Genomic DNA, 103,300 nt, shown 5'->3' with positions numbered 1-103,300 from the left:
GCAGGCGGCACCGCGTCCGGCGGGGCCACCTCCACGACCTCCCCGCCGGTCAGCCCGTACGGGAACGCGACCGGCACGGGATAGCCCCCCGGGCGGCCCCCCGCCCCCCCCCCCCCCCCCCCCCCCCCCCCCCCCCGGGGGGGGGGGGGGGGGCGCCACGTCAGGGGAGGGGCGGAGCCCATATGTGGAAATTTCTGCGGCCCAGCAGCGGCTTCAACGTGCAGTTCGACCTCGCGAACGTGCACACCATCGAGCTCACCCGGCGCCATCAGGTCGTCTCGCTCACCAAGCAGGGCGCGGCCGTCGGCAATCTGCGGATCAACCTGTCCTGGCAGATGCGCACCTCCGACACCGGGGGCTGGAACCAGCGCGGCGGCTCCTGGCTGAGCCGCCAGATGCACCTGTTCAAGCCCGAGCCGGTGCAGGCGGCCGGCCCCGCCATGGTCAACGTCGACCTCGATCTGGCCTGCATGTACGAACTCGCCGACGGCACCAAGGGCGTCGTCCAGCCGCTCGGCAACTTCCTCGGCGACCTGGACGCCCCGCCGTACATCCAGATGAGCGGGGACGACCGCTTCGGCGGCTCCTCGGGCGAGACGCTCTACATCAACCTCGACAAGCGCGACGAACTCAAGCGCCTGCTCGTCTTCGTCTACATCTACGACGGCACGCCGGCCTTCGACCGCACCCACGCCAAGGTGGAGATCTTCCCCAGCTCCGGGCCGCGCATCGAGATCCCGCTCAACGAGCGCGAGCCGCAGGCCCGGTCCTGCGCGGTCGTGCTCATCGAGAACAAGAAGGGCGACCTGACCGTGCGCCGCGAGGTCAAGTACGTCTACGGCTTCCAGGCCGAACTCGACCGGCTGTACGGCTGGGGGCTGCAGTGGGGCCGCGGCTTCAAGAGCAAGGTCTGACGCCGCAGGCCCCGCCCGCGGCCGCGCTCAGCGGCGCTCCTGGAACTGCGGCCCCTGCGGGGGCAGCGTGACGGGCTGCTGCGGATGGGGATATCCGTAGGCGGGGCCGGGCGCGGCCGCGGTGGCGGCCGGCTGCTGCGGCGGGTAGCCGTACGCCGGGACCGGCGCCGTCGGCTCCTGCGGGTAGCCGTAGGCGGGGGCCGGCACGGTCGGGGGCTGCTGCGGGTAGCCGTACGCGGGCTCGGCGGCCTGGGTGGCCTGCACGGCCTGCGTCGAAGGGGCCGGGGCCTGCAGGGTGTATGCCTCGGGCTCGGCCGTCATGCGGACCGTGGGCGGCACCGGCTGCGGCGGCAGCGCGTTGGCCTCGGCGTCGGGGCTCGCCTGCTGCGCCGGGACCTCGACGAGGTCGCCCTCGTCCACGGAGATCCCGAACTCGGTCGCCAGGCCCTCCAGGCCGGACACGTACCCCTGCCCGAGCGCGCGGAACTTCCAGCTGCCGGAGCGCCGGTACAGCTCCCCGCAGATCAGCGCCGACTCGTCGCCGGTGTCCGGGACGACCTCGAAGAACGCCAGCGGCTCGGCCTCGGAACCGGCTGCCGCGGCGGCGTCGTACAGCAGCACCCGCAGGTCGGAGACGAGCGCGAAGGGACCGCCGTCGGAGGAGGCCGCGATCACCACGCGGTCCACGCTCGGGTCCAGGGCGGACAGGTCCACCTCGACCGCGTCGGTCAGCCCGGCCGGTTCGCTGCGCTTGGGCAGGTGCCGCGCGACGCCCGCCGGGTGCCGGGGCTGGTTGTAGAAGACGAAGTCCTCGTCCGAGCGCACCCGCCCGTCCGCCCCGACCAGCAGCGCCGACGCGTCGACGTCCGGTACCCCCGCGCCCGGGCTCCAGCGCAGTACCGCCCGTACGCCCGAAGCCGGTACGGGGATGTTCGAGCCCTTCACCATCGCCTGCGTCATGCCCGTCATCCTGCCCTCCCGGGGGCCGCGCCCACAACGCGGGGCGGGGGAGCGCCACCATCGGCGGACCGGCCGACATCCCGCAGACCCGAGGGGGTTACCTGATTTTCATACGCGACGGGAACGACCCCGGTGACCTCACACGTACGATAATCGGCCACGGCGTCGGGGGACGCTTCCCGCCTCACCATCCATCACCTGCCACGGGGGAACGCATGCGCCACTTCGCGCACCTCGCGCCGGACGTGCGGAACGAACTGTTCCACCGCGAGCCAGGCGAGTTCACGGCCGATTCGCCGGCCGCCACGCTCGCCGTCGCCCTGGGAGCCACCCTCTACAGCCCTGCCACCCGCACCAGCCTGGCCGAGGACGTCCTCAAACAGGCTGCCCGCGGCGTCGTCTCCATGGTCCTGTGCCTGGAGGACTCGATAGACGACCGCGAGGTCGCCGCCGGTGAGGAGAACCTGGTCCTCCAGTTCGGGGCGCTGGCCGCCCGCATCGGGGACGCCGACCCGCCGCTGCTGTTCATCCGCGTCCGCACCCCGGAGCAGATCACCGACCTGGTGCGCCGCCTCGGCGACACCGCGGGCCTGCTGTCCGGGTTCGTGCTCCCCAAGTTCACCGAGGAGTCCGGCGTCCCCTTCCTGGAGGCGCTCGCCGTCGCCGAGGGCATGTGCGGCCGCCGCCTGTTCGCGATGCCGGTGCTGGAGTCGCCGCAGCTGCTGCACCTGGAGACGCGTACCGAGACGCTGACCGGGATAGCGCGGACCGTCGACAAGTACCGCGAGCGGGTCCTCGCGCTCCGCCTGGGCGTCACCGACTTCTGCTCCGCCTACGGGCTGCGCCGCTCGCCCGACATGACCGCCTACGACGTCCGCATCGTGGCCTCCGTCATCGCCGACGTCGTCAACGTCTTCGGCCGTGCCGACGGGACCGGCTTCACGATCACCGGCCCGGTGTGGGAGTACTTCCGGCACTCCGAGCGCATGTTCAAGCCGCTGCTGCGGCAGAGCCCCTTCGTGCCCGAGGCCGTCGACCTGCGCGACGCCCTCATCCAGCGCGACATGGACGGCCTGCTCCGCGAGATCGAGCTCGACCGCACCAACGGGCTCCAGGGCAAGACCTGCATCCACCCCTCGCACGTGCAGCCCGTGCACGCGCTGAACGTCGTCTCCCACGAGGAGTGGACCGACGCCGTGGACATCCTCCACGAGGACCGCAGCGGCGGTGGCGTCCTGCGGTCGGCCTACACCAACAAGATGAACGAGGTGAAGCCGCACCGCGCCTGGGCCGAGCGCACCGTGCGGCGTGCCGAGGTCTTCGGCGTGGCGCGGGCGGAGACCAACTTCGTGGAACTCCTCGCCGCGTGCGTGCCGTCATGACCGGCACCCACCGGGAAAGGTCCCTCCCCATGGCAGCAGAACCCGTCTGGTCCGGGCAGTGGGTCGCCGACCGCCTCGGCATCGCCCTGCGCGGCGAGGGCCTGAGCGGTCTGCTGGGCCTCGCCCTGCGCCGCAACCCCAAGCGCGCGCACCTGCTCGTCTCCAACGTGCTGGGCAAGCACGTCCCGCAGCGGCCCGAGGCCGTCTACGCGGCCGGGCACGGGCTCGGCGTGCGCGTGCGCGACCTGCTCGGGGCGGACGGCGCGGCGCGCGCGGTCGTCCTCGGCTACGCGGAGACCGCGACCGGCCTCGGCCACGCCGTCGCCGACGGCCTCGGCACCGCCCCCTACCTGCACTCCACCCGGCGCCCGGTGCCCGGCACGACCCCGGTCGGGGGCTTCGAGGAGGAGCACAGCCACGCCACCTCCCACCTCCTGCTGCCCGAGGACCCCGCGCTGCTGGCGGGGGACGGGCCGCTGGTCCTCGTCGACGACGAGTTCTCCACCGGGCGCACCGTGCTCAACACCGTCCGCGCGCTGCACACCCGCTACCCGCGGGACCGGTACGTGGTGGTGGCGCTGGTCGACATGCGCTCGCCCGCCGACCGCGAACGGCTCACCGCCGTCGCCGCGGAACTGGGCGCCGCCGTCGACCTGATCGCCCTCGCCACCGGCGGCGTCGACCTCCCCGAGGACGTGCTGGAGCGGGGCCGGGCCCTGGTCGCCGAGCAGGACAGTCACGTCGCCGCCGCCGAGGCCGCCCCCGCCCACCCGGCACCCGACCGCGCCCGCCCGCGGCCGGAGCGCGTGCCCCTGGACTGGCCTGCCGGCGTGCCCGACGGCGGCCGGCACGGCTTCACCCCCGCCCACCGCGCCCGCCTGGAGGCCGCCCTCCCGGCGATGGCGGCCTCACTGGCCGGAGATACGGCAGGCAGCCGGCGCGTCCTGGTGCTGGGCAACGAGGAGCTGATGTACGCCCCGCTGCGCCTCGCCCTGGCCCTCCAGGAGGCGCTGCCGCACGCGGAGGTCCGCTTCTCCACCACCACCCGCTCGCCCGTGCTCGCCGTCGACGACCCCGGGTACGCGATCCGCACCCGGATCGTCTTCCCCGACCACGACGCGCCCGCCGACGGCCCCGGCGAGCGCTACGCGTACAACGTCGCCGGCGCCGGCTTCGACACGATCGTCGCGGTCGTGGACAGCGCGGCGGACACCCCCGCGCTGCACGCCCCGGACGGGCTGCTCGCCCGGCTCGCGGAACACACAGAAAGGCTGCTGCTCGCCGTGGTCCCCAGTTACGAACCCCGCACCTCCCCGGGGCTCCCGGAGCCGCTGCGCGGCCCCGCGTTCTCCTCGTACGCCCCCGAGGAGGTCGGCTGGCTGCTCAAGGACCTGTCGGACGTGGAGCTGGAGGCCCCGACCGAGGAGCGCGAGGAGGCCATCCAGAGCGGCGGCGCGCACTACGCGGAGTCGCTGCCCGAGGAGTACCAGCCGAGCGCGGAGTACCAGGAGCTGTTCCGGGACGCCCTGGAGCAGTCCGCGGGCCGGATCGCCCGCGCCGTCGGCGCCGTCACCGACCTGGTGCTCGCCGAGCGCGGCCCGGACGCGGTACTGGTGTCGCTGGCCCGCGCGGGCACGCCCGTCGGCGTGCTGATGCGCCGCTGGGCCCGGCACGCCCACGGCCTGGACCTGCCGCACTACGCGGTCTCCATCGTGCGCGGCCGCGGGATCGACACCACCGCGCTGCGCTGGCTGGCCGAGCACCACGACCCGGCACGGGTGGTCTTCGTGGACGGCTGGACCGGCAAGGGCGCGATCACCCGCGAACTGGCCGAGGCCGTCGCCCCCTTCGGGGACTTCGACCCGGAGATCGCGGTGCTCGCCGACCCCGGCTCCTGCGTGCGCACCTACGGCACCCGGGACGACTTCCTCATCCCGTCCGCATGCCTCAACTCCACCGTCTCCGGCCTGATCTCCCGCACCGTGCTGCGCTCCGACCTGATCGGCCCGGACGACTTCCACGGCGCGAAGTTCTACCGCGAACTGGCCGGGTCGGACGTCTCCACCCTCTTCCTCGACACGGTCGCCGCCCGCTTCGGCGACGTGGCCGAGGACGTCGCCCGCGACCTCAAGGAACTTCAGGCCGCCGACCGCGCCCCCACCTGGGAGGGCTGGAAGGCCGTCGAGCGGATCAGCGAGGAGTACGGCATCGGGGACGTCAACCTGGTCAAGCCCGGCGTCGGCGAGACCACCCGGGTCCTGCTGCGCCGCGTGCCCTGGCGGGTGCTCGCCCGCCGCGGGGCAGGCGCAGACCTGGCCCACATCCGGCTGCTCGCCGAGCAGCGGGGCGTCCCGGTGGAGGAGGTGGACGACCTGCCGTACTCGTGCGTCGGGCTGATCCACCCGCGCTTCACCCGGGGCGCGACCGGTACCAACGGAAAGGCCGTGACGGCCCAGTGAAGCAGCGTCCGGACCAGCGCACGCTCGTCGCGAGCGACCTCGACCGCACCCTCGTCTACTCCCCGTCGGCGCTCGCGCTGACCGTGCCCGACGAGGACGCGCCCCGCCTGCTGTGCGTGGAGGTCCACGAGGGACGGCCGCTGTCCTTCATGACCGAGACCGCCGCCGCCCTGCTCCAGAAGCTGGCCGCGGTCGCCGAGTTCGTCCCCGCGACCACGCGCACCCGCAAGCAGTACCGGCGGATCAACCTGCCCGGCCCCGTGCCGCGTTACGCGATCTGTGCCAACGGCGGGCACATCCTCGTCAAGGGCCGCACCGACCACGACTGGAACGCCGAGATGCGCCGCCGCCTCGCCGAGGGCTGCGCGCCCCTGGACGAGGTGCGGGCGCACCTGGCGCGCACCGGCGACGAGTCCTGGCTGCGCAAGGAGCGGGTGGCCGAGGACCTGTTCGTCTACCTCGTCGTCGAGCGCTCCCTGCTGCCCGAGAACTGGGTGAAGGAATTCGCCGAGTGGGCCGAGGAGCGGGGCTGGACGGTGTCGCTCCAGGGCCGCAAGATCTACGCCGTGCCCCGCCCGCTCACCAAGTCCGCCGCCCTGGCCGAGGTCGTCCGCCGCACCGGCGCCGAGCACGTCCTGGCCGCCGGCGACTCCCTCCTCGACGCCGACCTGCTGCTCGCCGCGCACACCGGCTGGCGCCCGGGCCACGGCGAACTCGCCGACTCCGGCTGGACCGCCCCGCACATCGACGCGCTCACCCTCGCCGGCGCGGCGGCGGGCGAGGAGATGCTGCGCCGGATGCTCAGCGTGTCCCGTCGCTGAGCCTCAGCACGTGCGGCCGTTCGCCGGCCTGGATGAAGGGCGCGTGCCTCGTCCTCGGTGCGCCCCCCCGTCACATGCCGGACGCCGGCTCCGGCCGGACGGCCCCGCACGTCGATTGCTCAGCGTGTCCCGTCGCTGAGCCTCAGCACGCGGGTGGCCGCGCTGCGCGTCGCCTCGACGCGCAGCGCGTTCGGGCGTTCGCTGGCCTCGATGAAGGCGCGTGCCTCGTCCTCGGTGCGACCTCCCGTCACATGCCGTACGAGCAGCCGCTCCTCGCGCACCGCCCGTTCGGTCTCCAGGAACCACAACTCGTCCAGCAGATCCCGCACCTCGTGCCAGCCGGGGCCGTCGTCGGCGAGGTAGTTCCCCTCGGTCACCACCAGCCGGGCATCGGCCGGCACCGCGATCCCCGCCGCCACCGGCTCGTCCAGCGCCCGGTCGAAGTCCGGCGCGTAGACCGTGCGGCCCTGCGTCGCGCGCAGCCGACGCAGCAGATGGACGTAGCCGTCCACGTCGAAGGTCTCCGGCGCGCCCTTGCGGTCGCGCAGCCCCAGCCGGTCCAGCTGGACGTTGGAGAGGTGGAAGCCGTCCATCGGGACGTGCACGGCCGTGTCCGCCCCGAGCCGCGCGTTCACCCCGTCCACCAGCGACCTGGCCAGGGTCGACTTGCCCGCGGCGGGGGCTCCGGCAACGCCCAGCAGCACACGCCTTCCTGGCATGCTGGGCACCAAGGCGACGGCGTCATCCACGTACATGCCCGCCACCTTAAGGAGCAGTCGTGAACGAGACCAAGAATCCCCCGCTCACCCCCGAGCTCTACGCCTACGTACTGGACCACAACCCGCCCCTGGACGCCGTCCAGCGCGAGCTGGTCGAGATCACCCACCAGCGCTTCGGCGGCGCGGCCGGCATGCAGTCCGCCCAGGAGCAGGGCCCCCTGCTGGCCTTCCTGGTCCGCCTGCTCGGCGCCCGCAACGTCGTGGAGGTCGGCACCTTCACCGGCTTCTCCGCCCTCTCCATGGCGCAGGCCCTGCCCGCCGGAGGACGCCTGCTCGCCTGCGACATCTCTGAGGAGTGGACCGCCGTCGCCCGCGAGGCATGGGCCAAGGCGGAGGTGGAGGACCGCATCGACCTGCGCATCGCACCCGCCCTCGACACGCTCCGGGCACTGCCCCAGGAACCCGCCATCGACCTCGTCTACCTGGACGCCGACAAGGAGAACTACGTCGCCTACTGGGAGGAACTCGTCCCCCGCATGCGGCCGGGCGGCGTCCTCGCGGCCGACAACACCCTCTACCACGGCCGCGTGGCCGACCCCGCGGCGGGCGGCGCCGCCGCGGCCATCCGCGAGTTCAACGACCACGTCGCGGCCGACCTGCGCGTCGAGGCGCTGCTTCTGACGGTCGCCGACGGGCTGACGCTGGCGCGCAAGCGCTGACGCTGGGCGCTGGGCCCTGTCCTCTGGCTAACCTGTGCTCATGCCCCGATACGAATACCGCTGCCGGTCCTGCGGCACCACCTTCGAGCTGAACCGGCCGATGGCCGAGTCCTCCTCACCGGCGGAGTGCCCTGACGGGCACGACGACACGGTCAAGCTGCTTTCGGCTGTCGCCGTCGGGGGGACGGCGTCGGCTGCGGCCGCGCCGTCCGCGGGAGGCGGTTGCTGCGGCGGCGGTTGCTGCGCCTGACCGCCGTCCGGGTCCAGGTTTTTTCCCCGCCCTCCCTCCCGTGTGCCCGGCGCGGTAAGTGCGGGCCCCGCGCTGCGTGCGTTGTGGGGGTCGGCGCCGCTCCGGAGTCCGTCCTCGGCGCTCGCGGTCTACGCCAACATGCTGCGCACCGCGGTCTCCGCTCGTCCCCTGCGGGCGGACCCCGGCGCACCCCCTCCCGGGGTCGTTGGGGCGACTGACGGCCGGTGGGGTGTCTGTTGGCGGTGACGGCTGCGCACTTGCCGGCGCTGCGCCTACGGGTGCCCGAGCACGGTGCCGCTTCAGACCACCACCGGGGATCAGGCGCTTGCAACTACGGAGGGGGCGGGGTCGTAGGGGTGGCGTTCTGGACACTGGAGCATATTTGGGTGCACAACCCGGGGCGCGCAGCCGAGAGTTCCTGAGGCACCTAAATGTGCTGTCCAGAATGGCAGCCCCGGAGGCCCCGAACCCGGCCCCCCAACAACTGGCGTCGGGGCGCCCTGACTTCACAGGGCACACGGGCGGGAGGGAGGGGAAAGAACCTGGGGCACGAGGCCGGAGGCCTCAGGGACGGCCCGCCGCGCGGTCCTCGCGGATCGCCGCGACGACCCGCGCCGCCGCATCCCGCACCGCGGCCATCTCCTGGAGGAAGTGCCACCAGTCGGGGTGCCGCCCCTCCAGCCCGGCGACCGCCCGATCCACGCGGGCCACCGCGTCGTCGAGGGGGCGGGCGTGCCGCGGTTCCGGCGTCGTGCGCCCCTGCATGGCGAGGCGCTGGGCGTCGCGGAGGGCGAACCGGGTGCGTTCGATCTCGCCCTGCGGGTCCTTGCTGACCTCGTTGAGCCGCCGCAGGCGGTCCCCGGCGGCGGAGACGGCCGCGTCGGCGTCGTCGAGCTGCGCCCGGACGGTTGCCAGCAGGGCCGTCGCGTCCGGCCAGCGCTGCTCCTCGCGGGCCTTGGTGGCCTCGGAGAGTTTCTGTTCGGCGTGGCCGACCGCCTCGGCGGCCCGCTGCGGGACCTGCTGGAGGTCCTCCCAGCAGGCCATGGAGAACCGCCGCCGCAGCTCGCTGAGGACCGGTGTGACGCCCTCGGTGCGGGTGGCCAGCGCCTGCGTACGGGTGCGCAGCGACACCAGGCGCTTGTCGATCTCGCGGGCCCGCTCGGGGAGCCGTTCGGCCTCGGCGCGGATGCCCTCCGCCGTGCGGAGGACCTCGTCGGCGCGGCGGATGGTCTCCTGGACGCCGTGCCGGCCCGCGCCCTGGTTGAGCTTGGTCAGTTCCGGGCCGAGCGCGGCCAGCCGGGCGGCCAGGTCGTCCGCGCGCAGCCCGGAGGCGCGTACCGCGTCCAGCGCGTTGGAGGCGCCCAGCAGGGCCTGCCGGGCGCGCTCGACCGCCGGGGCGAGGCGGGCGAGCTGGGTCTCGGCCTTCTCCAGCAGCGGCGTGAGGTTCCGGGCGAAGGTGTCGAGGTCCGTTCTGGCCCGGGTCAGCTCGTCCTTGGCCCGGGTCAGCTCGGTGCGGGCGCGGGCCGCCGTCGAGGCGTCCAGTTCGTCGTGGTCCAGGTCGTAGGCGTCGACGGCGGCGATGTAGCCGGCGCTGACCTCGTCGATGCGCTCGCCCAGTGCCCGGAAGTCCGCCACGGCCCGGCGGGCGGCCGGGGTGTCGTCCACGGCGGTGACCGTCTCTATGGAGATCACGAGGTCGCGCTGGGCCGTGTCGAGCTCGTAGAAGGCCTGGGCGGCGGCGTCCTTCGCGGCCTGGGCGTCGGCGCGCAGATTGTCCCCGCGCCGCCACCACGAGCGTGCCGTCGTCACAGTCGCCCTCTCCCGCAAGTCCGCCGCCGGTGGTTGTCCGCTCCAGTCTCCCACCCGGCAGGGACGAATACACGGGCCGGTCGGTTGCGTCAGCCGGCGGGCGCCTCGACGACGTTCACCGATCCGTCGGAGGTGCGGACGGTGACCGTGCGGGGGCTGCTGTCGTCGCGCGGTACGGCGACGCGGACGTGTCCGTCGCCGGAGCGCGCGCTGACCCGGTAGGCCTGCTTGGGCAGGGACACCCGCACCGCGCCGTCGCCGCTGGTGGCCTCGACGCTGTCGGGGGCCTGCTCGAACGCCAGGGTCAGCGAGCCGTCCGAGGTGTGCGCGGTGACCCGGCGGGAGGCCAGGCCGGTCGCCTCGATGCGGCCGTCACCGGTGGACAGCTCCAGGGGACCGGTCACGTCCCGGACCCGGACCGAGCCGTCCTTGGTGGTGAGGGTGAGCGGGGTGCTGAAGCCGCTGGCCTCGACGCGGCCGTCGCCGTTGGTCACGGTCACGGTCACGCCGCGCGGCACCAGCACTTCGTGCCGGGCGGAGCAGTTGTCCATGAAGCCGTGGCAGTCGACCCGGAACTTCAGGGTGTGGCCGTCCAGCGACCAGGTGGCCTTCGGGGTGTCGCCGAGCACGGACCAGCCGTCGAACCAGCGGGTGACCTTGATGGTCTTGACGTCCGCGGGCCTGACCACGACCGCGCTGTCCGCGGCGTCGATGGTCAGCCGGCTGCCGGAGAGCGCGAAGTCGTGCTGTTCCGGGCGGGTGTCGTCGGAGGCGTCCGCACAGGCGGAGGCCGTCATGGCGAGTGCCACCGCACCGGCGGCGGCGGTCAGGGTCCTGAGGGTGCCGTTGCGTTTCGTCATGTCAAGGACGGTACGGAGAGCGCGGCGGAGCCGGAATCAGGCCGCCCACCGGTTGCGGGGTGGGGCAAACCCCCCGCGGGAGCGGGGGTCAACGGCCGCGCTCGCGGCGGACGGTGGGCCGCGTGGGGCCGCCGTCCGCCGCGAGCACGCGCACCGCCGCCTACTCCCCGCGGCGGGCGATCTCGACGTTCTCCAGGACGCCGAGGGCGTCGGGCACGAGGACGGCCGCCGAGTAGTAGGCGCTGACGAGGTAGGAGATGATCGCCTTCTCGTCGATGCCCATGAAGCGGACGGACAGACCCGGCTCGTACTCGTCCGGGAGTCCCGTCTGGTGCAGGCCGATCACGCCCTGGTTGTCCTCGCCGGTGCGCAGCACCAGGATCGAGGTGGTGTTCTCCTTCGTGACGGGGATCTTGTTGCAGGGCAGGATCGGCAGACCGCGCCAGGAGGGCACGTGGTTGCCGTGCAGGTCGACGGTGTGCGGCACGAGGCCGCGGCTGTTGAACTCCCGGCCGATGGCGGCGATGGCCCTCGGGTGCGCCAGCAGGTACTGGGCCCCGCGGCGGCGGCTGATCAGCTCGTCCAGGTCGTCGGGGGTGGGCGGTCCGGAGTGGGTCGTGATGCGCTGCCGGTAGTCGGCGTTGTTCAGGAGCCCGAACTCCTGGTTGTTGATGAGTTCGTGCTCCTGGCGCTCGCGCAGCGCCTCGATGGTGAGCTTCAGCTGCTGCTCGACCTGGTTGTAGGGCTGGTTGTACAGGTCGGCGACGCGGCTGTGCACCCGCAGCACGGTCTGGGCGACGCTCAACTCGTACTCGCGCGGGGAGAGTTCGTAGTCCACGAACGTGCCGGGCAGTTCGTGCTCGCCGATGTGGCCGGAGGCGAGGGCGATGGCCTTCTCGCCGTACTTGTTCTGTGCCTGCTGGGTGCCGCTGACGAAGCCGGCGACGTGCTCGCGCAGTCCGTCGGACTGCTGCATCAGGGCCTGGAAGGCCTGGCGCGGCAGGGCGAGGGCGGTCACGGTGGTGGCGGCCTTGGCGGTCCAGTCCCAGGTGGCGTCGGCCGCGGCCAGCCCCTCGGAGCCGAAGTGGTCGCCGTCGGCGATGGTGCCGACCACGCCCTGGCCGTCCCACTTGGTGGGCGCCAGCTTGTTGATCTTTCCGTGTGCGACCAGGAAGACGTGGTCGGCCGGCTGCCCGGCGGAGACGATCACCTCTCCGGGCGCGAACTCCCGTTGCTCGAACTGGCCGGCGAGCGCCGCGAGGACGGCGCTGTCGTCGAATCCGCGCAGCAGGGGCAGTTCGCCGAGCTCCGCCGGGATCACCCGCACCTCGGAGCCGGTCTGGACGAAGTCGACACGCCCGTCACCGACCGAGTAGCTCAGCCGGCGGTTGACCCGGTACGCGCCGCCCGCCGCCTGGACCCACGGCAGTACCTTCAGCAGCCAGCGCGAGGTGATTCCCTGCATCTGCGGCGTGGATTTGGTGGTCGTCGCCAAATTCCGCGCCGCGGCGGTGCTCAGACTCTGCTGGGACTGTCCGTTCCCTGTCGCCGACTCCGACGCGACACCCGGCTCAACCGTCATGAATGGTCCTTCCCTTGCGCCCTCGTGGCCCACGCAGTCACATGCGTGGCTTATGCAAACAATTCACCGCGAAACGACGTGTGTGGTGGGAGCCCCCCTGCCCTCGGCCGCTGTCCTCACCGAAGCTACCCAGGGGACGGAGCCGCCTGCACTCACTCGAATGGATGAGAATCCGGAATGGGTGACTTGGGTAGATCTGTGGACTTCCGCCACTGCGCGGCTCCTTGGGTGCCGGATCGCCGCCGCGGGCGGGGCGGTGCCGGGCGATGCCGCATCGGCTGAGGTCACGGCCGCGCGGCGGGCGCGCGGAACGGGCCGATCGCAGGGCGACCTCGGTGACTCCCCAGTAATTCGCGTGCTATTCCCACAGCCCGCCATCGATGATGAGGAAAACGTCACGCGCCCCCGAGGGGATCCTCGACGCCTCTCTGGCGTACGCTGTACGGCTGAGGGCGGGTCGCAGAAGAACCGCTTCTGCGCGAGACCGCCACACACCCCGGAGGGCGCCGCGCACCAGAGGGAGAGAGGAGAACGCGGTGCTGACCGGAGCGGGCTCGCTGTTCGACTCACCGTGGATCTACGCGCTGGTCGCCGCGTCCATCGTGCTCGACGTCTTCGTGCCTGTGATGCCCAGCGGCGTGCTGCTCATCTCGGCCGCCACCGCCGGCACCGCTGTCGGAGGCGCCAACGGCATCCTCGACATCGTCGTCCTGCTGCTGTGCGCCGCCACCGCCTCCACCCTCGGCGACCTGGCCGCCTACCGGCTGGCCTGGCGCGGCGGCGACTGGCTCGACCACCGGGTCGCCAACTCCCGCCGGCTGTCCAGCGCCCAGGAGGTCCTCGGCGCCGTCCTGGCCCGCGGCGGCGGCGCGCTCGTCGTCCTGGCCCGCTTCGCACCGGCCGGCCGCTCCGTGGTCAGCCTCACCGCCGGAGCCTCGCACCGCAGGGTCCGGGAGTTCCTTCCCTGGTCCGCGCTGGCGAGCCTGGTCTGGGCCGCGTACAGCGTCGGCCTCGGCTACGCGGGCGGCCAGTGGCTCGGCGCCGGCTGGCTCGGCACCGCCACCTCCGCCGTCGCCCTCATCGGCTCCGGCTCCATCGCCGCGTACGTCTTCCAGCGCGAGCGCCGCACCCACACCGTCGTGCCCGTCACCCTGCCCGCGCAGGCCACGGCCGGCCCCGACCGGGCGGCGGTCGCGGAGGCCCGCTGAGGCCCCGTCCGCCGATGGCGGCCCCCTGGCACCCGTGCAAACATCATTACGGGCATCGCCGGTGCCGGGGGCGGCAGCAGCACGGACGCACGGACGGAGGCCCCCGATGCGCTTCGGGCCCCTCAACGGCCTCGTGGCCGTGATCCTCGGCGCCATCGCCTTCGCCCTCCAGGGGGACACGCCCCGCGTCGGCAGCTCCGGCTTCACGGTCCGCCTCTTCTACACCCGGCACGACACCGCCCAGGGCGTCGGCCTGTACCTGCTCCTGGTCGCCGGGATCTTCCTCGTGTTCTTCGCCGGGAGCCTGCGCCGCGCCCTCGCCACGACCGACCGGTCCGGCTGGCTGCCCGACATCGCCCTCGCCGGCGGCGCGCTCGGCGCCCTCGGCTTCTGGATCAGCGCCGGGCTCACCCTCTGCCTCATCGAGGCCGCCGGCGAGCAGATGGTCGGCGGCGGCGCGCTCCAGGCCCTCAACGTGCTCAGCGGCGACCTGTTCATGCCGTTCCTCGGCGGGGTGGGCGTGATGCTGCTCGCGGCCGGACTCAGCACGGCCCGCTCCTCCGGCCCGCTGCCGCACTGGCTGGGGTGGATCGCTTTCGTCCTGGGCGTGCTGATGTTCATCCCGTTCGCCGGCTTCATCGGCCTGTGCCTGGCCGGCCTGTGGATCATCGCCGTGAGCGTCTGGCTCGCCGGCCCGCCCCTGCGGCGCGGGGCGCGGGCCGAGCCTTAGCGGATCCTGCGGTAGACCGTGCCGTCCGCGGAGCGTTCCAGCCAGCCGTCGTCGACCAGGTACCGGCGTAGGGCCGCGCAGTCGTCGTGCACCGTGCGCAGGGCCTCGTTGACCTCGGTCTCGGCATAGCCGCGGCCGGGCCGGAAGAGCGTCTCGGCCAGGTGCCGCAGCACCTGCTCGCGGCGGGCCGTGCGGCGGGGGATCACGGTCAGCCGGCCGCCGCGGAACAGGGCGGACACGGCGTGCGCACCGGTCTCGGACACGGCAGCCTCCTTCGTACGGACGATTCGCCGACCACTGCGCAGCCTGACACGCCCGCCCCGGATCCGGCACCTGAATTCCGGCTGGCACGATGAGGGCATGAGCATCGTGAAGATCAACGCCCTCACCGTTCCGGCGGAGCAGCGCGAGGTCCTGGAGAAGCGCTTCGCCGCGCGCGCCGGCGCCGTGGAGAACTCCGACGGCTTCGAGTGGTTCGAGCTCCTGCGCCCCCTGGAGGGCACCGACCAGTACCTGGTCTACACGCGCTGGCGCAGTGAGGAGGACTTCGCGAACTGGATGTCCGGCTCCATGCGCGAGGCCCACCAGGGCGGCGGAGAGGGCCGCCCGCAGCCCGCGGCGACCGGCTCGACGCTGTGGTCCTTCGAGGTCGTCCAGCAGGCCGCCCCCAAGCAGTCCTGAGGGGCCGGTACCGTCGCCGTGCCCATGACCGCCCGGGCCCGGCGGCGGATCACGGAGCCGGGTCGGTGCCGTACGGGTGGGTCAGAAGGGGGAGCCAGGCATGAGGGTGTTGCAGAAGGCGGAAGAGCGGTCGCGGGGATTCCTGGAAGCGGGGGAGTCCGTCCGGCAGGTCTTCGTGGCCCAGGGCGGGATCAATCCGTGGGCGCCGATGTGGATGTTCGCCGGCGCGGTCGTGCTGGGGATCGTGGCGCGCCGCCTGGCCGGCGAGGCGCCGTGGCTCGGGCTGCCGTGGCTGCTGATCGCGCTGGTGGTGGCGCTCCTGGCGACGACGCGGCGCGTCGTGCTGGTGACCGACCGGGCGGTGGTGACGCTCGCCATGGGTCGGTGGGGGACGGTGCGGCCGAACCGCGTGGTGGCTCGCCTGCCCCTCGGGACCCGCATCGGCCCGCTCAGCGGCACGTACGCGAAGGTGGAGCTCGGCGGCGAACGCCTGTGGATCCACAAGAAGTTCCACGGCAGCGCGGCGGCCTCCGCAGCCGCGCCGCCCAGCCGGTGAGGGCGCCCTCGCCCAGGCCCCTGCTCTACCTGGACGTGGACGGGCCGCTCAACCCGTACGCGGCCGAGGGAGGCCGCCCGGACGGGTACACCACGCTGCGGGTGCCGCCGGTGGGCCTGGCGACGGGACCGCTGCGCGTGTGGCTCGACCCGGCCCACGGACCGGCGCTGCTCGCGCTCGGCTACGAGCTGTGGTGGGCGACCACCTGGATGGCCGAGGCGAACACCTGGATCGGCCCGGTCCTCGGGCTGCCGCCGCTGCCGTACGTCGACTTCACCGACGTGCTGTTCGGTCACGGTCCGGACCTCGTCCACTGGAAGACCCGGACGCTGGTGGCGCACGCCGCCGGACGCCCGTTCGCCTGGGTGGACGACGAGCAGAGCGCCGCGGACACCGACTACGTCGCCGCCCACCACGCAGGTGCCGCGCTGCTGCACCACGTCGACCCGCGGGCCGGCCTGCGCGAGCGGGACTTCGCCGCCCTCGCCGCCTTCGCCGAGGGCCGCTGACGGCGCCCCGTCACGCGGCCCGGCGGGGATCGTGCCCCGGGCGGTCCTGGTCCTGGCCGCACAGCTCGCCCGTCAGCCGGGTGAGCAGGGCCGCCAGGTCGTCGTGGCGTTCGGGGTTCCAGTCGCCGAGCAGGTCGGCGAGGAGCTTGCGGCGCGCCTCGGTCAGCAGCGCGGCGACCTCCTGGCCGCGTTCGGTGAGCGCCAGCGCGCTCCCCTCGCGTACGGCCAGTCCCTGCTCCTCGACCTCGTGGGCCGCGCGGTCGAGGGCCTCCGCCGGGACGGTCGTCCGGCCGGCCAGGTCCGCGGGGTCGGCGCTGCGGGCCCGGGCCAGGTAGAGCAGCAGCCAGCTGGAGGCCGGGTGCAGGTCGAGCCCGGCCAGCCGGGTGATGCGGATGTACAGGTCGCGGGCGGCCTGGCGGCCGCCCAGGACGCTCAGGCAGCGGGCGATCTCGTCGAGCGAGGAGCGGCTGACGGGATTGGTGCCGATGGTCTCGCTGGCGTCGGGCACGGTGACCGACCGCCGCAGCGGCTCCTCCTTGAGGAACCAGGCCAGCACGAAGGCGACCGCGCACACCGGCACCGCCCACAGGAAGATCCCGGTGATGGAGGTGGAGTACGCGTGCAGCACCGGCCCGCGCAGGTCCGCCGGGAGCGCGCCGACCCCGCGCGGATCGGCCTGCACGACCGCGGGATCGAAGCCGGGCGGCAGTGTGCGGCCGGAGAGCGCGGCGGTGATCTCGCGGGCCAGGCTGGTGGTGAAGATCGTGCCGAAGATGGAGACGCCGAACGAGGCGCCGATGGAGCGGAAGAAGGTCGCCCCCGAGGTGGCGGTGCCCAGGTCCTGGTAGCCGACGGCGTTCTGCACGGCGAGGATCAGCACCTGCATGACCAGGCCCAGCCCGAGGCCGAACACCAGCAGGAAGGTGCTGAGCACCCAGACCTCGGTGTGCTCGTCCAGCCGGTGCAGCAGGAACAGGCCCACGATGGTGACGGCGGTCCCGGTGATCGGGAAGACCTTGTAGTGCCCGGTGCGCGAGACGATCTGGCCGGAGCCCGTGGACGCCACCAGCATGCCGACCACCATCGGGATCATGTGCACGCCGGACCAGGTCGGCGAGTAGCCGTGGACGACCTGGAGGAACGTCGGCAGGAAGGTCAGCGCGCCGAACATCGCGAAGCCGACGACGAAGGAGATCACCGAGCAGAGCCAGAAGGTGCGGATCCGGAACAGCCGCGGCGGCAGCACCGCTTCCTCCGCCCGCCGCTCGATCAGCACGAACACCGCGACGAGCAGCACGCCCAGCACCGCGAGCCCGATGATCCGCCACGAGTCCCAGGCCCAGGTGCTGCCGCCGAGCGAGGTCACGAGCACCAGGCAGGTCGCCGCGGCCGCCACCACCGCCATGCCCCAGTAGTCGATGCGGTGCGAGGTGCGGTGGACCGGGATGTGCAGCACGGTGGCGATCACGGCGAGCGCGACCAGCCCGATCGGCAGATTGACGTAGAACACCCAGCGCCAGCTCAGGGTGTCCACGAACAGCCCGCCGAGCAGTGGGCCCAGCACGCTGCTGGCGCCGAACACCGCACCGAAGACGCCCTGGTAGCGCCCCCGTTCACGGGGCGGGACGATGTCGCCGACGATCGCCATCGACAACGCGATCAGGCCGCCGCCGCCCAGGCCCTGCAAGGCGCGGAAGGTGATCAGCTCGCCCATGCTGCGGGACAGTCCGCACAGCGCGGAGCCGATCAGGAAGATCACGATGACGGCCTGGAAGAGCTTCTTCCGGCCGTACATGTCGCCCAGCTTGCCCCACAGCGGGGTCGCCGCGGTCGACGCCAGCAGGTAGGCGGTCACCACCCAGGACAGATGGTCCAGGCCGCCGAGGTCGCTGACGATGGTCGGCAGCGCGGTGGACACGATCGTCTGGTCCAGGGCGGCCAGCAGCAGGCCGAGGGCGAGCGCGCCGATGGCCAGGCGCACGGCCCGCCGGTCGCCGATCTCGACGGGACCGGCCGCGGCCGGTCCATCGGGGGCCGCGGCGCCCTCGGCGTCGCCGGTGTCGTCCATGCCGTCGATGTCGTCCTGCGCCATGTCGCTCCGCTCGGGCACCTGATGCGTGCCGGTTACCGCGTAGCCGTCACTTCTTCACAAAGATTCACACCCATTGCACATCATTCGCGCACTTTGTACGACCGGCGGAGCCCGAGGCGGCTGCGCGACCGGGTCGCCGTGTCTGCATAATCACTGCGACTGTCAGGACGTCGGGAGGGGGCGCCGGTGGCGTCGCAGGGGCCGGGTTCTCCGGAGGACGAGTACGAGTACGAATCGCTGCGCGTGCGGCCGTACGTTCCGGGGCCGGACCCCGGCGAGAACGGCGGCGACCCTGGCCCGCTGCCCGAAGCGCTGCGCGAAGCCGCCGAGGAGGAAACCGACTTCATCGACCTCGGCACGGTCTCGTCCTCCGACCGGCTGCCCGTGCCGCTGTCGACGGCCTCGCGCGAACTCGAGCCGTACCTGCCCGCCGCGGCCGGCCGGGCCGGACACCGCCGCGCCGCCAGGTCGCGCCGGGCGGCGGTGATCGCGTGCGCCGCGGCCGGCGCGGTCGTCCTCGCCGTCGGCGCCGTCGTCCTCACCGCACAACTGAACCAGGGCCCGGAGCGCACCGAGGCCGTGCCGGACCGGGGCGCCTCCGAGCCCGCGCTCGAACTGCCGCCCAGCGCCCGGCCGACCCCCGCGGCGAGCGCGTCGGCGTCCGCCACCCCGAGCGAGACCCCGTCCGCCCTGGCCGTCACCAAGGGGCTCAGCCCGGCCAAGACGGACCAGCCCAGCGCCACGGCGACCCCCTCCCGCCCGTCGGCCCCGGCCTCCGCCACCGCCTCCGTGTCCGCCCCGGCCACCGGCACGCAGTCCGCGCCGCCCACCAGCACGCCCCCCTCCGCGCCCGCCACGCTCCGCCCCGGCGACACCGGCCCCGCGGTCGTCGACCTCCAGAACCGCCTGCGCCAGGCCGGCCTCTACTACCGCGACGCCGACGGCGAGTACGACCAGGGCGTGAGCCACGCGGTCTCCCGCTTCCAGTTCTTCCACCACGTCCAGGGCGACCCGGAGGGCGTCTACGGCCCCAACACCCGCAAGGCCCTGGAGGAGGCGACCCGCTAGCCCGGCATGCGCCCCGGCGCGTACCCCGCCGCGCGGGACTGGCAGGATCTCTCCCGTGGCGATCGACGACTTCGGACCGCTGGGCTTCCAGCTCGTACTGCTGCGCCGGATGGCCGACCACCGGCCCGAACTGGTCGAGGAGGCACTGCGCACGCTCGGCGTGAGCCGCACCGACATGCGGGAGGCCAACCGCCGCTGGCAGGCCTGGGGCCACGCCAGCGGGTTCCCGCGCGGGGAGCGGCGCTACCGCGCCGTACTCGGCCCGCCCGAGTCGGTCGCCCAGCGCCGCGTCGGCGACCTGCTCTGCCCCGCGTCCCTGTGGCCCGTGCCGCTGTGGCCGACCCTGCGCTTCGAGGTGCTGTGCGCGCCCGGCGGCAGCGCGGTGTGGAACGAATGGCTGGTGCGCGCCCCCGGCGAGACGGGCCCCCGGCCCGCCACGGCGGCCGAGATCGAACCGTGGTCCTGCACGGTCGACGAACTGGCCCACGCGTTCGCGCCGGCGACGCCTCTCGAGGGCGACGCGCCGACGAGGTGGCGGCTGGCCTTTACCGACCCCGGGGAGGGGGGTGCGTGCGTGGCGCACTTCACGTACGGCCTGGTGCAGTACGTGGACCGGGTCTAGGTTTTTCCCCCGCCCTCCCGCCCGATTGCCCGGCGCGGTAAGTGCGGGCCCTGCGCTGCGTGCGTTGTGGGGTCGGCGCCGCTCCGGCGTCCGTCCTCGGGGCTCGCGGGTCACCCCTGCAATTCGTGTACCGCGGTCGCCGCTCGTCGCCTGCGGGGGCACCCCGCCACACCCCCTCCCGGGTCGGCTGGGGCGACTGACGGCCGGTGGGGTGTCTGTGGGCGGTGACGGCGGAGCAGGTCGTTGGCGTGGCGCCTACGGGTGCCCGAGCACGGTGCCGCTCACACCACCCACCGGGGATCAGGCGCGGGACGAAACGGAGGGGGCGGGGTCGTAGGGGTGGCGTTCTGGACACTGGAGCATATTTGGGTGCACAACCCGGAGCGATCAAGGCGGTTACCTGAGGCACCTAAATGTGCTGTCCAGAATGGCAGCCCCGGAGGCCCCGAACCCGGCCCCCCAACAACTGGCGTCGGGGCGCCCTGACTTCACAGGGCACACGGGAGGGCGGGCGGGGAAAAGCCCAGGGGGAAATCCCCCGCAGCCCGGAGGGGGCCTGGCAGGACCCCGTTGCCCGGCCCCACGGGCCGCCCGCGGTGGTTGCCTGGAGAGCGCGGCCGGGACGCGAAGGACGCCCCCCGCGCATCCTGGAAAGGCACCCCCCATGACAGAGACACCCCGCATCACCACGCCCTTCGACGGCCGTTCGACCGCCGCCGAGGTCCTCGCCGGCACCGGCCTGACCGGCCGCAGGGCGGTCGTCACGGGCGCGGCCTCCGGCATCGGCGTCGAGACCGCCCGGGCGCTGGCCGGGGCCGGCGCGGAGGTGACGCTGGCGGTCCGCGACACCGCGGCGGGCGAGCGGGCGGCGGAGGACATCCGCGCGTCGGCCGCCGGCGCCCGCGTGCGTGTCGTACGGCTGGACCTGGCCGACCTCGTGTCGGTGGCGGAGTTCACCTCCGCCTGGCAGGGGCCGCTGCATCTGCTGGTCAACAACGCGGGCGTGATGATGACGCCGGAGACCCGGACGCCCTCCGGCTGGGAGTTGCAGTTCGCGACCAACCACTACGGCCACTTCGCGCTGACGACCGGCCTCCACCCGGCGCTCGCGGCGGCCGGCGGCGCCCGCGTGGTGGCGTTGAGTTCGGTGGGGCACCTGCGTTCCGGTGTGGACTTCGAGGACCCGCACTTCCTGCGGCAGGCGTACGACCCGTCCGTGGCGTACGCCCGCTCCAAGACGGCCAATGTGCTCTTCGCGGTCGAGGCGCAGCGCCGCTGGGCGGACGACGGAATCACCGTCAACGCCGTGCACCCCGGCGCGATCCTGGAGACGGGGCTGAGCCGCCACATGAGCAAGGAGGCCCTGGACAACGCGGTCGCCAATGGGGGTTATACCTTCAAGAGCCGCGAACAGGGCGCGGCCACGTCTGTGCTCGTCGCTACCTGGCCGGCGCTGGACGGAGTGGGCGGCCGCTACTTCGAGGACGCCAACGAGGCGCTGCCGTACCGGCCCGGTGTGTCGGGTGGGGTCGCGGCGCACGCGCTGGACCCGGAGGCGGCCGTGCGGCTGTGGGAGATGTCGGTGGACGCGGTTTCGCCGGCCCGTACCTGAGGCCCCCTGGCGCGATGCCCTCACGGTTTTGTATCGTGTAGGAACAAAGTGGTTCCGCCCGTTTCCCCTGACCGGCGGGCGGGCCACTTGTCCTGTTCTTCCGAGGGAGCCTTTCATGTCGCCGTCCACCGCTGTCCCCGCCCGCGCGCTGCTGCTGGACATGGACGGGACCCTGGTGAACTCCGACGCGGTCGTCGAGCGCACGTGGCGCCGCTGGGCGGCGGAGCACGGGCTGGAGGGCGACGCCGTGATGCGCGTGGTCCACGGCCGCCAGGGCTACGCGACGATGGCCGTGCTGCTCCCGGAGCGCCCCATGGCCGAGAACCTCGCCGACAACAAGCGTCTGCTGGCCGAGGAGACCGCCGACGTCGAGGGCGTCGTGCCGATCGCCGGCGCCCCGGGCTTCATGGCCGCGCTGCGGGACCTCCCGCACGCCCTGGTCACCTCGGCGGACGACGCCCTGGCCCGCGCCCGCATGGGGGCCGCCGGGCTGCGGCTGCCCGACGTCATGATCACCGCCGAGCGCGTCAGCGCCAGCAAGCCGGACCCCGAGGGCTTCCTCAAGGGCGCCGCGGAACTCGGGTTCGGCCCGGAGGACTGCGTGGTCTTCGAGGACTCCGAGGTCGGTATCGCCGCTGCCAAGGCCGCGGGCATGCGCGTGGTCGGCGTCGGCCCGCGTGCCGCCGTGCACGCGCCCACCGTGCACGTGGACTCCCTGGAGCAGGTCCGCGTCGAGACCGCCCCGGAGGGCGGCCTCGTCCTGCGCATCGGCTGACGTCCCGGGAGACGCGGCCGGAAAACCTGCGTGTGATCCGTGCGGCACGGTGACATGCTGGCGGGGTGAGCGGGCCGGAGATCGGGATCAGTTTCGCCTCCGGGCTGCGGCTCTTCGCCGCGGCCCCGCGGCGTGAGGGACGGACGAGTGTGGTCACCGACGGGGTGTCCTCGCTCGGGCATGTGGTGGAGTCGCTGGGGGTGCCGCTCACCGAGGTGGGCAGCCTGGTCGTCGACGGCCGCGAGGCGCCGTTCTCGCACGTGCCGCGCGCCGGGGAGCACGTGGAGGTCCGCCCCGTCACCCGGCCGCAGGCGGTGCCGGGCGCGCCCCTGCGCTTCCTGCTCGACGTGCACCTGGGCACGCTGGCGCGGCGGCTGCGGCTGCTCGGCGTCGATGCCGCGTACGAGAGCGAGGACATCGGGGACCCGGCGCTGGCACGGCGGTCGGCCGCCGAGCGGCGCGTGCTGCTCTCCCGGGACCGCGGGCTGCTGCGGCGGCGCGAGCTGTGGGCGGGCGCGTACGTCTACAGCGACCGGCCGGAGGAGCAACTGCGCGACGTGCTCAGCCGGTTCGCCCCGGAGCTGACCCCGTGGACGCGCTGCACCGCGTGCAACGGGCAACTGGAGGACGCGGACAAGCACGCCGTCCTGGAGCACCTGGAACAGGGCACCCGCCGCACCTACGACGTCTTCGCGCGCTGCACCGCCTGCCGCCGGCTGTACTGGCGCGGTGCCCACCACGCCCGCCTGGAGGCGATCGTCGAGGACGCGCTGAGCGAGTTCGGGCGCCCGGCCGCCTGACGGCGTGCCGCCTTCCGCGAACGGCCGGAGCCGCACGGCGTACCGGCCCCGCCTGACCGCCTGCGGCGCGTGGTGCCGGAGTGGCCGGGGCGGGGCTTGCGGCGTGGGGCCGTGACGTCCTCATGCGCTGCGCGGCGCGTGCCGCCCTCCGCCGACGGTCGGAGCCGCGTGGTGTACCGCCCCCGCCTGACCGCCTGCTGCGCGTGGTGCCGGAGTGTCCGGGGCAGGGCCGCGGCGTGGGGCCACGACGTCTTGGCGCGTTGCGCCGCGCCCGCCGGCCTCAGCGCGCCGCGCGCGCCAGCAGGCCGGACAGCACCACCTGGAGCATGTCCCGCAGGGTGGTGGGGAACTCCAGGCGCAGCGCGGCCAGCGACGGATCGGCCTCGTAGGCGGCGAGCATCCCCGGTGAGGGGTGCGCGTGCGTCCAGACGGCGCCGGTGACCATGACCGTCGCGGCGGCGAAGCGCAGCGCGTCCTGCTCGCCGAGTTCCGGCAGGTGCGCGCGGACCCGCCCGGCGAACGCGTCCACATTGGCGATCGCGGCGCGCTTGTAGTCGGCGGCGACCTGTGCGGAGACGTTGCGTTCGAGGACCGCGGCCTGCGCGCTGACCAGGTCGCACAGTACGGGCCGGGCCGCCAGGGAGTCGGCGAGCGCGGCGGCGAGCAGGTCGGCGCGCTCGGCGGTGCCGGCGCCCGGGTCGACCGCCTCGTCCAGCGCGGTGCCGAGGTGCTCCAGCCAGTCGCGGGTGGCGGTGTCGAGCAGTTCCAGCAGGACGGCCTCGCGGGACTCGAAGTAGCGCAGCACATTGGACTTCGCCAGTCCCACGCGGCGGCTGAGCTCGTTGAGGCTCACTTCCGCGACCGGCATCTCGGTCAGCATCGCCGCCGTGGTGTCGAGGATCGCCTTCCTGCGCACCGCGCGCTGCTCCTCATTGCGCGCGCGCTGAAACGTCGTTGCCATGGCCACATCGTACAGACCCCTGGTCTGTTGTTATCAGACCGGAGGTCTGCTAACTTCGCATTCAACAGACCACCGGTCTGTTGATGCTCCGCCCGTCCATGCCCAGGGAGTTCCCATGTACGTCGTCCCCGACCGCTCCGGCACCTTCGCCGTCGTCACCGGAGCCAACAGCGGCACCGGCAAGGAAGCCGCCCGCCGGCTCGCCGCGGCGGGCGCCCGCGTGGTCCTGGCCGTGCGCACGCCCGCCAAGGGCGAACAGGCCCGCGCCGAGATCCTCGCCCGGCATCCGCAGGCCCGGCTGGAGGTGCGCCGCGTCGACCTGGCCGACCTCGCCTCCGTCGAGGCCTTCGCCGAGGCGATCGCGGCCGACGGCACCCCGCTCGACCTGCTGGTCAACAACGCCGGAGTGATGTCCCCGCCCACCCGGATGACCACGGCGGACGGCTTCGAGCTGCAGATGGGCAGCAACTTCCTCGGCCCCTTCGCGCTCACCCTGCGCCTGCTGCCCGCACTGCTCGCCGCGCCCGCGCCCCGCGTGGCCACGATGAGCAGCGGTACCGCCAACTTCGGCCGCATCGCCTTCGACGACCTCCAGTGGGAGCGCCGCCGCTACCACCCCTTCCGCTCCTACGGCCAGTCCAAGCTCGCCGACCTGATCATGAGCGTCCAGCTGGCCCGCGTCGCGGCCGAGCGCGGCTGGCACCTGCTGAGCACCGCGGCCCACCCCGGCTACACGCGCACCAATCTGCAGACCGCCGGGGCGAGCCTGGGGCGCGAGACGCCGTACCGGCCGAACCCGGTGCTCCGGGCCTTCAATTCGCTGCTGCCCTCGCAGGACGTCGAGCCGGGGACCGAACCGCTGCTGTACGCGGCGACCAGCCCCGACGCGGTCGCGGGCGGCTACTACGGACCGGGCGCGCGCCTGGGCCTGGTCGGCCCCACCGCCCCCGCCCGCATCACGCGCCGGGCCCAGGACCCCGCGGTCAACGCCCGGCTGTGGGCCGAGGCCGAGCGGCTGACCGGGGTCGCCCTGCCCGCCCCGGCCGCCGGGGCCGCCGTGGCCCGGGACCGCTCCGGAAAATGAGGCCGGGGCGGCGCGGGACTCAGCCGGCGAACGCCTCGTACAGGCTGAAGCCCGCCAGCGCCACCATCACGGCCGCCGCGACCTTGGTGATCAGCCGCAGGGGAACGTGCTTCATGAGGGTGCGGCCGCCCAGGATGCCGATCGCGCCGACGGCCCACAGGCCCAGCACGGCGCCGAGTCCGACGGCGACCGGGTCGTCGTAGCGGGCGGCGAGGTTGGCCGTCATGATCTGCGTGAGATCACCGAACTCGGCGACCAGGATCAGCATGAAGCCGGCGCCCGAGACCTTCCAGAAGCTCTGGTCGGCCGGGGCCTTGACCTCCTCCTCGTCGTCGTCCTTCTTGAACAGCAGCACGGCCGCGCCCGCGAGGAAGAGCAGGCCCACCACCCCCTGCACCCAGCGGTGGGGGAGCAGCGTCAGCACGCTGCCGGCGGCGATGGCCAGCGCCACGTGGACCAGGAAGGCGGCGGCCACGCCGCAGAAGACGTACGAGGCCCGGTAGCGCGTGCCGAGCATCAGGCCGGCGAGAGCGGTCTTGTCGGGCAACTCGGCCAGGAAGATGACGCCGAAGGTGATGGCGGCGACGGTGAGGCTGAACAACGGACGGTTCCTCTGGGTTCGGGCCGCACCAGGAACTCCGGTCAAGGGGTCGCTTCGGCACGGCAGCGTCTGACACTGCGGCCGAAGGTCTCGCTGGCCCGGTCCGCCGTCCCGCCCCGTGGGCGACGACGACGCGTGTACCGGGCTCCGGGCGCCGGCCTGGCCGTCATCCGTTGTGCGCGAGCACATTCCACCGGGTGGTGGACGGGCGACGGACGGGCAGTATGTCGACGGTCCGGCGAGGAGCTACTCCCCTTCTGCTGCTCCCAGTCTACCGGCCGCCGGGCTGTGCGCTCCGGCGCGGTCCGGCAGGGGCCGCGGCGCCAAGGGGCCCACTTGGCAGGGGAGTTGGCTGGGCGGAGCGGCGGTCCCGGTGCGCGGGCGCTGTGACCGACGCCACATCCGGGTGAGGGGGAATCCCGGCGCGCCACAACCCTCGACATGACGTGTCCATGTCGGCAGGCTGTTACCTGTCGCACGCCCCCACGCAACGTCGCGACACAAGGATGGCCGACGGCTCCAAGGGCCGAACACCCCCACGTCCAAGGGAGTTCCCCCATGTCCCGGATACGCCTCGCCCTTTCGCGCCGCGGTGTCTACGCGCGTCGATCCCTGGGTCTGCTCGCCGCTCTCACCAGCCTGTTCGCCACCCTCGGCACCCTCAACGGCCCCGCCGCCCAGGCCGCGCTCCCCACGCCCGTCAGCGCCGCCACCGCCCGCAGCTACCTGGCCTCGCTCAAGGTCGCCACCGAGAACCGCACCGGCTACAACCGCGACCTCTTCCCGCACTGGATCACCATCAGCGGCGCCTGCGACACCCGCGAGACCGTCCTCAAGCGCGACGGCAGCGGCGTGGTCACCAACTCCTCCTGCTCGGCCACCAGCGGCAGCTGGTACTCCGTCTACGACGGCGCCACCTGGACCGCCGCCTCCGACCTGGACATCGACCACCTCGTGCCGCTCGCCGAGGCCTGGGACTCCGGCGCCTCCGCCTGGACCACCGCCCGGCGCCAGTCCTTCGCCAACGACCTCACCCGCCCGCAGCTCATCGCCGTCACCGACAACGTGAACCAGTCCAAGGGCGACCAGGACCCGGCCACGTGGATGCCGTCGCGCACCGCCTACGCCTGCACCTACGTCCGCGCCTGGGTCCAGGTGAAGTACTACTACGGCCTGTCCGTCGACACCGCCGAGAAGAACAAGCTCACCAGCGTCCTCAACGGCTGCTGACCCACCCGCCCCCGGCCGTCGTCCCCCCACCTTCCGGCCGCCGGGACCGCGACCGGGAACCCGCGCCTTCCCTCCGACGTCCGTACCCAGTGACGACGGAGGGAAGGCCGACCGCATGGCAGAGCTGCGCCTGGGCCCACTGCTCAGATACGTGGACGAGGACACCGCGACCGTCTGGCTGGAGGCCGACCGCCCCGCCACCGCCGAGATCCGCTGCGACGACGGCTCCGCCGGCAGCGAACGCACCTGGCAGATCGCCGGGCACCACTACGCCATCGTCACCGTCACCGGGCTGCGCCCCGGCACCAGCACCCCCTACCGGGTGCTGCTCGACGGCCACGAGGTCTGGCCGCTGCCCGCGTCCTCCTACCCGTACCCGCCCAGCACCATCGACACCCCCGCCGGCGAGGGCGGCGAACTCCGCGTCGCCTTCGGCTCCTGCCGCTGGGCCGCGCCGCCGCCCGACGAGCCCGACCCGATCGGACCCGACGCGCTCGACACCCTCGCCCACCACATAGCCGAGGGCACCGCGCCCCGCCCCGGCCTCCTCGTCCTGCTCGGCGACCAGATCTACGCCGACGAGACCTCCGCCGCCACCCGCGCCTGGCTCGCCGGGCGCCGCGACCTCGGCGAACCGCCCTGGGACCAGGTCGCCGACTACGAGGAGTACACCCGCCTCTACTACGAGTCCTGGCTCGACCCCGACATCCGCTGGCTGCTGTCCACCGTGCCCAGTTGCATGATCTTCGACGACCACGACGTCATCGACGACTGGAACACCTCCCACACCTGGCGCGAGGGGATGCGCGGCACCGCGTGGTGGCAGGAGCGCATCGTCGGCGGCCTCGCCTCGTACTGGGTCCACCAGCACCTGGGCAACCTCAGCCCCGCCGAACTCGCGGGCGACAAACTCCTCGCCGCGATACGGGCCGACGACGACGGCACCGAGGTGCTCCGCGCCTTCGCCGCCCGTGCCGACGCCGACCCCGCGCACAACCGCTGGAGCTACCGCCGCGACCTCGGCCGCACGCGGCTGCTCATGGTCGACTCCCGTGCCGCCCGGGTCCTCGCCGAGGAACGCCGCGCCATGCTCGACCCGGGCGAACTCGACTGGCTGCGCGAGCAGACGCACCCGGACGGCGCGTTCGACCACCTTCTCATCGGCACCTCGTTGCCCTGGCTGCTCCCGCACGCCGTGCACGACGTCGAGGTCTGGAGCTCCGCCCTCGTCCGCGGCAACCGCGGCCACCGCTGGCGCCACCGCGGCGAACGCCTGCGCCGCGCGGGCGATCTGGAGCACTGGCCCGCGTTCCCCGACTCCTTCGACGACCTTGCCGGCATGCTCACCGCCGCCGCGGACCACCCCGACGCCCCCGCCACCATCTGCGTGCTGTCCGGCGACGTCCACCACGCCTACACCGCCGAGGCCCACCGGCCCGGCGCCCCGCTGCCCGCGCGCATCCTCCAGCTGACCTGCTCACCCGTGCACAACACGATCCCCGGCTTCATGCGCCTGGCCTTCCGCCTCGCCTGGACCCGCCCCGCCCGCCTCGTCGGCCGCCTCCTGACCCGCCACGGGCGCGCCGGCGCGACCTCGCTGACCTGGCGCAAACTCGGCGGCCCCTGGTTCGGCAACCAGTTGATGACACTGACCCTGCGCGGACGCACCGCGCACCTGCGGCTGGACCAGACGCGGGACAAGGAGCCCAAGGCACGGCTGGAGACGGTGCTGGACACCCGACTCGCCAACTGAACGGACTGAACGGCCGGACGGCAAGGAGGGATTGCCCACCCCGGGACGAGCGCGGTGGAATGGGGGCGTGGACCACGCCCCCGCGATCGCCGACACCCTTGCCGCGGTCGGCCCCCGGCTCAAGCGCCTGCGCACCCGGCGGGGCGTCACCCTGGCCGCGCTGTCCGAGGCCACCGGCATCTCCCGGAGCACGCTGTCCCGGCTGGAGACCGGCGGGCGCCGCCCGAACCTCGAACTGCTGCTGCCCATCGCCCGGGCACACCGTGTGCCGCTCGACGAACTGATCGGCGCCCCCGCGTCCGGCGACCAACAGGGGCCCCTGATCCCGCGCCGGGTCAACGGCAGGACCGTCGTCCCCCTGACCGGCCGGCAGGGCGCCCTCCAGGCCTGGAAGGTGATCATCCCCGCCGCCCAGCGCGAGCCCGACCCGCGCGTCCACGAGGGGCACGAGTGGCTCTACGTCCTGGCGGGGCGGCTGCGCCTGGTCCTGGACGGCCGCGACGCCGTGCTCGGCGCCGGCGAGGCGGCCGAGTTCGACACCCGCACGCCGCACTGGTTCGGCAGCGCCGGCGACCACCCCGTGGAGATCCTCAGCCTGTTCGGCCGCCGGGGCGAGCGCATGCAGGTGCGCGCCGCCCCGCGCGCGGGCGCCTCGTCCGGCGTCACCACGCGCGCCACCGGTCGCTGATCTCGTACCGTCCGACGCCGCTGTGCGCGGCGAGGGCGGGGACGTCGATCCCGTGCTCCGCGAAGGCCAGGTCGAGGTACGCGCACTCCGGGTCGATCGTCCCGGCCGCGAGCTCGCGCGCCTCCTGGGCAACGCCGTCACACCACTGGCCGGAAGGTCTGGTCGCCATGCCGGTGACGGTATGCGCGGCCTGTGACATCCCGCCCGGAATGGTGTGACACGTGGGCGGCTCCCGTCCACACCGTGGCATCCGGACCGGGGGCGGTGCCGAAGCGTTCGGGGACCGGTCACCCAAGCCACCGCTGCGGTTCGTCAACAGGCCGTCAACAGGTGCTCGCCGGCCATCCGCGTGTGCGCTCTCCCACACCGTGTCAGCAGGCGTCGAATGCTAGGGTCCGTACGGCGCTCCCCGAGGCGCCGTACTCCAAGGCACAAGGCGCAGCACGGGCTGGCGCCGCTCGCCGTATCTGCGTTCCCCAGGCAGAAGAAGGGGTCCTCGAATGCCGTCCGGCCGCCCGCGGCCGGCCAGTTCGCCGGCGCGGGGGGCCCAGGACGGACGAGGCGGCGGATCCCCTTTTCGTGCGGCCGGGCTTCTTCCCGCCACTTCTGATCCTGGAAGGACGCAATGACGGCTTCTCCCAACGACGGGACGGCGGCAGCCGACGAGACCCGGGCGACCCCGTCCGCCGGTTCCGCGCCGCTGCCCCGCCGGACGCAGAGGACGACCGCTATCGCCCAGGCAGCCGCCAGTACGAGTGCGACGCCCGCGGACTGGAGCGAGGGCCGGACCGTGACGGAGCGGTCCCGGCGGGCCGCGGAGATCCCCGAGGAGGCCGCGGACCCCTCGGGGGAGTCCGGGTCCACGTTCGCCGACGGGTTCGCGGCGGGGCTCGCGTTCGCGCCGCGCCTGGCGGCAGGGGAGGCCGCGGACGCGGCATCGGCCCAGGTGGCAGGCCCCGCCGACGAGGTGGCGCAGGACGCCCGCCGCCGCCGGTCCCGCCGTACCGTCCTCGTCGTCGCGGTCCTGGCCGCGGCCGTTCTCGCGTGCGTCCCGTTCGCCGTGCGCGCCGTCCAGGGGGACAGCCGGGGCGCGGCGTCCGTCGCCGGCTCGGGCGGGCAGGCACCCGCGGAGGCCGCCGCCCCCGTGAGTCCGTCCGCCTCGCAGTCGCCCTCCGCCACGACCAGGCCGCGGCAGGAACCGGGGAGCAGCGCGAGCGCCCGCGACAGCGGCGGCGTCACCCCGTCCCCGGAGCGGAGCGGCGGAAAGCCGGACGGCACCGCGCACCAGCCGGCGTCGACCGCCTCGCCGACCGCCTCGGCGACCGGTGCCCCGGTCCACGACACCGTTCCGGACGGGGCGATCCTCAACCCCGCCTCCGGCCGCTGCATCGACAACAGCACCCCGAACAACACGCCGGTCCAGCTGTGGGACTGCACGGGGAGCCCCCAGCAGACCTGGCGGCTCAAGCCGGACACGAGCATCCGGTCCGTGGGCCGGTGCCTGGACGTCGTCGGCGGCTCGCGGGACGACGGCGCGGGGATCCAGCTCGCCGACTGCAACGGCACCGGAGCCCAGCAGTTCCGGTTCGACTCCGCGCACCGGCTGGTCAACATCCAGGCCGGCAAGTGCGTCGCCCTCGCGGTCACCCCGGGTGTCAACGGCACCAGGCTGCAGCTGCGGACCTGCAACAGCTCCGCCGGCCAGCGCTTCACCGCCCACTGAGCCGTACGCGCACCGGCCCCCGAGGGCCCCGCCACGACGCTGTGGTGAGGTCTTCGGGAAGCGTCCGATCGACTAGCGCAGCGACCGAAGGCCCGTGCGGACCTCGTCCACGAAGAGCTCCGGCTGCTCCCATGCGGCGAAGTGACCGCCCTTGGGCAGCCGGTTGTAGTGGACGAGGTTGGGGTAGGCCTGCTCGGCCCAGCTCCTGGGCGCCTGGTAGAGCTCGTCGGGGAAGACGCTGACGGCGACCGGCAGCTTGACGCCCTTGGCGCCGAAGAACGGGGTGGTGTTCTCCGCGTAGAGACGGGCCGCCGAGATCGCGGTGTTCGTCAGCCAGAAGAGCGTGATGTTGTCCAGGACGTCGTCCCGGGACAGGCCCTCGGTCACTCCGTCGAAGGCCCGGGAGATCAGGGCCAGGCTGGCCGCGTCGTGATCGAGCAGGAAGGCGGCCAGGCCGACCGGCGAATCCGCGAGCGCGGTCAGCGACTGCGGGCGCGAGCCCATCATGTAGGCGTAGTAGACGTGCCGGTACACGAAGTCCAGCTGCTCGACGGCGGCCTTCTCCTCGTCGTCGGCCAGGACGACGTCGGACGGCAGCGGGTTGCCGGCCAGGATCGCCGCCTCGATGGCGGGCGGGATCACCTTGGGCATGTTGGTGTGGATACCGACCAGGCCCTCGGGCTCCTGCACACCCATGAGGTCGGTGACCACCGCGCCCCAGTCGCCGCCCTGCGCGGCGTACTTGGTGTAGCCCAGGCGCTTCATCAGTTCGCCCCAGGCGCTCGCGATGCGCTCGGGACCCCAGCCCTTCGCGGTCGGCTTGCCCGAGAAGCCGTAGCCGGGCATCGACGGGATCACCACGTGGAAGGCGTCGGAGGCGTCGCCGCCGTGCGCGGTGGGGTCGGTGAGCGGCTCGATGATCTTCAGCTGCTCGACGACCGAGCCGGGCCACCCGTGCGTGACGATCAGCGGCAGGGCGTTCTCGTGCCGGGAGCGGACGTGGATGAAGTGGATGTCCAGCCCGTCGATCTCGGTCACGAAATGCGGCACGGCCTTGAGCTTCGCCTCGACCTTGCGCCAGTCGTACTCGGTGGCCCAGTAGCGTGCGAGTTCCTGCATCGTCGCGAGCTGCGTGCCCTGCGACTGGTCCGCGACGGTCTCCCTCTCGGGCCAGCGCGTCGCCACGATCCGCGCCCGCAGGTCCTCGAGCACCGAGTCGGGGAACTCGAACGTGAACGGGCGGATCGTTGTCTCTTCGGGGGTCACCGGCATGTGCTTCTCCTCGCTGTCGTCGGCGGCTCGGTGCCGCCGGCCCGTCCACGATGGACCGGGCGGATCGGGGTCGCCCCAGGGGAACCCCCGGGGTTCGTCCCCGGGGCCGCACACCCCGGGGATCCCCGGGGTCCCGACGGTCGATGACATGCCCAAAGGGATAAAATGCATGAAATGGGCGGCCCTCGGGCGGGCAGCCCGGCCGGCGGGGCGCGGCGCAGTGCCGACCGCGCCGGATCCGGTCCCCCCGCCCCACCGGCTGTCCAACGCACCAGGAGCGGATCAGGAAGTCGATCCATGGGCGCACCCGCTGTCGACACGCAGGTCGCACTTCACGGCCGGGATCCGGAGCTGGCCGCACTGGAGCGAGTGCTGACCACCGCCGCCGCGGGCAGCAGCGCCGTACTGGTGCTCCGTGGCGCGGCGGGGATCGGCAAGACCGCCCTGCTGGACCATGCCGCCCGGCGGGCCGCCGGGTTCCTCACCGTCTCTGTGGCGGGCGTCGAGTCGGAGATGGAGCTTCCGTTCGCGAGCCTCCACCAGCTCTGCGCACCCTTGCTGGACCGGCTTCACGAGCTGCCCGGACCGCAGCGGAACGCCCTGTCCGTTGTGTTCGGTCTGCGGGAGCAGGAGAGCCAGGAGGGTGGGGAGGGGGAAGCGGCGCCGCCGCAGCGGTTCCTGGTGGGCCTGGCCGTGCTGGGCCTGCTCGCGCGTGCCGCCGAGGACCGGCCGCTGGCCTGTCTCGTCGACGACGCGCAGTGGCTGGACGACGCGTCCGGGCAGGCCCTGGCGTTCGCCGCGAGGCGGCTGATGGCCGAACCGGTCGCCCTGGTCCTCGCGGTGCGGGAACCCGAGGGCGACCGTGCCCTGGCCGGCCTGCCGGAACTGCGCCTCGGCGGTCTCAGTGAGCGCGACGCACGGGCCCTGCTCACCTCGGTCGTGAACGTGCCCCTGGACCCACTGGTCCGGGACCGGATCGTCGCCGAGGCGCACGGCAACCCGATGGCGCTGCTGCAGCTTCCCGCCGCACTGAGTCCTGCCGAGCTGGCGGGCGGATTCTGGCTTCCCGAGGGGCGCCCCGTGGCCGGCAGCATCGAAGGCTGCTTCCACCAGCGGTTCCGCTCCCTGCCGCCGGACAGCCGGCGGCTGCTGCTGACCGCCGCGGCCGAGCCGACCGGGGACGCGGGTCTGCTGTGGCGCGCGGCGGGGCTGCAGGGGATACCGGCGGACGCCGGGGCCGCCGCCGAGGCCGCGGGGCTCGTGGAATTCGGCGCACGGGTGCGCTTCCACCACCCCTTGGTCCGCTCCGCGGTCTATCGAAGGACCCCCGCGCCGAATCGCCGTACGGCGCATCGTGCCCTGGCCGAGGCCACCGATCCCCACCTCGATCCCGATCGCAGGGCGTGGCACCGCGCGCACGCGGCGGTCCGGCCCGAGGAGAGCGTCGCCTCCGATCTGGAGCGCTCGGCGGGCCGGGCGCAGCGAAGGGGCGGAGCCGCCGCGGCCGCCTCGTTCCTGGGACGGGCGGCGGAGCTGACGCCGGGTCCCGCCCGGCGTGTCGCCCGCGCGCTGTCGGCCGCCCAGGCCGCCATCGACGCCGGCGGGGCCGACCAGGCGCACGACCTCCTGGCGGTCGCGGAGGCAGGCCCGCTGGACGTCCTCCAGCGGGCCCGGCTGGAGCGGCTGCGGGCCCGGCTGGTGTTCTCGCAGGAACGTGGCGGCGATGCCCCCGGGCTGCTGCTCGACGCCGCGCGTCGGCTCGCGCCGCTCGACGCCGTCCTGGCCCGGGACACCCTGCTGGAGGCGTTCGGTGCGGCGATGTTCGCGGGCCGGCTGAGTACGGGACCCGGGCTGCGCGAGGTGGCCGAGGCGGTGCGCGCGGGGCCGCCGCCGCCCTCGCCGCCACGGGTGGTCGACGTCCTCCTGGACAGCGTGGCCCGCCTGGTCGTCGACGGCCACGCCGCCGGCGCCGACGCCGTCCGGCACACGCTGCGCGTCGTCCGGCAGGAGCAGGGGGCGGGTGCCACGGACCCGGACAGGCGGTGGCTGTGGCTCGCGTGCCGGGTGACCCCGGAACCGCTCGCGCCCGAGCTGTGGGACGACGACGCGTGGCGGGAACTCGCCACGGGCGCGGTGGACATCGCCCGTGAGGCGGGGGCGCTCGCCGTCCTCCCGATGTCGCTGACGTACCTGGCGTGCTTCCACGTGTTCGCCGGCGGGTTCGACACCGCGCAGGCCCTGATCGACGAGGCGACGGCGATCTCGGAGGCCGTCGGCGGCGTCCCCATGATGTACACCTCACTGGTGCTCGCCGCCTGGCGCGCCCACGAGGCCCCGGCGCGGGAACTCATCCGGGCCACCGCCGAGGAGGTGGCCGCCCGCGGTGAGGGACGCGTGCTCAGTCTCGCCGAGTACGCCACCGCGGTCCTCGAGAACGGCCTCGGCCACTACGACGCCGCCCTGGACGCCGCGACGCACGTCTGCCGGTACGAGGAGCCGGGTTTCCACGGGTGGGCCCTGGTCGAGCTGATCGAGGCGGCCGCCCGCAGCGGGCGGCCGGAGCTCGCCGCGCCGGCGCTCGAAAGCCTCTCGGCGCGCACCCGCGCCGGCGGCACCGAGTGGGCGCTCGGTGTCGAGGCCTGCTCACGCGCCCTGCTGAGCGACGACCGGGCCGCCGACGCGCTCTACCGGGAGGCGATCGACCGCCTCGCGCGCTGCCGGATCGCCGTGCACCTGGCCCGCGCGCGTCTGCTGTACGGCGAATGGCTGCGCCGACGGAACCGCCGCCAGGAGAGCCGTACCCAACTGCGCACCGCCTACGAGGCGTTCGGCGCGTTCGGGGCGGACGGCTTCGCCGAACGCGCCCGCCGCGAGCTTCTGGCGACGGGAGAGACCGTACGGAAGCGGGCGGCCGACACCGCGACCGAACTCACCGGCCAGGAGTCCCAGGTCGCCGGGCTGGCCAGGGACGGGCACACCAACAGTGAGATCGGCGCGCGGTTGTTCATCAGCCCGCGCACGGTGGAGTGGCACCTCGGGAACGTGTTCGCCAAGCTCGGAGTCAGCTCCCGCAGACAGCTCCGCTCGGTGCTCTCCCCGCCGTGAGGGGCCGGCGCGCGGTGTCAGATGAGGGTCAGGGTCAGGACCGCGGTGTACGTGCCGGGCGGCGTGGACGTCGGGGCGTCCAGGGCGAGCCCGGCCCCGAGGTCCGCGGTGCCGGGGCCGACGCCGGTGGCCAGGGTCCGGATGTCCTTCAGGCCGGTGCCGTCCCCGGGCGCGATCCGGTCGCCCGCCGTGACGGTCCGGACGTTGCCGTGGTTGAGGACGGTGGGGGTCCAGGTCAGGTGGTTCGCGTCGATGGTGTTGCCGGCCAGGTCGGCGAAGTCGCCCGCCTGGGCGGTGACCGTCCAGCCGATGTCGCCGGGCCGGGTGTCGGTGACCGTGACCGGCGCCAACTGCCCCGTGGTGTGCAGGAACTCGCCCGACGCGTCGAGCACCGGGGTCGGCAGCTCCACGTGCGGGTCGCCCGCGACGGAGAGCAGCAGCGCCCCGGGTTCGAGGGTCGTCGAGATCGTCGCCATCCGGTGCCCCGGCGCGCTGTCGTCGCACGGCGGGCCGCCCATGCGGTCGCACGCCCGCGGCTGGGGCGCGTTCTGGAGCACGACCGCGGCCGCGGCGACGCAGTCCGACACCTGGTCCCGGTCGAGCGAGGAACCCGGAATGCGGCGCACCGTGTCGAGACCGGCACGCACCAGCCCGGGGGGCAGCGGGGCGTTGCCCATGCGCGCGGCGTCCTGCTGGTGGCACAGGCCGTGGAAGCCGAACGTGCCGAGCTCCTGTCCCTGCGAGGCCGTGAACCGGTCGTCGGCCGCGGTCGGGACGATCAGATGGCCCACGAGGGGGAGCGGGTAGGCCCGGGGGTCCGGATTGGTGTACGCGGCGGTGGCGTCGACGATGCCGGAGGGGCCGGTCGTGGCCGTGGACAGGCCCACCGCGACGGCGCCGACCGTGGGGGTGGTGTAGTAGCCCGAGACGTTCAGCAGCCTGGCCGTCGTGAGGTTCGTGGCCAGCGTGTAGCTCGACTCCGCGTAGGTGATGGAGCCGTTGTTCGCGGGCAGGGCGACATAGCCGGTCACGCCGTTCGAGCCCGCCAGGGCCACGTCACCCGGCACGGTCGGGAAGAGCGCGGTCGTGCCGCAGTCCGCACCGCGTCCGGCCGCCGCGCAGTAGGCGCTCCACGCCGCGGGCTGCTCGTGGTCCAGCCACTGGGTCAGCCCCGCCGTGGTGGCGGCGTCGTCGGACCGGACGACCGGGGTGATCGCGAGGTCCGGCAGCGTGATGCCCGGGTTGTCGGCGCGGATCGCGGGATCGTTCCACCGGGTGATGGCCCTGGTGAAGATCCCCGCCACGGTCGCGCTGGACAGCCTCAGGTCGGTGATGCGCTTGCCGTCGACACGCAGGTTGTACGTGAAGCCGATTCCGCCCGCCACGACGGGGACATAGGCGTAGGGCCTGGTGGGCGGCGTGTCGTCGGCGTCCGTGCCGTACGGCAGTTCCGTGACCGCGAAGTCGGCCGTGCCGTCACGGAACTGCTTCCGTCCGTCGGCGGAGCCCGTCGCGCTGTAGGCGACCCGGACGTCGTGCCGGGCGGCCCCGGCCCGCCACAGGTCGATCGTGTTCTGCGCCCACGTCGAACCGGCCCCGGAGACCGGCGCGGCGGAGTCGGCCTCGGCGGGTGAGGTGCCGGCGAGAGCGACGACGAACACCGCGGTCGCCGTGGCGGCCGTGCCCCTCAATCCGCGCCTGACCCGCGCCTGCGAGGAACTGCTCCGTACTGCCGCCCGGTTCGACCGTGCCATCGTCCGCCCTCTTCGTTCTGGAGCACGGTTGCCCGTGCCCGCGCGACATCCGGCACCGCCTCCCCAGGGTCCCGGCCGCATCCGCGCAAGGATGCGCGGCCTGCGGCAACCACGGCCGAAGGAAAGGTGAAGTACGAACGAACGCGGCCCCGCCGGAACGCAATTGAGCCCCCGGGAGCCGCCCGCGGCCGGTACGGCCGGCGCGGGCACCACCGGCAGCTCGCTACGCCACCTCGATGCCGTACTCCTGGACCAGCGCCTCCAGGCCGCCCGGGTAGCCCTTGCCGCCGATGACGAAGTCCCAGTCGCCGGTGGCGCGGCGGCGGAACGAGCCGAGGACCAGCGCGGTCTCGCCGGGGCGGCCGTCGGACACCTCCAGGCGGTCGAGTTCGGCGCCCGAGGAGTCCAGGAGCCGGATGCCCGCATCGGTGAAACCCGACAGGTCGGCGTCGGCATTGGCGACGGGATCGACCGCCGCCACCAGGACCAGCCGGTCGGCCCGCTCCGGCAGCGCGTCGAAGGCGACCCGGATCGCCGCCTTGTCGGGGGCGGCCTCCTCGACCGAGCGGACCGAACCCTCCGGCGTCCGGGGGTTGTTGTAGAAGACGAAGTGGTCGTCGCTCAGCACCCGGGAGCCCTGGCAGACGAGCGCGCAGATGTCCAGGGCGACAGCGCCGGACCACGACATCCCCAGGACGTTGTGGTCGGCGGGCCGCTCCACCTCCGGCGCCGCGGGAGGAGGCGTGCGGGCCGGCCGCTGCGCGGGCGCGCCGTCGCCCAGCCTGCCGCGCAGGCCGTGGCGGTGCAGCAGGTCGACCAGTTCGCCCCCGGACACCAGCTCCAGCGGCTTGCCGTTGGCGAACGTACGGGACCCCGGGCCGAACCCGGAGGTGGTGACGAGCACGCCCTTGTTGGCGCCGGCGTCCTGCACGGTGCCGTACAGGTCGCGGACGGCGGTCGGCGGCACCGTGCTGCGGTAGCGCTTCACCTGCACGACGATCTTCCCGCCCCGTATCGGGGCGGGATCGTCGGCCTCGACGTCGACACCGCCGTCGTTCGAGCGCTGCGTCGTCACCGCGCGCATGCCCATCGCCCGGAACAGGTCCGCGACCAGCGACTCGAAGGCGATCGGATCCATGGTGTACAGGTCCGGCTCGTCGTCCCCGCCGTGCGAGACGACGTCCCCGCCGACGTCGCCGGGCACCCGGCCCGGCCGCACCGCGGTGCGCTGGTCGGGGCGCGCCGACAGCTGCCCGCGAAGGCCGTCCACGAGGCAGTCCACCGCGTTCACCTGCTCCAGGTCGAGCGCGGTGAAGGCCGGGCGCGCGGCCATGACCGTCGCCAGGACGAGCTCGGCGCGCCGGCCCGTCGCCGGGTCGTGGTCGTCCACGAAGCCGTTCAGCGCCACCGACTCCAGCGCCCCGAACTCGTCGGCCGCGAAGAGCTCGCGCAGCACCAGCAGCACGCACTGCGCCAGCACGTCGCGGTACAGCGCCCGCCGCTGGGCGACCGGGCGGGCCGTCTCTTTGTCCTGGTCCGTGGACGGCATGTAGCGCACCGACTTCGCCTCCGGGACGATGCCGTACTTCGGCAGCTCCCAGTTCACGACCAGCTGCCGTCCGGCCGGGTCGTAGGCGGCGGACAACTGCCGCGGCATCGCCTCGGGCCACGCCGAGGACGCGTACAGCGCCGCGGAGAAGTACTCCACGGCCGCCTCGGGATCCCCGTTGCGCAGTGCCGTGGCCATCTGAGCCATCGCGGTGTTGTGCCGGCGTATCTCCCCCAGCTGGGCGGCCGCCCACTGGTCGTACTGCTGCCGGTACGCCGCCAGTTGGCGCTGCCGCTCGGCCTCGGCGGCCTGGGCGGCGTGCCAGTCGCGCTCGAACCGGGCCCGCGCCTCGTCCTGCGCCCGGTCACGGCGGTGCGCCGTCAGTCCCCAACCGCCCTGGGCCTGGTACTGGTTCGGGTCCGGCATCGGGAGAGGGAGGGCCAGGGGGCCCGGAGCGAACGCCTCGACCTGCTCCGGCCGGGTGAGCGAGGCCGACCGGAACGCCGGGGCCCGGCAGCCGGAAGCCAGCAGGCCCGCCAGGGACGCGACCCGCGCGTCCAGTTCCTCGGTCCGCCGGTGTGCGTCCGCCTCGCGGTGCCGCCGGTACGCCGCCTGCTGCTCACGATGCCCGCGCGCCATGTCCCGCTCGTAGGCGCGCTGCTGCCGCTCCGCATCCCTCTGGCGCTGCACCTGCGAACGCAGCTGCGCCTCGCGCTGCCGCTGCTGCTGGCGCTGCGCCTCGGCCCAGATGCCGGCCAACCCGCTGGAACGACGACTCATGCCGCTGGTCCTCCCCCGGGACACCGTCGTCCCACCCGCAACCGTCCGCCGGCTCCCCACCGGCAACAATCGGACACCCTAGTCGGTATCCGGCCTCACTCCCATGGGCCGGACACCCGCTTCTGCCTCCCGCGCGGCATCAGGCGTCCCGCCACGGCAACGGGTCCGGGCGCCGGTACCACCACCAGCCGCGCTCGACCCGGTCGCCGTCGTGACCTGCCAGCTCACGGACGAGGACGTGCCCGGGGTCGTCCACGGTCGACGCGGCGAAGACGTCGTCCACCTCGGACAGGGCCGACAGGAGCCGTGCGGCGCCCCGTCACCGTCCTCGTGCCCCAAGTCCACCCCGCTCACCGGCACGTCCAGTACGGCCGCCAGGGCGGCGGCGAGGGTCGACGAGGAGAAGGTCGTAGATCATCGCGAGGGCCTGTCGTGGGCGTCACGCGGCGGCGGGCGGGGATCCCCTGATGGTCGCGTGCGGTGTGCCGGCGCCGCAGGTGGTTTTCCGCGGTACCCGGACCGACATATGTCTGTGGCACACTACGGCCCTCGAACAGTGGGGGAGGGGCCGTCACATGCAGCGGGTCAAGGGTGCCGCGCCGGATCTCGGCAAGACCGATGTCTGGTCGAAGTTCCGCGGGCTCACATGGTGGCAGTGGCTGCTGTCGGTGCTGCCGCTGGGCCTGTTCATCGGCGGAGCCCTGGGCGCGGGCATCGGCTTCCTGGGCGTCGCGGCCAACACCTCGATCGCCAGGAAGCAGTTCTCGACACCGCTCAAGGCACTCGCCATGACCGGGGTCGTCGTGGCCGTCTACCTCGTCTGGCTCCTGGTCGGGGCCGTCCTCTACGCCCTGACGGACTGAGACCGGGCGGGGGGCGTTGTGACGGGCACGATCCCCGCGACGCCCCGGGGCCCGGCAGCACGTTCCGCGAGGTCTTGCGGCGGTCCCCCCCCGCGGCCGAGGGTGCCTGACCCACGGCAGGACAGGAGCGCGCCTGCGGAGCAACCCATTGCCGGCGACGCGACCCGTGCGCCGCTACGCGGTACGGGTCCGCCGCGACAGCGGTCAGCCCGGTCACTGGAGGCCGAGTTGCCGGCCGACGTGCCGTGCGTCCGCCGTCGTCCGCCAGATGACGTCGACCCCCACCTCACCCGGGGCGGCAGGCCCCTCCGGCACGGGGAAGCGCTCGACCTCGGTGAAACCCAGGCGGCGCGCGACGGCGCCACTGGCGCGGTTGGCCGCGTCGTGGTGGATCTCGATGCGGTCGATGCCCGTCAGCCGGAAGCCCTCGCGGACGAGGGCGGCCGCGGCGGCCGTGGCGAGGCCCTGTCCCGTCCACCGGGGGTGAATCCAGTAGCCGATCTCGAGGCCGCCCGCACCGATACGGCGGTGCAGCCCGCAACCGCCGATCACGGTCGCGCCCGATGTGATCGCGTAGGCGAAGGTCTGCCGGCTCTCCCACTCGTCGTGGACCCGGGCCAGGAACGCGGCGGTCTGCGGTCTGCCGTGGTCTGCCGCCCAGGGCATCCACGGCAGGAGATGGTCGAGGGATTCGTCGATCGCCCGGTGCAGGGCGTCGAGATCGCTCCCGCGCCACCGGCGCAGTTCGACCCGGTCGGCATTGAGGCTTTCGGCAGGCTCCTCCATGCGCGGATGCTCTCGCGGCCCGGCCGGGGCCGGCAACGCGATATCGCCTGCCGCGGAAGCCCTCCGCGACGCATGCGCCGCGGAGGGGAGGACGGCCGGGCCGGCTACGACCGTGCCACGGGCACGACGTAGGGGAAGCGGTCGGTCCGCAGGTGCTCGGAGACGGACGGCCTGAGTCCCGACGGCACCGCCGTGTTGGTCACCAGGGACAGCATCGCCTCGGGCGCGTTGTCGGCCGGGGTACGGCCGTTGCGGGTGGCGAAGCCGTAGGTCGCGGGCGTTCCGACGACGTAGGGCAGCACGTCGGGGAACAACTCCCGCGCCACGGTCCGGCCGTAGCCCTCCGGGTCGCCGCTGGTCCCGGTGGCCGCGACGACGGCCGCGACCTGGCCCGCGACGACGTCGCCGGCGGCGGCGAGATCCTCGGAGGGGTGCCGGGTGTTGGCGGGGTTGCTGAAGTCGGTGTCGCCGGGCCAGAAGATGGGCCACATCATCGGGTGCCCGCCGCGGTTGATCTGCCGCCACCCCCCGGCGTCGGTGGCCAGCTTGGTCGCGCACCAGACGCCCGTACGCGCCCCGGGACGCAGCCGCGCGTCCTCGTGCGGCACTTCGAGCACAATCGATTCCACGGTGGTGCCGGTGAAGCTGTTCCGCGCCTCGCCCGGACGCCAGTCGGAGAGGTCCACCGCCGACCCCTTCGCCACCGCGCCGTTGACGACGGCCAGCAGGGACAGGTCGATGTAGAAGGAGTCGGAGATGCGCCCGGCCCAGACGCGGATGCCGTCCGCGGCGGCCGTCCCACCGGTGCGGCCCTCCAGGACCAGGTCGCCGTCGGCGGAGTCCTCGCGCGCCGCGTCCCCGGTCAGGACGTGCAGCCGCAGGGTCTGCCGGTCGTCCTCGTCGGGCTCGCCGAAGGAGACCCGGTAGGTCAGGGTCTCGAAATCGGCGCCGTCGAAATGCACCTTGAATTCGTAACGCGCTTCCGGGTGGAATCCCGGCTGGGCGTAGACACCGGTGATGTCGGAATTGACGTCCATGACGAATACCGTGCTGCGCTCACCGGGAAAGACATACAGGTCGTCGATGAACAGCTGACCGTTCTGGGCCGCCAGCGGAGTGTCGAGATGATGCGACATGGTCGGTCCTTGATTCTCTCGGTTTTTCTTCGGCGTTTTCCCTACTGCGCCATCCTCGCGGGGCGGGCGGCTGCCCGGTACTGCCCAATGGGGAATGCCCTCATAAACTGAGGTTATGAGCGATGCGCCTCCCGACCTGGGCAGTCTCCTGCTGCTGACGCTGGTCGCCGAACTCGGCAGTCTGGGCCGGGCCGCCGAGCGGATGGGGATCAGCCAGCCGGCCGCGAGCAAGCGCCTGACCCTGCTCGAACGGCGCCTGGGGCTGACGCTGGTGAGCCGCGACACCCGCGGGTCCGCGCTGACCACCGAGGGCAAGGCGGTGTGCCAGTGGGCGGGGCGGGTGCTGGCCGAAGTCGACTCGATGATGGTGGGCGTTGCCGCGCTGCGCGGGGACCACGCCCTCGACCTGCACCTGGCGGCCAGCATGACGCTGGCCGAGCACTTCGTACCGCGCTGGATCGGCACGCTTCAGCGGCGGTCGCCCGACGTCTGCGTCAGCCTCAAAGTGACCAACTCCGAACAGGTCGCCGCGCTCGCGGCAAGTGGCCGTATCGGCCTGGGTTTCCTCGAGGCGCCCACGGTGCCCTCCGGGCTGGGCTCCCGGCAGGTGGGCGCCGACCGGCTGGCCGTCGTGGTCGCGCCGCAGCACGCCTGGGCACGGCGGCAGGAGCCGGTGGACCTGGCCGAACTGGCCCGCACCCGCCTGATCGTCCGCGAAGTGGGCTCCGGCACACGGGAGACCATCGAGCGCGTGCTCGCCGGCGCGGGAGTCGAGCCGGTCCGGCCCCTGATGGTGCTGGACGCCAACGCCGCGATCCGCAGGGCCGTGGCCGAAAACGCCGGTCCCGCCGTGCTCAGCGCGATCAGCGTCCGGGACGACCTGGCCGAGGGCCGCATCGTCGAGGTCCCGGTGACGGGGGCCGACCTGCGGCGCCGGCTGCGCGCCGTATGGCCCGAGGACCGCCCGCTGACCGGCGCGGTCGAGGAACTGCTCCACATCGCGGCCCGCGCCTGACCGGCGGCATCGGCGACGTGGTCCACCGAACGTGCCGGGGGTCACGGTTCGTCACCATCCGAGCAGTGGCCCACCCAGGACCTGGCCGCCGATGTGTGCGGCGAGCTTCCGGGCCCGGGCCAGGTCACCGAGCCTGTCCACATGGACGTGGACGGTGTGGTCAGCGGCCCAAGGAGGGCCCAACTGGGGGTTGTTGCCGTGGAACACCACCTGGACGCCGTCGTACTTCAAGGACCCGTGGCGACCGGTCTCCGGATCGTCCGGCCACATGCCGCGCCAGCTGATGGCCGCCGTCCCGCGGCCGAGAACCGCGGCGAAGCGCTCCTCCACACCTCCTCCGGGAACGTCCACCATGAGATCGAACGGCAGATGCCGCTCCAGTGCGGGGTCGTCCGCCGCCGTCACCTCGATACCGAGCAGGGCTGCCTCGCCGGCCGGGCCGCTGCGCTTGCCGGTGTACTCGAAGGCGGCCTCGGGCAGGACCGCAGCCATCCGCCGCAGGTCCGCGACCGTCCGCAGTTGGGCGAAGAGCCCTACCTCGTCCTCGCATTCGGCCAGCAGCGCGCGCAGGCGAGAGGCCTGCGCGAACGCCGCGGTCGCGTCGGTGGTCCGGAGGACGGGATATGCCGCCGAGTTGCCCATGGACCGAACCGTCGCATGCCCCCGAATGCCCGGGCCACCGCATCGCGCCCACGATGCCCGGGGGCCGGTCAACCCACCCTGATCCAGGGGCCTGTCACCGACCGCGATCCCGTCACGGGGGGTTGGCCGCCGCGCGGCAGGCACCGGTCGCGGCGCCGCCCGGCACGCCGGCCCCGGTCAGCGCGTTCACGCACCCCCTCAGGTCGCCGTGCACACCTTGGGTGCAGGCCGTTCTGACGGCGTCCGTGACCTCGACGCCGGTCTGCCGGACCATGTTCGTGCAGGCCGGGATGTCCGCGTGGGCGACGGGGACGGCGAAGGCGCCGCCGCCGAGTGCGAGGGTCAGACCGGTGAGGACACCGGCGAAGCGGGCCGACATACGCATGGGAGGCACCTGCTCTCCGGGCTGGTCGGGGATTCGAGGCGCCGAGCGGTAGGACGAGCGCGGCTCGGCAGCACCACCCCTCCTTCCTCCGACACTAGAACAGCCCACTGCCACGCGCACTCCGGCCCGGCAGCGGCCCATCCGGCACAACGCCAGGGGACCGCCGACGCACCGGAACCTGACGATTTCCGCGCCGAGTCGGCATCGTCGGCTGCCCTGCTGCCCTGCTGCCCTGCTGCGCGCGGCGGGCCCCGGACGGACCGTCTTCGCGGCCGGAGTACACGAGGCCGCCTCCGTGACGGCACCGGCCGGCGGCCCCGCGGACCTGCCGCTCCCGGCGGCCGGCCGACGAAGGCAGGGGCGGTGTGCCGGCCGTCCTCAACCGCTCGCCACGGGTGTGGAGCCGATGGCCGCGCAGGCCGCCCGGTCCGTGGGGTAGCCGTCCGCCGGATAGACGACCGGCGCGCCGCGCACACGCCCGCCGGGGGCGGGCGGAGAGATCGGGAACCAGCACGCCGCGAACCGGGCCGGCTGCGGCCTGCCCTGCCACATCGTGCCCCAGGCCGCCGCGCAGGTACGCGTGGGGTCGTGCGGATCGAAGTCCTTCTCGAACCCCGGCGGCGGTTCACTGAGGTCCGCCTCGGCCGTCAATGTACGGGCGCACATGACCCTGGTCCCGTCCTGCCCCCACGGCCCGAGCGTCGCGACGGCCGCCGTACTGGCGCCCCCGAGCAGTGCGGCGGCTACACCGGCGACCAGGAACAGGCGGCGTCGGCTCCGGGGACCGCGCGCGGGGGACGGCTCCTCGGCGGCGCGTCGCAGGACGTCGTGCAGGACGCGGCGGCCCGCGGCGGACTCCGCCCAGCCGTCGGTGCCGTCGTCGGGGCGCACGGCCCGGACGGCGGCGAGATCGGGCGCGTGCCGGGTCGTGCCCGGGGTCTTCTTCATACCGACTCCTGCCGGGCGAAGTGAGGGTGCCGGCGAGTACCGGGGACAGGCGTTGCGGGGTCCGCCTCGGTCAGCGCGGCCCTGAAGCGTTTCCGCGCGCGGTGCAGGCGTACGGCGAAGGCGGCGGCCGTGCAGCCCATGACCGCGGCCGCCTGGCGCGCCGTCAGGTCGTACCAGGCGCTCAGCAACAGCGCCTCACGGTCTGTCTCGGAGAGCGTCAGCAGCGCGGCGCCCACTTCGGAGCGGGTCCCGATCGCGTCCCCGATCTCCTCGCTCCCGGGCCGGTCGGCCAACGCCGCCATGCGCGCGGTCGCCGCGAGGTACCGCCGGTCGGACCGCACCCGGTTGGCCAGCAGCCGCCGGGCCGAGGCGAGCAGCCACGGCAGTGCGTCGTCGGGAACGGCGCCGTACTTGTGCCAGGCCAGCACGAAGGTCTCCGAGAGGATCTCCTCGGCCGTCTCCCGGTCCGTGCGGTGCCGCAGGTATCCGAGCACGCGGTCGGCATGCGCCGTGTAGAGGGCCTCCAGCGCCTGGTCCCGGGCGGCGTCGTCGACGGTTGTCCGTCGTCGCTTCACTGCACCTCCGTGATGTCGTCCGTCAATCAGGAGATGTACGGCCGGGCAAGGATTCTTACCGCCCCCGGCGAACTCGGTCCGCCGGCTTCGGGGCGGGACCGCCCGGAACCGTGGGCGGCGGTCAGCCGATCCAGGGCGCGTCGCGACGGGCCAGTCCGTGGTCGATCCGCAGCCGCATGGACGGGTGGATGTCCAGCCCGTCCAGCAAGCCCGGGTGGACGAAGGCCACTTCCCTGCTCTCGCTGCTGGTGCGGAGTCCGCCGCCGGTGATGCGGGCGTGGAAGCAGATCGAGAACTGCTGGCGCACCTCGCCGTCGTCGTAGGCCATGACGTGCGCCGGGTCGGTGTAGATGCCGACCAGGCCGGTCACTTCGACGTCGAACCCGGTCTCTTCTCTCGTCTCGCGTACGGCCGCGGCCGCCGCGGACTCCCCGATGTCGATCCCGCCGCCCGGCAGTGCCCACAGGTTGTTGTCGGTCCTGCGGATGAGGAGGATCTCCCCGGCGCCGTTGAGGGCGACGGCCGTGACCGACGGGACGATGCTGTTCGCCTCGGGGGCGTTCGGGTCGTTGAAGTAGTCGACGCGGGCCATGCGTCCCAGCCTCGCACAGGGCTTCGTTCCCGGTCAGGGGCGCGGTGCGGCGTCGCCCAGGTCCCTTCCGTCCAGGACCTCGACGTTGACGACGACCGTCTCAGTCGGGTCGATGCCGAGCAGGATCACCACCTCGTCGTCCTCGTCCAACGCACAGAGGCAGGGGGTGGGTGAGCCCTTCGGTGCCGTCAGGAGGGTGCGGCATGCGGGTGTGCAGTCGCATGCGCCGTAGAACCGCAGGGTCGGGATCTGCTCAGTGAGGACCCCGCCGTCCGGCTCCAGCAGGCGCAGGATGTCGGCGGCCGACTCGGGAAAGACCTCCGCGAAGAGCGGCAGTTCGGCGGTCACGGGGCTGCGGGGGCCGTCAGCCGCGAGGCGTCGTCGAAGACGCCCACTGCGTACGCCACAGCCGTGCCCTTCCAGGAGGGATGTCGGACCAGGCGGGCGAAGCCGACCGGATTCGAACCGGCGTCCTCGCGATTTTGGAGACCGCGCGCGACTGCCTCTGCGCTACGGCTTCGCCCGGGGGCGATCCTAGCCTTCGTGCCGCCGGCGTTGACGACCCACCGCCCGCGGTCCGGCACGCTCAGTGACCCGGCATCGGCCCGGACAGAGGTCACGGCCTGTCGACGCGGGCGAGGACGACCGCGTAGCGGCACTCGGCATCGCTGGTGTTGGCGAAGACGCACGCCACGGGCTCGGCGACCTCGATCGAGTCGCCCGGGCCGAGTTCGTGCACCACGTCGCCCTCGTGGAAGGTCAGCCGGCCTTCGAGGACCCAGACGGCCTCCCGCTGGAACGCCAGGGACGCGGCCGGATACGGCACCCGGGCGCCGGGCGGCAGGTGGACCTCGGCGATGTCCGCGGGGAATCGCGGTCCGGTGATCTGGCGCCGGCGATAGCCGGTGGCGGGATCGTGCCATTCCGCGGCGTCGGCGATCCGGTGCACCCCTGCGGCCTCGGCCGGGATGAGCAGGGCGGAGAGCGGGACCTGGAAGGCGGCGGCGAGCTTGCCGAGCACGACGGCGGTGGGGCTGCTCTCGGCGCGTTCGACCCGGTTGATCATGGCGCGGGACACGCCGGAAGCGTCCGCGAGCTGCGCCAGGGTCCATCGGCGCCGCTCCCGTTCACCGCGGATGCGAGCGGCGATCTGAACGACCAGGGGATCTACTATGTTGGACACAGGTCTACTATACGAGAAAAGGCCGGTCCGGCAGGACAGCCGGCAGATCCGGGCGGCGTCCGCGGCGCTGCGCTCACGCGGCGGCTCCCCGTCGACCCGCCTGTGCATTCCACACGTTGGAGGACCCATGGAACTCGGTCTCGCACTGCCCACCGCCGGGCCGCAGACCTCGCCCGAGACGATCGTCAAGGTCGCCGTCGAGGCCGAACGGCTCGGTTACGCCGCCCTGTGGACGTTCGAGCGCCTGCTGCGCCCGCTCGACAAGATCGTGCTGTGGACGGGCGGCGAACCCCAGATGCTGCCGGAGTTCTACGGCTCGACGTACGAGCCGCTGGAGACGCTGAGCCACATCGCCGCCGTGACGGAGCGGATCAAGCTGGGCACCGCGATCCTCGTGGCGCCGCTGCACGTGCCCGTGATGCTCGCCCGCCGGCTCGCCACCCTGGACCGGTTCAGCGGCGGCAGGGTCGTCGCCGGTCTGGGGCAGGGCTGGCAGCACTACGAGTTCGAGACGGCGAACGTGCCGGTCGGCCGCAAGGGCGCCCGTACCGAGGAGTTCATCACGGCGATGCGGGCCGCATGGGGCCCGGACCCGGTCCGGCACGACGGCGAGTTCTACCGGATCGCGCCGTCGCAGGTGAACCCCAAGCCCGTCCAGGCCCGCATTCCGGTGCTGCTGGCCGCGAACGCGCCGGCCGCCGTCAAGCGCGCCGGCCGGATCGCGGACGGCCTGATCCCGATCACCTCCTCGGTGGAGGAACTGCGCGGCATCGTCTCCACGTTCCATGACGCCGCCCGGGAGGCGGGCCGTGACCCGGCGGACCTCATGGTGGTCAACCAGGTGCCGTGGCCGACCCCGGTCACCCGCGAGCCGATGGGGGAGGGCCGGCCCTTCCTCGGCGGATCGCCCCGGCAGATCGCGGAGGACCTCGTGGCCGCCCGCGAGACCGGCGTGACCCAGGTGTACCTGGCCGGCGGCCAGGGCCTCGGGCTCGGCGTGGGCCTGCAGGCCGCGGACGTGGACCCGTGGCTGGAGCTGCTCGGCGAGGTGATCGAGGCGGCCGACCGCCTCGGCGCCTTCGCGCCCTGAAGCGCGTGGGTACCGTCGGCCGCCGGTCCGGCGGGTGTCACATACGCCGGGGGTGATCGGTCTCTTTGGTGCGGCGGGTGCCGGAGGAGGCAGCCGCCGGTTCGCAGCCACAGCGGCGGCCTCTGCGATCACGCGTTCTGCACAGTGAGGATGACGGACCATGACGGCTCATGGCGATCTGCCCGCCCCGCAACAAGGACTCCTTGTCACGCACTTCCTGACCGTACGTGACGTGGAGAGGTCACGGACCTTCTACGCCGACGTGTTCGGCGGCGAGGTCGTGATGGAGGAGAACCCGGCGATCGTGAAGGTGGCCAACAGCTGGATCATCATGAATCCCGGGGGCGGCCCTACACCCGACAAACCCGGCGTCACTCTTGAAGTGCCGCAGAGCACCGAGCGGGTGTCGAGCTTTCTCAATGTCCGCGTCGCCGACATGGCCGCCTTCCACGCCCATGCGGTCGCCAAGGGCGCTCACTTCCTCACGGAGCCCCTCGACCGCGGTGCGGAACTCCGCTGCTACCTGCGCGATCCGGACGGCTACCTGATCGAGGTGGGTCAGTCCACCGGCCTGCTCCGAGGTCTCCATGCCGGCTGACCCACCGGCCCGTACCCCTGCCCCCGCCGAGCGGCCACCACTGATCGAGGTACTCACGATGACCACGGAGAATGTCCGGCACCCGAGCCTGATCGCGCCGGTCGGGCATGTCGAGCCCGTCCCCCGCCGTATCAGGGGGACGCTGGGAGGCCGCGTCGCCTTCGACACGCGGCGCGCACTCTACGTATGGGAGTGGCCCGCCTATCCCCAGTTCAGCATCCCGGTCCGCGACATGGTCGACGCGGAACTCGTCGACGAAGGACACAGCGAGCCGCACGGCGCCGGACCCGCACGGCGCCACACCCTCAAGGTGGGAGCAGAGGTCCGAGAGGGCGCGGCGTGGGTGTGGGAGGACGGCGCTCCCGAGGCCCTGCACGGAACCGTCCGCTTCGAGTGGGACGCGCTCGACTCCTGGTTCGAGGAGGACGAGCCGGTCTTCGTCCACCCCCGGAGCCCCTACTCCCGTGTGGACGCGCTCCGCTCCTCCAGCAGCGTCCGCGTGGAACTGGAGGGCGTCGTGCTGGCGGAAGCGCCGCGCTGCGTCAAGGTGTTCGAGACCGGCCTGCCGACGCGGTACTACCTCGACCGTCTCTCCGTCGACTTCACCAGGCTGCGCCCCTCCGGCACGGTGACCCGCTGCCCTTACAAGGGGACGACGAGCGGCTACTGGTCGTTCGACGGCGAGGCCGCCCCGCACGAGGACATCGCATGGGCCTACGACCTGCCGACATTCCAGGCCAACCGCATCGCCGGCATGGTCGCGTTCCTCAACGAGCGCGTTGATCTGTACGTCGACGGAGAACTGCTGCCGAGGCCCTCCGGGCTGTTGACGTGACGGCATGCGTGCCCGCCGCCGGAAACTCTCGGGCGGGCAGGCACTATCCCCGGTGAAGTTCCGCTCCCGCCGCTGCGTGCTGCGAACGCAGCTCGCGGGGGCTCACTCCGTACGCCGCCTTGAAAACGCGGCTGAAGTGGGCCGGGCTGGCGAACCCCCACCGGTGGGCGATGGCTTCGATCGTCATGAACTGATGCACCGGCGAGACCAGTTCCCTCCTGCATTCTTCGAGGCGCTGCGTCCTGATCCATTCACCGAGGGTGATTCCCGCCCGGGACAGGGTCAGGTAGAGCCAGCGTACGGAGACGTCGTGCTCGGCGGCGATGCGCTCGGCGGTCAGGTCGGGGTCCGCCAGATGGAGGCGGACGTACTCCTGGACACGCTCGAGCAGTGTGTTGTTCAAGGGCGCCCTGGCCAGGTCGTCCCGGTCCATGACCACGGTGACCACGGCCCTGATCAGGTCGACCGAGGGCTCCGTGAACAGGGCGGTCTCGGCTTCGCCGGCCGCGGCCTGACGGGCCAGCCGGGTGAAGAACGCCGCGGTCGCGCCCACGACCGGGCGCTCCGAACTGAGCGGTACGGCTGTGATCCGGTCGAGCAGGGACGGCCGCAGCCCAAGGACCTGCCTGGGAACGCGCACGAGAACCGCATGTACGGAGCCGCGGAAGAAGACCTCGTAGGGCTTCGCATTGTCGAGCACCGTGAGATCCCCGGCCTTTATCAGTCCTTGCCTGCCCCCCTGCTCGAACTGGGTCACCCCCGATTCCTGGATGGAGACGAGAATCTGCGGCACCATGTCCTCGTCCACCGGGGCACCAGTGCGCCGAAGGCGGGCCACGTTCCAGCCGATCTGCGAGATCTTCACCGACCCCAGCGCGCTGGTGGTCACGTGGGCCCGCTGGCGATTCGGGTTCTGCGGAAGCTCCACCTCTATGCGGCCGTTGACGGACCACGAGAATTCACGGATCGCATCCGCGCGATCACCGGGAGCGAGCGACGCGGCGTCGAGTAGATATGCCATGCGAGCGCCCTCCTGAACCGGTCGCGGAGCCTGCGTAGCGGGGCAGACTTCCACGGTACTGCGCCCAGTGGCCCATTTCGCAGATTTTGCTGCATTATGCACCTTTATTTCCGCTCTCGCCCTTGCGGTGCGCCGGCGGGCCGCCGGGGGTTCAGGGCAAGAGGGGGTGGGACGCCCGAGCAAGCCTTCCGGCAACCCCTGATCAGGAGACCCGGCGCGGGGGGAGCCCTGAACGAAATCTCCAGACTTCCGGGTCCCATGGTTCTGCGAGCCACTCGATCAGTCGGCCAACCCCTGCTTCGAACGCAGAACCCAGTGATGTGTGGTGGTCAATGGCGAGATTGCGCTGATTGATGAAATGAGCGTTGTGGTTCTCGGCGCACCAGCAGGCCACGCTCAGAGCGGCGCAGACGTTCAGGTTGCCCTCGACGGTCCATTCGATGTCGAGTGCGAGCTCCAGCCAGTCGGCCTCCTTGTCGTACAGGGAGATCTCCGTGAGCAGGATCTCGGGTACGCCGCGGCGGACGTCTTCCCCGGGACAGGTGATGTGCTGGGGAAACCATTCCCACTTCGGCTCGTTCCCCGATGGCCGTTCGCCATCGAGGGCTGCGGCCGCATGTCGCATGCGCAGGTGTTCCGCCGCCTCGGCGTGAGGGAACAAGGTGGGCAGGGGCACGCTGCTGAAGGGCCCGCTCTGCATGGTCATGCACACAGTCTGAAGAAGCACAGCTGTTTGTGCGGAGGAACTTCTTGATCCCAGACGTCGACGGTTTCGAACCGTCGACAGGCGACCGCGGCAAGTCGTCATTGGCCGCGGCTGACCGCCCAATGCGGCACGCCGACAAAGCCAGTGGCCGCCGGCGGCGTGCCAAGGCATGTCAGAGCTCGACACTAGGCTCCCGCACATGATCCCCCGTTCGGACGATGGCCCCGTACCGCTCAAGCAGGAGTTTCTCGCTGACTTGAGCGTCGAGGGGGAGGAGAACGACGACGCGCTGATCGAGAAGCTGCGCGCCCGGGCGTGCGATCCGGGTCGTCGATTCGATACGGCTGACCTTCCGGTGAGTTGGATAGCGGTGCGCTACGGCAGTGCGCACGTGGAGCAGCTCCAGGACGTCTTCAGGTCGTACAGCAGTGATGGGACGGTCCAGCTCAAGTCCGACGTCGCGGAGGTGACCGGCTACTACGCGGACGCTCCCCGCGGCCCGCTGTTTCCGCCGATATCCGTTGCGGACGTCGAGGAGGCAGAGCGCAGAATCGGGCGCCGCCTTCCCGGACTGCTACGGCGCGTCTACACCGAGGTGGCCGACGGAGGTTTCGGCCCCGACTCCGGCCTGGCCTCACTGACCGACGGCAACAGGGCCCCAGGACACCTGACGGACTGGCCGAGCGCGGTCGGTGTCCGTGAGCGCAACCGTACGCGTGGAGTGCCCGCATCGTGGCTGCACCTCGCCTACGGCGGCTGCACGATGGAGTGGCACCTCTCACTTGCCGCGGTCGGCAACCCCGTGCTGCTCTACGACAACGACGGCTGGGTACCCCACTGGGACGAGGATGCGCACGACGGCCTGAGGCACGCGACCGCCTCACTGCGGAGATGGCTGTGGACCTGGGCGGACGGCGGGGACGTCTGGGACGAGGCACTCAACCGCTGCAGCCCCGCGTGCCAGGGGCGCGAAGACGAGCGCCGCGGGTCCGATGATCACTGAAACGCATCTTACGTACGGAGGAGTCCCTGTGACCGAAGGCGGAATCCAATGGATTTCAGAGGCCTTTGACACCTACTGCCTGACCTTTGCGCGAGGGTTGGGAATTGCCGAACTGGTCCGCAGGATGGGGGGCGATCCCGGCACGATCCGCGAAGGACTCACCGCCGACGAGGCGATGGAATGGTCGTACGGGAAGGGACTGGTGGCCCGGCTGGGCACGTGCGGTGGGTGGGCGTTCGCGCTGGAGCACTGGAGCGACGAGGGTATGGAGCGAAGAACCCTCCGCGATGTCGCTCGGGGGACCGAGGCGGTCGTGTACCTCAACAGTGGTGGGCCGCCCCGTTGGTTCCTCTATGCCGAGGACGGGCGCATCATCGGCGACTTCGAACCGGGTGTCGAAGCCGACCAACTCGGCGGGGACGATCCGGGTCGACTGGTGCCGGCCATGCAGGAGGTGGGACTGCTGCTGCCCGACGGGAGTGCCGTACCCGATGTGAACGCGGAAATCAAGATCCTCGAGATGGGCGAACGCCACTTCGGCTTGACATTGCCGCGCGAGGTCGTGGAGCACGGCCCTCTCGCCGCCGTCAGCTTCGCCCCCTTCTAGCGTCGGCCGGCACGCGGCGCCGTGTACGCCCGGCCGACGGCTGCGGGCAGATCGCGGAAGGCGAGAACGACTGGGATGCCCAGTTCGGCGGTGCAGCGCGACGGCGACGCACCTTCATCCTCCGTGGCGGGCCCCAGGATGCGGCACGCACTCGCGCGACTATCGGCCCCGGGCGTTGTCGAGTTCGGCCGCCAGCACGGCCACTTCAAGCAAGTGGCTGAAGTACTGGGTCGCGTACTCGTCGTCAGCGATGGACGGGAGGATCCTCCTCAGGACCGTGATGCGATGATGAAGATCATCCCGGCGTCGGTCGTCCAGGTGGCGCTCCAATGCCACGGAGACGCAACCTGCGACCATGGTGTCCATCAACGCCGTGCACTCGCCCTCGGGCTCACGACCGATGAACCCCGCGGGGAACCGCAATCTTCTGAAGTCGTCCCACAGCCGTGACAGCTGATCTTGCTGTGTTCCCGTCATGCCCGTGATGACGTCTGACGTCGCGTGCGACGTCAGACAGTCACGAAGCAGTGGCGGTGGAGAAGCACAGGCGCAGACGGTCCCTTGTCCAATCGCAGGTGAACTCGATGCCGGATGCCCGGCCGATACGGATGGCTATGTTCGCGGCGGCACCAGCCGTGAGCCGACCGGTCGGGTCGTAGGCCGGGCGCTTGCCTTGAGCCGGGCTCTTGTTGACCCATGCGTACCCGTCGGTCCGCACGAACAGCGGTCCCGCGGTCCGGCCCGCCGCCCGCAGACTGCACAGCAGTTCCTGTACGGCTGCCACCACGCAGTTCGTGGGGTCGGCGCGGTTCGGCGACAGGGACATCAGGTCGTCTCGCGCCCCGTCCTGTCGGCGGATCTTCACTGCCAGGCCTGAGCTTGCGGGGATCAGGTCGGCGACATCGAGTGCGACCAGTTCGGACACCGTCGCGTCGCAGGCGTAACCAAGCAGGAGCAGGGCGGCCCCACGCCGGCCGGGGGCGCCGGTGCGGTCGATGGACAATGCAGCACGCAGGGCAGCCGCCGCGAAGTCGGGCTCGGTCACGACATCTCCTGACGGATCACATGAACACCGCTCGCCATGGCGGTCACCGCATGGCTGACGTCATCATGTCCGCTGCGGTAGTGGCCGACCACCGCATTACGAGCGAGCCGGGGCAGCCTGCGGCGCGACCTGTGGATTCCCCGCTCGACGGGGCACGCCGAGGGCACCGCCGTGGGATCAACGGGGTCCGGAGAGAACCTTGACCGCAAAGGGGCGATAGTCGTCGTCACTGTTCTCGGCGACGTATCCGAGCGCTTGCAGCATGGACAGGATCGCCGGAGCCATTCGTTCGTGAACGTTTCCCGCAGCTCTGATCACGGAAATGTTCGGACTCCCGGTTTGATAAGCCTCTCGGCTCGCACGGCGGAGCGCAGGATGTACCGCCCAGCTGAGCCAGATCCCTCCTGCGGCATCGTCGAAGGCGTCCACTTCGATTTCCAGCCCGCCGGCCGCCGTCTCCCAATCCGGCGCCTCATGGTTGTACAGAGCGAGCCCGAACTGGCCCAGATCCTCCCCTACCGCCTTGGCGAGTTCCCGAAGGCGGGCGGCCTCGCTTGGGCTGAGAGGCCGCAGCCCCCACTCGTTCTCTTCGTTCACGGGGGGCACCGTACAACGGTACTCAGAGCATCGCTTCGTGATCGTCCGGGGCAGTCGTCAAGCATCACCCGACGCCGGGCGGGACGGGCTTGGCCGACCAGGCACGTGCGTCGGGCCTGGGACCGGTGGTCGACCGTGGCTGACCGCTCGATGTGGCACGGCTGTGGCAGGCCGCCCTCCTGTCAGACCCATCCGTCATGCTCTGGATCGTGGATGAGAACGCCTTCTGGCAGTTGATCGAGGACTGCAAGCCGGGGACGCCGGACCCGGACGCCGAGCAACTCGTGGCAGCTCTGACGTCACGCCTGGTCGAGGGTCCTTTGGCGACAGTCAAACAGTTCGCAGAACAGTTGTCGTGGGCGCTGTACCGGCTGGATCGCAGGGAGTATGGGCACAACGTGTCGGGCGACGCCTTCCTGTACACCCGGGCCGCCGTCGTTGCTGCCGGCCGAGGCACGTACGACCGCGTCCTTCGGGATCCGGCAGCGTTCGAGCCCTTCGCCACTGGCAACGTCTGGGCCGAAAGCTTGCTATACGTTCCAGATCGGGCGTACGAGCACCTCACCGGCGAGGAGTGGGGTCGCCGGACGCGCTACTCCTATGAGTCCTACTCCAACACCAAGGGCTGGGCCCGTTCATAGAACCCGGCTCTGCTGCGCAAACCCACGGGGGCCGGCCAGCCGTGCAGTTGGACGCCAGCCGCCGTCACCTGCCTGTAAGTTCGGGCCGGGCTTCGTTTGCCCTGTAGGGAGGTGCCAACACGGGCGGCCTATGGCTGGTCTCTTCCTGCCTGCTTCTGTGGCCATCCCCCCCCGCGTTGAAGTCATCCGGTGATGTCAGCCACGACCGGGTGGGCGCCTAGATGGGGTTGAACCGGTCCGCCATTCATGTGTCACTGGGCTGCAAGTCTGCAGCCCCTTCAGAGCGACGAGTGCGCATCGTCGACTCGCATTCGGCAGACGGCCAGTCCCGTAGTCACTTACTCGGCGACGACCACTCGGCTGATGGGGGCGCAGACCGCCGTGTGCCGAACTGCCTCTACGATGCAGGTCATGGGGACATCCGAATCCGCGCCACTCATACGCGCCTGTTGGCTCTCCTGGCTCGCAGTTGAGACCGCCGATCAGGCAGCGGTGGTGAAGGCCCTCGGCCTGACGGAGGTACGGGAGACCGCCTGGACCGATGGGGTGGAACTCATCGACGAGGTGGCACATGACGAGGAGAAGCTGTTCCCCACAGTCATCATCACCCCGTCTGTGCAGGGGTGGACGCTGGTGTTCGGACGGTACTTTGGCCTACCCCACCTGTCACAGACGGCGCACGTCACCGACCTGTGCCGAAAATTGAGCGCGCACTTCGGCAAAGCCCAACTCTTCTTCCACAGTGAGCAAAACGACGGAGAAGCGTGGTTGATCGCTGAACACGGACGGATCCTCAGGCGCTGGATCAGCGAGTACCCGGAGCTCGCCCTGGGGGAACCGTTCGGCATCGAGCGACGACTCCTCGACGCCTACGGCATCACGGGCAAGCCCGAGGATCTTGACCCCGACAGTGATCTGGCCGGCGAATGGGCGGCGGCTTGGGGGGAGTGCTGGGCGACGACGGTGGCAGAGGAATCGAGCATCGACCCCACCGCCGCCGCAGCCGATACGAGTTCCCACAGCAAGATGTTGGTGGCAGCCGCTCCCCCCTTCGAGTAGTTCCCCCCCCGCCTGCCACCGAAGCGGGGTGCCGTCGATACCCGCTTTGGGAGCGAGGTGGGGCGGTCTGCGGCGTGACCTGCGTAGCACCTGACCTGTAGCAACGCTGGTATCGGTTGTCATCGTCCGTCAACGCTGACCTGCCTCGGACGGCCCGGAGACGGCCCCCGTCAGGATCACTGGACGATTTTGGATCGGATTTCACGACGTGCCCCAACGCTATGAGGTCGAGACCGACCACGATGAGCGTCTTGTATCCAAGCCCGGCGAGTGCCACGAGTAGGGCACCGGCTCCCCAAAGTCTCGGCTGCCGGACCTGGCGTTGGAACCATCGGCCCGGCATGCGCCCGACCAGCAAGCCGTGTATGCCGAGCGCGACCAAAGCCATCCACAGCCCGGACACCAGGCATAGCCCGAGCAAGAAAATCACGGCCCCCCGGGGCAGCCCGACAGACGCATGTGCATTCGCGCGGTATCCCGCCTGCCCGCACAATATCGCGCGCCCGGCGGAGCAATGAGGTAGAGAAACCTGTGACAGCTGGCAGCAGTGACGGAAACTGTTCTAACTACTAGGAGGTCTGCTCCACATGTGGCTCTTGATCGGCATTGTCGTTCTCTTTGCTGGGATCGGGTTGATATGCGGTGCCCTGGTCTTCGACTTCAAGGACTGGCGGACTCGCTGGACCGATAGCGGCGAGCCAGACGATCGCCTTCGCGACAGCCGTCGGCTGGGCATCCTCGGCTTTGGTTGGGTAGGGACGTTGGGCTCGCTGTACGTGGTGGTGGGCTTCGGGATCAACCTGCTCCTCGGGCGCTACTGACATCGGCTCGTCGGAATGGACTTCCGCGATGTGGTTGATGGGCCCGGTGTGGCGACAATAGCCCGTTACGTGAGAGTTCCGTCGGTTGTCGGATCGTCTTCGTCGGTGACGCGGAACTCGTAGCTCAGTGAGTAGCGGTCGCCGGGGACGATGATGTCGGCGATCTCGACGGGGCGTTCGTCGGTGCTGAATGTGCGCTGGATGCAGAAAACGTGGACGCCGGACTCGATGCTCAGGGCCTCGACTTCGGCGGCGCGGGGCGGTCTGACCGTGACGTCCTCGGACACGCGGGTGACGTGGACGTCGATCATGTCCAGGCGCGTGATGACGCCGGTATTGGCGAAGCGTCCTTGCTCGGGGTGCTCGACCTCGGTCCCGCCGGTGACGTCGAGCGACTCGTAGATGAGCAGGAGCTCCCGGCCTTGAGGGCGACCGCCGTGACCGGGGACACGATGCTGCTCGCCCTCGGGGAGCTTGGGTCGTTGAAGTAGTCGATGCGAGCAATGCGTCCAGCGTCGCACACACGCCCTGCCTCGTTCAGTTCGTGGTGAAGGGGGCGTATCCGGTCGGAACTTCACTGACGTGCAGGTCAGAGAAGAGCAAGGTGAGGCGGTGCGCGTTCGTCTCGATGCAGACTTCATGAAAGCCGAGTCCAGTGGCGCGGGACCAACGGCGAGCCGCTTCTGACTCAGGGAGAATCGACGCACCCGGGTACAAGCAGTGCCACTTGACGCCCCAGACGTAGCCATCGAGGTCGGCACCCGTCACGTGGTCGATGAGGCGGTCGTCCAGGGAGGCGCGCCAAGTCTCGGGCGGCACAGATGACTCGCACCGGGCTTCGACGCAGTACCTGAAGAGGTACCTCCGATGGGCCGGCTCGATGCCGGTTCGTGGATCCGTAGTCATGTAGACGATGACTTCGCAGTCGCGCATGTAGTCGGTGTATCCGTGGTGCACGACAGCGTGATCGAAGGTCTCATCCAGCAGTCGTTCCAGTTCAGCGACGTCCATGCCGCCGTTTTACCTCACGTGATCAGCTCTCCGCAGTGAGGTTTCCGCCGGTGGTGGCCGGTACTGCGGTTCCAGGGTTCTCCCGTCCAGGACCTCGATGCCGACGATGACCGTTCCGGTCGGGTGGAGTCGAACCGGATCACTACTTCGTCGTCCTCCTGCAGTTGGCACGCGTGGGCGTGTGTCGACACCTGACCCCAGACCTGTGAGGGTGACGCCGGATCTCTGGACTTCCTCTACTTCCGTCCGGGGGACGGCACTTGCGACGGTGTCCGGCGCACCGCCCTTGAGCAGGGGGAAGGGGCGTCGGCGACTGCTGTCATCTGTCGTCGTTGGATACCGTCGAACGGCCCAGAGGCGGCCCCGAAATGGTGCGATCCCTGTAGTTCCTCCTGTTGGTTCGCCCGTCAGGCGGGCACGTGTCGGGTAGGTGCTGTGCTGCTGGAGCTAGGCTTCCCGTTCAGCTTTTCTGTCGGGCGAGAACATCAGTCTGGAGATTGTGTCGTGAGTATCTTTGTGCCGTCGGCTCTTGACGGAGCTTCGGTCGAGCTGCACGCGCAGGTGGGAGACGCCCAGCGGTCGACCCAGCGAACCAGGCACTCGGTCGATGGATTCGAGGAGAGGATCGCCAACCTAGTGATCGCGCGATACAGCGGAGATCCGGACTTCTACCTGTTCTACTGCTCTGCCGACTGGGAAGTCCTGACAGACACGTGTCACGCTACGAAGCCGGAAGCCGTAGAGCAGGCCAACTTCGAGTTCGATAACGTGCAGTTTTGCGCGCGCTAGCGAACTCTGAGGCAGGCTGAATGACACGGACCCTCGGCATGTGACCTTCGTGACCCCTGTGCGACTCCTTCACCCCCATCGTCCCCGGCTTCGATCCCGTGTTGGAGCAGCAGCGGGAGGTCGCCGCAGCTCTCGACGCACGCATGCGTGCAAAGCGCGCAAGGGCACCTGGTGTCGATCTGGTGCGCGACGCCTAGAGAGGTCTGCAACGAAGAAGCCCCGGGCCGCCGGCTTGGGGCTTTCTGGTGGAGCGGGTGACGAGAATCGAACTCGCGATCTGAGCTTGGAAATCACCGGCCGTTGGTGCCCACGCGTACTCGTGACTTAGGTAGATGATCCGCTGCTGCCCGCGTCAGAGGGTCCTGCGCGGCCCGGCGTTGACCGTGGTTCGCCGCTCGATCTGGCACGCATCTGGCACGACATCGGTCAGACGAGACGCCAAGACGAGCATCATGGAGTCCAGTAACCGGCGGGCCTCTCTTCGTGTCCACCGGCGCGCTTGATGACTACTTGCTGGCCCCGGACGACGTGGCTGCTGTGGAAGGTCGTGTGTGATGATGCTGATCGCGCATACGGCATATTCACGGGCGGGTGCTCATGTGGTGGTGGGAACAGAAGATCGTTCCGGACGTGGACCGGCTGCAGTGGGCATGGGTGCCGCTTGAGAGCGTGGGACCCCTGCGGTTCGGGGCAAGTCAAGATGATGTGATCGAGGCTCTCGGCAGTGTTGCCTCAACCGGATGGGACCAAGACCATCGGTGGGCGCACTTCGACGACCTGGGCATCCGCACCTACTACGAAAAGCATGAGGACGGAGGCCTGATGGCTGTCATCGCCGATGCTCTTGACGGGCCTCAGGTCCACTATGACGGGACCACTTTCACCGGGCGGGCTCCCTCTGAGCTGAACCTGTGGATCGAGAAGGTCGCACACACTGAGCCGGTCCACACCAGCGTCTACGGGGAACCCAGCTTCCCCTCTCTAGGTCTGGTCCTGCGCTCCACGGGAAACGGCGACCGTACGTTCAGCCGACCGGTCTTCACCAGCCGGGCGTGGGTCCAATGCGCACATCCGGAAGAGCTTCTTCCACCTCTCTGGGCTTGACCAGCACCACCACCCCTTGCGCGATGCCCCTTCTGGTGCCTTCCTGCCCCGTGGCGGCAGATCGCGGGCCACGTGGACGACCAGATCCGGCGGGTGAAGGGGACCGACGCCGATCCATCTGGCACGTAGGTGGCACGACGGCCCTCACCCTCGGCAAAAGATCAAGGCCCAGGCATCCGGACTCACACCGGACGACCTGGGCCTTTGCCATGTGCTAGGGCTGGTGGGCGTGGACGGTTTCGAACCGCCGACATCTGCCTTGTAAGGGCAGCGCTCTACCGCTGAGCTACACGCCCGCTGGACACAGGAAAGCACAGCCTACCCTGCCATACCCCCTGCCCAGCAATCGCACGCGCGCGGTCAGGCGTAGGTCACGCGGAGTTCCTTCACGCCGTTCAGCCAGGGGGAGCGGAGGCGGCGGGGGGTGCCGGCGAGGCGGATGGCGGGGGCGGTGTCGGCGAGGGCGGCGAAGATCAGGTCGATCTCGAGGCGGGCGAGGCCGGCGCCGAGGCAGAAGTGGGGGCCTCCGCCGCCGAAGCCGAGGTGGGGGTTGGGGTCGCGGGTGATGTCGAACGTCCCCGGGTCGGTGAAGACCTCCGGGTCGTGGTTGGCGGAGGCGTAGAACAGGCCCACGCGGTCGCCGGCGGCGATCCTGGTGCCGCCGAGTTCCGTGTCCCGGGTCGCCGTGCGCTGGAAGGACGTGACCGGGGTCGCCCAGCGGACGATCTCGTCGGCGGCGGTACGGGGCCGCTCCGCCCGGAAGAGCTTCCACTGCTCCGGGTGGGTGAGGTAGGCGTGCATCCCGTGGGTGATGGCGTTGCGCGTGGTCTCGCTGCCCGCGACCGCCAGCAGCAGGACGAAGAAGCCGAACTCGTCCCCGTTGAGACTGCCCTCGTCCTCGGCGGCGACGAGCGTGCTGACGATGTCCCGCGCGGGGCGGGCCTTGCGTTCCGCGGCCATCCCCATGGCGTACGAGATGAGCTCGACGGACGCCTGGGCGGCGGTCTCCTCCGTGACCGCGAGTTCGGGGTCGTCGTAGCCGGTCATCCTGTTGGACCACGCGAAGATCCCGGCCCGGTCCTCCTGGGGCACGCCGATGAGTTCGGCGATGGCCTGCAGGGGCAGTTCGCTCGCGATGTCGGTGACGAAGTCGCCGCCGCCCCGCGCGGCGGCCTCGGCGACGATGCGGCCGGCGCGCTCGCGCAGGGCGTCCTCCAGGGCGCGGACGGCGCGCGGGGTGAAGCCGCGCTGCACGATCCGGCGCAGCCGGGTGTGCTCGGGCGGGTCCATGTTGAGCAGGATCAGCCGCTGGGCGTCGATGCGGTCGCGCGGCATGCGCTCGTGGAAGCGGATGATCGCGGTGTTGGCCCGGGAGGAGAAGGTCTCGGGGCTGGTGGACACCGTCCGGACGTCGGCGTGCCGGGTGACGGCCCAGTAGCCGTCGTCGCCGAAGCCGGCGAGGCCGTGCGACTGCGGGATCCAGGCGACGGGGGCGGTCTCCCTGAGGGCGGCGAACTCCGGGAGCGGGACGCGCTCGTGGTTGAGGCCGGGGTCGGTGGGGTCGAAGCCGTCGGGGAGGGCGGGGCAGGCAAGGCGGGTGCGGCCGGTGGCGGCGGTCATCGGAGGCTGCCTCCCGGCAGGTGGGGGAGACCTGAGAACTGACGGTACGTCAGTTACATCGGGAGACGGTAGTTGTCGTCCCGCCGCGAGGCAAGGACCGTCCGCGCGTCCTCGTGCACACCTCTTGCGCCGCTCTACCGGCGGTAAGCAGACTGCCTGGCGAATGAAATAGAACGCGTACTAGCCGCCGCCGTGAAAGGGCGAGGTACATGGCCGCTGAACCCGTCATCGTCGAAGCCGTACGCACTCCCATCGGCAGCCGCGGCGGCGCGCTCGCCGGCCTGCACCCCGCGCACCTGCTCGGCCAGACGTACCGGGAACTGCTCGCCCGCACCGGCGTCCAGCCCGACGCCGTCGAGCAGATCGTCGGCGGTACGGCCACGCAGGCCGGCGAGCAGTCGGCGAACCCCGCGCGGACCGCGTGGCTGGCCGCCGGCCTGCCGTACGAGACCGCCGCGACGACCGTCGACTGCCAGTGCGGCTCCTCGCAGCAGGCCAACCACATGGTCGCCAACATGATCGCGGCCGGGGTGATCGACATCGGCATCGGCTGCGGAGTGGAGGCCATGTCGCGGGTGCCGCCGGGCAGCGAATCCCGGCACGGACCCGGCAGGCCCTTCCCCGACGAGTGGAACGTGGACCTGCCCCACCAGTTCGAGGCCGCCGAGCGCATCGCCCGGCGCCGCGGGCTGACCCGGGAGTACGCGGACGGGCTCGGGCTGCTCTCGCAGGAGCGGGCGGCGCGCGCCTGGGCCGAGGAGCGTTTCAAGCGGGAGACCTTCGCGGTGCAGGTGCCCACCTCCGAGGAGGAGCGGCTCGCCGGGCAGGGCCTCGCGCGGCCGGTCGAGCGGGACGAGGGCCCGCGGGACATCGGCACGGAGGAGGCCCCCGGACTGCGTCAGGTCATGCCGGCGGCCGTGCACACCGCCGGGACCTGCGCGCAGGTCGCCGACGGCGCCGCGGCGGTGATGTGGGCGTCCAAGCGGACGGCGCGGGCGCTGCGGCTGCGCCCGCGGGCCCGCATCGTGGCCCAGGCGCTGGTCGGCGCCGATCCCCGCTTCCACCTCGACGGGCCGATCGACGCGACGCGGGCCGTGCTCGGCAGGGCGGGCATGACGCTGGACGACATCGACCTGGTCGAGATCAACGAGGCGTTCGCCTCCGTGGTGCTGTCCTGGGCGCGGGTCTTCGGCCAGGACCTGGAGAAGGTCAATGTCAACGGCGGGGCCATCGCGCTGGGTCATCCGGTGGGTGCGACCGGCGCCCGCCTGATCGTCACCGCCCTGCACGAACTGGAGCGCAGTGACCAGGAGTTCGCCCTGATCGCGATGAGCGCGGGCGGTGCGCAGGCGACCGCCACGATCATCCAGCGGATCTGAGTAGAGCCCCGGACCCGGCGCTCAGATACGGGTCTTGCGCCCCGTGAGGAGGACGCCGAGGCAGAGGACGGCGACCAGCCCCGTCCCCGCCAGCCACCAGACGGAGCCCGAACCGGAGGACTCGGCCTGCTGCTGCGGCGGGGGCACGAGCGCGCCGAGCCGGGTGACCGGGTCCCGGGTCGGGTTGTCGGTCGCGTACGCGGCCAGGGCCAGTTGGGCCAGGGCAGCGGGGTTGTCCTGCGACCATCCCGCGGAGTGGCTCGCCAGCCAGTTGTAGACGCCGCGGGCGGCGTCGAGATGGCCGCCGGCCGCGAGGGCGACCACCGCGTCGGCGGTGGTCCCGTAGTCCGGCATCTGCGGACCGGAGCTGAAGTAGCCGCCGCCCTGGTCGAGTTGCCGGACCAGCCAGGCGGCGCCGGCGTCGGCGGCGCTGCCCTCGCAGCCCGTGCGCGGCGGCATGTCCTGGGCGGGGGCCTCCACGACGAATCCGGCGCCCTCGGCCGCGCGCACCGCGTCCGCGGTGGCCTTGGCGTTCGCCGCCGGTCCGCCGGTGCCGCCGTCGCGCAGGCGGACGAAGGCGCCGCCGTCCGCGTGCCCGCAGGGCAGTTGCAGGGCGCGCAGCGCGTCGTACGGGTTCATGCCGTCGGTGGTCACGGACTTCACGTCGGTCCCGGCGGCCTTGAGGGCGCCGATCGCGACGCCGGTGGAGCCCGCGTCGGTGGTGCCCCCGGGGTTGTAGGACCAGCCGCCGTCCCGGTTCTGCACCTTGGCGAGCCAGTCGGCGCCCCGCTTGGCGGCGAAGTCGTCGCCGTAGGCGGCGAGGGCCTGCACGGCTATGCCGGTGGCGTTGGTGTCCTCCGCCGCGGTGTCGCACGGCACGGTCGGGTCCGCGCGGTACGAGGCGAAGCCGCCGTCGGCGCACTGCTGTCCGGCCAGCCAGTCCACCGCGCCCTCGGCCGGCTCGGTGTCCGCCGCGTGGAGCGCGAGCAGCGCGTACGACTGGCGCCACACGCCGTCGTACGTGGGGTCCGCCGCGCCGTACAGCGCGGCGGGGTGCGTCGAGGGAGCGGGCGAGGCGGCGATCGCGAGGGTGCTGAAGGCGGCCAGGGCCGCCGCCGCGGTGCGGCGCAGAAGCATCGGCGGGTGCCTTTCGGTCGAGCGGTCGAGCGCGGTGGGGGGAAGCGCGGGACACGGCACCGGAGGGTTGTTCGGCCACACTTTAACCAGGCGCGGATACCCGGTTGTGGCCACCCCGTGCGGCGATGCTCACACGGCCCTCACAATGCCCTTACCGGAACGGCTCATACCGCCGCGTAAACGACCGGGCCCCGTCCACCGGCGGGCCGTCAGGACTGGAACGGGTATCAGTTCCGGAGTGCGCCGGTTTCCGCCGGTGTGTCAGCGGTGCCTTCGCGCGCGCACCGCGCTCAGCCGGCCGCCGCCTCCGCGGGGGCGGTCAGGTCGATCAGCCGGCACACGGTCTCCAGGTCGGTCCTGACCTGGGCGATCGAGGCGCGGCCCGAGAGCCAGGTGACGAGCGCCGAGTGCCAGGTGTGCTCGATGACCCGGATGGCGGACAGCAACTCCGCGCCCGGCGGCCCCTCCAGCCGCATCGCGTCGAGGATGATCTCCGTCGTCAGCCGTGACACCGCGTCCACCTCGGGGCTGACCGAGCGGTCGGCGAAGGTCAGGGCGCGCACCATCGCGTCCGCGAGGTACGGATCCCGCTGCATCGCGCGGAACGCCCGCATCAGCGTCTCCGCCACCCGGTCCGCCGGCCCGGCGGCCGCGGGCGGGCGCTTGCGCAGCGCCTCGTGGAGGCGTTCCAGCTGGTCCTGCATCGTGGCGACGAGCAGGTGGATCTTCGACGGGAAGTAGCGGTACAGCGTCCCCAGGGCGACGTCCGACCGCTCGGCGACCTCGCGCATCTGCACGGCGTCGAAGCCGCCCCGGCCGGCGAGCGCCGCGCTGGCGCGCAGGATGCGGCGGCGGCGGGCTTCCTGACGCTCGGTCAGCGGCACCGCGGACGGCTGGGGAGCTGCGGTCATCTGGCCCAATCCGGTGTGCGGCGCGGGGATTCACCCCAGATTACCGCGCGCTCCCCATCCGTGGCGGGCTGTCCCGCCCCCGCCGGACCCGGCCGGAAGCCCCGTCAGCAGCCCCCGCCGCCCCCGTGCCGGGGCGGGCTCGCGCACAGTGGCGCGAATCACCTGTCCCGGCAAAGGGCACCCGCGCCGGGGCAGGTATCTTCAAGCTCTCGGGCAACTCCCGAGTAACCGAATCTGGAACTTGTTCTAGCAAGGGGCGGGCGGCTACGCTCCGGCCGAAGCGCAGCGATAAGGGGGCCGTGAGTGACCGCAGAGGCCAGGCCGCTCCGGATCGCGCTGCTCACCTACAAGGGGAACCCGTTCTGCGGGGGCCAGGGCGTCTACGTCCGCCATCTGTCCCGCGAACTCGCCCGGCTGGGCCACAGCGTCGAGGTGATCGGCGCCCAGCCCTACCCCGTCCTGGACGCCGTGGACGACCCCGATGGCTCAGTGACCCTCACCGAACTTCCGAGCCTGGACCTCTACCGCCAGCCGGACCCCTTCCGCACGCCGGGGCGCGGCGAGTACCGCGACTGGGTCGACGCCCTCGAGGTCGCCACGATGTGGACCGGCGGCTTCCCCGAACCGCTCACCTTCAGCCTGCGGGCCCGCCGCCATCTGGCCGCCCGGCGCGGTGCCTTCGACGTCGTCCACGACAACCAGACGCTCGGCTACGGCCTGCTCGGCGGCCCCGGCGCGCTCGGCGCACCGCTGGTGACGACCATCCACCACCCGATCACCGTCGACCGGCAACTGGAACTCGACGCCGCGCAGGGCTGGAAGCGCCGCGCCTCGGTGCGCCGCTGGTACGGCTTCACGCGGATGCAGAGGCGGGTCTCGCGCCGGCTGCCGTCGGTGCTCACCGTCTCCGGCACCTCCCGCCGGGAGATCGTCGACCACCTCGGGGTGCGCGAGGACCGGGTGCACGTGGTGCACATCGGCGCCGACACCCGGCTGTTCTCGCCCGACCCGTCGGTGCCCGAGGTGCCCGGCAGGATCGTCACCACCTCCAGCGCCGACGTTCCGCTCAAGGGCCTGATCCACCTCGTGGAGGCGCTCGCCGAGGTCCGCCCCGAGCAGCCCGACGCGCACCTCGTCGTGGTCGGCAAGCGCGCCGACGACGGCCCGGTCGCCGCCGCCATCGCACGCCTCGGACTGTCCGGCGCCGTGCGGTTCGTGAAGGGCATCAGCGACGCGGAACTCGTCGACCTGGTCCGCAGCGCCCAGGTCGCCTGCGTGCCGTCGCTGTACGAGGGCTTCGCGCTGCCGGCCGCCGAGGCCATGGCGACCGGCACACCGCTGGTCGCCACCACCGGCGGCGCCATCCCCGAGGTGGCAGGACCCGACGGGGAGACCTGCCTGGCCGTGCCGCCCGGCGACCCCGGCGCGCTGGCCGCGGCGCTCGGCCGGCTGCTGGCCGACTCCGGGCTGCGCCGCCGCCTCGGCCGCGCCGGCCGGGAGCGCGTCCTGGCCCGCTTCACCTGGGAACGGGCCGCCATCGGCACCGCCGAGCACTACCGCGCGGTGATCGAGGCCGCCGGCGGCCCGGGGCCCGGCGCCGCACGCACTCCCGCCACGCAGGCGGCGCGGATCTGATGCCGCGCCGCACACGACCGCCGCAAGAGAGAGGCGACGCTCCGTGCTGACCGTCGATTTTTCCCGGTTCCCCCTCGCCGCGGGGGACCGCGTCCTGGACCTCGGGTGCGGCGCGGGCCGCCACGCCTTCGAGTGCTACCGGCGCGGCGCGGACGTGGTCGCCCTGGACCGCAACGGCGAGGAGATCCGCGAGGTCGCCAAGTGGTTCGCCGCCATGAAGGAGGCCGGTGAGGCCCCGGCGGGCGCGACCGCCACCGCCATGGAGGGCGACGCGCTCAACCTGCCCTTCCCCGACGACAGTTTCGACCGGGTCATCATCTCCGAGGTCATGGAGCACATCCCGGACGACAAGGGCGTGCTCGCCGAGATGGTGCGGGTCCTCAAGCCGGGCGGCCTGCTCGCCGTGACGGTGCCGCGCTACGGTCCCGAGAAGGTCTGCTGGGCGCTGTCCGACGCCTACCACGAGGTCGAGGGCGGCCACATCCGCATCTACCGGGCCGACGAACTGCTCGGGAAGATCCGCGAGGCGGGCCTGCGCCCCTACGGCACTCACCACGCGCACGCGCTGCACTCCCCGTACTGGTGGATCAAGTGCGCGGTCGGCGTGGACAACGACAAGGCCCTGCCGGTGAAGCTGTACCACAAGCTGCTGGTGTGGGACATCATGAAGAAGCCGCTGGCCACCCGCCTCGCCGAGAACGCGCTCAACCCGCTGATCGGCAAGAGCTTCGTCGCGTACGCCACCAAGCCGCACGCGCCGAAGGCGGGCGTCGACGCGTGAGGCGGACCGAACACCTCGTCCTGCCCGGCGTGCTGACCTCGGAACAGGCGGCGGCCACCGTCGCCGGCATCCTCGCGGTGCAGCGGCCCGACGGCGCGCTGCCGTGGTTCGACGGCGGCCACCTCGACCCGTGGGACCACGTCGAGGCCGCCATGGCGCTGGACGCCGCCGGCGAGCACGACCGCGCCGACGCGGCCTACACCTGGCTCGCCCGCCGGCAGAACCAGGACGGCTCCTGGTATGCGGCGTACGGCTACGCCGACGGCGCCGAGGGCGAGCCCACCGACCGGCGCCGGGAGAGCAACTTCTGCGCCTACGTCGCGGTCGGCATCTGGCACCACTACCTGTCCACCGGGGACGACGCGTTCCTGGAGCGGATGTGGCCCGTGCTGTACGCGGCGGTCGAGTACGTGCTGGAGCTCCGGCTGCCGGGCGGCCCGATCGCCTGGAAGCGGGAGGAGGACGGGACCTACCCCCGCGAGGCGCTGCTGACCGGCTGCTCGTCGATGTACCAGGCGCTGCGCTGCGCGCTGGCCGTCGCCGAGCACCGCGAGGACCCGCAGCCCGACTGGGAGCTGGCCGCCGGCGCGCTCGGGCACGCCGTGCTGAACCACCCCGAGCGGTTCCTGGACAAGGACCGCTACTCGATGGACTGGTACTACCCGATCCTCGGCGGTGTGCTGCGCGGCGCGGCCGCCAAGGACCGCCTGGAGTCCCGATGGGACGACTTCGTCGTGCCCGGCCTCGGTGTGCGCTGCGTCGTCCCCAACCCGTGGGTGACCGGCGGCGAGAGCGCCGAACTCGCCCTCGCCCTGTGGGCGATGGGCGAGTCCGACCGTGCCGTGGAGATCCTCGCCGCGATCCAGCACCTGCGGGCCGAGGACGGCCTGTACTGGACCGGGTACGTCTTCGAAGGGGATGCGGAAACGGGCGGCGCCCCGGCCTTCTGGCCGGAGGAGCGGACCACCTGGACCGCGGGCGCCGTGCTGCTGGCCGTCGCCGCCCTGGGAGGGGACGAGGCGACGACGGCGGTCTTCGGGGGGGAACGGCTTCCGCTCGGGCTCGTTCCGGAGGCCGCGGGCTGCTGCTCCGGGGGCTGAGCGGGCCGGGCCTCAGGCCCGGTTGACGCGTCCCGCCACGGCGTGCCCGACGACGAGGTAGACCGCCGCCGGCAGACCGTAGTTCAGCAGGGTGCGCGCCCACGCGGAGTCGGGGGAGAAGATGTTGTGGGCCCAACCGCCGAGCCAGGTCGCCATGTCGTGGATCCACTCCACGAGATCGTTCCCCCGGTTGGCGTCGAGCATCCACAGCACGATCCACAGGATCAGGATGAATGCCGCCACATCCGCCACGACCATGATGACCGTGGCGGCGAGATTGCCGCGATATCGTCTGGACATAGCTGCCGTCTTGCCCCGATCGGGTGACTGAAACGTCATTCCCCGGCCAGGGCGTGACTCCCCGTATGGCCCCCTGCGCTGGCCGGTCCGCGCACCCCGGGTGAGGATGCGATCACGCACCGCATCCCCCACCGGAGAGTCCTTCATGCCCCTGCGCCGCGTCCTGACCGCCTTCCTGATGGCGGGTCTGCTCCTCCTCGTTCCCGCCTGTGGCGGCGACTCCGACACCACCGGCTCCGCCGGCACCGCGAGCCCGACCTCCACGGTGCAGAAGCAGAAGCTGGCCAAGACCCGCTTCGTCGCCAACGCCGGCCTCGCCGCCGGAGCCACCTACCAGTGGATCGTCAAGCCCTACCGGGCGGGCAAGTTCAAGAAGGGCGCCGACGGTCGCAAGACCGCACTGGTCAAGGCGGGACTGGCCGGTGCGTTCGCCTACAACAGGCTCAAGGCCGCCTCCAACAACGCCAAGGCCGACCCCACCCTGTCCAAGATGGTCGCGCCGCTCACCGCCGGCATCGAGTCGCTGAAGAACCTGCCGTCCAAGCTCCGCAAGGGCGAGGGCACGGACGACGTCGTCAGCTCCTTCCAGGACGCCATCACCAACGTGAAGTCCGCGGGCGAGCAGGGCGGGGCCAAGGTCACCGACCAGGTCCCGTCGCTGAGCCAGCTCGCGGCCGGCTGAGCCCGCGACCGGCCGACCCATGGGCGACAGGGCTGTGCCCCGGACCGTGCGGTCCGGGGCACAGCCCTGTCGCGGTGTGCGTCAGCCCTGCTGCGCGGGGTTCGCGGCGGGAGCGGGAGCCGTGTCGGCCGCGTCGTGCACGGCCGGCGCGGGCGGCGGCGCCATCATCTGCTGCGGGGCGGCGGGAACCCTGGTCCGGGCGGCCAGCCCGCGGAAGAAGTTGATCACCACCAGGACCGGCAGGATGAACGCCTTGAAGATGATGAAGTACTCACCGCCGTGGAAGATGAATCCGAGGTAGATGCCGTAGCCGGTGAAGGCGAGACCGGCGGCCACATTGAAGGCCCGCCAACCGCCGCTGACCCCGGCGGAGTTGACTGCGCCCATGATGATCATCGTGACGCCGCTGACGATCAGGAGTACGACGTACCAGGAGAAGAGCGGCTCGGCGCTGAAGTCGAGGTTCACTGGGATTCCCGTATGCAGATGTGGTGATCGTGTGATCGGGGACAGGCGCGAACCCTACCGGTCCCTACGAACATTCATACGTTTTATTTACCTGCGCTTGGGAAAGCACTTCGCCCCACCGGCGCGGCCGGTGGGGCGAAGGCGTGGAACGGGCCGGTACGGGTCAGCCGCGCTGGATCCCGCCGGTGTCCTGGAGGACGCCGCGGCGGCCGTCCTGGGTCTGGGCCACGAGGGCCTGGCCCTGCTGGTCCACCGCCAGGTACCAGGTGCCCGGGGTGAGTTCGGCGATCGGGGCGCCCGAGCCGTCCTCCGCGTACAGCGGGCGTGCCACCGGCACCGCGAACCAGAACGCCGCGAACTCCGCCGCGGGCTGCTGCTGCGGTTGCGGCTGCTGCGGCTGTCCCTGCTGCGGGTAGCCGTACTGCGGCGCACCGCCGCCGAAGGACTGGTCCGGGGCGGCCTGCTGCCCCGGGTAGCCGTAACCGGTCTGGCCCGTCTGCTGGGCGCCCGGGTAGGGCTGGCCCGGCTGCTGCCCGTACGCCTGCGGCTGCTGCGGGCGCGGCGCCGGCAGCAGACCCGCCTTGAGGGCCGGCAGGCCCTGCAGCGAGAGCAGGATCACCGCGGCCAGCGCGGCGGCGGCGATGAAGGACAGGTACGCGCCGGCACCCAGCTCCCACGCCTCCTGGCCGTTGAACAGCGACCACAGCGCGTCCCAGGCCGCGGCGACCGCGAGCACCGCGCCCCACTGCTCCAGGCCGATGCCCAGTACCTTGCGGCCCTCGGGCTGGAAGCGCGCGGCGACGAACAGACCCGCGGCGATCAGGCCGAGCAGATGCACCGACGGCAGCAGCGGGAACAGCTCGCTCTTCCACGCGCCGGCCCCGCACTCGTCGGAGCTGCATCCCTTGAGCGTGTAGAAGTTCAGGAACGAGGCGATCAGCAGCACAAGCGCCGCGCCGATCGCCGCGCCGTCTCCTCGGGTGAGGGAGCGGTTATTCACTAGGGGTCCTTCTCAGTCGTCTCGTCGTCGCTCTAGCCACGTGGTTCCCCATCGTATGGGGGGTGTTGCCGGCAGATGCGCCCGGTACGGCCCGGTGACAGGATCGGGACCCAACGCTCACCTGCCGCTCACCCACGGCCCTCCAAGTACGCCGTGATGCCGTCCGCGATACCCTGCGCCGCCTTCTGGCGCCACGCCGCGCTGGAGAGCAGCGCCGCGTCCTTCGGGTCGCGCATGTTGCCGCACTCGATGAAGACCTTCGGCACCCTGCTCAGATTGAGCCCGCCCAGGTCGCCGCGGACGTCCAGGCCCGTGCCGTGGCCGATGTAGTTGGACGGCTTCGTGCCCGTCGCCGCCTTGAAGTGGTTCTTGAGGGCGGTGCCCAGCAGCCGCGAGGGCTTGACGATCGCCCGGGTGTCCGCGACGCCCTTGTGCACGGAGGCGGGCAGGATGACGTGGAAACCGCGGTTGCCGACCGCCGAACCGTCGGCGTGCACCGACACCACCGCGTTCGCCTTCGCGTTGTTGCCGATCCGGGCCCGCTCGTCGATGCACGGGCCGTACGGGCGGTTGCCGTCCTGCGTGAACTTCACCACCGCCCCCCGCGCCGCCAGGATCTTGCGCGCCCGGCGCGACACGTCCAGCGTGTACGACGCCTCCGGGTACCCGGCATTGGTCGCCGTACCCGTGGTGTCGCACTCCTTGCGGGCGGTGCCGATGTCGACCTTGCGGGCGATCGCGGAGGTGTGCCGGTTGTTCGTGGGGTTGTGGCCCGGGTCGAGCACGACGACCCGGCCCGCCAGCGGCTTGGTGGTCTGGGGCTTGGCGTCCGACGTCCCGGGCCAGTGCGGGGAGGCCGACTGCACCGCCGCCGCACTCAGGGGGACGTCGCGGTCGCGCCCCTGGTCCGAGGGGCCGCTCGTCGCGCCCCACACCAGCCACCCCGCCGCACATGTCGGCACCAGCGCCGCGGTCACGACCACGGCGGTGTTGCGCATCGTCTTGAACACGTCAGCGATGCTATCGGCCGGGCCGGACTCCGGGGCCCGTACGCCGCAGGACATGCAGCGAACCGGTCACGGAGACCTCCGTGAACGCCCCCGACTCCAGGGCCCGGCGGTAGATCCGCCACGGCGCCTGGCCGCCGTCCGCGGGGTCCTCGAACACGTCGTGGATCACCAGCAGGCCGTCCTCGGCGAGATGCGGCACCCAGCCCTCGTAGTCGTTCGTGGCGTGCTCGTCGGTGTGGCCGCCGTCCACGAAGACCAGGCCCAGCGGCTTCCCCCACACCGCGGCCACCTGCGGGGAGCGGCCCACGACCGCGATCACGTACTCCTCCAGGCCGGCGGCGTGCAGCGTCCGCCGGAACGCCGGCAGCGTGTCCATCCGGCCCACCTCGGGGTCCACCAGCGTCGGGTCGTGGTACTCCCAGCCCGGCTGCTGCTCCTCGCTGCCGCGGTGGTGGTCGACGGTGACGGCGACCGTCCCGGCCTCCCGCGCGGCGGCGGCCAGCAGGATCGTGGACCGGCCGCAGTACGTGCCGACCTCCAGCAGGGGCAGCCCGGGCAGGCGGGTGGCCGCGTCCGCGGCAGCGGAGTAGAGGGCGAGGCCCTCGTGGGGAGGCATGAAGCCTTTTGCCGCGGTGAACGCGGCCAGCGCGTCCGGGCGGGGTCGGGGGGTGGGCATGCCCCCCATCGTGCCCTACGGTTCCCCCGGGTTCTTTCCCCGCCCTCCCGCCCTCCCCCAATCTTCGGCCGGGGGTGCCCCCAGCCCGGCACGGTAAGTGCGGGCCCCGCGCTGCGTGCGTTGTGGGGGTCGGCGCCGCTCCGGAGTCCTCCCCCAACCTTCGGCCGGGGGACCCCCTCGGCGCTCGCGGTCTACGCCAACGCGCTGCGCACCGCGGTCTCCGCTCGTCTCCCCCAGCTACCGCTGGGAGGTGCCCCCACGGGCGGACCCCGGCGCACCCCCTCCCGGGTCGCTTGGGGCGGCTTACGGCCGGTGGGGGTTCAGATGGGCACTTGCGCCAACCCCGGACCGCCTCCTCGCCCCCCCCACCGGGGATCAGGCGCATGACGAGACGGAGGGGGCGGGGTCGGAGGGGTGGCGTTCTGGACACTGGAGCATATTTGGGTGCATGACCTGGGTGCTCAATGGCAAGCGCCTGAGGCACCTAAATGTGCTGTCCAGAATGGCAGCCCCGGAGGCCCCGCACCCGGCCCCCCGACAACGCGCGTCGGGGCGACCGGACTTCACAGGGCACACGGGCGGGCGGGTGGGGGAAAAACTCAGAGCCAACCATTGTGGCGGGCGGTCCGTACCGCCTCCGTGCGGTTCCGCGTCCCCGTCTTCCCAATCGCCGACGACAAATAATTCCGCACCGTCGACTCCGACAACCGCACCCGCGTCGCGATGTCCGCGACCGTCGCCCCGTCGACCGCCGCGTTGAGCACGTCCCGCTCGCGCGCGGTCAGCGGGCTGGGCCCCGTGCTGAGGGCGGCGACCGCGAGGGCGGGGTCGATGACCTGGTGACCGGCCAGGACGCGGCGGATGGCGGCGGCCAGTTCCTCGACGGGGCCGTCCTTGACCAGGAAGCCCGCGGCGCCGGCGTCCATCGCGCGGCGCAGGTAGCCGGGGCGGCCGAAGGTGGTGAGGATGAGGACCTTGCAGGAGGGCAGCCGCTCGCGCAGGTCCGCCGCCGCGTCGAGCCCGCTGCGGCCGGGCAGCTCGATGTCGAGCAGCGCGACGTCCGGCCGGGCCTCCAGCGCGGCGGCCACGATCTCGTCGCCCGCGGCGACCTGCGCGACGACCTGGATGTCGTCCTCCAGGTCGAGCAGCAGCGCGAGAGCGCCGCGCATCATGCCCTGGTCCTCCGCCAGCAGGACCTTGACGACACCGTCGGGGCTGCTCATGCGGCCAGTTCCTCCTCCACCGGAAGCTCGGCGACCACCCGGAACCCGGCGCGTGCGGCGGGGCCCGCCCGCAGGGAGCCGCCCGCCGCGGCCAGGCGCTCGGTGAGGCCCTTCAGGCCGGAACCGGAGGTGGTCGGCTCCGAGACTACGCCGTGCCCGTCGTCGGTGATCTCCAGGCGCACGTGCCCGCCGCCGCTGGCCAGTTCGATGCGGCAGGAGGCCGCGCCGCTGTGCCGTACGACGTTGGTGACCCCTTCCCGTACGACCCAGCCCAGGAGTGCCTCGGTCTGCGGCGGCAGGGGCGGGCCGGTCTCCACGACGACCGCCTCGACGCCGGCCGCGGTGAGCGCCGAGCGGGCCCGGTCCAGCTCGGTGGACAGGCTGCCCTCGCGGTAGCCGGTGACGGCCTCGCGGATCTCGGTGAGGGCCTGCCGGCCGACCGCCTCGATGTCGGCGACCTGGGCGAGCGCGGCGTCGATGTCGCGCGGGGCGAGCCGCCGTGCGGCCTCGGACTTCACGACGACGACCGAGAGGGTGTGGCCGAGCAGGTCGTGCAGGTCGCGGGAGAAGCGCAGCCGCTCCTCGGCGACGGCGTGCCGGGCCAGTTCCTGCCGGGTGGCGCGCAGTTGGGCGACGGCGTCGAAGAGCCGGAGCATCGCCGCCGTCACCAGGCCGGAGATCAGTGATCCGTAGCCCATGGAGACGCCGTTCCACAGGTCGCCGCTGCGCCAGCCGGAGACCAGGCCCGCGGACAGGGCGAGGCCGACCAGGGTGAGGCCCATGTACCGGCCGCGCACGACGATCCCGACGGCCAGCGAGAACAGCGGGAAGAACAGCAGCCAGCTGCCGCCGTAGCCGATGGCCAGCGCGTACGTGAGGGCGCCCAGCGGGAGCAGCAGCAGCCGCGGCACCCCGAGTGCCACCGCCCGCGGCTTGAAAGCGGTGAACGCCACGGCGACGTAGAGGGAGTTGAAGGCCAGCAGGCCGAGTCCGCCGAGCCAGGGGTTGGACGCCTGTCCCTGGAGGAGGTGGGACAGCGCGCCCACGCCCATGAGCAGCCAGGGCAGGAAGCTCAGGGGGGTGGGGGCCTTGAGGTCCTCGATCTCCTCCGCGATGTCGCGCGGGCCGCGCGGGCGGCGCCGTTCCCACGCGCGCCGGGCGCGGGACGTCCACGGCGCCCGTGCCGCCTCGCATTCCTCCGTCACCGTCATGGCCGTCCCGCCTCTCTCGTGCGTGTCCGTCGGGGGATGCATTACACGGTGCGCGCCGAGCGCCGGTACGCGTAGACCGCGTAGGCGCCGAACACCGCCGTCCAGCCCGCGAGCACCACGACGGTGCCCGGGTGGGGCGCCGTCCCGCCGGTGACGGCCCAGCCGAGCTCCCCGAAGCGGTGGGACGGGGTCCAGCGGGAGACGGCCCGCAGCCAGCCGGGGAAGAGCGAGGTGGGGAACCACAGGCCGCCGACGACGGACAGGCCCAGGTTGCAGGCGACGTTGACCACGCCGGTGGTCTGCGCGGTGAGCCGGTAGCCGTTGCCGAGCCCGAGCAGGGTGAACGGCGCGGTGCCGGCCCACAGCAGTGCGGCGATCGCCGCCCACTGCCATGCCCGCAGCTCGACGCCGTTGACGAGGCCGCCGGCCAGCAGCACGGCGATGATGGAGGGGAGCACGGTGACCGAGCCGCTGAGGCAGCGCCCGACGACCACCTGGGACGGCGACATCGGGGTGATGCGCAACTGGCGCAGCCAGCCGTGCCCCTTGTCCTCGGCGACGCCGGTGCCGGCGGCCAGGGCGGAGCCCAGTGCCCCGTACGCGGCCATGCCGATCATCGCGGCCAGGGCGGCGGCCTTGTCCTCCTCGGAGCCGGAGACGCCGAGGTTGGTGAAGAGCAGGTACATCATGACGGGCATGCCGATCCCGAAGATCACGAAGCCGGTGTCCCGCAGGGTGCGGCGGATCTCCAGGGTGACGTAGGCGAGCAGCATCAGACGTTCTCCTTCTTCAGGGCGGCCGGGGTGGCGGGGGAGTCGGCCGGCGTGCCGTCGGCGTCCTTCGCGGTGAGGGTGAGGAAGGCGTCCTCCAGACTGGCCGCGGTGACCTCCAAGCCGCGGATCATGCCGCGTTCGGCGAGTGCGACCACGGTGGCGTCGGAGTCGGAGCTGCGCAGGTGGGCGCGGTCGCCGCGGATCTCCACGGAGACCACGCCGGGCAGTTGGCGCAGGCCCTCGGTGGCGGCGCCGGCCAGGTCGAAGGCGACCAGGTTGCCGCCGACCGCGCGCTTGATGCGCTCGCCGGTGTCGTCGGCGACGATGCGGCCGCGGTCGATGACCACGATGCGGTCCGCGTTCTCGTCGGCCTCCTCCAGGTAGTGCGTGGAGAACAGGATGGTGTTGCCGTGCGCGGCGTAGGCCCGCATGGAGTCCCAGAAGGCGCGCCGGGCCTCGACGTCGAGGGCGGCGGTCGGTTCGTCCAGCACGACCAGTTCGGGGTTGCCGGCCAGGGCGACGGCGAAGCGCACGCGCTGGGCCTGGCCGCCGGAGAGCCGGTCGGCCCGGCGGTCGGCGAAGTCGGTGAGCCCGGCCAGTTCCAGGGACGTGGCGACGGGCAGCGGGGCGGGGTAGGTGCGGGCCACGAAGGTGAGCAGTTCCCGCACGGTGACCCGGGGGATCGGCCGGCCGTCCTGCAGCATCGCGCCGACCCGCCCGGCCCGCACCGCCTCCTGCGGGGTGCCGCCGAAGAGCCGGACCTCGCCGCTGTCCGGGCTGTCGAGCCCCAGCAGCAGGCTGATCGAGGTGGACTTGCCCGCCCCGTTGCGACCGAGCAGGGCCACGGACTCACCGCGCCGGATCTCCAGGTCCACCGAGTCCACGGCGCGCACCGCGCCGAAGGTCTTGACCGCCCGGGTGAAGCTCACAGTCGTCGTCATGCCCACGACGGTACGGGGGAGCCGGCGGGCCGGGGCAGAGGGGAAAGTACCCGGTTCCCCAGGACAAATGTCATGGGTGGCGGCGTCATTGACGGAACGTCAGCCCGGCCGCCCGGGCGGCGCCTCCGCGAGACCCTCGCGGAGGCCCCGGCGCCGACCGGTCAGCGCAGGTGGGAGGTGTCGTTGAACAGCCGCACCGACGCGTTGCCGTCGGCGAAGTACGCCACCGCGGAGAACGCCGCCGCCGACAGCTCCATGCGGAACAGCGACTCCGGCGGGGCGCCCAGCGCGAGCCGCAGGAGCGTCTTGACCGGCGTGACGTGCGTGACGACCAGGACGGTGCGGCCCGCATGACGCGCGATCATCTTGTCGCGGGCCAGGGCGACCCGGCGCGCGGTGGCGGCGAAGCTCTCGCCGCCGGGCGGCGCGACCTTGGGCGAGGCCAGCCAGGCGGTCAGCTCCTCCGGGAAGCGCTCCTTGACCTCGCCGAAGGTCAGCCCCTCCCAGGCGCCGAAGTCCGTCTCGCGCACACCCTCCTCGATGCGCACGTCGAGGCCGAGCCGCTGCGCGACGATCTCCGCGGTCTGCCGGGTGCGCTTCAGCGGGGAGGACACGACGGCCTGGACGGTGCCCCGCTCGGCCAGCAGGTCCGCCGCCCGGCGCGCCTGCCACAGCCCCTTCTCCGACAGCTCCGGATCGGTGCCGCCGCTGCCGGAGAACCGCTTCTCCGGGGTGAGCGGGGTCTCGCCGTGCCGCAGCAGCACGAAGGTGGTCGGGGTGCCCATGTCGGCGTCGCCCCAGCCCACCGCGGTGTCGGACTCCCCGAGCGGTTCGGGTTCCTCGTCCGCCGCTGCCGCGGAGGCGGCCGCGGCGGCGGGTGCCGCGGCCGTGGCCAGGGCGGCCGTGGACCGGCTGGGCTCCCACTGCCGGCCCCGCTTGCCCGCGTCCATCGCCTCGTTGGCCAGCCGGTCGGCGTGCTTGTTCTTCTCGCGCGGGATCCACTCGTAGGTCACCTGCGCCGGCGGCAGGATCCCGCGGGCCTCGGCGGCCAGCGGGCGCATGTCCGGGTGCTTGATCTTCCAGCGGCCCGACATCTGCTCCACGACGAGCTTGGAGTCCATCCGCACCCGCACCTGCGCCTCGGGGTCCAGCGCCCGCGCGGCCCGCAGCCCCGCGATCAGCCCCCGGTACTCGGCCACGTTGTTGGTGTGCGTACCGATGAACTCCGCGGCCTCGGCGAGCACTTCGCCGGTGGCGGAGTCGCACACCACCGCGCCGTACCCGGCGGGTCCCGGGTTGCCCCGGGACCCGCCGTCGGCCTCGACGGTGAACGTCCGGGCCATTACAGGCCCGACTCGGGCGTACGGACCAGGATGCGGCGGCAGTTCTCGCACCGCACGACCGCGTCGGCCGCCGCCGCGCGCACCTCGTTCAGCTCGGTGATGTTCAGCTCCAGCCGGCAGCCCTCGCAGCGCTTCTGGTAGAGCCGGGCCGCGCCGACGCCGCCGGACTGCGCCCGCAGTTTGTCGTAGAGCTTCAGCAGGTCGGCCGGGACCGAACCGGCCATGATCTCCCGCTCCTTGGTGACCGTCATGCCTTCGGCGTCGATGCCGCGCAGGGCCTCGTCGCGCCGGGTCTCGGCCTCAGTGGCCTTGCCCTGTACGGAGTCCAGGCGCCCGGTCAGCTCCTGCACCCGCTCCTGCAGGGACTCGCGGCGCTCCATGACCTCCAGGACGACGTCCTCCAGGTCGCTCTGCCGCTTGGCCAGCGAGGTGATCTCGTGCTGGAGGTTCTCCAGGTCCTTCGGCGAGGAGACGGCGCCGGAGTCCAGCCGCTCCTGGTCGCGGACGGCGCGCTTGCGCACCTGGTCCACGTCCTGCTCGGCCTTGGTCTGCTCCCGGGCGGTGTCGCTCTCCTCGGTCTGGGCGGCGACCAGCAGGTCGCGCAGCTGCGCCACGTCGGAGGACAGGCGCTCGATCTCGGCGTGTTCGGGAAGGGTCCGGCGCTTGTGGTCCAGTTGCGCGACGCGCGCGTCGAGTGCCTGGACCTCGAGGAGTCGGATCTGGTCTGCGGGCGCGGCGTTCAGCGGGGGGCTCCTGAGGTCGTGGGTGCGAAGGGGACGTTCGAAAGATGCGCGGTGGGCGCGGCGGCGCGGGCGTGGGCCGTCCACGGGTCGGTGACGATGTGCGACACATGGGTGCGCACGTCCCAGCCATGGCGTTCCGCGACGTCGTCGAGCCGGCGCGCGGCCTGCGCGCACCAGGGCCACTCGGTGGCCCAGTGCGCGGCGTCGACGAGCGCCGGGGGCCCCGCCTGCTGCGCCTCCGACACCGGGTGGTGGCGCAGGTCGGCGGTCAGGTAGACATCGGCCCCGGCCCTGCGCACGTCGTCGAGGAAGCTGTCGCCGCTGCCGCCGCACACCGCGACGGTGCGCACCTGCCGCTGGGGGTCGCCGGCGACGCGCAGCCCGGTCGCCGTGGCCGGCAGGCCCCGGGCCGCCCGGTCGGCGAACTCCGCCAGCGTCATCGGCTCCGGCAGTTCGCCGAGCCGGCCGGCGCCGCGGCGTCCGGCCGGGTCGGTCGGGTCCGGCACCAGGGGGCCGGTGACGCGCAGTCCGACGGCGGCCGCGAGGGCGTCGGAGACCCCGGGATCGGCGCGGTCGGCGTTGGTGTGGGCGACGTGCAGCGCGACGTCGTTCTTGATCAGGGAGTGCGCCACCCGGCCCTTGAAGCCGGTCGCGGCCACCGTGGTGGTGCCGCGCAGCCAGAGCGGGTGGTGCGTGACGAGCAGGTCGGCGCCCAGGCGGATCGCCTCGTCGGCGACCTCCTGCACCGGGTCGACCGCGAAGAGCACCTGCCGGACCTCGGCGTCCGGGTCCCCGCAGACCAGGCCGACGGCGTCCCACTGCTCGGCCCACTCCGGCGGCCAGAGGACTTCGAGGGCGGCGATGACGTCGGACAGTTTCGGCACGGGGTCGAGGTTACCGCGCCGGTACCGGGCGGCTGGAATTCCCGCCTGGTCATGAGCACACCGACCGCACGAAGTCCGACGGAACGGGACGAGAGCCACCCTTATGTGTGAAGCACACCGACTCGTGTCGGGCGGTTGCGCGTACGAAAACTAGCGTCGTGGCCAGGAGGTGACCCACCGATGACAGCCTGCGCAACCGAGACCGCCACCGACACCGGCTCCGGTGCCGTGCCGCGGGCCGGGTTCACGATCGCCGCGGACGGCTCGTACGCCGCGTGCCTGACCCGGACGCCGGACGGCGGGGACGGCTGGTACCCCGAGCGCTGGACGCTCGGCGGCCCCGAGCCGTACACCGTGCCGCTGCCCGGCAACCAGCCCGAGGAGGAGTGCTCCGAGGTGCTGCCGCTGCCCGACGGCCGCGTCCTGATCCGCCGCCGCGTCGCCGACCGGCACGACTTCGCGCTGCTCTACCCGACCGGCCCCGGCACCGGCGAACTGCTGCTCGGCTCGATCCCGGGCGGCCCGGGCGGTTCCGGCACCGAGGTGCGGCTGCTGCCGCCGCCCGCGTCCGGGCTCGCGTTCGCCCTCGCGTACGACCCGGCGGCCGCCCGCACCACGGTGTGGCTGGTCCACGACGGCCACGACGGCGCGCCGCGCCGGCTCGCGGAGATCCACGGCCGCTGCGGGGGCGGCGCGTGGCTCGACCGGGCGGGCGGCGTGCTCGCCCTGGACCGCCAGGCGGACGGGCCGGTCAAGACCGTCGCCGTGGACCTGCGGGGCGGCGGCGCGGTCAACCCGCTGCTGCAGATCACCGACGACAGCAACGACCGGCTGCTGCTCGCCGAACCCGACAGCGGGCTCCTCATAGTCCGCAGCGACGCCACCGGTGAGGACCGCATCGGCTGGGGCGTGCTCGGCAGCAGGCAGCCGATGCGGTTCGCCGAGTGCCTGCGGGTCCCCGACGCCGTCCTCACCCCGTTCGCCGCGCAGCCGGGCCAGGTGCTGATGCCCGAGTCGTGCGCGGTGGCGCTGCGCGCCGACGGCCCGCACGGCACGTCGCTGGCGGTGTGGCGGCCGGGGGAGCGCCGTGCCACCTGGCTCAGCGGCCCGGAGGGCTGGCTCGCGGGGACGGGCATGTGGTCGCCGCAGGGGCTGCTGCGGCTGCCGTACGCGTGCGTGCACTGCCCCTGCGGGATCGTCGAGTACGACGCCCCCGCGCCGGTCCCACCGGCGCTGGCCGTCGTCCCCGATGCCGTCCCGGAGCCCGCGCCGGAGGAGTCCCGGGGCAGTCCGGTGCTGCCGCTGCAGCAGGCGCCGCTGGCGGCCGGGGCATGACCGGTAGGATCCCGCCGGGGGCTGCGCCGTCTTTTCGGCGGGCGCTGGTACGGCGGCACGTCGGCGGCACGGTTCCTGCGACCCGTACGCCACCGACAGAGAGTCCTCGTATGTCCGACTCCCGAACCGAGAACCCCGCCGCGAACCACGAGAGCGCGGCGGATCTCCACGGTCGCCACCGCGGCCCCGCCTCCTCGGAGGAAGCACCCGCCGCACCGCACGGCCGGCACCGCCGACCGGAGGGTTCCGGCGACGACGACTGAGCCGGACGGAACGTTCAGGCTCCCCGCAGACCGGCCGCCGTCCGCGCCAGCGCGCGGACGCGGGGCCAGTCCCGGGACCGCAGCGCGTCCCGCGGGACCATCCAGCTCCCGCCGACGCAGGCGACGTTCGGCAGCGCCAGGTACGCCGGCGCGCGGGCCTGGTCGATGCCCCCGGTGGGGCAGAAGCGCACCTCCGGCAGCGGTGAGGCCAGCGCCCTGAGGTACGCAGCGCCGCCCGCCGCCTCGGCCGGGAAGAACTTCAGCTCCGTCACGCCGTGTTCGGCCAGCGCCACCACCTCGGACGCGGTCGACACCCCCGGCAGGTAGGGCACCCCCGTCGCCCGCGCGGCGCCGAGCAGCCGCTCGGTCCAGCCCGGACTGACCAGGAACCGCGCCCCGGCCTCCACCGCCGCGGCGGCCTGCGCCTCCCGCACCACGGTCCCGGCCCCGACGAAGGCCTCCGGCACCTCGCGGGCGACGGCCCGGATCGCGTCCAGCGCGCCCGGGGTGCGCAGCGTGATCTCCACGACCGGCAGCCCGCCGTCCACCAGGGCTCTGGCCAGCGGCACCGCGTCGGCGGCGTCCTCCAGCACGACGACGGGGATCACGGGCGCGCGATCGAGCAGCATGCCCCGGATGCTGCCGGGGCGGCACTGCTCGCGCAACGATCGTTGCGAGACGTGCAACGCCGGCGCCTCAGTGGACGTCGGTCACCAGCACGTCGATCCGCCCCGGACCCTGCACCTCCACCCGGAAGCCCAGCTCCCGCAGCACACCGGCCAGTTCGTCCGGACCGCCCGGCCGGGCGCCCGACTCCAGCAGGGCGCGCACCATGCGCCCCTTGGTCGCCTTGTTGAAGTGGCTGACGACCTTCCTCGTCTCGGCCTGCACGACCCGCACCGTCGCCGTCCGCCCGGCCAGCGCGCCCTTCGGCTTCCACGCCGCCGCGTACGCCGCCGACCGCAGGTCCAGCACCAGGCCGCCACCGGCGGCCTCCGCCGCCTCCGGCAGGACGTCCGCCATCGCGTCCCGCCAGAACGTGCCGAGCGCCCCCGTCGCCGGCAGCCTGACGCCCATCGAGCAGCGGTAGGCCGGGATCGCGTCCTTGACGCCGACCGCGCCCCACAGCCCGGAGAAGATCAGCAGCGAGCGCGCCGCCCGCCGTTTGGCCGCCGGGCTCAGGGTCGCCAGGCTCAGCGCGTCGTACAGCACCCCGGTGTAGATCTGCCCGGCCGGGCGGGCGGGAGCGCTGTGCAGCCCGGCGTTGCGGGCCACCTCGCCGTGCAGACCGGGGCTGAGCCCCAGCACGTCGGCGGCCTTCGCGACGGCGTCGGCGTCGCCGCCCGCGCACAGACCCACCAGCTCGTCCAGCACCGTGCGGCGCGCGGCGGCGAGGCCGGGCAGCGACAGACTGCCCAGGTCCACGGCCTTCCCGGTGGCGGGAGCGGCCTTGCCCTCGGACGGCGGCAGCAGGACGAGCACGGCGGTTCTCCTTCACGTTCGCTTGCGTTCGTGCAGCCTACGGCCGCCGGAATTACGCTCGCCCCATGCCTCGTCGCCCCCTGCGTGTGAAGGCCGCCGACGGCGAGCCGCTGCGCACCGCCTTCAGCGCCCTGCGCACCGAACTCCACGTGCCCGCCGCCTTCCCGCCCGCCGTGCTCGCCGAGGCCGAACAGGCGGCCCGCACACCGGGCGTCGACGGCCACGAGGACGCCACCGGCCTGCCGCTCTTCACCATCGACCCGCCCGGCTCGCGCGACCTGGACCAGGCGATGCACCTGGCCCGCCGCGACGGCGGCTACCGCGTGCACTACGCGATCGCCGACGTCGCCGCCTTCGTCGCCCCCGGCGGCGCGGTCGACACGGAGGCCCAGCGCCGGGTCACCACGCTCTACTTCCCCGACACCCGCGTCCCGCTGCACCCCACCGTGCTGAGCGAGGACGCCGCCAGCCTGCTGCCAGGCCGGGACCGGCTCGCCGTGCTGTGGCGCATCGACCTGGACGCGGACGGCGGCGTCACCGGCGTCGACGTCCGCCGCGCCCGGGTGCGCAGCCGCGCGCGGCTCGACTACGCGGGCGTCCAGCGCGACCTCGACGACGGCACCGCCGAGGAACCGCTGGCCCTGCTGCGGACCATCGGCCGGCTGCGCCAGGAACAGGAGCGGGCGCGCGGCGGCATCTCCCTCGACGTGCCCGAGCAGGAGGTCGTCGAGCAGGGCGACGGCTACGCGCTGGAGTACCGCGCGCCGCTGCCCGCCGAGTCCTGGAACGCCCAGATCTCGCTGCTGGCCGGCATGGCCGCCGCCGGTCTGATGATCGCCGCGGGCACCGGCATCCTGCGCACCCTCCCGCTCGCCCCGCACGGCGAGGTCGCCCGGCTGCGGAGGGTCGCCCGGGCCCTGCACATCGACTGGCCGCACATGACCTCGTACGCGGAGCTGATCCGCTCCCTGGACCCCGCCCGCACCGGGCACGCCGCCTTCCTGCACGAGGCCACCAGCCTCTTCCGCGGCGCCGACTACACCCCGTTCTGGCCGGGCCACCCGGCCTCGCCGCTGCTGCACGCCGCCGTCGCCGACGCCTACACCCACTGCACGGCGCCGCTGCGCAGGCTGGTCGACCGCTATGCCGGGGAGTTCTGCCTCGCCGCCTCCGCGGACCGCACCCCGCCGGAGTGGGTCACCGACGCCTACCGCGACCTGCCGCACCGGATGCGCACCGGCTCGCAGCTCGCCTCCCGTATCGAGAGCGCCTCCCTCTCCGTGGTGGAGGCCGCCCTCCTCCAGGACCGGGTGGGCGAGGTCTTCGACGCCTACGTGATCGACGTCCGCGAGAACGACCCCACCGCCGGCACGGTCCACCTCTGCGACCCCGCCGTCGTCGCCCGCGTCCGGGGCGGCAGTGCCCCCCTCGCGCTCGGCGAGCCGCTGCGCGTGCGGCTCACCGAGGCCGACGTGGAGCGCCGCACGCTGCTTTTCGCCCCCGCATGATCGCCGGGTAGCATGGCGGGACGGCAGACGAGCCGAGTGGACGGCCGCGTCAGGACCCCGGTCCTGCCGAGGAACGTCCGGGCTCCACAGGGCAAGGTGGTGGGTAACGCCCACCCGGGGTGACCCGCGGGACAGTGCCACAGAAAACAGACCGCCGGGAGCCGCAAGGCCCCCGGTAAGGGTGAAACGGTGGTGTAAGAGACCACCAGTGCCCAGGGTGACCTGGGCAGCTAGGTAAACCCCACCTGGAGCAAGGTCAAGAGGAGCGCCGTAACAGGTGCTCTGCGCGGACGTTCGAGGGCTGCCCGCCCGAGTCCGCGGGTAGACCGCACGAGGCCGGCGGCAACGCCGGTCCTAGATGGATGGCCGTCGCCCGGCCGGCCGCGAGGCCGACCGGGACACAGAACCCGGCGTACGGCTCGGCTCGTCTGCCGCTTCACGCACGCCGGGCCCGAGGGGCCCGGCGGCGCGGCTGTGCACGGTGGGAACAGATCCCCGCAGCGCGGGAGCAGATCAGCAGTTCTTGTAGTTCGCGCGCGTGCTGTTGTAGCTGCAGGTGTCGGCCTTCGCGCCGCCGGCCTTGCGCAGGGTCGCGGTGTCCTTGTCGTTGTTCCAGACGTACCAGCCGCGGTTCTGGTAGCGGTTGCCCGCGGTGTCGCGGCCCGAGCCCGTGTGGACCTTGACGGTCTTGCCGGCGCCGAGGGAGTACGCGCCGAAGGTGTACGTGTGGCGGGAGGCGTCGGTGAGCGTCCAGCCCTTCAGGCTGACGGCGCGGGACGTGGAGTTGGTGATCGTGACCCACTCGGCGTTGAGGCTCGCGGCGGAGCCGCGGTCGGCGCCGGGGCTGTTGTAGTAGATCTTGGCGAGGTGGACGGAGCCGGCCGCCTCCGCGGCGGGGGCGCCGAGGGCGAGCGCGGCGGCGGTCGCGGATATCGCCGTGAGCAGGCAGGTCAGCGTGGTACGGGTGCGCATGGTGCGGGTTCCCCCCAAGGGCGTTGCGAACAAGGAGCGTTAGCGTACACAGGACGTACGCGATCAGCGCACGAATCCTTCACAAACGACGGCGGGCACGTGCGCGGCGCCCTCCGCCCCCCGTCGGCCACGGGTGCGGCCTGCGCCGCGCGGCGGCGTCCTCGGCCCAGCCCGCCAGCACGATGGCCGCGCCGATCAGCGGCCAGGCCATCAGGAACTGGAACCAGGTGGCGTCCAGCGGCAGATGGGCCTCGAAGAACGGCACGTCCCACATGCGGTCGATCAGCGGGACGCTGAGCACGAGCGCGACCTCGTGCCACAGGTAGACCGTCACCGCACGGGCGTTGAGCAGCCCCACCGCGCCGTCCGCCACCGGGACGCGGGTCAGCCGGCGCGGACGGAAGCGCAGCAGGACGAGGACGAAACCGACCGACCACAGCGCCTGCGCGAGCGGGATCTCCCCGAGGTCGAAGCCCTCGTCCGTGGGGTGTGTCAGGGCGAACCAGCCGCCCGCCGCCAGGCACAGCGCCGCCAGGCCCAGCACGGTGCGGGCCCGCAGCGCGTCCAGCCGCCCGTCCCGGTGCGCGAAGCCGAGCAGCCAGCACGCCGCGAAGGTGACCAGGTCGACGGCGGGGGTGAGCGCGGGCTCGGTCAGCGGGAGCCGGTCGTACTGGGCCAGCACGACCAGCAGCCCGCACACCGCCAGGCACGCTCTGGGCGCGGCACGAAAGGCCTTGAGCAGCCACGGGGAGAGCAGGACCAGCCACAGGTAGGTGCGGATGTACCACAGCGGGTCCGTCACCTGCTCGGCCCACGCGATGCGCGGCGGGTCCGCCAGCGGCAGCACCCACAGCAGCATCCGCGGCCAGGAGTGGATCCGCCAGCCGTGCACCAGCATGGCGGCCACGACGACCGCCGCGAAGAGCCAGTACGGCACGAGCAGCCGCCGCGCCCTGCTGCGCAGCACCGAGCCCGCCGGGCGCTTGAGCGAGTGCGCCATGAGCGAGCCGGCGAGCGCGAACATCACGCCGATGGACGGGAAGGCGAAGGTCAGCCACGCCCAGTTGAAGGTGTGGAAGACCACCACCCGCACCAGGGCCAGCGCCCGGAGCAGGTCGAGGTAGCGGTCCCGGCCCCCGCCGCCTCCCGCGGCGGGGGCCTCCTTCGCGGCGGTTGCGGCGGGGGCCCCGGCCGGCGCCGCGTCCCGCTCCGGCGCGTCGACGACGACGGTCGCGCCGTGCTCCGCGGTGACCAGGGCGCGCCGCCGCCGCCCGCCCCCGGGGCCGGGCACCGGCGGCGGCCCCGCCGGGCGGGCGCCGCGGGGATCGTGGGCGTGCATCGGGTCCTCCGGGAAGGTGTGGTCGGGCGGGCGCGGTGTCACCGTTCACTCCCGGCGGCCACGGGCGGGGTGCCGACCTCGCCCGTGCGGCGCAGCTTGTGCCAGCCGAGCCGGCCTCCGTTGATCGCGGTGATGCAGGACTGGAGCAGCACCAGGTACATCAACTGCCGGTACAGGACCTGCTGGAGCGGCAGCGGCCACAGGTCCCGCAGCCGCTCCCCGTCGAGCCGGAACGCGTACGCGGCGCACGCCGCCTGCACACCCAGCACCGCGGCCCACGCGACCGCGGTGCGAAACGGGTCCATGAACACCAGCCCGTACACCGCGAAGACGTCGATCAGCGGCGCCAGCAGCGGGGCGAGCACCTGGAAGAGCACCACCAGCGGCAGCCCCACCCGGCCGAACCGGCCCGAGTGGCCGCGGTCCAGCACCGCGCCGCGGTGCTTCCACATCGCCTGCATCGTGCCGTAGCTCCAGCGGTAGCGCTGCTTCCACAACTGCCGGACCGTGGACGGCGCCTCGGTCCAGGCGCGGGCCCGCTCGGCGTAGACGACGTGCCAGCCGGCCCGGTGCAGGGCCATGGTGACGTCGGTGTCCTCGGCGAGGGTCTCGTCGCTCATGCCGCCCACGTCGCGCAGCGCGTCGCGCCGGAAGGCCCCGCAGGCCCCGGGGATGGTCGGCATGCAGCGCATCAGGTCGTACATCCGGCGGTCGAGGTTGAAGCCCATCACGTACTCGATGTGCTGCCAGCGGCCGATCATCCGGCTGCGGTTGCCGACCTTGGCGTTGCCCGCGACCGCGCCGACCCGCGGGTCCGCGAAGGGCTGGACGAGTTCGCGGACGGTGGCCGGCTCGAAGACCGTGTCGCCGTCCATCATCACGATCAGGTCGTGCCGGGCGTGCGCGACGCCGTTGTTGAGCGCGGCCGGCTTGCCGCTGTTGGGCTGCCGCACCACCGTGACGCCGGGCAGGCCGAGGGCCTCCACGATGTCGGCGGTGCCGTCGCCCGACCCGTCGTCGACGACCACGATCTCGATCGGATGCTCCCCGGCGGCCAGCGAGTTGACCGTATGGGCGATGCACTCCTTCTCGTTGTAGGCGGGCACGATGACGCTGACCGGCTCCGTGACGGCCGGTCCCCAGCGGAAACCGGGCGCCCGGCGGCGCCGGGCGTGCCGGCGGGCCAGCAGCAGCATCGCGGCGAAGCGGGCCAGGACGAGCACACCCACCCCGGCCAGCAGGACGGCGAGCGCCGGCACGGCCGCCTCGGACAGCTCCACGGCGGCCACGAACATCCGCCCCTGCCACAACTCCGCCCCGGCGACCGGGTGGTTGGTGGAGCTGGCCCCGACCGCCTCGCCGACCGTCTCGAAGCGGTAGCCCCGCTCCTTGAGCAGCGGGATCAGCCGGTCGAGCGCGGCCACCGTCTGCGAGCGGTCGCCGCCCGCGTCGTGCATCAGCACGATGGCGCCCTTCCCGGGCTTCTTGGGGAGAGAGCCGTCGACGATCGCCTGCACACCGGGCCGGCGCCAGTCCTCGGCGTCCTGGTCGATGAAGGCGGTCACGTAGCCCTTGCGGCCGACCTGCTGCACGACCGGCCAGGACAGGTCGTCCAGGGCGTCGGCGGTGGAGGAGTACGGCGGCCGGAACAGCGAACTGTGGATGCCGGCCGCCCCCGCCAGCGCGAGCTGGGTCTGCGACAGTTCGCGGTCGACCCGCCCCGGGGACTGGTACACCAGGTCCGGGTGGGCGAACGTGTGCACGCCGATCTCGTGCCCCTCCCGCACCATCCGGCGGATCAGGTCCGGGTGGCGGGCGGCGTTGCTGCCGGTGACGAAGAAGGTGGCCTTCACCTTCTGCCGCAGCAGCACGTCGAGCACCTCCGGCGTCCAGACCGGGTCCGGTCCGTCGTCGAAGGTGAGGGCGATCGTACGGTCCGGCGTGCGGTACGAGCGCGGGCGGTCGCCGGTGGAGTCCACCACGGGCCCGCCGTCCAGCACCGCCTCGGGGACCTTGTCCGTGGCCACCGGCGGGTGCACCCGGTGGTCGGCCTCGAAGTCGCCGCGGACGTAGCCGCCGAGCAGCAGCACGCACACGAGCACGACGAGTGCGAGGACGGGAATGACGAGCCGTGGCCGCAGGGGTATCACGGGCCGCTCTGCGGTTGCTGGTCGGTGCCCCCGGCGGGCGGTAACGCGGGCCCGGAGGAGGAGGGGGCGGAGGGCGTCGACGACGCCGAGGCCGACGGACCGCCCGACGAGCTCGCCGTCGCGCTGGGCGTCGGAGACGCCGGGGGCGGGCCGCTCCTGGTCACGCGCGGTGTGGGCGACGTGCTGGTCTTCGGGCCGGTGCTGCCGGAGGCATGGCCGCTGGGCGTGGTGCGCGGGCCGGCGGAGGCGGTCGGCCGCGGCCGGGCGCCGCCGGACGGGGACGGAGTCGTGTGCGTCCCCGCCCGGAACAGCCCTGCCGGTGCCGGGGGAGCGGCCTGGTCGGCCGGTACGTCGACTTCTCCCGTCCCCGAGGAGCCGGCGTCGTCCGGCGCTGTGCTCGGTACCCCTGGCAGCGGCAACAGCGTCTTCGGCGCGATCGGCGTCGCGCCGGAGAGGCTGAGTACGAGGGCGGCCGTGTAGAGGGAACAGGCGGCGCCGATGGCCCAGCCTGCCCTGCGGACCACGCGGGCCCGTCGCCCGCTGGAATCGACGAAGACGGGTCCGGGCAGCGATATGACCTCGGTCGCGGGATCGTCGACCCCGGTACCGGCTTCCGGATCGTCCACGGGTGGTGGTTCTGACCATACGTCACGGTGGTGCTTGGAGAGCATGCCGCAACGTAACGCGACGCAAGCGGTCCTATGGGACGTATTTCGCACTTGACCGATTCCATAGGCGAATTGGTCGTTCTCTGCCAGGCTCAGCCGCCTCCGGTGCGGGGCGCCTTCGTCGCCATCATGGTCGCGAACTGCGCGTTCGCCTCCGGCGGACGGGAGAACCGTCCGGGCCGCGCTGATCACCTCCCTGCGCGGTTCGGGTACGAGGCCGCCGTTCGCCTGCGGGAATCCGTCCGCCCCGTGTCCGGTCGTGTCGGTTGCGGCACCGCCGATGTCGATCCGCCGCGCGCGGTGCGGTGCGGGCGGCCGCCCGGGGAAACGGAAGTGATCAATCCGGTCACGGCAGCCCGCGATGCGGGCCCGCACGGCCGTCGTCCGACGGCTCGCCCGGCGGGGGCGGCCGGCGCGTGGGCCGGCGGTGGTCCTTGCGGCCGGTGACGCGCCCGCCCGTCGACAGCGCCTTCGGCGGGACGGCGCGGCCCGCGGAGGGGCAGGCCCGCGCGGTGCCGGCGGAGGCCGTCGCTTCCGGGCGGGTGACGTCCGTCGGGATGACGGCGGTGGCCCCGGCGGTCGTCGCGTGGGCCGGCGGTCCCCCTCCCGGCGGGTGACGTCCACGACCGTGCGCCCGTCGTTGTCACGCAGTTCGCCTGGCGGGATGGCGGGTGCGACGAGGCTCGCGTGGGGGGAGGCCCGCGAGGTCCCGGCCCGCGGTGCCGGCGGAGGCCGTCGTTTCCGGGCGGGTGACGTCCGTCGGTCTCCGCGGTCGTCGTCGCATCGGCCGGGCGGGGCCCCGGCCCGTGGGGGAGGAGGTCCACCTGGCACCGGCGCGCGGTGTCGGCGGTCAACCCGGCGGCCGTTGCCCGGGTCGGCGGTGGTCCTTGCGGCCGGTGACGTCCCCGCCCGCCCGTCGTCGTGCGGCAGCGGGTCCGGCGGGTTGGCCGGGGGCCCGGCCCGGGCGACCTCGGGGTGCGGGGACGGCGGACGCTGCGACCGCCTCCGGCCCGGTGACGTCCGCGCTCGCCTACGGCAGCACGTCCGGCGGGACGGCCGGCCCGTACGGGCACCGGTCACGGCGGCCGCGGCCCCGCGGGCGTCCGTAGCCGCGTGGGGCGGGCGGTGCGACGATGGGCGCATGGCGCCCTACGCAGAGCCCCTGCCGCACGAGGAGATCGAGCACCGTCTGACCGAGCTGCCCGGCTGGTCGCTGGCCGACGACGGCGTGAGCCTCCAGCGCACCTACCGGCTCCCGCATCTGCCGGGCGCGGTCTTCGTGGTGCACATCGCGCAGATCCAGGACGAGGTCAACCACCACAGCGATCTGACGCTCGGCTACAACACGGTCGGCGTCACGGTCACCACGCACGCGGCCGGCGGCCGGCTCACGGCCAAGGACTTCGACCTCGCCCGCCGTATCGAGGACATCGCCCCGGCGCACGGCGCCGCGTAGCGCGTTCGCCCCGCGGGACCCTCCCGGCCGGCGCCTCGCCGCCGGTCCGGGTGCCGTGCGCGCCCCGCGGAGGCCCGGTACCCCGCGCGCAGATCCACCACAGCGATCCGACGCTCGGCTGCGCCTTGCCCGCCGTGTCGAGGACATCGCCCCGGCCCGCGGCGTCCCGCACGGGGATCCGCCGCCGGCCGGGGCGTCGAGGGGGTCGCTCGCCCGGGTCAGGCCTCGCCGGGGTAGTGGACGCCGATGCGGTCGCGGACCGTGTCGAGCGTCCGCATCACGGCGAGGCTGCCCTCCACCGGAACGAGCGGCGACTCGGTCTCGCCCGCCCGCAGGCAGCGCATGACCTCCATGGCCTCGTGCTGGAGGCCGTGCAGCCCGCGCGGGCCGCCCGCGGGGGTGGGCAGCGGGCCGAAGACCTCCGGCTCGCTGCCCTCGCGGTGCAGCACGAAGTGCTCGGGGTAGAAGAAGCCGCGCGGGAACTCGATCCGGCCCGTCGTCCCGGTCACCACCGCCGTGCGGGCCGTGTCGGCCGCCAGCGAGCAGCTCAGCACCGCCATCGCGCCGCTGTCGTAGCCGAGCACCATGCCGGTGGCGTCGTCGACGCCCTCGGGGGTGAGGTGCCCCCAGGCCTGGACCTCGTCCGGTTCGCCGAGCAGCAGATGGGCGAAGGACACCGGGTAGACGCCGAGGTCGAGCACCGCGCCGCCCGCCTGGGCCGGGTCGCGCAGCCGGTGGCTGGGCTCGAACGGCCCGGCCAGGCCGAAGTCCGCGTGCACCGCCCGGATCTCGCCGATCGCCCCGTCGGCCACCAGGCCGGTGAGCCGGCGGATCACCGGGCTGCAGTACATCCACATCGCCTCCATCAGGAAGCGGCCGTGCCCGCGCGCGAGTTCGGCCAGCTCGCGCGCCTCCACCGCGTTGACGGTGAGCGGCTTCTCGCACAGCACGGCCCGCCCGGCCCGCAGGCACAGTCCCGCGGCGACGCGGTGCGCCGAGTGCGGGGTGGCGATGTACACCACGTCCAGGTCCTCGTCGTCGGCGAGCGCGGTCCAGCTGCCGTAGGCGCGGGGTACCTCGAAACGGTCGGCGAAGGCGCGCGCCGCCTCCGTACTGCGCGAGCCGACGGCGACGAGCTCCGCGTCGTCCTTGAGCTCCCGCAGGTCGCTCGCGAACGCCGACGCGATGCCGCCGGTCGCGAGGATGCCCCACCGGATCCTGCGCCCGGACCCGGCGGAAGAGGGTCCGCCGGCACCGCCGACGGAACCACCGACTGAATCACTCACGGATCTGCCCCCACCTGGTCTCATCCACCTTGCGATGGCTGAGAGCATAGAGAACGATTCATCGACCACGGAGACGCAGATGCCGGAAGCCGGCCCGATCCCGCCCGACCAGATATCCACACCGCGGCCGCCGACCCCGGTACGACGCGCCGCAGACCGCCCAGGAGGCCCTACCGGACTGCTGGTGACGTTCGTCCTCGGCGCCCTCTCCGCGCTCCCCGCGCTGTCGATGGACATGTATCTGCCGGCGCTGCCGCAGGTCACGGAGTCGCTGCGGAGCCCGGCCGTCACGGTGCAGCTCACCTTGACCGCGTGCCTGGCCGGACTGGCCCTCGGCCAGATGGTCGTCGGCCCGATGAGCGACCGCTGGGGCCGCCGCCGCCCGCTGCTGGCGGGCATGGTCCTGTACGTGCTGGCGACCGCCGTGTGCGCGTTCGCCCCGAGCGCCGGGCTGCTGATCGCCTTCCGGCTGCTCCAGGGCCTGACCGGCGCCGCGGGCATCGTCATCGCCCGGGCCGTCGTCCGCGACCTGTACGACGGGGTCGCCATGGCCCGCTTCTTCTCCACGCTGATGCTGATCTCCGGGGTGGCGCCGATCGTCGCCCCCGTCATCGGCGGCCAGGTGCTGCGGCTCACCGACTGGCGGGGGGTCTTCGTCGTGCTCACGGTGGTCGGCGCGCTGCTGATCCTGGTGGTGTGGCGCTCCCTGCCGGAGACTCTGGACCCGGCCGACCGGCACCGCGGCGGCCTGGGGGAGACCCTGCACACGATGCGCGGGCTGCTCGCCGACCGGGCGTTCACCGGCTACATGCTCACCGCCGGGTTCACCTTCGCCGCCCTCTTCGCCTATGTCTCCGCCTCCTCGTTCGTGGTGCAGGAGATCTACGGAGCCTCCCCGCAGACGTACAGCCTGCTCTTCGGTCTCAACTCCATCGGCCTGGTCGCGCTGGGCCAGGTCAACGGCAAGCTGCTGGTGGGGCGGGTCAGCATGGACAAGGTGGTCGCCGTGGGCCTGGCGGTGATCACGCTGGCCGCGCTCGCCCTGCTGGCGATGACCTCCGGCGTGTTCGGCCGGGTCGGGCTGCTGCCGGTGGCCGCGGGCCTGTTCGTCCTGATGTCGGCGATGAGCCTGGTGCTGCCCAACACCAACGCCCTGGCGCTGATGCGCACCCGGCACGCGGCCGGTTCCGCCTCCGCGCTGCTGGGCACGACCTCCTTCCTCGTGGGCGCCGTGGCCTCGCCGCTCGTGGGTGTCGCGGGCGAGGACTCGGCCGTGCCGATGGCGCTGGTGCAGCTGGGCAGCGTGCTGGCCGCGGCGGTCTGCTTCGTCGGGCTGTGCCGCCCCTGGCGGCGTACTGTGGATGCACGGTGATCCCTGCGATCATTGCCGTGCCGAGTCAGGAGGCAGTGATGACCGAGCCGATCGACGAGAGCAAGTGGGCCTGGAAGACCGCGGACAGTTGCCTGCACACCGGGTCCGAACACATGATCGATCCGGAGGACCTGGTCATGGCCTCCGGACGTGAACCGACTCCGGCCCGGCTCGAACAGGCCCGCAAGTTGCTGGAGGAGCATGGCCCCGCGGTTGTCGAGAGGTACCTGCCCTGACGCGGAGCTGCGCGCGGACGAGTTGAACCGGCTCGTCGGGGACATCACCCCCTTTCTGGAACCCTCGCCCGCCTCCGCTTATCCCTGGTGCGCGGGGGCCGTCGTACTCGCCGGGCGCGGCGGCACCGTCGCCCTCCACGAGGCCGCGGGCTGGGCGGTGCGCTACCGCGGGTACGACGAGGGATCGGGTGGCGGCGTCGAGCTGCCCCGGGAGCAGTGGGTGCCGATGCGGCCCGACACCGTCTTCGACCTGGCGTCGCTGACGAAGCTGTTCACCGCGGTGGTCGCCGTGCGCCGGCTGGAGCCGGACCGCGAGGTGGCGTACTACGTGCCCGAGTTCGCCGCCGCGGGCAAGCAGCGCATCACCGTGCGGCAGCTGCTCGACCACACCTCCGGGCTCCGTCCCGAACTGCCCTTCTACGACCGGGCCGACGCGGAGGCCCGGGCCCGCCTGCTGTGGGAGGAGGAGCCGGTCGCCGCGCCGGGCGCCGGGCGCGTCTACTCGGACCTCAACCTCATCGCCCTCCAGCACGCCCTGGAACGCGAGACCGGCGAGTCCGTCGACGCGCTGGTGCGCGAGGAGATCACCGGCCCCCTCGGCATGTACGACACCCGCTACAACCCGCCCGCCTCCTGGCTGCCCCGGATCGCCGCCACCGAGGACCAGCGCCGCCCCTGGGGCCGGCTGGACCGCGGCATGCTGCGCGGCTCCGTGCACGACGAGAACGCGTACGCCATGGGCGGCGTCGCCGGCCATGCGGGCCTGTTCTCCACCGCCTGGGACCTCGCCCTGCTGTGCCGCTCCCTCCTCGACGCCGGGGGGCCGTACCCGGGCTTCGAGACGGACGCGGCCTGGTTCATGGGGGCCCTCGCCGGGCGCGGCGCGGCCGGGCACACCGGTTTCACCGGGACCAGCCTGGTGATCGACCCGGCGACCGACTCGTTCCTCGTCCTGCTCGCCAACTCGGTGCACCCGTGCCGCCTTTGGCGCGACGGAAGCGCTCCCCGCGCGGCCGTGGGGACCCGGTTCGCCCGGGCGCTCGGGGTCGCGTGAGCGCGGCCGTGCCCGGCGCCGCCGACCTCGCGAAAGTGGAATATCGTCATTAAGGGGACGGTTCGATTGTTCGGGGGGTGAGGTCCGCGGCCGGAAGGGGACAGCATGCGGAACCCCGCCGGAGTCGCCACCGACGCCGACGGCACCGGGGCCGCTGCCCCGCGCCCGGGACCGGAGCTGCTCGACCCCCCACTGCTCCAGGTGGCCCGGGAGACCGGCGCGTCCATCGGCCTGGTCTACCTGCTGGCCCCCGACGGCGAGACGCTGAGCCTGGCGACGCTGGTCGGCGGTCCGCAGTCGTTCGCCGGGCTGTGGGCGCGCATCGGACTGGCCCACCGCACCCCCGTCTCCGACGCGGTGCGCGACGAGCGGCTGGTCTGGCTCGGCGGCCCCCAGGAGACCGCACGGCTGTACCCCCGGATCGCCCTGGTGCTCCCGTACGAGTTCGCGCTCGCCGCCGCCCCGATCACCTCCGGCGGCAGGACCTGGGGCGGCCTCGTGCTCTTCCTGCCCGGCTCCCACGCGCCGCAGATGTCGCTGCGGGAGCGCAGCACCGTTCGGGCCGCCTGCCACCACCTCGGCGTACTGCTGCGGGAGGCCGCCGACGAGGGAGCCCCGCCGCCCTGGGGGCACGAGCCCAGGATGCTGTCGCCCCACCGGACCCGCGTCCACGGGCCCGGTGAGGCGCTGGCGGCGGCCGGCCTCGCGGAGCGGCTCCCGGAGGCGTCCTTCGCGCTCGACCTGGAGGGCCGGTTCACCTTCGTCACCCGGGCCGCCGCCGACCTGCTGGGCGCGGAGATCCCCGCGCTGCTCGGGCACCGGCCCTGGAACGTCCTGCCCTGGCTCGGCGACCCGCTCTTCGAGGACAGCTGCCGCGGCGCGCTCATCAGCCTGCGGCCGGCCGCCCTCACCACCCTGCGGCCGCCCGACGCCTGGCTCTCCTTCGAGCTGTACCCGGACCCCTCCGGCATCAGCGCCCGCGTGGCGGCGGCCCCCGCCCCCGTGGACGCCGAGACCCCCGCCGCGCGCCTGCCCGAGACCGGCGCGCAGGACCGGGCGGTGGCGCTCTACCACCTGCTGCACCTGGCCGCGACGCTCACCGAGGCCGTCGGCGAGCAGGACGTCATCGACCAGGTCATGGAGCAGATGCTGGCCGTCTTCGGGGTGCAGGGCGTCTCCCTGCTGACCGCGGAGGGCGACCGGCTGCGGATCATCGGCTACCGCGGGTACACCGAGGAGCTGATGGCCGAACTCGACATGGCCCCGCTGAGCATGGGCAACCCCGCCGTACGGGTCATGCGGACCGGCGTCCCCGGCTTCTTCGCCACCGTCGCCGAACTGCGCCGGTTCTACCCCGCCGCCGAGGTCCGCGACACCAAGGCGGCCTGGGCCTTCCTGCCGCTGATCGCCTCCGGCCGCCCCGTCGGCACGATGGTGCTCGCCTACGACCGGCCGCACCCCTTCCCGCCGGGGGAGCGCAGCGTCCTCACCTCCATCGCCGGCCTGATCGCGCAGGCACTCGACCGCGCCCGGCTCTACGACGCCGAGCACGACCTCGCCATCACCCTCCAAGCCCGCCTGCTGCCCCGGGCCCTCCCCGAGATCGCCGGCCTGGACGTGGCCGCCCGCTACCTCCCGGCCACCCAGGGCATCGACATCGGCGGCGACTTCTACGACGTCATCAGCCTCGGCGCGCAGATGACCGCCCTGACCATCGGCGACGTCCAGGGCCACAACGTCAACGCCGCCGCGCTCATGGGAGAGGTCCGCACCGCCGTCCGCGCCACCGCGGGCGCGTCCCCCAGCGAGGTCCTGGCCCGCTCCAACCGCCTCCTGGTCGACCTCGACCCCGGCCTGCTCACCAGCTGCTTCTACGCCCACCTCGACCTGGCCAGGAACCGCGCCCACCTCGCCACCGCCGGCCACCCCCCGGTGCTGCTGCGGCACCCCGGCGGCGGCACGGAACTGCTGCGGGTGCCGCCGGGGCCGCTGCTCGGCGTCGACCGCGCCGCGCGCTACCCGACGATCGAGATCCCGCTGCCGCCGGGCACCCTGCTCGTCCTCTATACCGACGGCCTGGTCGAGGCCCGCGGCGTCGACCTCGACGAGGCCACCGCCGCCCTCGCCGACCACGTCGACCGCGCGGGCGACCTCTCGCTGGACGAACTCGCCGACACCCTGGTCGAACAGGCCCGCCGTGCGGCCCCCCGCAGCGACGACATCGCCCTGCTGCTCACCCGCGTGACATGACATCCGGTCCCTGATCCGACCGGACCCTGCCATGATGTGAAACACACGAATGAGGCATGGCGCGGGGGGATACGTGACGCTGACGATGGCCGGCGCGCTGCGCGAGCTGCGCACCGCGCAGAAGTCCGCCAAGGGCGTGTCGCTGTACTCGCGGTACGTGAACCGGCCGGCCGGGCGGGTGCTCGCCGCGGGCGCCTACCGGGTACGGCTGACGCCGAATCAGGTCACGTTGGTGAGCGCCGCCTTCAGCCTGGGCGCGATTGCCGCGCTCGCCCTGGCCGGGCCGTCCTGGCCGCTGGCCGTCGCCGTCTGGCTGGGCCTGGTCGTCGGCTTCGCCTTCGACTCCGCGGACGGCCAACTGGCGCGCCTGCTGGGCCGCGGCAGCCCGGCGGGGGAGTGGCTGGACCACGTCGTGGACGCCGCGAAGATCACCGCGGTCCACTCCGCGGTGCTCATCTCCTTCCACCGCTTCTTCGACCTGCCCTCCGACGGCTGGCTGCTGGTGCCGCTGGGCTTCCAGCTCGCCGCCGTCCTGCTCTTCTGCGGGGGCCTGCTGGCGGACAAGCTGAAGCCCAAGGCCGCGCCCGCCGCCGGTGCGCCGGCCGCCCCCGCGCCGTCCCGGCTGCGCGCGGTCGCCCTGCTGCCCGTCGACTACGGCGTCTTCTGCCTGCTCTTCCTCACCCTGGGCGCGCCGCGGGTCTTCCTGGCCGCCTACACCGCCCTGTTCGCGGTGTACGCGCTCTACCTGGCCGCCTTCCTGGTCAAGTGGTTCCGCGAACTGCGCTGAGCCGCGCCCGGCGGGAAATGGCGGGCGGCCCCGGCCCGCGCTCCGCTACCATCGCGGCATGATCGCGACCGCATCCCCTCGCCGCATGATGCCCCGCTGCCGGGGCTGCTGAGTCGGACGCGTCGCGTTTTCCGAGGCCCTGGACCGGGGCCTCGGCTGTTGTGCGCGTCGGAGCCCCGCCCCCCTTCGCAGGAGGTTCCGATGACCACGCACCCCCCGGGTCCCGCACCCGCCCCGTTCTACGTGACCACCACGATCCCGTACGTCAACGCCCGCCCCCACCTCGGCTTCGCGCTGGAACTGGTGCAGGCCGACGTGCTGGCCCGGCACCACCGCCGCGCCGGCGAGCCCGTGCGGTTCCTGAGCGGCACCGACGACAACTCCCTGAAGAACGTGCTCGCCGCCGAGGCCGCGGGCGTCCCCGTGCAGGAGTTCGTCGACCGCAACGCCGCGGCCTTCGCCGCGCTCGACGGGCCGCTCGCGCTGTCGCTCGACGACTTCATCCGCACCAGTCGCGACCCCCGGCACCGCGCGGGCGTGGAGCGGCTGTGGCACCGGTGCGCGGCGGCCGGCGACCTGTACCGCACGCACTACGAGGGCCTGTACTGCGTGGGCTGCGAGCAGTTCTGGACCCCCGGCGAACTGGTCGACGGGCGCTGCGCCGAGCACGGCACCGAGCCGCAGCGCGTCGCGGAGGAGAACTGGTTCTTCCGGCTGTCGCGCTGGACCGGCGTGCTGCGCGAACTGATCGAGGACGGCCGGCTGCGCATCGAGCCCGCCGCCCGCCGCAACGAGGTGCTGGCCCTCCTCGCCCGCGGGCTCCGCGACTTCTCCGTCTCCCGTTCGCAGCACCGCGCCCGCGGCTGGGGCATCCCCGTGCCCGGCGACCCCGGCCAGGTGGTCTACGTGTGGTGGGACGCGCTCGGCAACTACGTCACCAGCCTGGGCTACGGCGGCCAGGGGTCGCCGGAGTACGAGCGGTGGTGGGCGGGCGAAGGACGCCGCGTCCACCTGGTGGGCAAGGGCGTACTGCGCTTCCACGCCGTCTACTGGCCGGCCATGCTGCTGTCGGCCGGACTGCCGCTGCCCACGGACATCCTCGTCCACGACTACCTCACCGTCGACGGCCGGAAGATCAGCAAGTCCGCGGGCACCACCGTCGACCCCGTCGAACTGACCACCGCCTGCGGCACCGACGCCGTGCGCTGGTGGCTGCTGCGCGAGGTCCCCAGGACCGGCGACGCGGACTTCACCCGTGAACGGCTCGTCGCCCGCGCCGACGCGGACCTCGCGGGCGGCTTCGGCAACCTGGTCAACCGGGTCGTCACCATGGTCCACCGCTTCCGCGGCGGCACGGCGCCCGCGGGTGGGGTACCGGAGCCAGGTACGGAACGCCTGCGCGCGGCCTGCCGCGACGCCGCGGCGGACGTCGCCCGGGCGCTGGACGAGGTCGACTTCCGCGGCGCGGCCGCCGCCGTGTGGCGGATCGTCGACGAGGCCAACCGCTGCATCGACGAGACCCGGCCCTGGGAACTCGCCCGCGCCGAACGCCGTGACCGCAACGCCCCCGCGGGGGCGCGCCTGGACGCCGTCCTGGCCGCGCTCCTCGACGCCTGCCGCACCCTCGGCGAGGAACTCGCCCCCTTCCTCCCGAACGCCGCGGCCCGCATCGCCGCCCAGTGCGCCGCCGCCCCCGACGGCACCCTCCCGCCACCCACCCCGCTCTTCCCCCGCCTCGCGCCGGCGACGCCCCCGTCGCCCTGACCCCGCGGGCCTTCGGCCCGGTGACCGCTTCCGGCCGTTGTCGTACCCCGATGTGAACGCGGCGGCGGCGCGGAGCGGTTGGGCCGGGCGGCGTGCTCCGGGCGACGTCGCTGTCCCCGCCGGGAGCGCGGCGCGTCGGCCCGTGCACCGCTTCCGGCCGTTGCCGTGCCCGACGTGAACTCGGCCTCGGACGACGGGCCCTGCGGCGCGCTGGTGCGAGGCTGTTGTCGCTCCGGGGGGCGACCTGAGCGGCAAGGGTGCGGGGAACGTCGACGTCCGGCCCGTTTCGCTGACATGCCGTGACGGGGGCGGAAGAACGGCGAAGGCCTCGTGTCGCCCGCCCGGTTGCCGTATCGCCGGGGCGCGGCTCATCGGGCCGAGCCCGTTCCGGGGACGTGCCGCAGATTGGCCGGCGGCCCGGGCGTGGCTGGGGATCGTGATCGCGGTGCGGGCACGGGCGTTCCTCGGACGAGCGCGGCTCGCCCCCGGCGCCGGGTCACGTGCCTGCCTGCGTCGGTTCGAGGCGAGGTTCCTGGTCGGTGGCAGGCGTGGCGGGGTCGCGCGTGGCATCGCCGGTCCTCGCGTCGGGTGGCGGTCTCGGGACCGGTTGTGCGGCCGCCGGGGTGGGCGTTGGGGCGGGGGCCTGGCCGACGGTCAGGCGCTGTGCGGCGCCGAGTGCGACTTCGCGTCGGGTGCCGGGAACGCGCGGGGGTTCTGGCCGGTGCCGGTGATGGCGGAGTCGCTGTGTACGAGGGTGACGCAGGCCCACAGGGGCGCCGGACCCCTGTGCGGCGACCGGGCAACGCGATACGCGACGTGGCCGCTCCTAGCGTCGGGGCGAGCTCGCCCTGGGCGCCGGTTAGGCGCTTGCCGGGGTCGGTTCGGGGCCGGGGGGCTGGCTGGTGGCAGGTGTGGTGGGGTCGCGGTGACCTGCGAGGGCGGGCAGGCCCTGCGCGGCGGTCAAAGCGCGGCCGGGCAGCGGCATATGGGCGGCCTCGCCCTGGGCGCCGGTTAGGCGCTTGCCGGGGTCGGTTCGGGGCCGGGGGCCTGGCCGGTGGCAGGTGTGGTGGGGTCGCGGTGACCTGCGAGGGCGGGCAGGCCCTGTGCGGCGGCCAAAGCGCGGCCGGGCAACGGCATACCGGCCGCCTCGCCCCGGGCGCCGGTTACGCGCTCGCCGGGGTCGGTTCCGGGCGGGGGTCCTGGCCCGCCGTGGCGGGGTCGCGGCGGAGGAGGGTGACGCGGGTCCACAGGACGGCGGCCTTGAGGGCGGAGCCGATGGCGAGGCCCCAGGCGGCGCCGGGGACGGCGGCCAGGGCGTAGCCGGAGATCATGAACGCGATGGAGGCGAGGGAGAAGACGACCTGGATGGGGAGGGTCGCCCGCGGCTGGAGGACGCGCAGCGTGAGCAGGGCGCTGGTGCCCGCCGCGATGGCCGCGTACTGGGTGCCGGTGGCGGCCAGCAGGCCTTCCGCGGCCTGCCATGTGGCGCCGAGGAGCTGGCGGCCGAAGCGGTCGGGCAGGGCTGTCAGCACGCCCGTCCACGCGGCGGCGACGGCGGCCAGGATCCCGGCGAGCACGGCGGTGGCCCGGACCTGGCCGCGCATGCCGGGGACGCGGCCGAGCAGGGGCGGCCCGAAGGCGGTGGCGGAGTTGAAGAGCACGTTCATCGGGCCGAACAGGGTCGTCGTACCGCGCAGTGCACCGACCGCCAACGGGCTGGCGAACAGGCCGAGTCCGACGACCGCGAGCTGGCTGGAGGCGTTGCCGACCCCGTACTCCACCACGAAGCGGCGCCCGAGGTGCCCCTTGCGCAGGAAGCGCCGCAGGTCCGTCGGGGCGCCGCGCAGCCGGGGGGCGAGCAGTGCGATGCCGGCGAGCAGTGCGGGCACGGCCGACAGCCCCCATACGGCCACCAGGCGCGCGGGCCCGGTGCCGTGGGGCTGGAGGGCGAGCGCGGGCAGGGCGACGGCGAGCCGCAGCACGTCGCCGACGAGGGCGAGATGCGGCAGGCGCAGGGTGGAGAAGCAGTAGCGCAGCCCGTCCTGGGTGAGGACCAGGGGCAGCACCAGCCCGAGGACCGCGAGCGACTGTGCCGTCGCGCCCGGGACGAGGGCGAGCACCGCCGCCATCGTGGCGCCGGCGACCGTCGAGGCGACGGCGACGAAGCCGGCCGCGGAGCGGCAGGCGGCGCGGACCGCGGAGTCCTCGCCGCGTTCCAGGACCAGCGCCTGGCCGACGTAGGAGACGTTGATGCCGAGCAGTACGGAGAAGACGGCGTAGACCATCGAGAAGACGGAGAAGCCGGCCGCGCTGGACAGCCGGGCGGCGACCACGAGGACGAGGATGTTCGTGAGCGCGGCGACGCCCTGGTCGAGGACGGAGCAGACGATGGCGGCCTTGGCGCCGGGCGCCGGCCGTGCCGTCACCGGATCACCGTGCGCAGCGGAATGGTGTCGGTGGTCTTGTCCTCGGCCGGCAGGGCGGGAGCCGTGGAGCCCTCCGTGACCGCGGTCGTGGCCGTGGCCGTGGCCGGCGCGGGGGTCTCCGTGCCCGTGCCGGCTGCCGCGGTGCGTGCCGCGGCGGCCTTGCGGGCGCGCCGGGCGTGCCGCCGCTTGGCCCACCGGCCGCCGCCGGGCGAGCTGTGCAGTACGGAGCCCAGCACGGTGCTGCCCGCGCCGCTGATGAGCTGCCGCACCCGGTCCAGGTCGGCGCGGTGCACGGCGTGCGGGTCGGCGACGACGAGGACGCCGTCGATGCGGTCGGCCAGCGCCAGCGCGTCCGCGTAGGTCAGGACCGCGGGGGCCAGGACGACGACGGCCGACCCCGGCTCGTCGGCCTCCGCGAACAGCCGGCCGGCCGCGGCGGAGGTGAGCGCGCGGGC

Annotated in this window: 102 protein-coding genes, 2 tRNA genes, 1 other RNA gene and 1 pseudogene (1 of these 106 cut by a window edge); 51 read left to right on the top strand and 55 right to left on the bottom strand. The window is 72.9% G+C overall.

Features of this window, described 5'->3' with window-relative positions:
• Nucleotides 1-182: 182 nt before the first annotated feature.
• Nucleotides 183-914 carry a Tellurium resistance gene (locus ACIP9H_RS32385; RefSeq protein WP_401582491.1) on the top strand — a complete coding sequence of 244 codons (732 nt, stop codon included), beginning with the start codon at nt 183-185 and terminating at the stop codon, nt 912-914.
• A 27-nt stretch (nt 915-941) separates the two neighbouring features.
• Here the strand turns inward: ACIP9H_RS32385 and ACIP9H_RS32380 are convergent, their stop codons facing one another.
• Complete coding sequence (locus tag ACIP9H_RS32380) at nt 942-1,874, bottom strand: TerD family protein (RefSeq protein WP_401582489.1); 933 nt, start codon at nt 1,872-1,874, stop codon at nt 942-944.
• Between the two features lie 215 nt (nt 1,875-2,089).
• Here ACIP9H_RS32380 and ACIP9H_RS32375 point away from each other — a divergent pair, with 215 nt between their 5' ends.
• The 3 genes from ACIP9H_RS32375 to ACIP9H_RS32365 are packed head-to-tail and all read left to right on the top strand — an operon-like array spanning nt 2,090 to nt 6,536.
• Nucleotides 2,090-3,256, top strand: a complete 1,167-nt coding sequence (locus ACIP9H_RS32375; RefSeq protein WP_401582488.1) for an HpcH/HpaI aldolase/citrate lyase family protein — start codon at nt 2,090-2,092, stop codon at nt 3,254-3,256.
• A gap of 29 nt (nt 3,257-3,285) precedes the next feature.
• Nucleotides 3,286-5,715, top strand: a complete 2,430-nt coding sequence (locus tag ACIP9H_RS32370) for a phosphoribosyltransferase (protein ID WP_401582487.1) — start codon at nt 3,286-3,288, stop codon at nt 5,713-5,715.
• Nucleotides 5,712-6,536 carry an HAD family hydrolase gene (locus ACIP9H_RS32365; protein WP_401962366.1) on the top strand — a complete coding sequence of 275 codons (825 nt, stop codon included), beginning with the start codon at nt 5,712-5,714 and terminating at the stop codon, nt 6,534-6,536. The genes ACIP9H_RS32370 and ACIP9H_RS32365 overlap by 4 nt, the downstream gene beginning before the upstream one ends.
• Before the next feature lie 119 nt (nt 6,537-6,655).
• Here the strand turns inward: ACIP9H_RS32365 and ACIP9H_RS32360 are convergent, their stop codons facing one another.
• The gene (locus ACIP9H_RS32360) at nt 6,656-7,291 is read right to left on the bottom strand and encodes a nucleoside/nucleotide kinase family protein (RefSeq protein ID WP_401962363.1); all 636 of its coding nucleotides are present in this window, start codon (nt 7,289-7,291) and stop codon (nt 6,656-6,658) included.
• 23 nt (nt 7,292-7,314) lie between these two features.
• Between ACIP9H_RS32360 and ACIP9H_RS32355 the strand changes: the two genes are divergently transcribed.
• Complete coding sequence (locus ACIP9H_RS32355; protein ID WP_401582483.1) at nt 7,315-7,974, top strand: O-methyltransferase; 660 nt, start codon at nt 7,315-7,317, stop codon at nt 7,972-7,974.
• 40 nt (nt 7,975-8,014) lie between these two features.
• Nucleotides 8,015-8,224 carry a zinc ribbon domain-containing protein gene (locus ACIP9H_RS32350; protein WP_401582482.1) on the top strand — a complete coding sequence of 70 codons (210 nt, stop codon included), beginning with the start codon at nt 8,015-8,017 and terminating at the stop codon, nt 8,222-8,224.
• Nucleotides 8,225-8,788: 564 nt separating this feature from the next.
• On the opposite strand, the gene ACIP9H_RS32345 is transcribed toward ACIP9H_RS32350, so the two are convergent.
• The 3 genes from ACIP9H_RS32345 to ACIP9H_RS32335 all read right to left on the bottom strand — a co-directional run bounded on the left by ACIP9H_RS32345 (nt 8,789) and on the right by ACIP9H_RS32335 (nt 12,475).
• A complete protein-coding gene (locus ACIP9H_RS32345) occupies nt 8,789-10,033 on the bottom strand; it encodes a hypothetical protein (protein WP_401582480.1) in 1,245 nt (414 codons plus the stop codon).
• Nucleotides 10,034-10,122: 89 nt separating this feature from the next.
• Entirely contained in the window at nt 10,123-10,893 is a 771-nt protein-coding gene (locus ACIP9H_RS32340) for a DUF4097 family beta strand repeat-containing protein (RefSeq protein ID WP_401582479.1), read from the bottom strand.
• Nucleotides 10,894-11,053: 160 nt separating this feature from the next.
• Nucleotides 11,054-12,475 carry a family 2B encapsulin nanocompartment shell protein gene (locus ACIP9H_RS32335; protein ID WP_401582477.1) on the bottom strand — a complete coding sequence of 474 codons (1,422 nt, stop codon included), beginning with the start codon at nt 12,473-12,475 and terminating at the stop codon, nt 11,054-11,056.
• Nucleotides 12,476-13,011: 536 nt separating this feature from the next.
• Here ACIP9H_RS32335 and ACIP9H_RS32330 point away from each other — a divergent pair.
• Together ACIP9H_RS32330 and ACIP9H_RS32325 are read left to right on the top strand one after the other, a co-directional pair.
• On the top strand, nt 13,012-13,683 hold the full coding sequence (locus tag ACIP9H_RS32330) for a DedA family protein (RefSeq protein WP_401582475.1): 672 nt from the start codon (nt 13,012-13,014) through the stop codon (nt 13,681-13,683).
• 106 nt (nt 13,684-13,789) lie between these two features.
• On the top strand, nt 13,790-14,413 hold the full coding sequence (locus ACIP9H_RS32325; protein ID WP_401582473.1) for a hypothetical protein: 624 nt from the start codon (nt 13,790-13,792) through the stop codon (nt 14,411-14,413).
• Here the strand turns inward: ACIP9H_RS32325 and ACIP9H_RS32320 are convergent.
• A complete protein-coding gene (locus tag ACIP9H_RS32320; protein ID WP_401582472.1) occupies nt 14,410-14,676 on the bottom strand; it encodes a DUF2087 domain-containing protein in 267 nt (88 codons plus the stop codon). The two genes, ACIP9H_RS32325 and ACIP9H_RS32320, sit on opposite strands and share 4 nt — an antisense overlap.
• Nucleotides 14,677-14,773: 97 nt before the next feature.
• Between ACIP9H_RS32320 and ACIP9H_RS32315 the strand changes: the two genes are divergently transcribed.
• From ACIP9H_RS32315 to ACIP9H_RS32305, 3 genes are all read left to right on the top strand, one after another.
• A complete protein-coding gene (locus ACIP9H_RS32315; protein ID WP_360906524.1) occupies nt 14,774-15,094 on the top strand; it encodes an antibiotic biosynthesis monooxygenase in 321 nt (106 codons plus the stop codon).
• A gap of 100 nt (nt 15,095-15,194) precedes the next feature.
• Nucleotides 15,195-15,650, top strand: a complete 456-nt coding sequence (locus ACIP9H_RS32310) for a hypothetical protein (protein ID WP_401582470.1) — start codon at nt 15,195-15,197, stop codon at nt 15,648-15,650.
• The gene (locus tag ACIP9H_RS32305) at nt 15,647-16,159 is read left to right on the top strand and encodes a hypothetical protein (protein WP_401962354.1); all 513 of its coding nucleotides are present in this window, start codon (nt 15,647-15,649) and stop codon (nt 16,157-16,159) included. Before ACIP9H_RS32310 ends, ACIP9H_RS32305 begins: the two co-directional genes overlap by 4 nt.
• Before the next feature lie 10 nt (nt 16,160-16,169).
• Here ACIP9H_RS32305 and ACIP9H_RS32300 read toward each other — a convergent pair whose 3' ends face one another.
• On the bottom strand, nt 16,170-18,251 hold the full coding sequence (locus tag ACIP9H_RS32300; protein ID WP_401962351.1) for an MFS transporter: 2,082 nt from the start codon (nt 18,249-18,251) through the stop codon (nt 16,170-16,172).
• A gap of 186 nt (nt 18,252-18,437) precedes the next feature.
• On the opposite strand from ACIP9H_RS32300, the gene ACIP9H_RS32295 reads away from it, so the two are divergent.
• The 5 genes from ACIP9H_RS32295 (at nt 18,438) to ACIP9H_RS32275 (ending at nt 23,128) form a co-directional block, all read left to right on the top strand.
• Nucleotides 18,438-19,319: a peptidoglycan-binding protein gene (locus ACIP9H_RS32295; RefSeq protein ID WP_401962348.1), complete on the top strand. Its 882-nt coding sequence runs from the start codon at nt 18,438-18,440 to the stop codon at nt 19,317-19,319.
• Between the two features lie 55 nt (nt 19,320-19,374).
• Nucleotides 19,375-19,941: a hypothetical protein gene (locus tag ACIP9H_RS32290; protein WP_401582466.1), complete on the top strand. Its 567-nt coding sequence runs from the start codon at nt 19,375-19,377 to the stop codon at nt 19,939-19,941.
• Nucleotides 19,942-20,605: 664 nt separating this feature from the next.
• Entirely contained in the window at nt 20,606-21,553 is a 948-nt protein-coding gene (locus ACIP9H_RS32285; RefSeq protein WP_401962345.1) for an SDR family NAD(P)-dependent oxidoreductase, read from the top strand.
• Nucleotides 21,554-21,668: 115 nt separating this feature from the next.
• The gene (locus tag ACIP9H_RS32280) at nt 21,669-22,328 is read left to right on the top strand and encodes an HAD-IA family hydrolase (RefSeq protein ID WP_401582463.1); all 660 of its coding nucleotides are present in this window, start codon (nt 21,669-21,671) and stop codon (nt 22,326-22,328) included.
• Between the two features lie 65 nt (nt 22,329-22,393).
• Entirely contained in the window at nt 22,394-23,128 is a 735-nt protein-coding gene (locus ACIP9H_RS32275; RefSeq protein WP_401582462.1) for a Mut7-C RNAse domain-containing protein, read from the top strand.
• Between the two features lie 280 nt (nt 23,129-23,408).
• On the opposite strand, the gene ACIP9H_RS32270 is transcribed toward ACIP9H_RS32275, so the two are convergent.
• Nucleotides 23,409-24,089, bottom strand: coding sequence for a TetR family transcriptional regulator (locus ACIP9H_RS32270; protein ID WP_401962342.1), 681 nt, complete (start codon nt 24,087-24,089; stop codon nt 23,409-23,411).
• A 115-nt stretch (nt 24,090-24,204) separates the two neighbouring features.
• On the opposite strand from ACIP9H_RS32270, the gene ACIP9H_RS32265 reads away from it, so the two are divergent.
• On the top strand, nt 24,205-25,173 hold the full coding sequence (locus tag ACIP9H_RS32265) for an SDR family oxidoreductase (protein WP_401962340.1): 969 nt from the start codon (nt 24,205-24,207) through the stop codon (nt 25,171-25,173).
• A gap of 19 nt (nt 25,174-25,192) precedes the next feature.
• Here the strand turns inward: ACIP9H_RS32265 and ACIP9H_RS32260 are convergent, their stop codons facing one another.
• Entirely contained in the window at nt 25,193-25,774 is a 582-nt protein-coding gene (locus ACIP9H_RS32260) for a TMEM165/GDT1 family protein (protein ID WP_360916597.1), read from the bottom strand.
• Between the two features lie 558 nt (nt 25,775-26,332).
• Here ACIP9H_RS32260 and ACIP9H_RS32255 point away from each other — a divergent pair.
• The 3 genes from ACIP9H_RS32255 to ACIP9H_RS32245 all read left to right on the top strand — a co-directional run bounded on the left by ACIP9H_RS32255 (nt 26,333) and on the right by ACIP9H_RS32245 (nt 29,445).
• On the top strand, nt 26,333-27,004 hold the full coding sequence (locus tag ACIP9H_RS32255; protein WP_401582457.1) for an HNH endonuclease family protein: 672 nt from the start codon (nt 26,333-26,335) through the stop codon (nt 27,002-27,004).
• 115 nt (nt 27,005-27,119) lie between these two features.
• Nucleotides 27,120-28,757 (top strand): alkaline phosphatase D family protein, encoded by a 1,638-nt coding sequence (locus ACIP9H_RS32250; protein WP_401582456.1) that lies wholly within the window; start codon nt 27,120-27,122, stop codon nt 28,755-28,757.
• Nucleotides 28,758-28,824: 67 nt separating this feature from the next.
• The gene (locus ACIP9H_RS32245) at nt 28,825-29,445 is read left to right on the top strand and encodes a helix-turn-helix domain-containing protein (RefSeq protein WP_401962331.1); all 621 of its coding nucleotides are present in this window, start codon (nt 28,825-28,827) and stop codon (nt 29,443-29,445) included.
• On the opposite strand, the gene ACIP9H_RS32240 is transcribed toward ACIP9H_RS32245, so the two are convergent.
• Nucleotides 29,420-29,614 (bottom strand): hypothetical protein, encoded by a 195-nt coding sequence (locus ACIP9H_RS32240; RefSeq protein WP_401582453.1) that lies wholly within the window; start codon nt 29,612-29,614, stop codon nt 29,420-29,422. The genes ACIP9H_RS32245 and ACIP9H_RS32240 overlap by 26 nt on opposite strands.
• A 456-nt stretch (nt 29,615-30,070) precedes the next feature.
• Between ACIP9H_RS32240 and ACIP9H_RS32235 the strand changes: the two genes are divergently transcribed.
• A complete protein-coding gene (locus ACIP9H_RS32235; RefSeq protein ID WP_401962327.1) occupies nt 30,071-31,168 on the top strand; it encodes a ricin-type beta-trefoil lectin domain protein in 1,098 nt (365 codons plus the stop codon).
• Between the two features lie 72 nt (nt 31,169-31,240).
• On the opposite strand, the gene ACIP9H_RS32230 is transcribed toward ACIP9H_RS32235, so the two are convergent.
• Nucleotides 31,241-32,440: an epoxide hydrolase family protein gene (locus ACIP9H_RS32230; protein ID WP_401582451.1), complete on the bottom strand. Its 1,200-nt coding sequence runs from the start codon at nt 32,438-32,440 to the stop codon at nt 31,241-31,243.
• A 297-nt stretch (nt 32,441-32,737) separates the two neighbouring features.
• Here ACIP9H_RS32230 and ACIP9H_RS32225 point away from each other — a divergent pair, with 297 nt between their 5' ends.
• Nucleotides 32,738-35,545, top strand: a complete 2,808-nt coding sequence (locus ACIP9H_RS32225) for an ATP-binding protein (protein WP_401962324.1) — start codon at nt 32,738-32,740, stop codon at nt 35,543-35,545.
• 17 nt (nt 35,546-35,562) lie between these two features.
• On the opposite strand, the gene ACIP9H_RS32220 is transcribed toward ACIP9H_RS32225, so the two are convergent.
• The 3 genes from ACIP9H_RS32220 to ACIP9H_RS32210 all read right to left on the bottom strand — a co-directional run bounded on the left by ACIP9H_RS32220 (nt 35,563) and on the right by ACIP9H_RS32210 (nt 39,911).
• On the bottom strand, nt 35,563-37,299 hold the full coding sequence (locus ACIP9H_RS32220) for a phosphate ABC transporter substrate-binding protein PstS (protein WP_401962321.1): 1,737 nt from the start codon (nt 37,297-37,299) through the stop codon (nt 35,563-35,565).
• A gap of 223 nt (nt 37,300-37,522) precedes the next feature.
• Nucleotides 37,523-39,628 (bottom strand): restriction endonuclease, encoded by a 2,106-nt coding sequence (locus ACIP9H_RS32215; RefSeq protein ID WP_401582448.1) that lies wholly within the window; start codon nt 39,626-39,628, stop codon nt 37,523-37,525.
• A gap of 139 nt (nt 39,629-39,767) precedes the next feature.
• Complete coding sequence (locus tag ACIP9H_RS32210; RefSeq protein ID WP_401582447.1) at nt 39,768-39,911, bottom strand: hypothetical protein; 144 nt, start codon at nt 39,909-39,911, stop codon at nt 39,768-39,770.
• A gap of 292 nt (nt 39,912-40,203) precedes the next feature.
• On the opposite strand from ACIP9H_RS32210, the gene ACIP9H_RS32205 reads away from it, so the two are divergent.
• On the top strand, nt 40,204-40,491 hold the full coding sequence (locus ACIP9H_RS32205; protein WP_401582445.1) for a hypothetical protein: 288 nt from the start codon (nt 40,204-40,206) through the stop codon (nt 40,489-40,491).
• Between the two features lie 213 nt (nt 40,492-40,704).
• Here ACIP9H_RS32205 and ACIP9H_RS32200 read toward each other — a convergent pair whose 3' ends face one another.
• Both ACIP9H_RS32200 and ACIP9H_RS32195 read right to left on the bottom strand, forming a co-directional pair.
• On the bottom strand, nt 40,705-41,277 hold the full coding sequence (locus tag ACIP9H_RS32200) for a GNAT family N-acetyltransferase (protein WP_401582443.1): 573 nt from the start codon (nt 41,275-41,277) through the stop codon (nt 40,705-40,707).
• A gap of 104 nt (nt 41,278-41,381) precedes the next feature.
• Nucleotides 41,382-42,413, bottom strand: coding sequence for a DUF4331 family protein (locus tag ACIP9H_RS32195; protein WP_401582441.1), 1,032 nt, complete (start codon nt 42,411-42,413; stop codon nt 41,382-41,384).
• Between the two features lie 115 nt (nt 42,414-42,528).
• Here ACIP9H_RS32195 and ACIP9H_RS32190 point away from each other — a divergent pair, with 115 nt between their 5' ends.
• Entirely contained in the window at nt 42,529-43,428 is a 900-nt protein-coding gene (locus ACIP9H_RS32190; RefSeq protein ID WP_401582440.1) for a LysR family transcriptional regulator, read from the top strand.
• 51 nt (nt 43,429-43,479) lie between these two features.
• On the opposite strand, the gene ACIP9H_RS32185 is transcribed toward ACIP9H_RS32190, so the two are convergent.
• The 8 genes from ACIP9H_RS32185 to ACIP9H_RS32150 all read right to left on the bottom strand — a co-directional run bounded on the left by ACIP9H_RS32185 (nt 43,480) and on the right by ACIP9H_RS32150 (nt 47,753).
• Nucleotides 43,480-44,070, bottom strand: coding sequence for a hypothetical protein (locus tag ACIP9H_RS32185; protein ID WP_401582439.1), 591 nt, complete (start codon nt 44,068-44,070; stop codon nt 43,480-43,482).
• Nucleotides 44,071-44,182: 112 nt separating this feature from the next.
• On the bottom strand, nt 44,183-44,455 hold the full coding sequence (locus ACIP9H_RS32180) for a hypothetical protein (RefSeq protein ID WP_401582437.1): 273 nt from the start codon (nt 44,453-44,455) through the stop codon (nt 44,183-44,185).
• 378 nt (nt 44,456-44,833) lie between these two features.
• The gene (locus ACIP9H_RS32175) at nt 44,834-45,403 is read right to left on the bottom strand and encodes a hypothetical protein (protein ID WP_401582436.1); all 570 of its coding nucleotides are present in this window, start codon (nt 45,401-45,403) and stop codon (nt 44,834-44,836) included.
• Nucleotides 45,400-45,978: an RNA polymerase sigma factor gene (locus tag ACIP9H_RS32170; protein ID WP_401582434.1), complete on the bottom strand. Its 579-nt coding sequence runs from the start codon at nt 45,976-45,978 to the stop codon at nt 45,400-45,402. Before ACIP9H_RS32170 ends, ACIP9H_RS32175 begins: the two co-directional genes overlap by 4 nt.
• Before the next feature lie 121 nt (nt 45,979-46,099).
• Nucleotides 46,100-46,570 carry an NUDIX hydrolase gene (locus tag ACIP9H_RS32165; protein WP_401582432.1) on the bottom strand — a complete coding sequence of 157 codons (471 nt, stop codon included), beginning with the start codon at nt 46,568-46,570 and terminating at the stop codon, nt 46,100-46,102.
• Nucleotides 46,571-46,603: 33 nt separating this feature from the next.
• Nucleotides 46,604-46,918, bottom strand: coding sequence for a hypothetical protein (locus ACIP9H_RS32160; RefSeq protein WP_401582431.1), 315 nt, complete (start codon nt 46,916-46,918; stop codon nt 46,604-46,606).
• 97 nt (nt 46,919-47,015) lie between these two features.
• Nucleotides 47,016-47,090: transfer RNA gene (locus tag ACIP9H_RS32155), tRNA-Trp, on the bottom strand.
• 96 nt (nt 47,091-47,186) lie between these two features.
• Nucleotides 47,187-47,753 (bottom strand): helix-turn-helix domain-containing protein, encoded by a 567-nt coding sequence (locus ACIP9H_RS32150; protein ID WP_401582429.1) that lies wholly within the window; start codon nt 47,751-47,753, stop codon nt 47,187-47,189.
• 127 nt (nt 47,754-47,880) lie between these two features.
• Here ACIP9H_RS32150 and ACIP9H_RS32145 point away from each other — a divergent pair, with 127 nt between their 5' ends.
• The 3 genes from ACIP9H_RS32145 to ACIP9H_RS32135 all read left to right on the top strand — a co-directional run bounded on the left by ACIP9H_RS32145 (nt 47,881) and on the right by ACIP9H_RS32135 (nt 50,276).
• Entirely contained in the window at nt 47,881-48,843 is a 963-nt protein-coding gene (locus tag ACIP9H_RS32145) for a TIGR03619 family F420-dependent LLM class oxidoreductase (RefSeq protein WP_401582427.1), read from the top strand.
• 160 nt (nt 48,844-49,003) lie between these two features.
• Nucleotides 49,004-49,441, top strand: a complete 438-nt coding sequence (locus tag ACIP9H_RS32140; RefSeq protein ID WP_360916652.1) for a VOC family protein — start codon at nt 49,004-49,006, stop codon at nt 49,439-49,441.
• A gap of 58 nt (nt 49,442-49,499) precedes the next feature.
• On the top strand, nt 49,500-50,276 hold the full coding sequence (locus ACIP9H_RS32135) for a DUF427 domain-containing protein (RefSeq protein WP_401582425.1): 777 nt from the start codon (nt 49,500-49,502) through the stop codon (nt 50,274-50,276).
• A 43-nt stretch (nt 50,277-50,319) separates the two neighbouring features.
• On the opposite strand, the gene ACIP9H_RS32130 is transcribed toward ACIP9H_RS32135, so the two are convergent.
• Together ACIP9H_RS32130 and ACIP9H_RS32125 are read right to left on the bottom strand one after the other, a co-directional pair.
• Nucleotides 50,320-51,297 carry a helix-turn-helix domain-containing protein gene (locus ACIP9H_RS32130; RefSeq protein WP_401582424.1) on the bottom strand — a complete coding sequence of 326 codons (978 nt, stop codon included), beginning with the start codon at nt 51,295-51,297 and terminating at the stop codon, nt 50,320-50,322.
• A 202-nt stretch (nt 51,298-51,499) separates the two neighbouring features.
• Complete coding sequence (locus ACIP9H_RS32125) at nt 51,500-52,003, bottom strand: hypothetical protein (protein ID WP_401582423.1); 504 nt, start codon at nt 52,001-52,003, stop codon at nt 51,500-51,502.
• 199 nt (nt 52,004-52,202) lie between these two features.
• On the opposite strand from ACIP9H_RS32125, the gene ACIP9H_RS32120 reads away from it, so the two are divergent.
• Nucleotides 52,203-53,006 carry an SMI1/KNR4 family protein gene (locus tag ACIP9H_RS32120; RefSeq protein WP_401582421.1) on the top strand — a complete coding sequence of 268 codons (804 nt, stop codon included), beginning with the start codon at nt 52,203-52,205 and terminating at the stop codon, nt 53,004-53,006.
• A gap of 28 nt (nt 53,007-53,034) precedes the next feature.
• Complete coding sequence (locus ACIP9H_RS32115; RefSeq protein ID WP_401582420.1) at nt 53,035-53,613, top strand: DUF6461 domain-containing protein; 579 nt, start codon at nt 53,035-53,037, stop codon at nt 53,611-53,613.
• Nucleotides 53,614-53,772: 159 nt separating this feature from the next.
• Here the strand turns inward: ACIP9H_RS32115 and ACIP9H_RS32110 are convergent, their stop codons facing one another.
• The 3 genes from ACIP9H_RS32110 to ACIP9H_RS32100 all read right to left on the bottom strand — a co-directional run bounded on the left by ACIP9H_RS32110 (nt 53,773) and on the right by ACIP9H_RS32100 (nt 55,255).
• Nucleotides 53,773-54,090, bottom strand: coding sequence for a hypothetical protein (locus tag ACIP9H_RS32110; RefSeq protein WP_401582418.1), 318 nt, complete (start codon nt 54,088-54,090; stop codon nt 53,773-53,775).
• Between the two features lie 40 nt (nt 54,091-54,130).
• The gene (locus ACIP9H_RS32105; protein ID WP_401962308.1) at nt 54,131-54,658 is read right to left on the bottom strand and encodes a hypothetical protein; all 528 of its coding nucleotides are present in this window, start codon (nt 54,656-54,658) and stop codon (nt 54,131-54,133) included.
• 177 nt (nt 54,659-54,835) lie between these two features.
• Nucleotides 54,836-55,255, bottom strand: coding sequence for a hypothetical protein (locus ACIP9H_RS32100; protein ID WP_401582415.1), 420 nt, complete (start codon nt 55,253-55,255; stop codon nt 54,836-54,838).
• A 197-nt stretch (nt 55,256-55,452) separates the two neighbouring features.
• Here ACIP9H_RS32100 and ACIP9H_RS32095 point away from each other — a divergent pair, with 197 nt between their 5' ends.
• The 3 genes from ACIP9H_RS32095 to ACIP9H_RS32085 all read left to right on the top strand — a co-directional run bounded on the left by ACIP9H_RS32095 (nt 55,453) and on the right by ACIP9H_RS32085 (nt 57,776).
• Nucleotides 55,453-55,896 carry a DUF4240 domain-containing protein gene (locus ACIP9H_RS32095; RefSeq protein WP_401582413.1) on the top strand — a complete coding sequence of 148 codons (444 nt, stop codon included), beginning with the start codon at nt 55,453-55,455 and terminating at the stop codon, nt 55,894-55,896.
• Between the two features lie 411 nt (nt 55,897-56,307).
• Entirely contained in the window at nt 56,308-56,955 is a 648-nt protein-coding gene (locus tag ACIP9H_RS32090) for a hypothetical protein (RefSeq protein ID WP_401962305.1), read from the top strand.
• Between the two features lie 587 nt (nt 56,956-57,542).
• Complete coding sequence (locus ACIP9H_RS32085; RefSeq protein ID WP_401593118.1) at nt 57,543-57,776, top strand: hypothetical protein; 234 nt, start codon at nt 57,543-57,545, stop codon at nt 57,774-57,776.
• A gap of 65 nt (nt 57,777-57,841) precedes the next feature.
• Here the strand turns inward: ACIP9H_RS32085 and ACIP9H_RS32080 are convergent, their stop codons facing one another.
• Both ACIP9H_RS32080 and ACIP9H_RS32075 read right to left on the bottom strand, forming a co-directional pair.
• Nucleotides 57,842-58,297 carry a UTRA domain-containing protein gene (locus ACIP9H_RS32080; protein ID WP_401593116.1) on the bottom strand — a complete coding sequence of 152 codons (456 nt, stop codon included), beginning with the start codon at nt 58,295-58,297 and terminating at the stop codon, nt 57,842-57,844.
• 16 nt (nt 58,298-58,313) lie between these two features.
• Complete coding sequence (locus ACIP9H_RS32075) at nt 58,314-58,787, bottom strand: hypothetical protein (RefSeq protein ID WP_401593114.1); 474 nt, start codon at nt 58,785-58,787, stop codon at nt 58,314-58,316.
• Nucleotides 58,788-59,291: 504 nt separating this feature from the next.
• On the opposite strand from ACIP9H_RS32075, the gene ACIP9H_RS32070 reads away from it, so the two are divergent.
• Together ACIP9H_RS32070 and ACIP9H_RS32065 are read left to right on the top strand one after the other, a co-directional pair.
• Complete coding sequence (locus tag ACIP9H_RS32070) at nt 59,292-59,576, top strand: hypothetical protein (RefSeq protein ID WP_401593112.1); 285 nt, start codon at nt 59,292-59,294, stop codon at nt 59,574-59,576.
• A gap of 630 nt (nt 59,577-60,206) precedes the next feature.
• Nucleotides 60,207-60,680 carry a hypothetical protein gene (locus ACIP9H_RS32065; protein ID WP_401593110.1) on the top strand — a complete coding sequence of 158 codons (474 nt, stop codon included), beginning with the start codon at nt 60,207-60,209 and terminating at the stop codon, nt 60,678-60,680.
• A 221-nt stretch (nt 60,681-60,901) separates the two neighbouring features.
• Here the strand turns inward: ACIP9H_RS32065 and ACIP9H_RS32060 are convergent.
• Nucleotides 60,902-60,976: transfer RNA gene (locus ACIP9H_RS32060), tRNA-Val, on the bottom strand.
• 64 nt (nt 60,977-61,040) lie between these two features.
• A complete protein-coding gene (locus ACIP9H_RS32055; protein ID WP_401962300.1) occupies nt 61,041-62,300 on the bottom strand; it encodes a cytochrome P450 in 1,260 nt (419 codons plus the stop codon).
• A gap of 209 nt (nt 62,301-62,509) precedes the next feature.
• Between ACIP9H_RS32055 and ACIP9H_RS32050 the strand changes: the two genes are divergently transcribed.
• Nucleotides 62,510-63,679: a steroid 3-ketoacyl-CoA thiolase gene (locus tag ACIP9H_RS32050; RefSeq protein ID WP_401593106.1), complete on the top strand. Its 1,170-nt coding sequence runs from the start codon at nt 62,510-62,512 to the stop codon at nt 63,677-63,679.
• 21 nt (nt 63,680-63,700) lie between these two features.
• Here ACIP9H_RS32050 and ACIP9H_RS32045 read toward each other — a convergent pair whose 3' ends face one another.
• Both ACIP9H_RS32045 and ACIP9H_RS32040 read right to left on the bottom strand, forming a co-directional pair.
• Nucleotides 63,701-64,816, bottom strand: coding sequence for a prenyltransferase/squalene oxidase repeat-containing protein (locus tag ACIP9H_RS32045; protein WP_401593104.1), 1,116 nt, complete (start codon nt 64,814-64,816; stop codon nt 63,701-63,703).
• 290 nt (nt 64,817-65,106) lie between these two features.
• Nucleotides 65,107-65,727 (bottom strand): TetR family transcriptional regulator, encoded by a 621-nt coding sequence (locus ACIP9H_RS32040; RefSeq protein ID WP_401593102.1) that lies wholly within the window; start codon nt 65,725-65,727, stop codon nt 65,107-65,109.
• 303 nt (nt 65,728-66,030) lie between these two features.
• Here ACIP9H_RS32040 and ACIP9H_RS32035 point away from each other — a divergent pair, with 303 nt between their 5' ends.
• The 3 genes from ACIP9H_RS32035 to ACIP9H_RS32025 are packed head-to-tail and all read left to right on the top strand — an operon-like array spanning nt 66,031 to nt 69,243.
• Nucleotides 66,031-67,362, top strand: coding sequence for a glycosyltransferase family 4 protein (locus ACIP9H_RS32035; protein WP_401962295.1), 1,332 nt, complete (start codon nt 66,031-66,033; stop codon nt 67,360-67,362).
• 43 nt (nt 67,363-67,405) lie between these two features.
• Nucleotides 67,406-68,143 (top strand): class I SAM-dependent methyltransferase, encoded by a 738-nt coding sequence (locus ACIP9H_RS32030; protein ID WP_360913459.1) that lies wholly within the window; start codon nt 67,406-67,408, stop codon nt 68,141-68,143.
• Nucleotides 68,140-69,243: a prenyltransferase gene (locus tag ACIP9H_RS32025; protein ID WP_401962293.1), complete on the top strand. Its 1,104-nt coding sequence runs from the start codon at nt 68,140-68,142 to the stop codon at nt 69,241-69,243. The genes ACIP9H_RS32030 and ACIP9H_RS32025 overlap by 4 nt, the downstream gene beginning before the upstream one ends.
• 12 nt (nt 69,244-69,255) lie before the next feature.
• On the opposite strand, the gene ACIP9H_RS32020 is transcribed toward ACIP9H_RS32025, so the two are convergent.
• Nucleotides 69,256-69,543 carry a hypothetical protein gene (locus tag ACIP9H_RS32020; protein ID WP_360913463.1) on the bottom strand — a complete coding sequence of 96 codons (288 nt, stop codon included), beginning with the start codon at nt 69,541-69,543 and terminating at the stop codon, nt 69,256-69,258.
• Between the two features lie 145 nt (nt 69,544-69,688).
• Here ACIP9H_RS32020 and ACIP9H_RS32015 point away from each other — a divergent pair, with 145 nt between their 5' ends.
• The gene (locus ACIP9H_RS32015; RefSeq protein ID WP_401593096.1) at nt 69,689-70,225 is read left to right on the top strand and encodes a hypothetical protein; all 537 of its coding nucleotides are present in this window, start codon (nt 69,689-69,691) and stop codon (nt 70,223-70,225) included.
• Nucleotides 70,226-70,306: 81 nt separating this feature from the next.
• On the opposite strand, the gene ACIP9H_RS32010 is transcribed toward ACIP9H_RS32015, so the two are convergent.
• The 11 genes from ACIP9H_RS32010 to ACIP9H_RS31960 all read right to left on the bottom strand — a co-directional run bounded on the left by ACIP9H_RS32010 (nt 70,307) and on the right by ACIP9H_RS31960 (nt 80,497).
• A complete protein-coding gene (locus ACIP9H_RS32010; RefSeq protein WP_401593094.1) occupies nt 70,307-70,693 on the bottom strand; it encodes a hypothetical protein in 387 nt (128 codons plus the stop codon).
• 163 nt (nt 70,694-70,856) lie between these two features.
• Entirely contained in the window at nt 70,857-71,693 is an 837-nt protein-coding gene (locus ACIP9H_RS32005) for a hypothetical protein (protein WP_401593092.1), read from the bottom strand.
• A gap of 128 nt (nt 71,694-71,821) precedes the next feature.
• A complete protein-coding gene (locus ACIP9H_RS32000) occupies nt 71,822-72,691 on the bottom strand; it encodes an N-acetylmuramoyl-L-alanine amidase (protein ID WP_401593136.1) in 870 nt (289 codons plus the stop codon).
• 22 nt (nt 72,692-72,713) lie between these two features.
• Nucleotides 72,714-73,388 (bottom strand): class I SAM-dependent methyltransferase, encoded by a 675-nt coding sequence (locus tag ACIP9H_RS31995; protein WP_401593090.1) that lies wholly within the window; start codon nt 73,386-73,388, stop codon nt 72,714-72,716.
• A gap of 590 nt (nt 73,389-73,978) precedes the next feature.
• Entirely contained in the window at nt 73,979-74,602 is a 624-nt protein-coding gene (locus ACIP9H_RS31990; protein WP_401593088.1) for a response regulator, read from the bottom strand.
• Nucleotides 74,599-75,813, bottom strand: a complete 1,215-nt coding sequence (locus tag ACIP9H_RS31985) for a sensor histidine kinase (protein WP_401593086.1) — start codon at nt 75,811-75,813, stop codon at nt 74,599-74,601. The genes ACIP9H_RS31990 and ACIP9H_RS31985 overlap by 4 nt, the downstream gene beginning before the upstream one ends.
• Nucleotides 75,814-75,854: 41 nt before the next feature.
• Nucleotides 75,855-76,586, bottom strand: coding sequence for an ABC transporter permease (locus ACIP9H_RS31980; protein ID WP_401593084.1), 732 nt, complete (start codon nt 76,584-76,586; stop codon nt 75,855-75,857).
• On the bottom strand, nt 76,586-77,527 hold the full coding sequence (locus ACIP9H_RS31975) for an ABC transporter ATP-binding protein (protein ID WP_401593082.1): 942 nt from the start codon (nt 77,525-77,527) through the stop codon (nt 76,586-76,588). The genes ACIP9H_RS31980 and ACIP9H_RS31975 overlap by 1 nt, the downstream gene beginning before the upstream one ends.
• Nucleotides 77,528-77,688: 161 nt before the next feature.
• Entirely contained in the window at nt 77,689-78,870 is a 1,182-nt protein-coding gene (locus ACIP9H_RS31970; RefSeq protein ID WP_401962287.1) for a bifunctional RNase H/acid phosphatase, read from the bottom strand.
• Nucleotides 78,870-79,613: a zinc ribbon domain-containing protein gene (locus tag ACIP9H_RS31965; protein ID WP_401593134.1), complete on the bottom strand. Its 744-nt coding sequence runs from the start codon at nt 79,611-79,613 to the stop codon at nt 78,870-78,872. Before ACIP9H_RS31965 ends, ACIP9H_RS31970 begins: the two co-directional genes overlap by 1 nt.
• Nucleotides 79,610-80,497 carry a Nif3-like dinuclear metal center hexameric protein gene (locus ACIP9H_RS31960; protein ID WP_401962284.1) on the bottom strand — a complete coding sequence of 296 codons (888 nt, stop codon included), beginning with the start codon at nt 80,495-80,497 and terminating at the stop codon, nt 79,610-79,612. Before ACIP9H_RS31960 ends, ACIP9H_RS31965 begins: the two co-directional genes overlap by 4 nt.
• A gap of 180 nt (nt 80,498-80,677) precedes the next feature.
• On the opposite strand from ACIP9H_RS31960, the gene ACIP9H_RS31955 reads away from it, so the two are divergent.
• On the top strand, nt 80,678-81,832 hold the full coding sequence (locus ACIP9H_RS31955; protein WP_401962282.1) for a hypothetical protein: 1,155 nt from the start codon (nt 80,678-80,680) through the stop codon (nt 81,830-81,832).
• 110 nt (nt 81,833-81,942) lie between these two features.
• The gene (locus ACIP9H_RS31950; RefSeq protein ID WP_401593074.1) at nt 81,943-82,095 is read left to right on the top strand and encodes a hypothetical protein; all 153 of its coding nucleotides are present in this window, start codon (nt 81,943-81,945) and stop codon (nt 82,093-82,095) included.
• Nucleotides 82,096-82,109: 14 nt separating this feature from the next.
• On the opposite strand, the gene eda is transcribed toward ACIP9H_RS31950, so the two are convergent.
• Complete coding sequence (eda, locus tag ACIP9H_RS31945) at nt 82,110-82,724, bottom strand: bifunctional 4-hydroxy-2-oxoglutarate aldolase/2-dehydro-3-deoxy-phosphogluconate aldolase (protein WP_401962280.1); 615 nt, start codon at nt 82,722-82,724, stop codon at nt 82,110-82,112.
• A gap of 67 nt (nt 82,725-82,791) precedes the next feature.
• Nucleotides 82,792-83,577 carry a peroxide stress protein YaaA gene (gene yaaA, locus ACIP9H_RS31940; RefSeq protein ID WP_401962277.1) on the bottom strand — a complete coding sequence of 262 codons (786 nt, stop codon included), beginning with the start codon at nt 83,575-83,577 and terminating at the stop codon, nt 82,792-82,794.
• Nucleotides 83,578-83,642: 65 nt separating this feature from the next.
• Between yaaA and ACIP9H_RS31935 the strand changes: the two genes are divergently transcribed.
• Both ACIP9H_RS31935 and rnpB read left to right on the top strand, forming a co-directional pair.
• Nucleotides 83,643-85,085, top strand: a complete 1,443-nt coding sequence (locus ACIP9H_RS31935; protein ID WP_401962276.1) for an RNB domain-containing ribonuclease — start codon at nt 83,643-83,645, stop codon at nt 85,083-85,085.
• A 28-nt stretch (nt 85,086-85,113) separates the two neighbouring features.
• Nucleotides 85,114-85,516, top strand: an RNA gene (gene rnpB / locus ACIP9H_RS31930) — RNase P RNA component class A.
• Nucleotides 85,517-85,598: 82 nt separating this feature from the next.
• On the opposite strand, the gene ACIP9H_RS31925 is transcribed toward rnpB, so the two are convergent.
• From ACIP9H_RS31925 to ACIP9H_RS31915, 3 genes are all read right to left on the bottom strand, one after another.
• Entirely contained in the window at nt 85,599-86,057 is a 459-nt protein-coding gene (locus ACIP9H_RS31925; RefSeq protein WP_401962273.1) for a lamin tail domain-containing protein, read from the bottom strand.
• A 79-nt stretch (nt 86,058-86,136) separates the two neighbouring features.
• Nucleotides 86,137-87,438 carry an acyltransferase gene (locus tag ACIP9H_RS31920; protein ID WP_401962271.1) on the bottom strand — a complete coding sequence of 434 codons (1,302 nt, stop codon included), beginning with the start codon at nt 87,436-87,438 and terminating at the stop codon, nt 86,137-86,139.
• On the bottom strand, nt 87,435-89,546 hold the full coding sequence (locus tag ACIP9H_RS31915; protein ID WP_401593062.1) for a bifunctional polysaccharide deacetylase/glycosyltransferase family 2 protein: 2,112 nt from the start codon (nt 89,544-89,546) through the stop codon (nt 87,435-87,437). The genes ACIP9H_RS31920 and ACIP9H_RS31915 overlap by 4 nt, the downstream gene beginning before the upstream one ends.
• Before the next feature lie 24 nt (nt 89,547-89,570).
• Here ACIP9H_RS31915 and ACIP9H_RS31910 point away from each other — a divergent pair, with 24 nt between their 5' ends.
• Nucleotides 89,571-90,026 carry a hypothetical protein gene (locus ACIP9H_RS31910; protein ID WP_401593060.1) on the top strand — a complete coding sequence of 152 codons (456 nt, stop codon included), beginning with the start codon at nt 89,571-89,573 and terminating at the stop codon, nt 90,024-90,026.
• A 1,329-nt stretch (nt 90,027-91,355) separates the two neighbouring features.
• Nucleotides 91,356-91,670 (top strand): 4a-hydroxytetrahydrobiopterin dehydratase, encoded by a 315-nt coding sequence (locus ACIP9H_RS31905; RefSeq protein ID WP_401593058.1) that lies wholly within the window; start codon nt 91,356-91,358, stop codon nt 91,668-91,670.
• Between the two features lie 218 nt (nt 91,671-91,888).
• Here ACIP9H_RS31905 and ACIP9H_RS31900 read toward each other — a convergent pair whose 3' ends face one another.
• Nucleotides 91,889-92,887 (bottom strand): Gfo/Idh/MocA family protein, encoded by a 999-nt coding sequence (locus ACIP9H_RS31900; RefSeq protein WP_401593132.1) that lies wholly within the window; start codon nt 92,885-92,887, stop codon nt 91,889-91,891.
• A gap of 103 nt (nt 92,888-92,990) precedes the next feature.
• Here ACIP9H_RS31900 and ACIP9H_RS31895 point away from each other — a divergent pair, with 103 nt between their 5' ends.
• The 6 genes and pseudogenes from ACIP9H_RS31895 to ACIP9H_RS31870 all read left to right on the top strand — a co-directional run bounded on the left by ACIP9H_RS31895 (nt 92,991) and on the right by ACIP9H_RS31870 (nt 100,419).
• Nucleotides 92,991-94,328: a multidrug effflux MFS transporter gene (locus tag ACIP9H_RS31895; protein WP_401962267.1), complete on the top strand. Its 1,338-nt coding sequence runs from the start codon at nt 92,991-92,993 to the stop codon at nt 94,326-94,328.
• Nucleotides 94,329-94,366: 38 nt separating this feature from the next.
• On the top strand, nt 94,367-94,564 hold the full coding sequence (locus ACIP9H_RS31890) for a hypothetical protein (protein WP_360913503.1): 198 nt from the start codon (nt 94,367-94,369) through the stop codon (nt 94,562-94,564).
• Nucleotides 94,530-95,612 (top strand): annotated as a pseudogene (locus tag ACIP9H_RS31885) (serine hydrolase domain-containing protein); the annotation flags it as partial. The gene ACIP9H_RS31890 and the pseudogene ACIP9H_RS31885, both read left to right, overlap by 35 nt.
• A 111-nt stretch (nt 95,613-95,723) precedes the next feature.
• The gene (locus ACIP9H_RS31880) at nt 95,724-97,868 is read left to right on the top strand and encodes a SpoIIE family protein phosphatase (RefSeq protein WP_401593056.1); all 2,145 of its coding nucleotides are present in this window, start codon (nt 95,724-95,726) and stop codon (nt 97,866-97,868) included.
• An 85-nt stretch (nt 97,869-97,953) separates the two neighbouring features.
• The gene (locus ACIP9H_RS31875; protein ID WP_401593128.1) at nt 97,954-98,655 is read left to right on the top strand and encodes a CDP-alcohol phosphatidyltransferase family protein; all 702 of its coding nucleotides are present in this window, start codon (nt 97,954-97,956) and stop codon (nt 98,653-98,655) included.
• Nucleotides 98,656-98,856: 201 nt separating this feature from the next.
• Entirely contained in the window at nt 98,857-100,419 is a 1,563-nt protein-coding gene (locus tag ACIP9H_RS31870) for a methionine--tRNA ligase (RefSeq protein WP_401593054.1), read from the top strand.
• A 1,163-nt stretch (nt 100,420-101,582) separates the two neighbouring features.
• Here ACIP9H_RS31870 and ACIP9H_RS31865 read toward each other — a convergent pair.
• Both ACIP9H_RS31865 and ACIP9H_RS31860 read right to left on the bottom strand, forming a co-directional pair.
• Entirely contained in the window at nt 101,583-102,845 is a 1,263-nt protein-coding gene (locus ACIP9H_RS31865; RefSeq protein WP_401962263.1) for a hypothetical protein, read from the bottom strand.
• Nucleotides 102,842-103,300, bottom strand: the end of a protein-coding gene (locus ACIP9H_RS31860) for a lipopolysaccharide biosynthesis protein (RefSeq protein ID WP_401962261.1). Its footprint extends 1,263 nt past the window's final position; only the last 459 of its 1,722 coding nucleotides appear in the window; its start codon lies off the right edge, out of view; its stop codon occupies nt 102,842-102,844. The genes ACIP9H_RS31865 and ACIP9H_RS31860 overlap by 4 nt, the downstream gene beginning before the upstream one ends.

It is taken from the genome of Streptomyces sp. NPDC088732, from assembly GCF_044751205.1.
Lineage (GTDB): Bacteria > Actinomycetota > Actinomycetes > Streptomycetales > Streptomycetaceae > Actinacidiphila.
The sequence above is the reverse complement of the archived record's forward strand: the minus strand, read 5'-3'. Positions and strand labels throughout refer to the sequence as shown.

What these genes read in the sequence shown, in the direction of transcription:
- ACIP9H_RS32385 (WP_401582491.1), top strand. Translation starts at nt 183, where the DNA reads ATGTGGAAATTTCTGCGGCCCAGCAGCGGCTTCAACGTGCAGTTCGAC.
- ACIP9H_RS32380 (WP_401582489.1), bottom strand. Translation starts at nt 1,874, where the DNA reads ATGACGCAGGCGATGGTGAAGGGCTCGAACATCCCCGTACCGGCTTCG.
- ACIP9H_RS32375 (WP_401582488.1), top strand. Translation starts at nt 2,090, where the DNA reads ATGCGCCACTTCGCGCACCTCGCGCCGGACGTGCGGAACGAACTGTTC.
- ACIP9H_RS32370 (WP_401582487.1), top strand. Translation starts at nt 3,286, where the DNA reads ATGGCAGCAGAACCCGTCTGGTCCGGGCAGTGGGTCGCCGACCGCCTC.
- ACIP9H_RS32360 (WP_401962363.1), bottom strand. Translation starts at nt 7,291, where the DNA reads ATGTACGTGGATGACGCCGTCGCCTTGGTGCCCAGCATGCCAGGAAGG.
- ACIP9H_RS32350 (WP_401582482.1), top strand. Translation starts at nt 8,015, where the DNA reads ATGCCCCGATACGAATACCGCTGCCGGTCCTGCGGCACCACCTTCGAG.
- ACIP9H_RS32340 (WP_401582479.1), bottom strand. Translation starts at nt 10,893, where the DNA reads ATGACGAAACGCAACGGCACCCTCAGGACCCTGACCGCCGCCGCCGGT.
- ACIP9H_RS32335 (WP_401582477.1), bottom strand. Translation starts at nt 12,475, where the DNA reads ATGACGGTTGAGCCGGGTGTCGCGTCGGAGTCGGCGACAGGGAACGGA.
- ACIP9H_RS32325 (WP_401582473.1), top strand. Translation starts at nt 13,790, where the DNA reads ATGCGCTTCGGGCCCCTCAACGGCCTCGTGGCCGTGATCCTCGGCGCC.
- ACIP9H_RS32315 (WP_360906524.1), top strand. Translation starts at nt 14,774, where the DNA reads ATGAGCATCGTGAAGATCAACGCCCTCACCGTTCCGGCGGAGCAGCGC.
- ACIP9H_RS32310 (WP_401582470.1), top strand. Translation starts at nt 15,195, where the DNA reads ATGAGGGTGTTGCAGAAGGCGGAAGAGCGGTCGCGGGGATTCCTGGAA.
- ACIP9H_RS32300 (WP_401962351.1), bottom strand. Translation starts at nt 18,251, where the DNA reads ATGGCGCAGGACGACATCGACGGCATGGACGACACCGGCGACGCCGAG.
- ACIP9H_RS32285 (WP_401962345.1), top strand. Translation starts at nt 20,606, where the DNA reads ATGACAGAGACACCCCGCATCACCACGCCCTTCGACGGCCGTTCGACC.
- ACIP9H_RS32280 (WP_401582463.1), top strand. Translation starts at nt 21,669, where the DNA reads ATGTCGCCGTCCACCGCTGTCCCCGCCCGCGCGCTGCTGCTGGACATG.
- ACIP9H_RS32270 (WP_401962342.1), bottom strand. Translation starts at nt 24,089, where the DNA reads ATGGCAACGACGTTTCAGCGCGCGCGCAATGAGGAGCAGCGCGCGGTG.
- ACIP9H_RS32265 (WP_401962340.1), top strand. Translation starts at nt 24,205, where the DNA reads ATGTACGTCGTCCCCGACCGCTCCGGCACCTTCGCCGTCGTCACCGGA.
- ACIP9H_RS32255 (WP_401582457.1), top strand. Translation starts at nt 26,333, where the DNA reads ATGTCCCGGATACGCCTCGCCCTTTCGCGCCGCGGTGTCTACGCGCGT.
- ACIP9H_RS32250 (WP_401582456.1), top strand. Translation starts at nt 27,120, where the DNA reads ATGGCAGAGCTGCGCCTGGGCCCACTGCTCAGATACGTGGACGAGGAC.
- ACIP9H_RS32240 (WP_401582453.1), bottom strand. Translation starts at nt 29,614, where the DNA reads ATGGCGACCAGACCTTCCGGCCAGTGGTGTGACGGCGTTGCCCAGGAG.
- ACIP9H_RS32235 (WP_401962327.1), top strand. Translation starts at nt 30,071, where the DNA reads ATGACGGCTTCTCCCAACGACGGGACGGCGGCAGCCGACGAGACCCGG.
- ACIP9H_RS32230 (WP_401582451.1), bottom strand. Translation starts at nt 32,440, where the DNA reads ATGCCGGTGACCCCCGAAGAGACAACGATCCGCCCGTTCACGTTCGAG.
- ACIP9H_RS32225 (WP_401962324.1), top strand. Translation starts at nt 32,738, where the DNA reads ATGGGCGCACCCGCTGTCGACACGCAGGTCGCACTTCACGGCCGGGAT.
- ACIP9H_RS32220 (WP_401962321.1), bottom strand. Translation starts at nt 37,299, where the DNA reads ATGGCACGGTCGAACCGGGCGGCAGTACGGAGCAGTTCCTCGCAGGCG.
- ACIP9H_RS32215 (WP_401582448.1), bottom strand. Translation starts at nt 39,628, where the DNA reads ATGAGTCGTCGTTCCAGCGGGTTGGCCGGCATCTGGGCCGAGGCGCAG.
- ACIP9H_RS32205 (WP_401582445.1), top strand. Translation starts at nt 40,204, where the DNA reads ATGCAGCGGGTCAAGGGTGCCGCGCCGGATCTCGGCAAGACCGATGTC.
- ACIP9H_RS32200 (WP_401582443.1), bottom strand. Translation starts at nt 41,277, where the DNA reads ATGGAGGAGCCTGCCGAAAGCCTCAATGCCGACCGGGTCGAACTGCGC.
- ACIP9H_RS32195 (WP_401582441.1), bottom strand. Translation starts at nt 42,413, where the DNA reads ATGTCGCATCATCTCGACACTCCGCTGGCGGCCCAGAACGGTCAGCTG.
- ACIP9H_RS32190 (WP_401582440.1), top strand. Translation starts at nt 42,529, where the DNA reads ATGAGCGATGCGCCTCCCGACCTGGGCAGTCTCCTGCTGCTGACGCTG.
- ACIP9H_RS32185 (WP_401582439.1), bottom strand. Translation starts at nt 44,070, where the DNA reads ATGGGCAACTCGGCGGCATATCCCGTCCTCCGGACCACCGACGCGACC.
- ACIP9H_RS32180 (WP_401582437.1), bottom strand. Translation starts at nt 44,455, where the DNA reads ATGCGTATGTCGGCCCGCTTCGCCGGTGTCCTCACCGGTCTGACCCTC.
- ACIP9H_RS32175 (WP_401582436.1), bottom strand. Translation starts at nt 45,403, where the DNA reads ATGAAGAAGACCCCGGGCACGACCCGGCACGCGCCCGATCTCGCCGCC.
- ACIP9H_RS32165 (WP_401582432.1), bottom strand. Translation starts at nt 46,570, where the DNA reads ATGGCCCGCGTCGACTACTTCAACGACCCGAACGCCCCCGAGGCGAAC.
- ACIP9H_RS32145 (WP_401582427.1), top strand. Translation starts at nt 47,881, where the DNA reads ATGGAACTCGGTCTCGCACTGCCCACCGCCGGGCCGCAGACCTCGCCC.
- ACIP9H_RS32140 (WP_360916652.1), top strand. Translation starts at nt 49,004, where the DNA reads ATGACGGCTCATGGCGATCTGCCCGCCCCGCAACAAGGACTCCTTGTC.
- ACIP9H_RS32135 (WP_401582425.1), top strand. Translation starts at nt 49,500, where the DNA reads ATGACCACGGAGAATGTCCGGCACCCGAGCCTGATCGCGCCGGTCGGG.
- ACIP9H_RS32130 (WP_401582424.1), bottom strand. Translation starts at nt 51,297, where the DNA reads ATGGCATATCTACTCGACGCCGCGTCGCTCGCTCCCGGTGATCGCGCG.
- ACIP9H_RS32125 (WP_401582423.1), bottom strand. Translation starts at nt 52,003, where the DNA reads ATGACCATGCAGAGCGGGCCCTTCAGCAGCGTGCCCCTGCCCACCTTG.
- ACIP9H_RS32120 (WP_401582421.1), top strand. Translation starts at nt 52,203, where the DNA reads ATGATCCCCCGTTCGGACGATGGCCCCGTACCGCTCAAGCAGGAGTTT.
- ACIP9H_RS32110 (WP_401582418.1), bottom strand. Translation starts at nt 54,090, where the DNA reads ATGACGGGAACACAGCAAGATCAGCTGTCACGGCTGTGGGACGACTTC.
- ACIP9H_RS32095 (WP_401582413.1), top strand. Translation starts at nt 55,453, where the DNA reads ATGCTCTGGATCGTGGATGAGAACGCCTTCTGGCAGTTGATCGAGGAC.
- ACIP9H_RS32090 (WP_401962305.1), top strand. Translation starts at nt 56,308, where the DNA reads ATGGGGACATCCGAATCCGCGCCACTCATACGCGCCTGTTGGCTCTCC.
- ACIP9H_RS32085 (WP_401593118.1), top strand. Translation starts at nt 57,543, where the DNA reads ATGTGGCTCTTGATCGGCATTGTCGTTCTCTTTGCTGGGATCGGGTTG.
- ACIP9H_RS32075 (WP_401593114.1), bottom strand. Translation starts at nt 58,787, where the DNA reads ATGGACGTCGCTGAACTGGAACGACTGCTGGATGAGACCTTCGATCAC.
- ACIP9H_RS32055 (WP_401962300.1), bottom strand. Translation starts at nt 62,300, where the DNA reads ATGACCGCCGCCACCGGCCGCACCCGCCTTGCCTGCCCCGCCCTCCCC.
- ACIP9H_RS32050 (WP_401593106.1), top strand. Translation starts at nt 62,510, where the DNA reads ATGGCCGCTGAACCCGTCATCGTCGAAGCCGTACGCACTCCCATCGGC.
- ACIP9H_RS32045 (WP_401593104.1), bottom strand. Translation starts at nt 64,816, where the DNA reads ATGCTTCTGCGCCGCACCGCGGCGGCGGCCCTGGCCGCCTTCAGCACC.
- ACIP9H_RS32040 (WP_401593102.1), bottom strand. Translation starts at nt 65,727, where the DNA reads ATGACCGCAGCTCCCCAGCCGTCCGCGGTGCCGCTGACCGAGCGTCAG.
- ACIP9H_RS32020 (WP_360913463.1), bottom strand. Translation starts at nt 69,543, where the DNA reads ATGTCCAGACGATATCGCGGCAATCTCGCCGCCACGGTCATCATGGTC.
- ACIP9H_RS32015 (WP_401593096.1), top strand. Translation starts at nt 69,689, where the DNA reads ATGCCCCTGCGCCGCGTCCTGACCGCCTTCCTGATGGCGGGTCTGCTC.
- ACIP9H_RS32000 (WP_401593136.1), bottom strand. Translation starts at nt 72,691, where the DNA reads ATGCGCAACACCGCCGTGGTCGTGACCGCGGCGCTGGTGCCGACATGT.
- ACIP9H_RS31995 (WP_401593090.1), bottom strand. Translation starts at nt 73,388, where the DNA reads ATGGGGGGCATGCCCACCCCCCGACCCCGCCCGGACGCGCTGGCCGCG.
- ACIP9H_RS31990 (WP_401593088.1), bottom strand. Translation starts at nt 74,602, where the DNA reads ATGAGCAGCCCCGACGGTGTCGTCAAGGTCCTGCTGGCGGAGGACCAG.
- ACIP9H_RS31985 (WP_401593086.1), bottom strand. Translation starts at nt 75,813, where the DNA reads ATGACGGTGACGGAGGAATGCGAGGCGGCACGGGCGCCGTGGACGTCC.
- ACIP9H_RS31980 (WP_401593084.1), bottom strand. Translation starts at nt 76,586, where the DNA reads ATGCTGCTCGCCTACGTCACCCTGGAGATCCGCCGCACCCTGCGGGAC.
- ACIP9H_RS31975 (WP_401593082.1), bottom strand. Translation starts at nt 77,527, where the DNA reads ATGACGACGACTGTGAGCTTCACCCGGGCGGTCAAGACCTTCGGCGCG.
- ACIP9H_RS31970 (WP_401962287.1), bottom strand. Translation starts at nt 78,870, where the DNA reads ATGGCCCGGACGTTCACCGTCGAGGCCGACGGCGGGTCCCGGGGCAAC.
- ACIP9H_RS31955 (WP_401962282.1), top strand. Translation starts at nt 80,678, where the DNA reads ATGACAGCCTGCGCAACCGAGACCGCCACCGACACCGGCTCCGGTGCC.
- ACIP9H_RS31950 (WP_401593074.1), top strand. Translation starts at nt 81,943, where the DNA reads ATGTCCGACTCCCGAACCGAGAACCCCGCCGCGAACCACGAGAGCGCG.
- eda (WP_401962280.1), bottom strand. Translation starts at nt 82,724, where the DNA reads ATGCTGCTCGATCGCGCGCCCGTGATCCCCGTCGTCGTGCTGGAGGAC.
- ACIP9H_RS31935 (WP_401962276.1), top strand. Translation starts at nt 83,643, where the DNA reads ATGCCTCGTCGCCCCCTGCGTGTGAAGGCCGCCGACGGCGAGCCGCTG.
- ACIP9H_RS31925 (WP_401962273.1), bottom strand. Translation starts at nt 86,057, where the DNA reads ATGCGCACCCGTACCACGCTGACCTGCCTGCTCACGGCGATATCCGCG.
- ACIP9H_RS31905 (WP_401593058.1), top strand. Translation starts at nt 91,356, where the DNA reads ATGGCGCCCTACGCAGAGCCCCTGCCGCACGAGGAGATCGAGCACCGT.
- ACIP9H_RS31895 (WP_401962267.1), top strand. Translation starts at nt 92,991, where the DNA reads ATGGCTGAGAGCATAGAGAACGATTCATCGACCACGGAGACGCAGATG.
- ACIP9H_RS31890 (WP_360913503.1), top strand. Translation starts at nt 94,367, where the DNA reads ATGACCGAGCCGATCGACGAGAGCAAGTGGGCCTGGAAGACCGCGGAC.
- ACIP9H_RS31880 (WP_401593056.1), top strand. Translation starts at nt 95,724, where the DNA reads ATGCGGAACCCCGCCGGAGTCGCCACCGACGCCGACGGCACCGGGGCC.
- ACIP9H_RS31875 (WP_401593128.1), top strand. Translation starts at nt 97,954, where the DNA reads ATGGCCGGCGCGCTGCGCGAGCTGCGCACCGCGCAGAAGTCCGCCAAG.
- ACIP9H_RS31870 (WP_401593054.1), top strand. Translation starts at nt 98,857, where the DNA reads ATGACCACGCACCCCCCGGGTCCCGCACCCGCCCCGTTCTACGTGACC.